This window comes from Candidatus Palauibacter sp., assembly GCF_965222475.1.
Classification (GTDB): domain Bacteria; phylum Gemmatimonadota; class Gemmatimonadetes; order Palauibacterales; family Palauibacteraceae; genus Palauibacter.
In genome coordinates this window covers 574,269-689,375 of record NZ_CBDCUB010000007.1, presented here as the reverse complement: position 1 = coordinate 689,375, position 115,107 = coordinate 574,269, and the positions used below count along the sequence as shown (strand labels likewise).

At 67.7% G+C, this 115,107-nt stretch carries 100 protein-coding genes and 9 pseudogenes (2 of these 109 running past the window's edge); 58 read left to right on the top strand and 51 right to left on the bottom strand.

The window, feature by feature from the left end:
• Window positions 1-690, bottom strand: the 5' portion of a protein-coding gene (locus tag ACOQPP_RS15010) for an acyl-CoA dehydrogenase family protein (RefSeq protein ID WP_419168004.1). 573 nt of this gene lie to the left of the window's left edge; 690 of the gene's 1,263 nt are visible here — the first part of the coding sequence; the start codon lies at window positions 688-690; the stop codon falls past the left edge of the window.
• Between ACOQPP_RS15010 and ACOQPP_RS15005 the strand changes: the two are divergent.
• A pseudogene (locus ACOQPP_RS15005) lies at window positions 571-1,062 on the top strand (hypothetical protein); the annotation flags it as partial. The gene ACOQPP_RS15010 and the pseudogene ACOQPP_RS15005 sit on opposite strands and share 120 nt — an antisense overlap.
• Window positions 1,063-1,177: 115 nt before the next feature.
• Window positions 1,178-1,438 (top strand): hypothetical protein, encoded by a 261-nt coding sequence (locus ACOQPP_RS15000; RefSeq protein ID WP_419167868.1) that lies wholly within the window; start codon window positions 1,178-1,180, stop codon window positions 1,436-1,438.
• Here the strand turns inward: ACOQPP_RS15000 and ACOQPP_RS14995 are convergent.
• Window positions 1,408-2,661 (bottom strand): 4-hydroxy-3-methylbut-2-enyl diphosphate reductase, encoded by a 1,254-nt coding sequence (locus ACOQPP_RS14995; protein WP_420636818.1) that lies wholly within the window; start codon window positions 2,659-2,661, stop codon window positions 1,408-1,410. The genes ACOQPP_RS15000 and ACOQPP_RS14995 overlap by 31 nt on opposite strands.
• A 413-nt stretch (window positions 2,662-3,074) precedes the next feature.
• On the opposite strand from ACOQPP_RS14995, the pseudogene lon reads away from it, so the two are divergent.
• A pseudogene (gene lon, locus ACOQPP_RS14990) lies at window positions 3,075-5,637 on the top strand (endopeptidase La).
• A gap of 13 nt (window positions 5,638-5,650) precedes the next feature.
• Here the strand turns inward: lon and ACOQPP_RS14985 are convergent.
• Complete coding sequence (locus tag ACOQPP_RS14985; RefSeq protein WP_419167870.1) at window positions 5,651-6,331, bottom strand: HAD family hydrolase; 681 nt, start codon at window positions 6,329-6,331, stop codon at window positions 5,651-5,653.
• 63 nt (window positions 6,332-6,394) lie between these two features.
• On the opposite strand from ACOQPP_RS14985, the gene ACOQPP_RS14980 reads away from it, so the two are divergent.
• The 3 genes from ACOQPP_RS14980 to ACOQPP_RS14970 are packed head-to-tail and all read left to right on the top strand — an operon-like array spanning window position 6,395 to window position 8,881.
• Entirely contained in the window at window positions 6,395-7,561 is a 1,167-nt protein-coding gene (locus ACOQPP_RS14980; protein ID WP_419167871.1) for a 6-phosphofructokinase, read from the top strand.
• 37 nt (window positions 7,562-7,598) lie between these two features.
• On the top strand, window positions 7,599-8,426 hold the full coding sequence (locus ACOQPP_RS14975; protein ID WP_420636817.1) for a PAS domain S-box protein: 828 nt from the start codon (window positions 7,599-7,601) through the stop codon (window positions 8,424-8,426).
• Window positions 8,423-8,881 (top strand): hypothetical protein, encoded by a 459-nt coding sequence (locus tag ACOQPP_RS14970; protein ID WP_419167874.1) that lies wholly within the window; start codon window positions 8,423-8,425, stop codon window positions 8,879-8,881. Before ACOQPP_RS14975 ends, ACOQPP_RS14970 begins: the two co-directional genes overlap by 4 nt.
• 909 nt (window positions 8,882-9,790) lie before the next feature.
• Here ACOQPP_RS14970 and ACOQPP_RS14965 read toward each other — a convergent pair.
• The 3 genes and pseudogenes from ACOQPP_RS14965 to ACOQPP_RS14955 all read right to left on the bottom strand — a co-directional run.
• Window positions 9,791-10,015, bottom strand: a complete 225-nt coding sequence (locus tag ACOQPP_RS14965; protein ID WP_419167875.1) for an IS30 family transposase — start codon at window positions 10,013-10,015, stop codon at window positions 9,791-9,793.
• A gap of 71 nt (window positions 10,016-10,086) precedes the next feature.
• A pseudogene (locus ACOQPP_RS14960) lies at window positions 10,087-10,554 on the bottom strand (transposase); the annotation flags it as partial.
• A gap of 149 nt (window positions 10,555-10,703) precedes the next feature.
• A pseudogene (locus ACOQPP_RS14955) lies at window positions 10,704-10,949 on the bottom strand (helix-turn-helix domain-containing protein); the annotation flags it as partial.
• On the opposite strand from ACOQPP_RS14955, the gene ACOQPP_RS14950 reads away from it, so the two are divergent.
• From ACOQPP_RS14950 to ACOQPP_RS14930, 5 genes are all read left to right on the top strand, one after another.
• Window positions 10,831-11,418: a transposase gene (locus ACOQPP_RS14950; protein ID WP_420636816.1), complete on the top strand. Its 588-nt coding sequence runs from the start codon at window positions 10,831-10,833 to the stop codon at window positions 11,416-11,418. The pseudogene ACOQPP_RS14955 and the gene ACOQPP_RS14950 sit on opposite strands and share 119 nt — an antisense overlap.
• Before the next feature lie 468 nt (window positions 11,419-11,886).
• Window positions 11,887-12,408 carry a hypothetical protein gene (locus tag ACOQPP_RS14945; protein WP_419167877.1) on the top strand — a complete coding sequence of 174 codons (522 nt, stop codon included), beginning with the start codon at window positions 11,887-11,889 and terminating at the stop codon, window positions 12,406-12,408.
• An 864-nt stretch (window positions 12,409-13,272) separates the two neighbouring features.
• Entirely contained in the window at window positions 13,273-13,719 is a 447-nt protein-coding gene (locus tag ACOQPP_RS14940; protein WP_419167878.1) for a hypothetical protein, read from the top strand.
• Window positions 13,720-14,036: 317 nt separating this feature from the next.
• Entirely contained in the window at window positions 14,037-14,531 is a 495-nt protein-coding gene (locus ACOQPP_RS14935) for a hypothetical protein (protein WP_419167879.1), read from the top strand.
• A 108-nt stretch (window positions 14,532-14,639) separates the two neighbouring features.
• Window positions 14,640-15,992 (top strand): IS1380 family transposase, encoded by a 1,353-nt coding sequence (locus ACOQPP_RS14930; RefSeq protein ID WP_420636815.1) that lies wholly within the window; start codon window positions 14,640-14,642, stop codon window positions 15,990-15,992.
• Window positions 15,993-16,371: 379 nt separating this feature from the next.
• On the opposite strand, the gene ACOQPP_RS14925 is transcribed toward ACOQPP_RS14930, so the two are convergent.
• Window positions 16,372-16,542: a hypothetical protein gene (locus ACOQPP_RS14925; protein ID WP_420636814.1), complete on the bottom strand. Its 171-nt coding sequence runs from the start codon at window positions 16,540-16,542 to the stop codon at window positions 16,372-16,374.
• Between ACOQPP_RS14925 and ACOQPP_RS14920 the strand changes: the two genes are divergently transcribed.
• Both ACOQPP_RS14920 and ACOQPP_RS14915 read left to right on the top strand, forming a co-directional pair.
• Window positions 16,541-16,963 carry a response regulator gene (locus tag ACOQPP_RS14920; protein WP_420636813.1) on the top strand — a complete coding sequence of 141 codons (423 nt, stop codon included), beginning with the start codon at window positions 16,541-16,543 and terminating at the stop codon, window positions 16,961-16,963. The two genes, ACOQPP_RS14925 and ACOQPP_RS14920, sit on opposite strands and share 2 nt — an antisense overlap.
• Before the next feature lie 311 nt (window positions 16,964-17,274).
• Entirely contained in the window at window positions 17,275-17,760 is a 486-nt protein-coding gene (locus tag ACOQPP_RS14915; RefSeq protein WP_419167881.1) for a hypothetical protein, read from the top strand.
• A 220-nt stretch (window positions 17,761-17,980) separates the two neighbouring features.
• On the opposite strand, the pseudogene ACOQPP_RS14910 reads toward ACOQPP_RS14915, so the two are convergent.
• A pseudogene (locus ACOQPP_RS14910) lies at window positions 17,981-18,145 on the bottom strand (IS5/IS1182 family transposase); the annotation flags it as partial.
• A 158-nt stretch (window positions 18,146-18,303) separates the two neighbouring features.
• Between ACOQPP_RS14910 and ACOQPP_RS14905 the strand changes: the two are divergent.
• Window positions 18,304-19,479 (top strand): annotated as a pseudogene (locus ACOQPP_RS14905) (IS3 family transposase).
• A gap of 142 nt (window positions 19,480-19,621) precedes the next feature.
• On the opposite strand, the gene ACOQPP_RS14900 reads toward ACOQPP_RS14905, so the two are convergent.
• Window positions 19,622-20,233: a superoxide dismutase gene (locus tag ACOQPP_RS14900; protein WP_419167882.1), complete on the bottom strand. Its 612-nt coding sequence runs from the start codon at window positions 20,231-20,233 to the stop codon at window positions 19,622-19,624.
• Window positions 20,234-20,515: 282 nt separating this feature from the next.
• Here ACOQPP_RS14900 and ACOQPP_RS14895 point away from each other — a divergent pair, with 282 nt between their 5' ends.
• Window positions 20,516-21,640, top strand: coding sequence for a hypothetical protein (locus ACOQPP_RS14895; protein ID WP_419167883.1), 1,125 nt, complete (start codon window positions 20,516-20,518; stop codon window positions 21,638-21,640).
• A 15-nt stretch (window positions 21,641-21,655) separates the two neighbouring features.
• On the opposite strand, the gene ACOQPP_RS14890 is transcribed toward ACOQPP_RS14895, so the two are convergent.
• A complete protein-coding gene (locus ACOQPP_RS14890) occupies window positions 21,656-22,642 on the bottom strand; it encodes an FAD binding domain-containing protein (RefSeq protein ID WP_419167884.1) in 987 nt (328 codons plus the stop codon).
• 49 nt (window positions 22,643-22,691) lie between these two features.
• Here ACOQPP_RS14890 and hisN point away from each other — a divergent pair, with 49 nt between their 5' ends.
• Window positions 22,692-23,468 carry a histidinol-phosphatase gene (gene hisN, locus ACOQPP_RS14885; RefSeq protein WP_420636812.1) on the top strand — a complete coding sequence of 259 codons (777 nt, stop codon included), beginning with the start codon at window positions 22,692-22,694 and terminating at the stop codon, window positions 23,466-23,468.
• Window positions 23,465-24,721 (top strand): amidohydrolase family protein, encoded by a 1,257-nt coding sequence (locus ACOQPP_RS14880; RefSeq protein ID WP_419167886.1) that lies wholly within the window; start codon window positions 23,465-23,467, stop codon window positions 24,719-24,721. The genes hisN and ACOQPP_RS14880 overlap by 4 nt, the downstream gene beginning before the upstream one ends.
• Here ACOQPP_RS14880 and ACOQPP_RS14875 read toward each other — a convergent pair.
• Together ACOQPP_RS14875 and ACOQPP_RS14870 are read right to left on the bottom strand one after the other, a co-directional pair.
• Window positions 24,644-26,221, bottom strand: a complete 1,578-nt coding sequence (locus ACOQPP_RS14875; RefSeq protein WP_419167887.1) for a CHAD domain-containing protein — start codon at window positions 26,219-26,221, stop codon at window positions 24,644-24,646. The genes ACOQPP_RS14880 and ACOQPP_RS14875 overlap by 78 nt on opposite strands.
• A gap of 9 nt (window positions 26,222-26,230) precedes the next feature.
• Entirely contained in the window at window positions 26,231-27,352 is a 1,122-nt protein-coding gene (locus ACOQPP_RS14870) for an aminotransferase class I/II-fold pyridoxal phosphate-dependent enzyme (RefSeq protein WP_419167888.1), read from the bottom strand.
• 205 nt (window positions 27,353-27,557) lie between these two features.
• On the opposite strand from ACOQPP_RS14870, the gene ACOQPP_RS14865 reads away from it, so the two are divergent.
• Both ACOQPP_RS14865 and ACOQPP_RS14860 read left to right on the top strand, forming a co-directional pair.
• Window positions 27,558-28,049 (top strand): DinB family protein, encoded by a 492-nt coding sequence (locus ACOQPP_RS14865; protein ID WP_419167889.1) that lies wholly within the window; start codon window positions 27,558-27,560, stop codon window positions 28,047-28,049.
• Window positions 28,050-28,181: 132 nt separating this feature from the next.
• Window positions 28,182-29,711 (top strand): inorganic phosphate transporter, encoded by a 1,530-nt coding sequence (locus tag ACOQPP_RS14860; protein WP_419167890.1) that lies wholly within the window; start codon window positions 28,182-28,184, stop codon window positions 29,709-29,711.
• A 34-nt stretch (window positions 29,712-29,745) separates the two neighbouring features.
• On the opposite strand, the gene ACOQPP_RS14855 is transcribed toward ACOQPP_RS14860, so the two are convergent.
• Complete coding sequence (locus tag ACOQPP_RS14855) at window positions 29,746-30,153, bottom strand: DoxX family membrane protein (protein WP_419167891.1); 408 nt, start codon at window positions 30,151-30,153, stop codon at window positions 29,746-29,748.
• A gap of 110 nt (window positions 30,154-30,263) precedes the next feature.
• Here ACOQPP_RS14855 and ACOQPP_RS14850 point away from each other — a divergent pair, with 110 nt between their 5' ends.
• The gene (locus ACOQPP_RS14850; protein WP_419167892.1) at window positions 30,264-32,192 is read left to right on the top strand and encodes a thioredoxin family protein; all 1,929 of its coding nucleotides are present in this window, start codon (window positions 30,264-30,266) and stop codon (window positions 32,190-32,192) included.
• A 36-nt stretch (window positions 32,193-32,228) separates the two neighbouring features.
• Here the strand turns inward: ACOQPP_RS14850 and ACOQPP_RS14845 are convergent, their stop codons facing one another.
• From ACOQPP_RS14845 to ACOQPP_RS14835, 3 genes are read right to left on the bottom strand one after another with little or no spacing between them, the layout of a single operon-like run.
• Window positions 32,229-32,903 (bottom strand): hypothetical protein, encoded by a 675-nt coding sequence (locus ACOQPP_RS14845; protein WP_420636811.1) that lies wholly within the window; start codon window positions 32,901-32,903, stop codon window positions 32,229-32,231.
• Window positions 32,900-33,949, bottom strand: coding sequence for a YncE family protein (locus tag ACOQPP_RS14840; RefSeq protein WP_420636810.1), 1,050 nt, complete (start codon window positions 33,947-33,949; stop codon window positions 32,900-32,902). Before ACOQPP_RS14840 ends, ACOQPP_RS14845 begins: the two co-directional genes overlap by 4 nt.
• 41 nt (window positions 33,950-33,990) lie before the next feature.
• On the bottom strand, window positions 33,991-35,238 hold the full coding sequence (locus tag ACOQPP_RS14835) for a dipeptidase (RefSeq protein ID WP_419167894.1): 1,248 nt from the start codon (window positions 35,236-35,238) through the stop codon (window positions 33,991-33,993).
• Window positions 35,239-35,367: 129 nt separating this feature from the next.
• On the opposite strand from ACOQPP_RS14835, the gene ACOQPP_RS14830 reads away from it, so the two are divergent.
• Both ACOQPP_RS14830 and ggt read left to right on the top strand, forming a co-directional pair.
• Window positions 35,368-36,303, top strand: a complete 936-nt coding sequence (locus ACOQPP_RS14830) for a hypothetical protein (protein ID WP_419167895.1) — start codon at window positions 35,368-35,370, stop codon at window positions 36,301-36,303.
• 198 nt (window positions 36,304-36,501) lie between these two features.
• A complete protein-coding gene (gene ggt, locus ACOQPP_RS14825) occupies window positions 36,502-38,094 on the top strand; it encodes a gamma-glutamyltransferase (protein ID WP_420636809.1) in 1,593 nt (530 codons plus the stop codon).
• 60 nt (window positions 38,095-38,154) lie between these two features.
• Here ggt and ACOQPP_RS14820 read toward each other — a convergent pair whose 3' ends face one another.
• The 11 genes from ACOQPP_RS14820 to ACOQPP_RS14770 form a co-directional block, all read right to left on the bottom strand.
• The gene (locus tag ACOQPP_RS14820; RefSeq protein ID WP_419167897.1) at window positions 38,155-38,424 is read right to left on the bottom strand and encodes a HigA family addiction module antitoxin; all 270 of its coding nucleotides are present in this window, start codon (window positions 38,422-38,424) and stop codon (window positions 38,155-38,157) included.
• A gap of 5 nt (window positions 38,425-38,429) precedes the next feature.
• Window positions 38,430-39,275, bottom strand: a complete 846-nt coding sequence (locus ACOQPP_RS14815; protein WP_419167898.1) for an ImmA/IrrE family metallo-endopeptidase — start codon at window positions 39,273-39,275, stop codon at window positions 38,430-38,432.
• The gene (locus tag ACOQPP_RS14810) at window positions 39,272-39,595 is read right to left on the bottom strand and encodes a helix-turn-helix domain-containing protein (protein ID WP_419167899.1); all 324 of its coding nucleotides are present in this window, start codon (window positions 39,593-39,595) and stop codon (window positions 39,272-39,274) included. Before ACOQPP_RS14810 ends, ACOQPP_RS14815 begins: the two co-directional genes overlap by 4 nt.
• Window positions 39,596-39,727: 132 nt before the next feature.
• Window positions 39,728-40,195, bottom strand: a complete 468-nt coding sequence (locus tag ACOQPP_RS14805; RefSeq protein ID WP_420636808.1) for a BsuBI/PstI family type II restriction endonuclease — start codon at window positions 40,193-40,195, stop codon at window positions 39,728-39,730.
• Window positions 40,196-40,414: 219 nt separating this feature from the next.
• On the bottom strand, window positions 40,415-40,720 hold the full coding sequence (locus ACOQPP_RS14800) for a hypothetical protein (RefSeq protein WP_419167901.1): 306 nt from the start codon (window positions 40,718-40,720) through the stop codon (window positions 40,415-40,417).
• Window positions 40,707-42,041, bottom strand: coding sequence for an Eco57I restriction-modification methylase domain-containing protein (locus tag ACOQPP_RS14795; protein WP_419167902.1), 1,335 nt, complete (start codon window positions 42,039-42,041; stop codon window positions 40,707-40,709). The genes ACOQPP_RS14800 and ACOQPP_RS14795 overlap by 14 nt, the downstream gene beginning before the upstream one ends.
• 1 nt (window position 42,042) lies before the next feature.
• Complete coding sequence (locus tag ACOQPP_RS14790; protein ID WP_420636807.1) at window positions 42,043-43,137, bottom strand: IS630 family transposase; 1,095 nt, start codon at window positions 43,135-43,137, stop codon at window positions 42,043-42,045.
• A gap of 499 nt (window positions 43,138-43,636) precedes the next feature.
• The gene (locus tag ACOQPP_RS14785; RefSeq protein WP_420636806.1) at window positions 43,637-46,957 is read right to left on the bottom strand and encodes a WD40/YVTN/BNR-like repeat-containing protein; all 3,321 of its coding nucleotides are present in this window, start codon (window positions 46,955-46,957) and stop codon (window positions 43,637-43,639) included.
• 94 nt (window positions 46,958-47,051) lie between these two features.
• Window positions 47,052-47,441 carry a type II toxin-antitoxin system VapC family toxin gene (locus tag ACOQPP_RS14780; protein ID WP_419167905.1) on the bottom strand — a complete coding sequence of 130 codons (390 nt, stop codon included), beginning with the start codon at window positions 47,439-47,441 and terminating at the stop codon, window positions 47,052-47,054.
• Window positions 47,438-47,707, bottom strand: a complete 270-nt coding sequence (locus tag ACOQPP_RS14775) for a hypothetical protein (protein ID WP_419167906.1) — start codon at window positions 47,705-47,707, stop codon at window positions 47,438-47,440. Before ACOQPP_RS14775 ends, ACOQPP_RS14780 begins: the two co-directional genes overlap by 4 nt.
• Before the next feature lie 63 nt (window positions 47,708-47,770).
• Window positions 47,771-49,294, bottom strand: a complete 1,524-nt coding sequence (locus tag ACOQPP_RS14770) for an amidase (protein ID WP_420636805.1) — start codon at window positions 49,292-49,294, stop codon at window positions 47,771-47,773.
• 204 nt (window positions 49,295-49,498) lie between these two features.
• Between ACOQPP_RS14770 and ACOQPP_RS14765 the strand changes: the two genes are divergently transcribed.
• On the top strand, window positions 49,499-49,696 hold the full coding sequence (locus tag ACOQPP_RS14765; protein WP_419167908.1) for a hypothetical protein: 198 nt from the start codon (window positions 49,499-49,501) through the stop codon (window positions 49,694-49,696).
• Window positions 49,693-50,088, top strand: coding sequence for a type II toxin-antitoxin system VapC family toxin (locus tag ACOQPP_RS14760; RefSeq protein ID WP_419167909.1), 396 nt, complete (start codon window positions 49,693-49,695; stop codon window positions 50,086-50,088). Before ACOQPP_RS14765 ends, ACOQPP_RS14760 begins: the two co-directional genes overlap by 4 nt.
• A 19-nt stretch (window positions 50,089-50,107) precedes the next feature.
• On the opposite strand, the gene ACOQPP_RS14755 is transcribed toward ACOQPP_RS14760, so the two are convergent.
• Complete coding sequence (locus ACOQPP_RS14755) at window positions 50,108-51,376, bottom strand: ArgE/DapE family deacylase (RefSeq protein ID WP_419167910.1); 1,269 nt, start codon at window positions 51,374-51,376, stop codon at window positions 50,108-50,110.
• A gap of 197 nt (window positions 51,377-51,573) precedes the next feature.
• On the opposite strand from ACOQPP_RS14755, the gene bla reads away from it, so the two are divergent.
• From bla to ACOQPP_RS14730, 5 genes are all read left to right on the top strand, one after another.
• On the top strand, window positions 51,574-53,019 hold the full coding sequence (bla, locus tag ACOQPP_RS14750; protein ID WP_419167911.1) for a class A beta-lactamase: 1,446 nt from the start codon (window positions 51,574-51,576) through the stop codon (window positions 53,017-53,019).
• A gap of 41 nt (window positions 53,020-53,060) precedes the next feature.
• A complete protein-coding gene (locus ACOQPP_RS14745; RefSeq protein WP_419167912.1) occupies window positions 53,061-54,368 on the top strand; it encodes an NAD(P)/FAD-dependent oxidoreductase in 1,308 nt (435 codons plus the stop codon).
• 67 nt (window positions 54,369-54,435) lie between these two features.
• A complete protein-coding gene (locus ACOQPP_RS14740; RefSeq protein WP_419167913.1) occupies window positions 54,436-55,668 on the top strand; it encodes an FAD-dependent oxidoreductase in 1,233 nt (410 codons plus the stop codon).
• 18 nt (window positions 55,669-55,686) lie between these two features.
• Entirely contained in the window at window positions 55,687-55,929 is a 243-nt protein-coding gene (locus tag ACOQPP_RS14735; protein WP_419167914.1) for a sarcosine oxidase subunit delta, read from the top strand.
• The gene (locus ACOQPP_RS14730; RefSeq protein WP_420636804.1) at window positions 55,926-59,606 is read left to right on the top strand and encodes a 2Fe-2S iron-sulfur cluster-binding protein; all 3,681 of its coding nucleotides are present in this window, start codon (window positions 55,926-55,928) and stop codon (window positions 59,604-59,606) included. Before ACOQPP_RS14735 ends, ACOQPP_RS14730 begins: the two co-directional genes overlap by 4 nt.
• A 31-nt stretch (window positions 59,607-59,637) precedes the next feature.
• Here the strand turns inward: ACOQPP_RS14730 and ACOQPP_RS14725 are convergent, their stop codons facing one another.
• Window positions 59,638-60,768, bottom strand: a complete 1,131-nt coding sequence (locus tag ACOQPP_RS14725) for a trans-sulfuration enzyme family protein (RefSeq protein WP_419167916.1) — start codon at window positions 60,766-60,768, stop codon at window positions 59,638-59,640.
• A 122-nt stretch (window positions 60,769-60,890) separates the two neighbouring features.
• Here ACOQPP_RS14725 and ACOQPP_RS14720 point away from each other — a divergent pair, with 122 nt between their 5' ends.
• A complete protein-coding gene (locus ACOQPP_RS14720; protein ID WP_420636803.1) occupies window positions 60,891-64,397 on the top strand; it encodes a leucine-rich repeat domain-containing protein in 3,507 nt (1,168 codons plus the stop codon).
• 5 nt (window positions 64,398-64,402) lie between these two features.
• Window positions 64,403-68,437: a leucine-rich repeat domain-containing protein gene (locus ACOQPP_RS14715; protein ID WP_419167918.1), complete on the top strand. Its 4,035-nt coding sequence runs from the start codon at window positions 64,403-64,405 to the stop codon at window positions 68,435-68,437.
• A gap of 28 nt (window positions 68,438-68,465) precedes the next feature.
• Here ACOQPP_RS14715 and ACOQPP_RS14710 read toward each other — a convergent pair whose 3' ends face one another.
• The gene (locus ACOQPP_RS14710; RefSeq protein WP_419167919.1) at window positions 68,466-68,933 is read right to left on the bottom strand and encodes a hypothetical protein; all 468 of its coding nucleotides are present in this window, start codon (window positions 68,931-68,933) and stop codon (window positions 68,466-68,468) included.
• Window positions 68,930-70,840 (bottom strand): CocE/NonD family hydrolase, encoded by a 1,911-nt coding sequence (locus tag ACOQPP_RS14705; protein WP_419167920.1) that lies wholly within the window; start codon window positions 70,838-70,840, stop codon window positions 68,930-68,932. The genes ACOQPP_RS14710 and ACOQPP_RS14705 overlap by 4 nt, the downstream gene beginning before the upstream one ends.
• Window positions 70,841-70,982: 142 nt before the next feature.
• Between ACOQPP_RS14705 and ACOQPP_RS14700 the strand changes: the two genes are divergently transcribed.
• The 15 genes and pseudogenes from ACOQPP_RS14700 (at window position 70,983) to ACOQPP_RS14630 (ending at window position 84,836) form a co-directional block, all read left to right on the top strand.
• Window positions 70,983-71,309: a helix-hairpin-helix domain-containing protein gene (locus ACOQPP_RS14700; RefSeq protein WP_419167921.1), complete on the top strand. Its 327-nt coding sequence runs from the start codon at window positions 70,983-70,985 to the stop codon at window positions 71,307-71,309.
• Between the two features lie 14 nt (window positions 71,310-71,323).
• Window positions 71,324-71,665 carry an MGMT family protein gene (locus ACOQPP_RS14695; RefSeq protein ID WP_419167922.1) on the top strand — a complete coding sequence of 114 codons (342 nt, stop codon included), beginning with the start codon at window positions 71,324-71,326 and terminating at the stop codon, window positions 71,663-71,665.
• Between the two features lie 56 nt (window positions 71,666-71,721).
• Window positions 71,722-73,311: a carboxylesterase/lipase family protein gene (locus ACOQPP_RS14690; RefSeq protein ID WP_419167923.1), complete on the top strand. Its 1,590-nt coding sequence runs from the start codon at window positions 71,722-71,724 to the stop codon at window positions 73,309-73,311.
• Entirely contained in the window at window positions 73,308-73,562 is a 255-nt protein-coding gene (locus ACOQPP_RS14685) for a hypothetical protein (RefSeq protein WP_419167924.1), read from the top strand. Before ACOQPP_RS14690 ends, ACOQPP_RS14685 begins: the two co-directional genes overlap by 4 nt.
• 12 nt (window positions 73,563-73,574) lie before the next feature.
• A pseudogene (locus ACOQPP_RS14680) lies at window positions 73,575-73,967 on the top strand (redoxin domain-containing protein); the annotation flags it as partial.
• Between the two features lie 2 nt (window positions 73,968-73,969).
• Window positions 73,970-75,469: pseudogene (locus ACOQPP_RS14675) on the top strand (CocE/NonD family hydrolase); the annotation flags it as partial.
• Between the two features lie 25 nt (window positions 75,470-75,494).
• Window positions 75,495-75,695: a CocE/NonD family hydrolase C-terminal non-catalytic domain-containing protein gene (locus tag ACOQPP_RS14670; protein WP_419168007.1), complete on the top strand. Its 201-nt coding sequence runs from the start codon at window positions 75,495-75,497 to the stop codon at window positions 75,693-75,695.
• 24 nt (window positions 75,696-75,719) lie between these two features.
• On the top strand, window positions 75,720-77,387 hold the full coding sequence (locus ACOQPP_RS14665; RefSeq protein ID WP_419167925.1) for a sodium:solute symporter family transporter: 1,668 nt from the start codon (window positions 75,720-75,722) through the stop codon (window positions 77,385-77,387).
• A gap of 129 nt (window positions 77,388-77,516) precedes the next feature.
• The gene (locus tag ACOQPP_RS14660) at window positions 77,517-77,810 is read left to right on the top strand and encodes a DUF4212 domain-containing protein (RefSeq protein ID WP_419167926.1); all 294 of its coding nucleotides are present in this window, start codon (window positions 77,517-77,519) and stop codon (window positions 77,808-77,810) included.
• Window positions 77,807-79,527, top strand: a pseudogene (locus tag ACOQPP_RS14655) (sodium:solute symporter family protein). Before ACOQPP_RS14660 ends, ACOQPP_RS14655 begins: the two are co-directional and overlap by 4 nt.
• Window positions 79,528-79,531: 4 nt before the next feature.
• On the top strand, window positions 79,532-80,401 hold the full coding sequence (locus ACOQPP_RS14650) for a hypothetical protein (RefSeq protein ID WP_419167928.1): 870 nt from the start codon (window positions 79,532-79,534) through the stop codon (window positions 80,399-80,401).
• Window positions 80,402-80,472: 71 nt separating this feature from the next.
• Window positions 80,473-81,594, top strand: a complete 1,122-nt coding sequence (locus tag ACOQPP_RS14645) for an MBL fold metallo-hydrolase (protein WP_419167929.1) — start codon at window positions 80,473-80,475, stop codon at window positions 81,592-81,594.
• Between the two features lie 37 nt (window positions 81,595-81,631).
• Entirely contained in the window at window positions 81,632-82,771 is a 1,140-nt protein-coding gene (locus tag ACOQPP_RS14640) for an NAD-dependent epimerase/dehydratase family protein (RefSeq protein ID WP_419167930.1), read from the top strand.
• 107 nt (window positions 82,772-82,878) lie between these two features.
• Window positions 82,879-84,174 carry a sulfite dehydrogenase gene (gene soxC / locus ACOQPP_RS14635; protein ID WP_419167931.1) on the top strand — a complete coding sequence of 432 codons (1,296 nt, stop codon included), beginning with the start codon at window positions 82,879-82,881 and terminating at the stop codon, window positions 84,172-84,174.
• Window positions 84,175-84,188: 14 nt separating this feature from the next.
• Window positions 84,189-84,836, top strand: a complete 648-nt coding sequence (locus tag ACOQPP_RS14630) for a c-type cytochrome (protein ID WP_419167932.1) — start codon at window positions 84,189-84,191, stop codon at window positions 84,834-84,836.
• A 16-nt stretch (window positions 84,837-84,852) separates the two neighbouring features.
• Here ACOQPP_RS14630 and ACOQPP_RS14625 read toward each other — a convergent pair whose 3' ends face one another.
• The 5 genes from ACOQPP_RS14625 to pckA all read right to left on the bottom strand — a co-directional run bounded on the left by ACOQPP_RS14625 (window position 84,853) and on the right by pckA (window position 89,745).
• Complete coding sequence (locus ACOQPP_RS14625; RefSeq protein WP_419167933.1) at window positions 84,853-85,140, bottom strand: helix-turn-helix domain-containing protein; 288 nt, start codon at window positions 85,138-85,140, stop codon at window positions 84,853-84,855.
• Complete coding sequence (locus tag ACOQPP_RS14620; RefSeq protein WP_419167934.1) at window positions 85,133-85,423, bottom strand: type II toxin-antitoxin system RelE/ParE family toxin; 291 nt, start codon at window positions 85,421-85,423, stop codon at window positions 85,133-85,135. Before ACOQPP_RS14620 ends, ACOQPP_RS14625 begins: the two co-directional genes overlap by 8 nt.
• Window positions 85,424-85,541: 118 nt before the next feature.
• Entirely contained in the window at window positions 85,542-86,423 is an 882-nt protein-coding gene (locus tag ACOQPP_RS14615) for a PPK2 family polyphosphate kinase (RefSeq protein WP_419167935.1), read from the bottom strand.
• A gap of 25 nt (window positions 86,424-86,448) precedes the next feature.
• Window positions 86,449-88,095, bottom strand: coding sequence for a tetratricopeptide repeat protein (locus ACOQPP_RS14610; protein ID WP_420636802.1), 1,647 nt, complete (start codon window positions 88,093-88,095; stop codon window positions 86,449-86,451).
• Between the two features lie 42 nt (window positions 88,096-88,137).
• On the bottom strand, window positions 88,138-89,745 hold the full coding sequence (pckA, locus tag ACOQPP_RS14605) for a phosphoenolpyruvate carboxykinase (ATP) (protein WP_419167937.1): 1,608 nt from the start codon (window positions 89,743-89,745) through the stop codon (window positions 88,138-88,140).
• 263 nt (window positions 89,746-90,008) lie between these two features.
• Here pckA and ACOQPP_RS14600 point away from each other — a divergent pair, with 263 nt between their 5' ends.
• The 6 genes from ACOQPP_RS14600 (at window position 90,009) to ACOQPP_RS14575 (ending at window position 93,224) form a co-directional block, all read left to right on the top strand.
• On the top strand, window positions 90,009-90,932 hold the full coding sequence (locus tag ACOQPP_RS14600) for a polysaccharide deacetylase family protein (RefSeq protein ID WP_419168008.1): 924 nt from the start codon (window positions 90,009-90,011) through the stop codon (window positions 90,930-90,932).
• A 33-nt stretch (window positions 90,933-90,965) separates the two neighbouring features.
• Window positions 90,966-91,214 (top strand): ribbon-helix-helix domain-containing protein, encoded by a 249-nt coding sequence (locus tag ACOQPP_RS14595; protein WP_420636801.1) that lies wholly within the window; start codon window positions 90,966-90,968, stop codon window positions 91,212-91,214.
• The gene (locus ACOQPP_RS14590) at window positions 91,211-91,675 is read left to right on the top strand and encodes a type II toxin-antitoxin system VapC family toxin (RefSeq protein WP_419167939.1); all 465 of its coding nucleotides are present in this window, start codon (window positions 91,211-91,213) and stop codon (window positions 91,673-91,675) included. Before ACOQPP_RS14595 ends, ACOQPP_RS14590 begins: the two co-directional genes overlap by 4 nt.
• Before the next feature lie 68 nt (window positions 91,676-91,743).
• On the top strand, window positions 91,744-92,025 hold the full coding sequence (locus ACOQPP_RS14585; protein ID WP_419167940.1) for a hypothetical protein: 282 nt from the start codon (window positions 91,744-91,746) through the stop codon (window positions 92,023-92,025).
• A gap of 9 nt (window positions 92,026-92,034) precedes the next feature.
• Window positions 92,035-92,253, top strand: coding sequence for a hypothetical protein (locus ACOQPP_RS14580; protein WP_419167941.1), 219 nt, complete (start codon window positions 92,035-92,037; stop codon window positions 92,251-92,253).
• 563 nt (window positions 92,254-92,816) lie between these two features.
• Complete coding sequence (locus ACOQPP_RS14575; protein WP_420636800.1) at window positions 92,817-93,224, top strand: hypothetical protein; 408 nt, start codon at window positions 92,817-92,819, stop codon at window positions 93,222-93,224.
• Between the two features lie 96 nt (window positions 93,225-93,320).
• Here the strand turns inward: ACOQPP_RS14575 and ACOQPP_RS14570 are convergent, their stop codons facing one another.
• From ACOQPP_RS14570 to ACOQPP_RS14555, 4 genes are all read right to left on the bottom strand, one after another.
• Window positions 93,321-95,492, bottom strand: a complete 2,172-nt coding sequence (locus ACOQPP_RS14570) for a S9 family peptidase (protein ID WP_419167943.1) — start codon at window positions 95,490-95,492, stop codon at window positions 93,321-93,323.
• A 25-nt stretch (window positions 95,493-95,517) separates the two neighbouring features.
• Entirely contained in the window at window positions 95,518-95,787 is a 270-nt protein-coding gene (locus tag ACOQPP_RS14565; protein ID WP_420636799.1) for a hypothetical protein, read from the bottom strand.
• 98 nt (window positions 95,788-95,885) lie between these two features.
• Window positions 95,886-96,350, bottom strand: a complete 465-nt coding sequence (locus ACOQPP_RS14560) for a PIN domain-containing protein (RefSeq protein ID WP_419167945.1) — start codon at window positions 96,348-96,350, stop codon at window positions 95,886-95,888.
• Complete coding sequence (locus ACOQPP_RS14555; RefSeq protein WP_419167946.1) at window positions 96,328-96,570, bottom strand: hypothetical protein; 243 nt, start codon at window positions 96,568-96,570, stop codon at window positions 96,328-96,330. The genes ACOQPP_RS14560 and ACOQPP_RS14555 overlap by 23 nt, the downstream gene beginning before the upstream one ends.
• A 43-nt stretch (window positions 96,571-96,613) precedes the next feature.
• Here ACOQPP_RS14555 and ACOQPP_RS14550 point away from each other — a divergent pair, with 43 nt between their 5' ends.
• The 3 genes from ACOQPP_RS14550 to ACOQPP_RS14540 are packed head-to-tail and all read left to right on the top strand — an operon-like array spanning window position 96,614 to window position 98,459.
• Window positions 96,614-97,714, top strand: coding sequence for a serine hydrolase domain-containing protein (locus ACOQPP_RS14550; protein ID WP_420636798.1), 1,101 nt, complete (start codon window positions 96,614-96,616; stop codon window positions 97,712-97,714).
• A 33-nt stretch (window positions 97,715-97,747) separates the two neighbouring features.
• Entirely contained in the window at window positions 97,748-98,137 is a 390-nt protein-coding gene (locus ACOQPP_RS14545; protein WP_419167948.1) for a HEPN domain-containing protein, read from the top strand.
• A gap of 4 nt (window positions 98,138-98,141) precedes the next feature.
• Window positions 98,142-98,459 (top strand): nucleotidyltransferase domain-containing protein, encoded by a 318-nt coding sequence (locus tag ACOQPP_RS14540; RefSeq protein WP_419167949.1) that lies wholly within the window; start codon window positions 98,142-98,144, stop codon window positions 98,457-98,459.
• Window positions 98,460-98,492: 33 nt separating this feature from the next.
• Here the strand turns inward: ACOQPP_RS14540 and ACOQPP_RS14535 are convergent, their stop codons facing one another.
• The 6 genes from ACOQPP_RS14535 to ACOQPP_RS14510 are packed head-to-tail and all read right to left on the bottom strand — an operon-like array spanning window position 98,493 to window position 105,343.
• Window positions 98,493-99,107: a hypothetical protein gene (locus ACOQPP_RS14535; protein ID WP_419167950.1), complete on the bottom strand. Its 615-nt coding sequence runs from the start codon at window positions 99,105-99,107 to the stop codon at window positions 98,493-98,495.
• On the bottom strand, window positions 99,092-99,727 hold the full coding sequence (locus ACOQPP_RS14530) for a hypothetical protein (RefSeq protein WP_419167951.1): 636 nt from the start codon (window positions 99,725-99,727) through the stop codon (window positions 99,092-99,094). Before ACOQPP_RS14530 ends, ACOQPP_RS14535 begins: the two co-directional genes overlap by 16 nt.
• 31 nt (window positions 99,728-99,758) lie before the next feature.
• Entirely contained in the window at window positions 99,759-100,313 is a 555-nt protein-coding gene (gene msrA / locus ACOQPP_RS14525) for a peptide-methionine (S)-S-oxide reductase MsrA (RefSeq protein ID WP_419167952.1), read from the bottom strand.
• The gene (locus ACOQPP_RS14520) at window positions 100,306-102,186 is read right to left on the bottom strand and encodes an ATP-binding protein (protein WP_420636797.1); all 1,881 of its coding nucleotides are present in this window, start codon (window positions 102,184-102,186) and stop codon (window positions 100,306-100,308) included. The genes msrA and ACOQPP_RS14520 overlap by 8 nt, the downstream gene beginning before the upstream one ends.
• Before the next feature lies 1 nt (window position 102,187).
• Window positions 102,188-103,843: an amidohydrolase family protein gene (locus tag ACOQPP_RS14515; RefSeq protein ID WP_420636796.1), complete on the bottom strand. Its 1,656-nt coding sequence runs from the start codon at window positions 103,841-103,843 to the stop codon at window positions 102,188-102,190.
• Between the two features lie 51 nt (window positions 103,844-103,894).
• Window positions 103,895-105,343 (bottom strand): amidohydrolase family protein, encoded by a 1,449-nt coding sequence (locus ACOQPP_RS14510; protein ID WP_419167955.1) that lies wholly within the window; start codon window positions 105,341-105,343, stop codon window positions 103,895-103,897.
• A gap of 267 nt (window positions 105,344-105,610) precedes the next feature.
• Here ACOQPP_RS14510 and ACOQPP_RS14505 point away from each other — a divergent pair, with 267 nt between their 5' ends.
• Window positions 105,611-108,847: a SusC/RagA family TonB-linked outer membrane protein gene (locus tag ACOQPP_RS14505; protein WP_420636795.1), complete on the top strand. Its 3,237-nt coding sequence runs from the start codon at window positions 105,611-105,613 to the stop codon at window positions 108,845-108,847.
• Window positions 108,848-108,870: 23 nt separating this feature from the next.
• On the opposite strand, the gene ACOQPP_RS14500 is transcribed toward ACOQPP_RS14505, so the two are convergent.
• Window positions 108,871-110,133 (bottom strand): dicarboxylate/amino acid:cation symporter, encoded by a 1,263-nt coding sequence (locus ACOQPP_RS14500; protein ID WP_419167956.1) that lies wholly within the window; start codon window positions 110,131-110,133, stop codon window positions 108,871-108,873.
• 240 nt (window positions 110,134-110,373) lie between these two features.
• Between ACOQPP_RS14500 and ACOQPP_RS14495 the strand changes: the two genes are divergently transcribed.
• Together ACOQPP_RS14495 and ACOQPP_RS14490 are read left to right on the top strand one after the other, a co-directional pair.
• Window positions 110,374-111,222, top strand: a complete 849-nt coding sequence (locus ACOQPP_RS14495; RefSeq protein ID WP_419167957.1) for a DNA-methyltransferase — start codon at window positions 110,374-110,376, stop codon at window positions 111,220-111,222.
• A 51-nt stretch (window positions 111,223-111,273) separates the two neighbouring features.
• Window positions 111,274-111,816, top strand: coding sequence for a helix-turn-helix domain-containing protein (locus tag ACOQPP_RS14490; protein WP_419167958.1), 543 nt, complete (start codon window positions 111,274-111,276; stop codon window positions 111,814-111,816).
• Window positions 111,817-111,833: 17 nt separating this feature from the next.
• Here ACOQPP_RS14490 and ACOQPP_RS14485 read toward each other — a convergent pair whose 3' ends face one another.
• The 4 genes from ACOQPP_RS14485 to ACOQPP_RS14470 all read right to left on the bottom strand — a co-directional run.
• Window positions 111,834-112,196, bottom strand: coding sequence for a cupin domain-containing protein (locus ACOQPP_RS14485; protein ID WP_419167959.1), 363 nt, complete (start codon window positions 112,194-112,196; stop codon window positions 111,834-111,836).
• Window positions 112,197-112,225: 29 nt separating this feature from the next.
• A complete protein-coding gene (locus tag ACOQPP_RS14480; protein WP_420636794.1) occupies window positions 112,226-114,223 on the bottom strand; it encodes an LVIVD repeat-containing protein in 1,998 nt (665 codons plus the stop codon).
• Between the two features lie 63 nt (window positions 114,224-114,286).
• Window positions 114,287-114,931: a DUF305 domain-containing protein gene (locus ACOQPP_RS14475; protein ID WP_420636793.1), complete on the bottom strand. Its 645-nt coding sequence runs from the start codon at window positions 114,929-114,931 to the stop codon at window positions 114,287-114,289.
• 164 nt (window positions 114,932-115,095) lie between these two features.
• Window positions 115,096-115,107, bottom strand: the 3' portion of a protein-coding gene (locus tag ACOQPP_RS14470; protein WP_420636792.1) for a hypothetical protein. 1,191 nt of this gene lie beyond the right edge of the window; the window shows 12 of its 1,203 coding nt (coding positions 1,192-1,203); its start codon lies beyond the right edge, outside the window — the gene reads right to left on this strand; the stop codon is at window positions 115,096-115,098.

Genomic DNA, 115,107 nt, shown 5'->3' with positions numbered 1-115,107 from the left:
CGACCCGACCTCGTCCCTCAGATCGACGAGGAAGACGGACATCCCCGCCGTCGGCTTCGCGCTCGCCTCCCGAGGCGCCGTGCGCGCGAGCAGGAGCATGAGATCGGAGTGCTCGGAGCGGGAGATCCACGTCTTCTGGCCGTGGATCACGTATTCATCGCCGTCGCGGGTGGCCGTGGTCCGGATCCGCGTCGTGTCCGTACCGCAGGTCGGCTCGCTCACGCCGAACGCCTGCAGGCGCAGTTCGCCGGCCGCGATCCCGGGCAGGTATCGCCGCTTCTGCGCATCGCTCCCATGCCGGAGCAGCGTGCCCATGATGTACATCTGGGCGTGGCAGGCCGCCCCGTTGCACCCCGCGCGCTGGATCGTCTCGAGGATGACGCTCGCCGCCTTGAGGTCGAGTCCGGCGCCCCCGTATTCCTCGGGGATCAGCGCCGCGAGGTATCCCGCCTCCGTCAGCGCCTCGATGAACTCCGTCGGATAGGCGCGCTCGCGGTCCCGGTCCCGCCAGTATTCGCCCGGAAAGCGCTCGCACAGGCTCCGCACGCCGTCACGGATCGCCTCATAGCCATGTTCAGGACCCGCGAACACTGTCTGCCCCTCCGGTTTGCCTGGTCCGGCGTTCAATCGCACGGACGGTACGGTGTGCCGACGGCGACCGCGATGGCTCGCGTCCGGGTCCGGCAGCATATTGCAGCCGAGGCTTTCCGTGGAAGTACCGCGCCCCCCGCCCCGCGCGGCGAGGCGGACCCGGGTGTCCGCCTCATCACGCTCACCACCGAGGAAGAAGACCCCTGGCAGGTTCCCATCGGACGTGCGGTGCCCGAGGTGCTGGTCGCCGAGGTCCTGCGCCACCGAGGCGACGCCGCCGTGATCGCCGGGCTCGGTTCGCCGGCGTGGGATTACCACGCGGCCGGCGATTCGCCGCTCAACTTCTACTTCTGGGGCGCGTTGGGGGGCGCGAGCATGCTCGGACTCGGCGTGGCCCTCACCCAGCCTCGGCGTCGGGTGCTGGTCATCACGGGGGATGCGGAGTTGTTGATGGGCATCGGGAGTCTCGCCACGATCGCCGCCCAGGCGCCGGCCAACCTCTCCATCCTCGTCCTCGACCAACGAAGCCTTCGGAGAGACGGGGCGTCGGGCGGGACTGACCGGGAAGAGTACGGATATCGCCGCGATGGCACGCGGGGCCGGGATCCGGACCGCCTTCACCGTCGCCGGGGACGGAGCGCAGGAATCGGCCGTGGCGACGGCATCCAACGTGCTGGCGCCCGCGCTCCTCGAGCTGCCGGGGCCGGCGGTGTGCGTCGCCAAGGTCGACCTCACCACCGAGCCGGGCTCGTTCCCGCCCCGGGAAGGTCCACTCCTCCGAGACCGCTTCCGGACCGCGCCAGGCGGCGGCGAGGATCAGCTCTTCAGGAGGTCGGACGGATCGTAGCCGGCTCCCCGGATGATGCGCTCCACCGCCTCGCCGATCTTCGAGTTCGGCGTCGAGGCGCCCGCCGTGATCCCGATCGCCACGTCCCCCGGCGGCAGCCAGGCCTTCTCGACCAGGATCTCGTCGCCGCCGATCTTCTTGTGGCTGATCCGCCCTCTCACCGTATCGATGCAGGCGGCGTCCTCGATGTGATAGGTCGTCGTATACAGCCCGCAGAGGTGCGCGAGCTGGTTCGTGTTCGAGGAATTGTAGCCGCCGATCACGATCATGACGTCGGGCGGAGCCTGCATCATCTCCTTCACCGCGTCCTGGCGCTTCTGCGTGGCGGAACAGATGGTGTCGAAGCTGCGGAACCGCTCCGGCACTTTCTCCGGGCCCCATCGGTCCTGGATCGCTACGCCGAGCCTGGCCGCGATGTCCAGCGACTCGGAGGCCAGCATCGTCGTCTGGTTGGCGACCCCGATCCGTTCCAGGTCGCGATCCGGGTCGAAACCCTCGGACATGGACGGTTCGAACAACTCCATGAAGGCCGCTCGCTCACCCTCTCCCCGGATGTACGAACATACCTCTTCCGCCTGCGCCATGTCCCGCACGATGAGGAACTTCCCGCCTTCGTACTTCAGCACCTGCGAACTCGTCGCGCGCGTCTCCTCGTGCCAGTGCTTGCCGTGGATGACCGAAGTCAGGCCGTCGCGCGCGTACCCCTCCACCCGCTTCCACACGTTGAGCACCGAACCACACGTCGTATCCACGAGAACGCAGTCGAGCGCCCGCAGCGCCTCGAAGTCGTGCAGCGTGACGCCGAACGCCGGGATGATCACGACATCGTCCGGAGTCACGCCATTGAAGTCGAATTCGCCGGCCTCCGACGGATACAGGAACTCGATCTCCATCTCCTGGAGCCGGCCGTTCACGTGCGGGTTGTGGATGATCTCACCCACGAGGAAGATCCGCCGGTCCGGGAACTTGCGCCGGCTTTCGTACGCATAGTCCACCGCGCGGTCGACGCCATAGCAGAATCCGGAACTCCTCGCGAAACGGAGCTGCAGCCGGTCGATGCGGAGCTCGTAGTCCCGCTCGCGAATGAGGGCGACGAGGGCGCTCCCGTACTCGAAGTCGATCACCGGCTGGATCTCCTTCTTGAGCCCCAGCCCCCGCCGGAAGTAGCGTTGCTCTCCGGTCGATGCCTTGCGACCAGCCGGACCCAGCGCCTGTTTCGTCATGAGCAGCAAGATGGAGCGTGGCGCGTGTCGGCGCCACAAGCGGCCGCGGACCCTGCCGGCCTTGACGCGGGCGTGCCGCTTCGGCAGTCGTCCGGTGGGGGGGATGCGCCAAACAGGCAGGGCTTGCGGCGGGATTCCCGGGTCCGGCGGGTCCGGAACGTGCATCTGCAGGCGGGACCCGTCTTCGGACGGAACGGGTCGGCGTCTTTGGAGTTCCATATTTCGATGGTCCGGCAGGTCCGGCAAATGCAGCGTGCCTCCGGGCGCGCGAGGCGAATAGAGACTACGCGAGCATGAGCGAACAGAACGGACGCAGCGAGGGAACGGACGCGCCCGCCCCGGCGGAGGGTGTCGTCACGCTCGAAGCGGAGGAGACGGCCGGCGCCAGCCCCGAAGCGCAGGTCGCCAAGCGTTTGCGACTGCCGGTGCTGCCACTCCGGGGCACGGTCGTATTCCCCGCCGTCGCGGCGCCGATCGCCGCCGGCCGTGACAAGACGATCAAGGCGATCGACGAGGCGATCGCGGGCGACAAGCTCCTCTTCGCCGCCGCCCAGCTCGACGCCGCTGTCGAGAAGCCCGATCCCGATCAGCTGTACCGCATCGGCACGGTGTGCCGCATCGCCCAGATGCAGAAGGTGCCGGGCGGCGTGCAGATGGTCATTCAGGGCGACACGCGCGCCGCCGCGCTCGAGTACGTGGAGCGTGACGGATACCTGGAGGTCGTCGCGCGCGAAATGGACGACATGGATCCGCTCGACGCGGAGGAGCGGGCCTTCGCCGCGCTCTACAAGGAGGTACATGAGCGCGCCGCCGAGGTCAGCCGTCTCCGGGGGGTGCCGAAGGAGATCGTCGACCACCTGCTCGGCGGCGTGTCGACGCCCGGAGAACTGGCCGATCTCGTCGCCTTCTACACGGAACTCGAGGTGGAGCAGAAGCAGGAACTCCTCGAGACCCTCTCCGTCGAGGCGCGACTGAGGTCGCTCCTCGTCCACCTGCAGAAGCAGATCGGGCTGCTCGAGGCGCAGGAGGAGATCCGCGAGCAGGTGCAGGAGGAGTTGGGGGAACGGCAGCGCGAGATTTTCCTGCGCGAGCAGATGAAGGCGATCCAGAAGGAACTGGGCGAGGACATCGACTCCCAGGAGGCGAACGACCTCCGAGAGCGCATCGAGGCCCTCGAGTTGCCCGCCGAGGCGCGCCAGGAGGTCGACCGCGAGCTCCGCCGTCTGGAGCGCCTCCCGCGCGAATCCGCCGAAGCCCAGGTCGTGCGGACGTATCTGGAGATCGTGGCCGACCTTCCCTGGTCGGAGACGACCGAGGAGCAACTCGACATCGCCCGCGCCGAGGAGGTCCTGGAGCGGGATCACTACGGCCTGCGGGACGTGAAGGACCGGGTCCTCGATTTCCTCGCGGTGCGGAAGCTGCAGGGCCAGCTGGACCCCCCCGAAGCGCCCGCAGCGGAGGCCGCAGCGGAGGCCGAGGCGGAGGATGGCGAGGACGCCGCGGCATCCGGCGCCGGCGCCGATGGCCCCGCGGAGGACGCGGAAAGGACCGACGCGGAAGAGACCGACGCGGAAGAGACCGACGCGGACCGACGCAGGAGCGACGGACGCGGAAGAAATCCGGGGATATGAGGACGACCGTGCGGGGGAGACGCTGCTCTTCGTCGGACCGCCGGGCGTGGGCAAGACATCCATCGCCCGTTCCATCGCCGATGCGATGGGCCGCAAGTACGTCCGTGTGTCGCTCGGTGGCGCGCGGGACGAGGCCGATATCCGCGGACACCGGCGGACGTACGTGGGCGCCATGGCGGGCCGCATCATCGAGGGGCTCAAGCGGGCGGGGACGAAGAACCCCGTCTTCCTGCTCGACGAGATCGACAAGCTCGGCGTCTCGTTCCAGGGCGACCCGTCGGCGGCCCTCATGGAGGTCCTCGATCCGGCGCAGAACGTCGCCTTCGTGGATCACTACCTCGGCGTGCCCTTCGACCTTTCGGAGGTCCTGTTCATCGCGACGGCGAACGTCTTCCAGCAGATCCCCGGGCCGCTGCGCGACCGGATGGAGGCGATCGAGTTCCGAGGCTACACGGAAGCCGAGAAGCTCGAGATCGCCAAGCGCTTCCTCCTCCCGCGGCAGAAGCGGCGCAACGGCCTGCTGCCGGAGCAACTGGAGTTGGAAGACGACGCCGTCCGAACGATCATCACGCGCTACACGCGCGAAGCCGGAGTCCGGAACCTGGAGCGGGAACTCGGCTCCGTGTGCCGGAAGTCGGCGCGCAGGATCGCGACCGGAGCGTCGGAAGTCGCCATCGACGCGGACGACCTGCGGGAGCTGCTCGGACAGCCGAAGGTGCATGCCGCGAAGAAGATGGACGGCGATGCGGTCGGCGTGGCGACCGGGATGTACTACACCCCCGCGGGGGGCGACATCATGCTCGTGGAGACGAGGGTCCTGGAGGGCAAGGAGGGGCTCCTCCTGACCGGACAGCTCGGCGACGTCATGAAGGAGAGCGCCCAGGCGGCGCTCACCTTCGCGCGCAGCCATGCCGGCGACCTCCGGTTGAGCAAGGAACGCCTGCGGGACCATGAGATCCACATCCACGTTCCCGCCGGCGCGATCCCCAAGGAGGGGCCGTCCGCCGGAATCGCCATGGCGGTGGCGCTCGTGAGCGCCCTGGGCGACCACCCGGTGCGCCACGACGTCGCCATGACCGGCGAGATCACCCTCGCCGGACGCGTGCTCCCGATCGGGGGCGTGAAGGAAAAGGTGCTCGGCGCCGCCCGCGCCGGGATCAACGAGATCATCCTCCCCGCGGTCAACGAGGGCGACATCGAGGACCTTCCGGACCAGGTTTGCGACCAGCTCGAGTTTCGCCTCGTCGAGACGCTTGACGAGGCGCTCGCCGTGGCGCTTGCCAATGGGTCGCTGGAGGCGGGGGCGCTCGCCTTCTCGGAGGATGGCCGCGACGGCCGAAGCTGACGGCCGAAACGCCTCAGGCTGGCGGCGGCGCTTCCGGCAGGGCGGCGTAGCGGAGCAGGTCCTCAAACGCGTCGAGCATGATGTGCGGTCGCTCGATGGCCAGTTCGCGCTCCGAGAACGGCCCCCACAGCGCAGCCATCGTCGTCACGCCGGCCGCGTGCCCGGCCCGCATGTCCCACACCGAGTCGCCCACGTAGGCCGCGGTCTCGGGCGACGCATCCAGCCGCTCGAGCGCCAGGCGTACCGGGGCCGGATCGGGCTTGTGCGGTACGGGTTCATCCGACGTCACAATCACGTCGAACAGCGTCTCGTCGAGCGCACAGGCCGCCAGACTCCGGGCCGTTCCGGCGCTCGCCTTGCTCGTCACGACGCCGAGGCGGGCGCCGCTCTCCCGCAACTCCACGAGGGTCTCGGCGACGCGGGGGAAGGAACGGATCAGGCGCTCGTGTTCCCGGAAGTTGTGCTCCAGATAGGTCTCGACCATGGCCTGCACCTCCTCGGCCGTGTCGACCAGATACCCGAACTGCGCCCGAAGAGGCTGACCCAGCGTGCGGAGCCACACCTCCTCGGATGGAGGCTCGTCGAAGTGGGTTCTCATCGTATGGCGCCAGGATTCTGCGATGAGGTCGGTCGAGTCGACAAGCGTGCCGTCGAGGTCGAACAGGATCGTGTCCAGCGGGCGGCGTGGTGACATGGGGAGCGAGGGTGCCGACCGGCGGGCGTAGCGTCAACCCCGGGCAACACCGATAATCGGGCCATGAACGAGAGGGAGGCGATACCCGGCGACGACGATCTCGCGACGACCGCACCGCGCGCGGACGGAGCGGGAAAGATGCGGAAGATCGCGATCAACACCGGCGGAGGCGACGCGCCGGGACTGAACGCGGTGATCCGCGCCATCGTGTTGAGCGCGCTCCACCGCGGCTGGAGCGTGGTGGGCGTCGAGAACGGCTACGGGGGGTTGCTGGCGGATGATCCCGGGCGGGTGATTCCGCTGGGGAGCGATGAAGTGCGGGGGATCACGCACCGCGGCGGGACGATCCTGGGGACGACCAACCGCTCCGACCCGTTCGCTTGGCCCGTGCGCTTGCCGGACGGTTCGATCGAGGAGCGCGACCGATCCGGCGAGGTCATCGAGAGCCTCGGGCGGCATGGCATCGACGCGTTGATCGCGATCGGCGGCGACGGCAGTCTCCACCTCGCACACCGGCTGTCGAAGCGGGGGCTCCCGGTGGTCGGCGTGCCGAAAACGATCGACAACGACCTCTGCGGAACCAGTCTTACGTTCGGGTTTCTCACGGCGGTGGCGACGGCGACCGACGCGATCGGAAAGCTTCACTCCACGGCGGAGAGCCACCGCCGCGTCATGGTGGTGGAAGTCATGGGGCGGCACGCCGGATGGATCGCGCTCTACAGCGGGCTGGCAGGCTCGGCCGACGTCATCCTCATCCCCGAGATTCCTTTCGACATCGAAAGGGTGTGCGACAAGATTCGGGAGCGTGAGGCTGCGGGGCGCGACTTCAGCATCGTCTGCGTGGCGGAGGGCGCAACGCCCGCCGGAGGCGAGATGGTGATGAAGACCGTCCACGGGGGCGTGGACGACCAAGAGCGGCTGGGCGGGCTGGGCGATGTGGTGGCGCGCGAGATTGCGCGGCGCACGGGGAAGGAGACGCGATCGCTGACGCTTGGCCACCTGCAGCGCGGCGGCACGCCGAACTCCTACGACCGCGTCATCTCGCTGCGCTTCGGCGCGGCGGCCGTGCGTTGCGTGGCCCGCGGCCGATTCGGGACGATGGTCGCGCTCGATCCGCCGCGCGTACGGGCGATCCCGCTCGCCGAGGCGCTCGCCAATCCCAAGGTGGTGCCGGTGGACGGCGACATCGTGATGACAGCCCAGGCGCTCGGGGTCAGCCTCGGCGACTGACCCCGGGACACTTGCAACTCGCTGGAACTGGACTATCGTGCTGACCGAGCGGGACTACAGAGCCGTTTTCGAAGCGTCGCCGGACGCGATGCTCATCGTGGATGCGGAGGGGACGATCCGCGACCTCAACCCGCGGGCTGTCGCCATGTTCGGCTGGAGCCGCGAGGAGATGGATGGCTCTCCCGTGGAACGACTGGTTCCCGCCGCCAGCCGCGCCCGGCATGAGCAGCACCGCCGACACTACGGCGAGGCGCCGCGGGCGCGTCCCATGGGACAGGGACTCGAGTTGCTTGCGTTGCGCCGGGACGGCGTCACCATCCCGGTCGAGATCAGCCTGAGCCCCGGGAGACTGGCGTCGGGACGGGAACACGTGATCTGCACGGTTCGCGACATCACGGGCTGGAAGCGGATGCGGCAGCTGTCCAGGACGATGGTGACGGCGGTCGAGCACGAAGGTGGTGAGGTCGATGGTCAGTATCTGTTCAAGGTCGGCCAGTTAGGTGGTCGCAGCCACGGTCGGGTCCAGCATGATTGCGTCGATATCTACGGCTGGCCCGACAGCCAGACAAACTACGCTATCCGCTGCCAGAACGTGGCGAACTATCCTCGATACGGCGGCGACAGCGGCGCGCCGATCTTCCACGGATCGAACGAGAAGCTATTTGGTGCGCATGTTGGTCGGATCGGTGACGCTGGAACCAGTTCCGAAGACGACTTGGAGGGGCTGGTGTTCTACTCGCCAATCGCGAACATTGAGGAAGATCTTGGTGTAATGAACACCGAGGGTGACGAACACTTGGCATGGTCGGTTCCAACTCATGTGCATCGTGCCGTAGTGGACGAAGAGGGGGATCAGCCGAGATGAACCGCATCGTTGCAATAGCCCTCGCAGCCGGTCTCACGGCCGGTTGCGGGGAGCTGTTCAGGCCGGACGATGAAGAAGTGATGGCGGCTCTCGTTATGGCTGGGGCAGGATGGCCGTACGACACAGTTGCGGTGACGACGCCCGATACGGTGAACGTGAATGAGTTGTTCCCAGTGACCGTCCAAACGTATCACATCTGTCTTCTGGAAGAAGGCGGAACACGGATCGACGTTGATGGTCTCCACACAACAATCACTCCCTACAAGCGCTATTTTGGTCCCGGCAGCTGCCCGGATTTTCTCGCCGCACCGACACGTACGGTCGACCTGCACTTCGATGCGCCAGGCATCGCACGGGTCACCGTGGTCGGGTTGGACGGGATCCGCTACCCGCACGAGCAAGACGAGAATCCCGCCAACGTCATCTACGTCTCCCGCAAGATTGTTGTCCGGTAGCCGCATTTTTCGCGCATCATCTGCTAGCTCGAACGAATCGCCGCAACAGTGCGAGTCTCGGGGAATTATAACGAAGGGCCGGCGGAACACGCGGCGTCGTAGCGGTTCCGGATATGACCCCCAGATCCTGGACACCCCACCATTGTGACGATTGACCTCCGGGCGCGGTGCTGCTCAGGGTAGAACCTGGCAGGCCGGAAGGAGGTCGACATGGCACGGCGGCGGTACACGCCTCACCGCGGCCGGTCTCATGGCCGGCTGCGGTGGCCTGTTCTTATCCGAACCGCAGCAGGGCGAGATCGCAGGTGCGATGTACGGTGACATGGAATCGGTTGTTCTTGTACCGGACACGGTTCATGTGAATCAGCCGTTTCCGATATCGATTCGGACGTTCTTTGGTTGCAACGTGGAGCCTGGACGAACGGAGACCGAGGCGACGCGGCTTCACGCGACAATCACACCATACATGGACTGGCGGTACAGCTTGAGTTGTCCAGATCGAGGGATAGGGAACGATCTTCGGCAGATTTACATCCGATTCGATCACGAAGGGACAGGCGAGATCACGGTGGTGGGGCTGGACCGGATCTCATGGCCTCCGCACGAGCCCCCGGGCGACACGGTTCGCATCTACCGCACGGTCCAGGTGGTGCGCTCCAAATAGACGCAGGGTCGCGAACCAGGCCGCTGGCCGGGGGTCAGGGCAGCGGTACTCCTAGGGCAGTCCGTGGAAAAAGTCGCGATGTCCCGCGCCGGTGTTGATGGCTGGATTGTGGGCGGGACAAGAGGCAACCGGCGGTCACGGGAGGTTGGCGATGGCGGTGGGCAGGATGCCGGGTGAGCGTCAGGAGGAGCTGTTCATTGCGGCGAGTGCGGTGGGGGCGCTGGACTGGACTTACCCCGGCGGTCTCAACCGGTGAACGCAACGGTCCCGGCGAAGACTTCGCATGGTTTCAGCCAGTCGAGGGTTTGTCGAGGGCGGCCATTGAGCTGCCGGGCGACGGCATCGAGGTCAGGCTGTGAGTGGGCGGAGAGATCGGTGCCCTTGGGGAAGTATTGGCGGAGCAGGCCGTTGGTGTTCTCGCTGGTCCCGCGCTGCCAGGGGCTCCTCGGATCGCAGAAGTAGACCGACACGCCGCTCTCGATGCCGAGCGCACGTGCTGGGCCATCTCCTTGCCCTGGTCCCAGGTCAGCGAGCGCCTGAGCTGGTCCGGCAGCGTGACCATCCGCTCGACCGGCGCGCGGCGCACGTGTGGGGCCGTCCGCCCGCCGGGAAGGTGCAAAAGGAACACGTAGCGGCTGCGGCGCTCGACGAGGACTCCGATCGCGGAGCGTCCCGGCTTGCCCAGGATCAGGTCCCCTTCCCAGTGGCCCGGCACGGCCCGGTCCGCGGCCTCGGCGGGCCGCTCGGAGATGGAGACCATGTCCTCGGCCGCCCCTCCCCGGGCCTGTGCCTCGGGGATCGTCGTCGCGTCCGACCCGTGCGCAGGCAGGCCGTGAGTTCCTTCTTGAGCGCGCCTCGGGTCTGCACGTACAGCGACTGATAGATCGTCTCGCGAGACACGCGCATCTCGGGATCCGAGGGATGATCGAGCCGAAGGCGATGGGCAATCTGCCGCGGAGACCGGCGCTCGGCGAGCAGACGCTCCACCTTCCGCCGCAACCGAGGGCACCGGGCGAGCTTCGCCACCTTCGGGCGGCGAGCCTTCCCGGCCGCCCGTCGCTCCGCCCTCCAGGCCCGGTATCGTTCTCTCGAGCCGTTGGCGGCGACCTCGCGCGAGATAGTTGAGGGCGCTCTGCCCAGACGCCCGGCGATCGCCCGGCACGAGTCTCCCGCCGTCAGGCCCCGCGAGATCTCCTCTCGCTCGGCAGCCGTAAGGTGGTGCGGCGAACGATTTCGGCCCCGGGGCGCGAGTCCGCCGGTGCGTATCAACAGCCGTTGGACCGACTTGGTCGAACACCCGACCGCCGCGGCGACCTCGGCGTGTGTTTGCCCGTTCCTGATTCGGTCCCCGATCTCAAGCCGGTCCGCTTCGCTCAGCCTCCCGTACTTCTCCCGTTGGCGCATCGCATACCTCCCGGCAGTTGAACAGCCGCTGCCAAGATGTTGCGTTGACCGGTTGAGACCGCCGGGTAACTCCAGGACAACCCGTTCTACGCGGCGTTGGACAAGCTTCTGCGCAAGAGCGGCTTTGACGAGTTCGCGGAGGAGGCGTGCCGGGAGTTCTACGCGGCGCGGATGGGCCGGCCGGGCCTTCCCACCGGGCGTGTACTTCCGGATGCTGGTGGTGGGATACCTGGAGGGGATCGGCTCGGAGCGGGGCATCGCGTGGCGGTGCCGGGACTCGATCTCGCTGCGGGAGTTCCTGGGCTACGGTCTGGCGAAGACGCCGCCGGAGCATTCCACGCTGTCGAAGACGCGCAAGCGGCTGAGCGTGGAAGCGCACGGGGCGGTGTTCGGCTGCGTGTGGTCGGCCATCGTCACGCACAACCTCGTCGTTCTTGCCCGAAGCAGGCTGAAACTCAAGCCGGCGTAGCGCCGGCCCCCTCGGATGGACCGCATCCGGCCGGCTCGCGAGAGCCGGGGGCTCCCGCGTCTCCGCGGGTCAAAAAAACGCGCCGGAGATGCGCGAAACCACCCCCGGTGACGGTCCGGAGCGCCGGGACCGGCCGGATCAAGGGGCGAAAGCCTCGAGGAACGTCCCGCGAAACGGCATTTTATGGACGGGAACTAGCTAGGCCGTTCGACCACCCGTTCTCCCGGCCGCCTGCGCGGCGCGACCCCGTCGGGACCACCCCACAGCCCGCAATGGTCTCTCTCTCTCGGAGTCCCCGTGTAGGGGTTTTCCCGCTATTGAGGGCTGGCATGCGTGGCGAGGATAGGAGTGCCGGTTCCGAACGACTCCGGGACTCGCAAGACCCGCGAGCTACTGGGAGCGCGGAAGAAGAGAGGTACATGAGAGGTACGACGCGGTAGATGTTCACTTCAACGCGGGAGTGGTACGATGAGAAAGCAGCGAGACGTTGTGGGACGGTGGCTCCGGCCGCTACGCGGGCTGGTCGGAGTCCTGATCGTACTCGGTATCGTGCTGACTGAGGAAGGCTGCAGCAACGACACCGACGTGGCGGGCATCGAGCCACGGATCGAAGCACCCAGCCTGGCGGAGGCCCTCCACATCCCGCCTGTCACAAACACCGATATCGGCACGTTAATTGGACCGGACAAGCGGTTCAACGAAATCGCCAAATCGGTGCCGGAGTTCGGCGGCTACTGGATGGACGCGGGCGGGAACATGGTCGTCGCGCTCACCGACCTGACAAAACAGACCGCTGTCGCGAACATCACGCGAACCGAACTGCAAAACACGATGGGACCTGGTGGATCGATCCGGTACGAACAGGTCACCTACGGATTCAATCGGCTTCTTGGTTGGCGGGAAAGCCTCACCGGCCGGCTGCATGCGCGGAGTGATGTCGCGTTTCTCGATATCGATCAGGAGAGCAACAAAACCGGATGTCGGACGTGATGACGCTGAAATCCAGGAACCTCACAACCATATGCTAGGGAACTGGTTCCCACAGACCCTAGGCGGGATTCGAGTGAAGTTCAGCTCGGATCCACAAGTTTCATGTACACTCGGACTTGCAGTTACGATGGGATCGTCCCAACGGTACATTACGACATCACATTGTTCCGAGTGGGCGAGCCTGGAAAGCAGCATGTCGTTTCATCAGCCTAGCACCAAGACAGTAGATCGTCTTGGATACGAATTGGCGGATCCATCATCCACATGTACCGTGAATTCGCCGAACAACGATGACAACACGGACTGTCGGTGGGCGGATGTTGCGCTATATGGTCAATCCGGGTCGAATTCACGATTCACTCGTGGCTGGGTTGCCACGACGGAAGCCACCAGCGGGGCTGCCGGGCGGAGACACAACCACGATGATGGAGACAGCCTCTATGTGATGGTGAGTGAGGGCGGCGAGATTCCCAGCACTGCAGTCTCTGGCCAGAGCGTGATCAAGGTGGGGCAGGCACAGGGACGAAGGCACGGTCGTGTGCGACATGATTGTGTTGATATATATCGATGGCCTACAGAGGACCAGAACTACACAATCCGTTGCCAGAATCTCGCGGATTACGAGCGTCAGGACGGTGACAGCGGCGGGCCCGTATTCTCCAGCGATGGGAAGTTCTTCGGCATCCATGTGGGCCGGTTCCCGGGCGGGAATACGGGCAGCGGAGAACTTCCGGCGCATGCGATCTACTCGCCAATTGCGAACATCGAGGAGGATTTGGGTTCCATGAATACGCGGGGCGAGGAACATCTGGCCTTCCGCGTTCCGATCCATGCGTATCGAGCAATCGTATACGGAGATCAACCATGATGAACAGGTTAGCACTAGCACTAATCGTGGTCACCGCAGTCGGCTTCATGGTGGGCTGCAGTGACCTATTCGACCCGGATGATGAGGTGGTGGCGGCTATTGTCATACCGACCGGTGTCGACACCATTCGTATATCAGTACCGGATACGGTGACTGTGTGGAAGTCGTTTCCCGTGACGATCAGAACGTATCACGGCTGTCTGCTCGAGAAGGGCAGGACGCAAGTCGATATTAGAGATCTCCGCGCGACGATCGTACCGTACCAACGTTATTTCGGTCCCGGTAACTGCCCGGATTTTCTTGCTGAATGTGACCGAACCGTATACGTGCGATTCAAGTCACGAGGTCTTGGATCGGTGACGGTGATCGGACTGGGTGCAATCAAACATCCTGGCGAACAGACGGACACGATTCGTGTGGTTCGTACCGTCGTGGTGAAGTGACCGATTGCGAACATTCGAGGAAGATCTGGGTTCAAGAGAACACGGAGGGCGAGGAACATCTGGCGTTCTTCGTTCCGTACAACGTGTGGCGGACTGAGGTGGCTGATGATGGAGACGATCAACAATGATGCAACGAAGGGCGGGTTCTGGACCGCTACGACCCGGATGCCATACCGGAGGGCTACCGGCGCCAGCCGGGACCGTTCCGAAAGGTCAGGCCCGGCGCCACGCCCGAAGAGGACGGACAAGATCTCGCGGCCTCCTTCGCAAGCAGCGCCTCCTGCGGCTCAAACGAGGTATGCGTGGAGGTCTCGTACATGGATTCGGACCTGGGGACGTCCGTCGGCATGCCCGATGTCTACTACGAGTACACTATCGTGGATGGACAAACCGGCAACGTGGAGCGCGAGGCGGAAGGCTACACCGACGAGGACGGGATCTTCGAGCTGGGGTGCCCCAGCGTCGGCGAGGAGGTCTCCGGTAGCGCGTCGCTCGACAACTCCGTGGCGAGGATCGTCCCCAACACCGGAGCTGGCGGCTTCAACTTCGGCCTGGGCGACCGCGGTTATACGCTCGACATCGTCGTCTCGCCGGATGAGGGGCGGACTTGGACGAACGCGATGTATTCGATCGGAAACTCCCGAGATCAGATGAACTCCCGCTCAAAGCTCGATATCGAAGTGAACGGTCCCGGGAACACGGACGAGTGTGAATGGGAGGACGGTATCAACACGATCCAGCTTGTTAACCCGGATCCTGCGATCGTCGGCGCGGGGCTTGTCCGGGAGGGGGCCGGTGGCCGGGCCGGATAGGCCTTGACGATAGTGTGATCATAGTGTCGGACTATGGAAAAGCACCGCCCGGGGCCCTACGTTCAGGGGGACTGTACGAGAGTTCACCCCGGAACGGAGGACACCCGAATGGTGCGTGGAAGCGACTATACCGGACGGCGGCCGCACGTGCAAGGATCGCGGGCCGCGCCGAGGGTCCGCGGGGACGGCGGACGGATCACCGACGCGGGCGGCCTCGTCGTGGTGCGGAGGCTGTGGGACGCGCTGGGGCTGGGCCGGTGGATCGACGACCGGGCGCGGGAGGTCCCCGGCCGCTACCGGCCGTCGCTGATGGTCGAGTCGTGGGTGGTGCCGCTCCTGTACGGCGGCGGGGCGATGGACGACCTGCCGCTTCTGGAGCGGCGGGGCGTGCGCCGCATCTTCGGCTGGGCGCGGGTGCCGCACCCGGCCACGTTCGGGCGCTGGCCGCGGTGCTCGGCCGCGGTGATGTCCCCCCTGCTCGACGAGCTGCTGTGGCGGATGGTGCGGCGGCGCTGGGAGCTGGCCGGCGGGGCGCCCCGGTCGGTGACGATCGTGATGGACTCGACCGTCGTGGTGCGCTACGGGCTGAAGCGGGCGGGGGCGGAGCGGGGCTACAACCCGAAGAAGCCGGGCCGTCCCTCGCACCACCCCCTGCTGGCCTACGTCCTGGAGACGGGCGACTGCCTCGGGGTGCGCTGGCGGCCGGGCAACGCGCACACGGCCCGGGGGGCGGAGGCGTGGCTGGCCGGGCTGGTGGCCCGCCTGAGGGGGGCGGGGGTGCGGCGGATCGCCGTGCGGCTGGACAAGGGGTTCTTCTCCAGGTCCATCGTCGCGCGCATGGAGGCGCTCGGCGTGTCCTACCTGCTCAAGGTGCCGCGGCACGCCTGGCTCGGCGGCTTCCGGGGCGCCTGGGAGACCGCCGCCCGGGACGGGGCCGGGGACCGGGAGCTGAGGACCGCCTCCGGCGAGCTGTGGGGGACGCGGCTTCTCTCGGTCGAGAGGCGGAGACGGATCGGCCCCGTGGAGGGGGAGCTCGATCTCGCGGCGTGGGAGACCACGATGAGCGCCGACGTGCTGACCGACATCGAGGACATCGGCCCCGTCGAGGCGTGGCGCGCCTACAACGCGGGGGCGGTCGTCGAGCGGCGGATCGGCGAGCTGGGCCAGCTCTCGGCCGGGCGCACCGCGGTGGACGACCTCGGCGGCAACGCCCTCCCGTGGGGCCTCGCCGCGCTCGCCTACCAGCTTCTTCACGTCCTGCGCGCGAACTGCCTCGGCGGCCGCTGGCGCGCCGTGCAGCCGCGCGGCATCCGGCTGCGCCTGCTGCGCGCCCCCGCCAGGATCACCTCCCACGCCCGCCGAACCTCGCTCGGGTTCGCGCGCGCCGAACCGGCCCTCGGCCTCCTCCGGCGGGTCCTCCGGACCATCGAGGGCGGTCTCCCGCCGCCCGTACCGGCCTGAACGGTCCCGGCCCCGGCCTTCCGAAGGCGCCGCGCGGCGGCGCCCCCTCCCCGTGTCTCCGCGAGCCGCCCGGGACGCTCCCCGAGTGCCCCCGGGCCGTCCCCGACGCCCGGCGCCGCCTCGAAAACGCCCCTCCCGGCACCGAACCGCCGCCCCCGCGGGTCATAATCACGCCCCCGGCCCACGACTATCCGCCATTGCAGGATCCGGGTTCAAGAATGAGAGAACTGAGCGCATGTTGTCCCTGTGGTGTACGGAACATACTGCTGTTGACGAAAGTAGAGATTTGGGTTCGACTCCCATCAGGGATGCGCCAGTCTTCCGGTTTACATATTCACCATGTTAGTGCTATTTTTCGGGGGCTGTGGGCCGTTGGCACTCACGTATATAAGTCCCGAGGGTACTGCTGGTCGACGACCACCCAGTGGTGCGCGCCGGCCTGAAGGCATTGCTGGAGACGGCCGAGCACGTGGAGGTCGTGGGCGAGGCAGCGTCCGGGGAGGACGCGGTGGAGAAGGCCGGGGACGCTGGAACCGGACATCGTCGTCATGGACTTGGCGATGCCGGGCATGGACGGAGTTCAGGCGACGCGGCGCATCACCGAGCTTGGACTCGGAGCGAAGGTCCTGGTCGTCACGATCCACGACGAGGACGAGTTCCTCGTACCCGCCCTGAAGGCCGGCGCGGCGGGCTTTCTGAACAAGTCCGCCGCCGACACGGAGCTCATCGGCGCTCTTGAAGCCATCTCACACGGGCACTCCTACCTGCCCCAGCACGCCGCCGCCCTGCTCGCCCGGCGGGAGACGCAAGGCGCCTCGAACCGCGAGACGGGCAGGGAGATGTCGCTCAGTCCCAAGACCGTCGAGGGCTATCTCGCCCGCGCCAAGGCGAAGCTCGGCTTCCACACCCGGCGCGAGATCGTGCGCTTCGCTCTCGAAGCAGGGCTGCTGCGGACCGAGGACGAACGCTAGGCCGTTCGACCACCCGTTCTCCCGGCCGCCTGCGCGGCGCGAGCCCGTCGGGTTCGCCGTCACAGACCCCGCAATGGTCTCTCTCTCGGAGTCCCCGTGTAGGGGTTTTCCCGGTATCGCTTGAGGGGAATTTCCCCTCACGAATGTAGGGGTTATCCCTCTATTGCGGGCTGGTATGCGCTGCGAAGATGGGAGTGCCGGTTCCGAACGACTCCGGGGCTCACAAGACCGGCGAGCCGTCGGGAACGCAGCACGTACTCATGTCAGAGGTGCTGCGTTGTAGGCGTTCACTTTAGCGCGGGAGTGGTACGATGGAGAAGCAATCGGACGTACGATCAACAATGATGCAACGATGTGCATTGGTGCTCACCGCGGCCGGTCTCATGGCCGGCTGCGGTGGCCTGTTCTCATCCGAACCGCAGCACGGCGAGATCGCAGGTGCGATGTACGGTGACATGGAATCGGTTGTTCTTGTACCGGACACGGTTCATGTGAATCAGCCGTTTCCGATATCGATTCGGACGTTCTTTGGTTGCAACGTGGAGCCTGGACGAACGGAGACCGAGGCGACGCGGCTTCACGCGACAATCACACCATACATGGACTGGCGGTACAGCTTGAGTTGTCCAGATCGAGGGATAGGGAACGATCTTCGGCACGTTTACATCCGATTCGATCACGAAGGGACAGGCGAGATCACGGTGGTGGGGCTGGACCGGATTTCATGGCCTCCGCACGAGCCCCCGGGCGACACGGTTCGCATCTACCGCACGGTCCAGGTGGTGCGCTCCAAATAGACGCAGGGTCGTGAACCAGGCCGCTGGCCGGGGGTCAGGGCAGCGGTACTCCTAGGGAAGGTCTGAACAGGCCGGCAGATCGGCCGGTGTCGGGCTGAATGACGCCGACTCGGCCGGTTGCCGGCCTCCGAGGGCGCTCGGGGACGCGAACAACGGGCGTTCTGGGCCTGCGACCCCCTGTTTCCGTCCCGCCGGGACGGATGCCCCCCGCGGCGGTCCGCTACGCCGTCGCATAACGACCCGCCATCAGCAGGTTCGAGAAGCCGAGCAGCAGCGCGATCCGCTCGGTGTTCTTCGCCAGACCCCGGTAGCGAACCTTCCGGTAGCCGAAGTGCCGCTTCAGGTAGAGGAACGGGTGCTCCCCCTTGGCCCGCACCGAGGCCTTCGCCCGCCCCCGCCGCCACTGCGCTCCCTCCGGATCCAGGAGGCGCCGCCGACCCGGAGCCATCGCCACCGTCCACCGCACGTCCCGGCCGCCCGCCTCTGGAGTTACCCCGAGTTGGTGGACACCTTTGAGCGTTGGTCACAACGAGGAGGTGTCGCATGTCGGGACGGAGATACGCGCCGGAGTACAAGGCGCGGATGGTGGAACTGGTCCGTGCGGGCCGCGGCGCGGACCAGCTGGCTCGCGAGTTCGAGCCCTCGGCGACGGCGATCCGGCGCTGGGTGGAGCAGGCCGACCTGGACGAGGGGCTTCGCACCAACGGTCTGACGACGGCTGAGCGCAAGGAAGTCCGGGAACTGAAGCGCGAACTGCGCCGGGTGAGGATCGAGCGCGACATATTGGCAAAAGCCACGGCCCGACCACCGCTGCGCGGCGGTGCCCCGCGAGGGAGAGCGGATCGATCCCCCGAGGGGGTTCCGGTTCGCGGTTGATCACCAGGCCGCCTATCCGGTGCGCGTGATGTGCCGCCTGCCGGGTCTCTCCCCGAGCGGGTACTACGCGTGGCGGAAGCGGGAGCCGTCTCGGCGGGCGCGGGAGAACGCGGCGCTCACCGGGGAGATTCTCGAGATCCACGCCATGAGCGACGGGACGTACGGGGCGCCGCGGATCCACGCCGAGCTGAGGGCCCGGGGCCGCGAGGCGGGCGTGAACCGGGTCGCCCGGCTGATGCGGGCGGCCGGGGTCGAGGGCGTGAGCCGGCGCCGCAAGGGCAGTACGACGAAGCGGGCCGCGGAGTCCAGGCCCGCGCCGGATCTGGTGGAGCGCGACTTCTCGGCCTCCGGGCCCGACGAACTCTGGGTGGCCGACATCACGTACGTGCCCACCTGGGCCGGCTGGCTGTATCTGGCCGTCGTGCTCGACGCCTGGAGCCGCCGCATCGTGGGCTGGTCGATGGCGACGCACCTGAGGACGTCCCCGGTGCTGGACGCCTTCGACATGGCGCTGGCGCGGCGGCGCCCCGAGGGGTGATCCACCACAGCGACCAAGGCGGCCGGTACACGTCCCACGCCTTCGGCGGCCGCTGCCGGAGGGCCGGGGTCAGGCCCTCGATGGGCTCGGTGGGGGACGCCTACGACAACGCCATGCGCGAGTCGTTCTTCGCCACGCTGGAGTGCGAACTGATCCGGCGACGCTCGTTCCGGACGCCCGGCGAGGCCCGCCGGGAGGTGTTCCGGTTCATCGAGGGCTGGTACAATCCGCGGCGGCGGCACTCGAGCCTCGGCTACGAGTCGCCCGCCAGCTTCGAGGCGCGCGAGAAAGGGGAGGCGGCGTGACCCCCGGGCCGCGTCCCTCTCCCACGGTCCGCCACGCCTTCGGCGCGGCGACCGCTCTTCTCTCCCGCGAGGTGGCGAGAAAGGAGGAAACCACCACTTTCACCTGTCCACTGAAACGGGGTAAGTCCACCCCCGCCGGCGGCTAACCGGTGGCGGCGGCGTAGCGGGCGGCCACGGCGGCCCAGTCCACCACGTCCCAGAAGGCGGCCAGGTAGTCTGCCCGGCGGTTCTGATAGTTCAGGTAGTACGCGTGCTCCCATACATCCACGCCCAGGAGCGGTGTGTCTCCCTGCATCAGCGGGCTGTCCTGATTCGCGGTGGAATACACGGAGAGGTCCCCCCCGTCGCCGACCACGAGCCACGCCCAGCCGCTGCCGAAGCGGGTGAGTCCCGCCTTCTGGAAGGTCGTCTTGAAATCATCGAAGGAGCCGCACGCGGCGTCGATGGCGGCGGCAAGGCCGCCTGACGGACTCCCGCCGCCGTTCGCGGACACCGAGGTCCAGAACATCGAGTGGTTCGCGTGGCCGCCGCCGTGGTTCCGCACGGCCCCGCGGATGGCTTCGGGCACGTTGTCGATGCCGCGGAGCAGGTCCTCGACCGAAAGGCTCGCGAGGTCGCCGTGACCCTCGAGCGCGGCATTGAGCATGTTCACGTACACCTGATGATGCTTGCCGTGATGGATCTCCATCGTGCGCGCGTCGATCGTCGGTTCAAGTGCGTCGTGGGCGTACGGCAGATCGGGCAAGGCGTGCATTCTACCTCCTCGGAATCAGAGCCCCCGGACCGGGGCGGTCGCGACGAATGTCGGGTGTTCAGACGGCTTCGCCAAGGTATGCGAGGGGTGGGGAGCGTGACCAGCCGTGCCCCGATGAGGCGCGGGGCGTGACTTCACCCGCGGCCGTCTCGTCTTCCCCGTGTCCAATCGCAGGAGATCGGGAGACGTTCGAGACGGGCGGAACGAGACATGGAATCGCATGGATGGTCACGTGAACGGCGGAATCCTGAATGGTCCGCAGGGAGACGGGTCGCGCGCGCCGTGAGGTGCCGGGCCTTCGCGGCGGGGCTGCTCGCTCTGCTGGCGGCGGGGTGTGCGGACGGCCGGGGCATCATCGGCCCCGCGCCGCCCCTCGACATCCCGTTCGATCCTCGGGCGACGGCGAACTCGATCTACTCGCTGCGCTTCGCGGCGGACAACGCGATCGTCGTGCAGGTGCGGACGATCTCGGAGGCCCTCGGCCTCTCCGACCCGGCGGCGAACCGGGTCGCGCATTCCCGGACGCGGGGCACGACGGACCGGCTGGGCCTGTTGCGCACTCTCGCGCCGGGATCGCTCGAGCGCGGCGTGGCGAACGTCGCGGCGGCGCGGGCGCGGGGCGCGAAGGTCCCGCTCTTCCCGATCAACTATCTCGGCAAGGAGTTCATCTTCGACGCGGGCATCGACGCCTACATCGAGGTCGGGGAGGGCGGTCCGGAGAACGGCGTCCGTTTCGAGCTCTACGTGGTGGACCTGTCGTCCGGATTGCCGGCGCTCCCGCTGCGACCGTTCGGGTTCGTGGATCTCACGGACGAGAGCGACGCGGTGTCCACGCGGCTGCGGGTTCAGGCCTTCGACACGAACGGCGGGCGCGCCGCGCGGGTGGCCGACTATTTGGTGGATGGCGCGTTCGCGACGGAGCGGCGCGGCGTCTCCGTGAGCCTGTTGTCGGAGGGGTTCGTGGAGGACCAGAACGGTCGCTTCGACTTCGAACTCGATGAGTTACTGGAGTCGGACGACGCGGCGGGCGTCACCCGGGTCACGTCGCAGCACCGGGTGCTCTCGGCCGAAGAGACGGAGGTGCGGTTGAGCGTCGAGGGAGACCTGTCCTTCGACGGCTCGCATGCGGATCTCCTCTTCCGAATGGACATCGATGGTACGGCCGGGCTCACGCTCGTGGATCTGCGGGTGGTGGACGGCGCCCAGGATGGCGAGATCCGGCACGGCCACCGTCGGGAGGCGCGGGTGGAAGGGACCGTGGACGCGCCCGTTTTCGTCGATCTCGCGGGGCGGGGGTTCACGAACTCCGAACTCGCCGCCCTCGACGAGATCCTGTTCGGCATCGACGATGTCCTCCTGTTCGCCGGCGAGGCCTACGTCCCCCTGGCCGACCTCTTCGCCTACTGAACCGGCCGCCTTCGGTCAGGCGGCGGCGATCTCGTTGAGGGCGCGGCGCACGAGGACGGGGACCATGGCGCGCCGCCACTCCAGGTCGACGGTGATGTTGGCGAGCGGGTGACACTGGCGGAACGCCTGCTCGGCCACGGCTTCGATCACGCCCGGGCCGAGCCGGTTCCCCAGCGCGGCGTCCTCCACCTTGCCCACATGGCGCGGATACGCGCCCATCGCCGAGACGACGAGGCGGAAATCGGACACGCGCCCCTCGTCATCGCGCCCGACACGAACGGCGAGATTCGCGAGCGGGAAGTCGATCGCCTGCCGCGGACGAAGCTTCTGGAAGGCGATCCGCGTTCCGTCGGGCGGCCGCGGGATTCGGATCGCGACGAGGAGTTCGCTCCGGCCGATCGAACGGTTCCAGATCCCGTCCGACGTGAAGAACCTGCGGATCGGCACCTCGCGCTTCCCGTCCGGACCGGCCACTTCGAGTACGGCGTCGAGCACGGAGAGGACGGGCGGGGTATCCGCGGAGTGTGCCGCGACGCAGCGCGTGCCCCCCTTCACCACGTGACAGACGTCGCCGTCCTTCTTCAGGCAGTAGCCGAGCGCCTTCCGCCAGAACTTGGTCTGGTTGTAGTACGCGCAGCGGGTATCGAGACAGACGTTGCCGCCGATCGTGCCCACCCTCCGGAGTTGCGGCCCCGAGACGAGTTCCGCGGCCCGGGCCAGACTCGGGACGGCGGCGAGGACTTCGGGATGCGTCGCGACGGACGTCAGCGTTTCGGCCGCCCCGATGCGGATCTCCGCGGGTGAGGAGGTGATGCCGCGCATCTCCCTTACCCGGCTGAGGGCGACCAGGTGGCCCGGGGTGAAGAGACCGTGCTTCATGTTGGGCACGAGGTCGGTGCCTCCGGCGATGGGCATCGCGTCATCGCCGTGGGCGGAGAGCAGCGACAGCGCCTCGTCGAGCGCGGCCGGCATGTGATATTCGTAGGGATGCAGCCTGAGCATGGCAGGCAAGGTATCCTGTGAGCGGGATGGCGCCCAAATGGGGGAGAGGTTGGATCCTGATTCGCTGAGGGACTTTGCGGCGGAGCTCGCCGAGGCGTCGGGCCGGGCGATCGCGGGCATGTTCCGGCACCCCGACCTGGCCGTCGAGTCCAAGGAAGACGACTCGCCGGTGACCGTGGCGGACCGTTACGCCGAAGCGCTGCTGCGGGAGCGGATTCTGGATCGCTTCCCCGACCACGGGATCGTGGGAGAGGAATTCGGGACGAAGGATGAGGACGCCGAGTACGTCTGGGTACTCGACCCCATCGACGGGACGATCTCCTTCGTGGCCGGTGTTCCCTTGTTCGGTACGCTCATCGGGCTGTTGCACGAGGGGGAGCCGGTGCTCGGGGTGATCCACCAGCCGATCACGCGTGAGCTCGCGATCGGCACGGCATCGGGCACGACCGTCAACGGCGAGGTGGTCCGGGTGCGCGAGGATCGTTCGCTGGCGGAGGCGATGCTCCTCACGACGGATCCGGGTGCGGTCGGCGAACACCGGGACCTGGCCGGGTTCGAGACGCTGTGGTCGCGCGCGGCGCGATATCGGGGCTGGGGGGACTGCTACGGCTACCTTATGGTCGCGTCGGGGCGGGCGGACATCATGCTCGATCCGATCATGCACCCGTGGGACATTGCGGCGCTCGTCCCGGTGGTTCGCGGGGCGGGCGGCGTGATCACCACCTGGGAGGGAGCCGATCCGATCGGGGGCGCCTCGACGGTCGCGGCGGCGCCGGGGCTCCATCGGGAAGTGATGGAGATATTGAACGGGACTGGAGCGCGATGAGGCGAAGGAAGCGATACGCGGCGTCGGGGACGGCGGCGCTCGCCATCGGTCTGGCGGCGTGCGGCGGGCCCGGCTCGATCGTGATCGACAACGCGAGCATCATCGACGGCACGGGGATCGTGTGGCCGAACGGACGGCTCGTCGTGGTCGACGGCCTCGTGACCTGCGTGGGCGCGCAAGCCGACTGCGCGGGGCCTTCGGGCGTGGACGTGCTCGACGCCGATGGCTTCTGGGTAGTGCCGGGGCTGATCGACGTCGAGGGCGCCCTGGAAGAGCCGAGCGACGAGCAGGCAGCCTACCTGGCCTTCCTGCTCGGCGTCACGACGGCGGCCGTACGGGAGGCGCCGCCGGGGCCCGAGGGGGAGCCGCGGCCGCCGGCGGGAAGCGACGATCCGCGCATCCCGGCGCCGCGACTTGCGACCCCGGTCGAGGCCCCGGAGCGTCCGTTCGGCATCTTCGGCGATGCGCTCGCCGCCACCATCCCGCTCGACAGCGGGCCGGCCGCGCGCGGGGAGCGAGATCTCCGGGTGTTCGCGCGGTCGAGGTGGGTTCTGGCGGACCGGGAGGCGCTGTTGGACTCCGCGCGCGCCATGGGCGCCAGGGGCCTCCTGTTCGCGCCGCGCCTGCTCGAGCAGGAGCGCTGGGCGGCGCCCTATCGACTCCCGCACGGAATGAACCGCCTCCTCGAACATCCGATGATCACGGAGCGGATTCAGGATCGTCTCCTCCCGGGCCGGTCGCCCGAGGAGGCCGAGCAACTCGGCGCGGCGCTCGAGGTCCTGCGGGCGTTCGTACGCGAGTTCCACGCGGCGGGCGGCGCCGTGTCGACCGCCACGGCCGGGGCGCTCGCGCCCGGCCTCGCCCTGCACGAGGAGATGGACGCGCTCGCCGCGGCCGGGCTGTCGCCGGAGGATGCCCTCTACGCCGCGACGCGAGAGGCGGCCCGGGCCCTGGGTCTCGAGAGGTCGAGGGGGACGCTCGAGGCGGGCAAGCTCGGCGACCTCCTGATCCTCGAGAGCGACCCGCGCGTCGACATCTCGCTCACCCAGACCGTCTCGCGCGTGGGCAAGGGCGGGGTACTGTACGATCCGCCCACGCTCTTCGATGCCCTGCTCGACAACGCGGGGAGCCGCGTGTCGGACAACCCGCTGCGGCTGCTCGTGGGCGGCGGCGCGTTACTTCTGACGTTGCTCCTCTTCTGGCGCGGAGTGCGGCGGCACCGCCGTTCGCTGGGTCCCCGCCTCATGCTCTGATTTCGGCCAGCACGGCCGAGTTTCGGCGAAGGCCTGCCAGGCCGCTCTCAAACGCGGCTCGGCGGACCGCGCCCACCTGGCCTGCCAGTCGTTGACGAGCGACGCTCCCGCAGCAGCCTCCCGATCATCCGTGGCCACCTCGCGCGAGACCTTCCGTGCGACCGCCGCATCATTCATGTGACCGAGATCGTCCTGCAGTCCGGAGAGGCGTTTCAGGTAGTCACTGGTCGCCGGACCCGGAAACAGCGTCCGGGAATAGTCGCACGCATAGCGCAGTTTCTTGAGGTCGATCCGCACCCTGTGGCGCTGCGCTTCGGTCAGTCGGCCGAAGTCCCGGGCCGACCTCATCAGGGTTCGGTGCCTCCGGGCAAGCCCGCGCGTCGCCGTCGGAGCGAGGGACGCGTCCCGGCCCTCCACGACAAGCCCCCCGGACTCCGCCACGCTCAGCAGGTCCAGCACGAGACAGTTGAACCGAGGGCCGCCGATCAGGCGACATACGTCCTCATAGGCCGCCGCCCTTCGATTCTCGGCCGCTTCCCGTAGCCGGATCAGGGAGGCTCCGTCCGGGTTCGCCTCGATGACAGGGGGTAGCGTCTCCAGCAGAAACACGTCGAGGTCGCGCGCGGCGCCCAGCCGCTTGAGCGCCCGCCTCGCCTCCCTGTCCAGCGCCGCCGCGCGGGATCCCAGATGGTGCTTGAAGAAGAGGAGGGCCGAGCGCAGCCGACGCAGGGCAACGCGCAGTTGATGCACACCCTCGGCGTCGGACTTCTCCATGATGGGGGCGAGATTCCCCATCACCTGCACGGAGGTCACCCGGCCCACCCTGGCCAGCGCCCGGTCGATCGTGTCGGACGGGTCGAGGTTCGGCCTCGCGGCCCGCACGGCCGACGGGAACGTCCCCAGCAGGAGATCCGTGCCTCGGGCTGCCTTCGAGCGTGTGCCGATCGCGAGACGTCGGTCACGCACGATCCTGCGGACACCGGCCAACATGTCGGTCACCGGGCCGCTCAGCAGTTCAAACTCCAGTTCGGCCACGGGCTCGTGCCGGTCCCCTGCCACGATCCGGCCGGTATCCAGCGACGCCTCGACCACAGCGTCGCCGATCCCGATCTCCTTCGTCCGGCGTTCGATTTCGGTGAAGAACGTGGGCTCGAGGGCACCGGGATCCGTGAGTCCGAGCGCGGCGCGCGGAGCCTGTCGCGGGAGCAGCTCCAGATCGGGCGGACATCCTTCGTCGAGGGGCGCTTCCAGGCGTGAGTTCCACTCACCGCGGGAGAGCCCGTCGCCGCAATCCTGCTTCAGCGTCAACTCCTGGCGACCGTTCCGGTCGCGCACCCGGAGCGCGAAACCACGACGCCTGAGATGACCCGCCGTTGTGTCGTAGTAGGTGCTCAGCAGCTTCCGGCGGTCGAGGCGGCTCTCGCCGAGGTCGGCGAACGCCACGGACAACGCGGCCGGACTACCGGTGAGCTTGACCTCGACTTCGATCGCACCAGGCACGTGGATTCCTCAAGCGACCGCCGCACACGCCTCTTCGAGCAGTGCCGCCACCCGCCCGAGCGCCTCCTCGAGTTCCGCGGCCGGGTTCCCGAAGCCGACGCGCAGGTAGTGGTCCATGCCGAAGTGGTCTCCGGGGACGACGAGAACGCTCTTCTCGGCCCGCAGGCGCTCGGCCAGTTGCGTGGAGTTGATGTCGAGGTCGTAGCGGACGTAGCAGATCGCCCCGGCGTCCGGCGCCCGGTACGAGAACATGTCTCCGCGCTCGTCCAGCCAGCCGGTGATCGCGGGGAGGTTGGCCCGGATGATCCCGCGGGTCCTCTCCAGCAACCGGGGCCGCATCTCGCGGCTCAGCACACGCCGCGCCACCACATCCGACAGCGTCGCCGGCGTGATCGTGGTGTAGTCCTTGTGGCCCCAGAACTCCTCGTGCAGGTGGGCCGGCGCCACGATCCAGCCGAGCCTCAGGCCCGGCAGTCCGTAGGCCTTCGAGAGGGATTGGGTCACGATCACTCTGTCGTACCGGCCCCAGAAGCTCGGGGTCTCGGGGCCCGCAACCTCCGCCCCGATGTAGACCTCGTCGGAGAGGATCCACGCCCCGACCGCCTCCGCCGCGGCCACGATCTCGTCCATGGCCGAGGAGGTGAGCACGGCACCCGTCGGATTGTTGGGGTTGGTGACGACGACGAGACGCGTCCCCGGAGTGATGGCCTCGGCGGCGCTCCCCGGTTCGGGCTGCCAACCGAGGTCTTCCTCGAGCTTCCACGAGACGACGTTCGCGCCCAGCCCGCGGGCCAGGCCGGGCGTCTGGCCATACGTCGGCTCCAGTGCCACGACCCGGTCGCCCGCGGACAGCAGACTCCAGAGCACCACGTAGTTCGCCTCGGCCCCGCCCATCGTGGCGAGGATGTTGTCGGGATGCGCCCCTTCATAGAGCGCCACGATCGCGGACTTGAGGGCATCCGAGCCGTCGCTCTGGCCGTACTCCAGGCGCACGTCGCCGGGGTCCAGGCCGATCAGGTCGAGAAGTTCCGAGAGGGTGGGCGGATGCACGCCGCTCTCGGAGATGTTGTAGTCGACGCGATGCTCGAATGTCGACTGCCACCGCTCCATCGCGAAGGGTGGGACGCGCATGCCTATCTCCTCGGTCGCTTGATCCTGCTCGTCGCCGGCAGGCTTCATCTACCCTTGAACCCACGGCTACGCCACCCTGACGGAACGAGCCGCCGGCGGTCCAATCGGTGGCCACCGCGTCGCGCGGGCATCGGCCTCGGGTTACCATCGCCGACGCAGGAGCCCCGTTGCCTTCACCCACTTTCAGCCTGGGAGATGCCTGGAGATGACGCCGGACGCCTTGGTCGCGCTGCTCGACTATCACTATTGGGCTCGAGATCGGTTGCTCGCTGCCGTCGAGCGAATCACGCCGGAGCAGTTCCGTGCGGATCTGGCGAACAGCTTCCCGTCCATCCGCGACACGCTCGTCCACCTCGTATCGGCCGAATGGGCGTGGTGTCGGCGCTGGCAGGGCGAGTCGCCCCGTCAGCCGCTGGGCCTGACGGGGCTGGGGACGCTGGAAGACATCCGCACCCGCTGGATGCGGGAGGAGCGGCGAGTGCGGCGGTGTGTGGGTGGGCTCGGCCCCGACGGTATCAATGGCGTCTTCCGGTACACCCTGCTCGATGGAGCCGCCGGAAGCTCCGTCTACTGGCAGTCTGTGCAGCACGTCGTCAACCATGCCTCGTACCACAGAGGCCAGGTGGTGACGATGTTGCGACAGCTCGGTGCAAAGGCTCCCGAGAGTCAGGATCTGGCCGCGTTCCAGCGTCGCTGAGGTAACAGTCTGGTCACGACGGTTTGCCCGACTCCGAAATCGGCCTAGGGTTGCTGCGGACATTACCGTTGTGCGACATCCAGCCACGGTCGGTACCCGGCCGGAACGGCGCTCAGCCAGGGGTTGATGCTCTTGTTCGAGACCATCGCTCTCCTTCTCATTATTGTGCTCGCAACCTTCGATCTCTGGGTCGGGGTGGCGAACGACGCGGTGAACTTCCTGAATTCGGCGTTCGGGTCCCGGGTCGCGCGCCGGCGCGTCATCGTCATCATCGCCGCGGCGGGGATCCTGTTCGGCGCCCTCACGTCGAGCGGCCTCATGGAAGTGGCGCGGCGCGGAGTGTTCGATCCAAGCCACTTCGTCGACGCGCAGGGGGCGATCATCCTGACTTCGATCCTCGCGCTCTACCTGGGCGTGATGGCGGCGGACGTTCTTCTCCTCGACTTCTTCAACACGTTTGGACTTCCCACGAGCACGACGGTGTCGATCGTGTCCGAACTGCTGGGGGCATCGATCGCGGTGGCGTTCTGGACCAACGGCGGAGGCATCGGTGGGGCGCTGGGCGTCATCAACAGCGGGCCGGTGCTCGGCATCTACTCGGCCATCTCCCTCTCCGTCGTCACCGCGTTCGTGGGCGCGGCGGTGGTGATGTTTCTGGTGCGCGTCGTGTACGGGCACGACCTGGGGGCGAGCTTTCCGCGCTGGGGTTGGCTCTGGACGGGAATCGCGTTCGCTGCCATGGCCTACTTCGTGCTGTTCAAGGGACTCCAGGGCGCGGCGATCCTCGACGACGAGACGATGTCGATGCTCCGCGACCGGATCGTTTTGATCCTGGGCGGGGTGTTCGCGCTGGCGGGCGGCCTGGCGGTGGTTTGGCGGCGCCACCCCGCGAAGGTCATCGGGGCGATCGTGCTGACCGGCACGGGAGCGCTGTCGATCGCGTTCGCCGGGAACGACCTCGTGAACTTCATCGGCCCCTCCGTCGCGGCCTTCCAGGCGGTGCTCGTCGAGGGCGTGGACCTCTCCGGCCGCGTGGGCACCCCGCCATGGGCGCTGCTGCTGGCCGGCGCGATCATGGCCACGGCGCTCGCGCGGTCGCAGAAGGCACGGCGCGTGACGGACACGGAGATCCGGCTCGCCGCCCAGGGCCACACGCGGCAGCGCTTCCGAACGAGTCGGCTGGGCGCGGAGCTCGTCACCTTGGGGTACGCCTGCCTGGGTGCGGTGCGACGCCTTACGCCGGGCAGCATCCGATCGCGGGTTGAGGACCGCACCGCGCCGCCGCCGCTCGATCCTTCTGCCCCTCCGTACGACCTGCTGCGGGCCAGCGTGAACCTCACGGTCGCGGCGCTGCTCATCTCGATCGGCACGGCCAACGGGCTGCCGCTGTCGACGACCTACATCACGTTCATGGCCGCGATGGGCGCCTCGCTCGGCGACCGCACATGGCGTGCGGCCGACGCCGAGCAGCGCGTGACCGGCATCCTGGTCGTGCTCGGCGGTTGGCTCCTCACCGGGCTCGTCGCGGCCGCGGGGGCGTTCGTGATGGCCTCGCTCATCGTCCTCACCGGGACGGCCGGACTACCGATCGTGGCCGTGCTCGTCGCGTTCGGCGTGTGGCGGCTCGGACGCATCCACCGGCCCGAACCGGAGCACGGCTGACGCGTCAGCTCCGAACCGGAGCTTACGGGCCGGGTCAGCCCCTGCGGGCATCCAGGGTCATCTCGTCCTCATCCATCGTCCCCCACAGGACCATCGAGCCGGCGAACACGATGAGCGACGGGTAGAAGAGGACCTGCGATCCCTCGAGGACCCAGCCCCACGGATCGAGGATCGACTTCCACACGGCGAGCGCCGTGATGAGGAGGACAACGAACATCACCGGATACACACGCTTCCTCCACAGCCCGAGCACCACGAGCAGACCGAGGAGCGCTTCCAGCCCGCCCAGCGCGTTCTGCACGACGGCCTGCGTGCCGAGCCCGAGATAGAAGCTCTCGGCCACGCGCTGGCCGTGCTCCACGTTCACGATCTTGTCGAGCCCCCACATCACCAGCAGCCACCCAGTGCTCACCCTCAGAAGCAACAGACCCCAGCGTTTCATCTCGGCCTCCTGACCAGGTCTCGGGGATGCTCCGCTCTCCTGAGTCTGGGTCACCGTCGCTGCACGCGTCAATCGGTCGGGTGTTTTGTGGCGGGGAAGGCTGACAACTAATGTTCGTTACGAGTGGTCGGCGGTACGACCTGAGCAAGGACCTCGGGGAACGCGGGACGATGGTCGTCGGTTTGCGAGGCAGGACATCGGAGGCACGAATTCGCCGGGAGCGCGGTCCGGCGCCGGCGATCGCCGTGCTCCTGGCTGTGGCTGCGGGGTCGGTCTTCCCGACACCGGGATCGGCGCAGATTCCTCGGCAGGGGGTGTTTGACCTCGAGAAGGGCGACATCTCGGTCGCCCTCGACCGCACCGCCTACCTCGCGGGCGAACCGGCGGAACTCGCGGTGCGCCTCGTCATCGAGGACGGCTGGCACGCGAACAGCAACCAGCCGACCTACGACTACCTGATCGCGACCGCGGTCGACCTCGAGTTGCCACCGGACTGGCCACCCGCGGACGCGCTCCGTTACCCGGCCGGAGAGATGAAGACGTTCAGCTTCGCGCCCGCCGCGATCTCGGTGTACGAGGGCGAAGTGTTCGTCCGGGCCTCCGTCCCGACGCCGGCCGGCGCGTCGCCGGGCACCTACCCCATCCGCGCGAACGTCACCTACCAGGCGTGTGACGATAAAATGTGTCTCGCGCCGGTCACGACGCCGGCCACGGTGGGGCTCACCGTGGGCACGGGCGGTCAGGCCGCGAACCCGGAGTTCTTCGCGACGGACGCCGGGGACGGGGCGGGCGCTGCCGGGCAAGCGGCGAGCTCGGGCCGGGGGTTCCTCTGGTTCGTGCTCCTCGGCTTCGTGGGCGGCCTGATCCTCAACGCCATGCCGTGCGTGCTTCCCATCCTGTCGCTGAAGGTGTTCGGGCTCGTGAAGAGCGCGGAAGGCGGGCGGCGGGCGGTCACGGCGGGCGGCCTGGCCACGGCGGCCGGGATCATCCTCTCGTTCCTGTTGCTTGCGGCGGCGGCGATCGTGGCGCGCTCCGCGGGTGTCGCCGTGGGCTGGGGCATCCAGTTCCAGGAACCGCTCTTCGTCGGCGGGCTCGCCGTGGTGATGCTCTTCTTCACGCTCAACATGTGGGGGCTGTTCGAGATCCCCCTCCCGGCGTCGCTGGCGAAGGTGGGCTCGACGGGGCCGTCCGAGGGCCTCGCCGGTCACCTGGTCACGGGATTCTTCGCGACGCTGATGGCGACCCCGTGCTCGGCCCCCTTCCTGGGGACGGCGCTCGGCTTCGCGCTCACGCAGGACGCGGGCACGACGACCGCGATGTTCGGCGCCATCGGGACGGGCATGGCCTCGCCCTATCTGCTGCTGGCGGCTTTTCCGGCCGCGGGCCGGGTGCTGCCGAAGCCGGGGGCGTGGATGGCGACGTTCAAGGTCGTGATGGGCTTCCTGCTCGCGGCGACGCTGGTGTGGCTGCTCTTCGTGCTCTCGGCCCTCGTGCCGGCGCCGCGCGTGGCCTTCTTCGAGATCGGCCTGCTGGCGGTCGCGCTCGCGGTCTGGATCGGCAGCCGCCGGGGTCACGGAGGGCCGGCGCGCCGGGTCGCCGGGCTCGCGGCGGCCGCCCTCGCCGTGCTCGCCGTCGCGACGGTGGCGCAGGCTCGCGGCGAGGCGGGGTCAGCGGCCATCGGCGTCGCGCCGGAGGACCGGCTGATCGCCTGGGAGCCCTTCAACCGCGACCGGGCCGAGGACCTGTCCGCCGCGGGCAGCTACGTGTTCGTCGACGTGACGGCGGACTGGTGCTTCACCTGCAAGGTGAACGAGGCGCTCTTCCTCGAGACCGAAGAGGTGGCGGGCGCGTTCGAGGAGCACGACGTGATCGCCATGCGCGCAGACTGGACGCGCCGCGATGAGTCGATCGGCCGGTACCTGGCCGACTTCGGCCGCTACGGGATCCCCTTCTACGTGCTGTATCGGCCCGGCGGCGATCCCCACGTCTTCTCGGAACTGATCTCGAAGTCCGCGATCCTCGGCCTGCTCGGCGACTAGCCGTTCCCTGTAGCCGGTCGCCGTGCGTGCCCGCCGCTACCGGGCGGAGAGGCGGTCGAGGAACGGGGCCACCTCCAGCAGCACGATGTCGTCGCGCGCCCGGAGTTCCCGCAGGAAAGGTCCCTTGTGGCCGGCGCCGTAAGTTAACAGGAAGCGGACGCGCTCTCCCCGGTGACGGTCGAGGGCGCGCTCGATGTTCGCCCAGTGCGAGGCGTTGATCGGCCCCCAGCCTCCGGGGCCCAGATCCGCGTCGAAGAGTCGGGCGTACGTCCGCATCCGGATATCGTACGCCTCATCGTAGGCGTCGGTGTGAATCCGGCGCGGGTCGTCGGCCGCACCCGCCGCGAGGGCCTCGGCTGAAGCCTCGGCGGCGGCCTGGTATTCCGCCCATCCCTCGGCGTGCGCCGGATCCCGGGAGTAGGCGTCGAGATACGCGGCCCGGAAGTCCGACATCGGTTCGGTCCACCCGGCCGTGGGGATGACCTCGAAATCAAGCTCGCGAGAGAGCGGGAAGAGTCCGTCCATGTACTCGGGGAAGCGGCGGACGCGGGGCTCCTCCACCGTCCCCGAAGCCTGGAACTCGGTCCAGGCCCGGTCCCACCGGTTGGGCGGAATCTCGGTCAGCCAGTAGTCCGGGTCGATCTCCCGGACCAGATCCCCGACCACCTCGAGACTGAACATCTCGCTCGTCTCGTGGCCCGCGTGGATCATCCCCAGGACGACGACCTCGTTGAGCGCCGCCTCCGAGGCAGCGGGCGATTCGGGGGGCGGCGCGGTCGGGACCAGTTCAACCAGCGTGCCCGAGATCTCGTTCGCGACGAAGACGCGCTCGCCGTCCGGGTGGGCGCGGAGGACGATCGGCTGCTCGCCCACCTCGATCCGTTGCACGACCTCGCGCGCTTCGAGGTCCACGACCGAGACCGTGCTGCCGCCGGCGTTGTTGACCAGCGCGTAGCGGCCCTCCCCGGGACGACAACCGAGAAGGGGCGCGGGCCGAGGCCGTCCGTGACCCGGCCGGTGATCTCGAAGGAAGCCGTGTTGATGAACGCCACCTCGTCGGAGCCGCCGCAGGCGACGAGGTAGGTGACCTGGTCGGGCGTGAGCGCGCCCCCCGGCGGCCCCGGGCAGACGTCGACCTCGGCGTCCGTCTCGTCATTCAACAGATCGATGACGGAGACGGTGCCCGCGTCGAGGTTCGGCACGAAGGCGTACGAGCCATCCCACATGACATCCGCGGGATAGGGCCGGTCCCCCGTGGCGTGGAACGAGCGCGGCGCTCCCTGGCGAGTGTCGACGACCCACAGCCGGTCCGAGAACTCGGTCGTGATCCAGCTCTCTCCACGGACCGTCCCGGGGGTGAACAGCGACGGACCCGCCCCGACACCCCACCCGGCGTCGGGCACCGTCCTCCCATCGGCGTCGAGCATGATGAGGGTCGAGTCCCGGAACTGGCTCACGAGCCAGCCATCGTCGACCCGGACCAGGTCCAGCGGCGTCGTGCCCGCCTCCCAGCGGTCGATGATGGCGCTCGCGGCGAGATCGACGATGGCGATCCGGCCCTCGCCGCTGAGAGCCACCCAGGCGGTGTCGCCATCGGGACTGAAGCGGATGCCGTGCGGGGCCGCCCCCACATCGATCATCGCCCCGACCCGGAAGGGCCCGCCCGCGTCATCGAAATCTTCGGCGGGGGCACCGCAGGCGAACCCCGCCGCCGCGAGCGAGACGACCGCGCCGAGAGCCCGGAAGCTGGCGGTCAAACGCCGTCCGCTGCCCGCGTGTGGCGTCCCCATGCGACGGATCAGCCCCCGGCCTGCTGAAGCTCCGCGGCGACGTCTTCGGCCGCGCGCCAGATCCGCAGCGTGTTCCCGCCCCAGAGCTGGCGGATCTCCTCCTCGGAGTAGCCCCGCCGCACGAGTTCGAGCGTCACGTTGAAGGTCTCGGAAGCGTCTCTCCAGCCGTCGATCCCCCCGCCGCCGTCGAAGTCCGAACTGATCCCGACGTGGTCGATCCCGATCAGGTTGACGGCGTGGTCGATGTGGTCGACGAAGTCCGCGACGCCCGGGCCCGGGTATCGGGACCGGATCTCGGCCATCCCCGCGCTGAAGGCTTCCCGCTGTTCGTCCGTCATCCGGGAGAAGCTCGTGAAGCCGATCGACTCCCGGAGCGCCTCGACCGCCGCCTGCCGTTCCTCGGAGGGCGACTTCACGAACCCGCCCAGCGCCACGGCCTGCATCACGCCGCCGTTCTCCCGCAGGGCCATGAGTTGCTCGTCGTCCATGTTTCGGGCGTGGGCATTCACCGCGTGCGCGCCGGAGTGCGAGGCGATGACGGGCGAGGCGGAAAGCCGCATGGCCTCGAGACTGGCCGCCTTGGAGATATGGGATACGTCCACCAGGATCCCGAGCCGGTTCATCTCGGCGATCACCTGCTCCCCGAACTCGCTGATGCCGCCGTTCTCCTCGGGCGTGTCGCCGTAGGCGGGGTTGGGCTGCGCGGAGTCGGCGATGTCGTTGTTCCCGTTGTGCGCCAGCGTGATGTAGCGCGCCCCGAGTTCGTGGTACGTCTCGAGGAGCGACAGGTCCGTCCCGATGGCGTAGCCGTTCTCGATCCCGATCGCCGCCACCAGCCTGCCCTCGGCGTGGATCCGTTCCGCGTCGTCCGCCGTATGCGCGAGGCCGATGAGGTCCGGATACATCTCTTCCGTCATGCGGTGGATCGCCTCGAACTTCGTCATCGCGCCCTGCTTCGCGCCTTCGTAGTTCTCCGGCGTGCGCTCGGTCTGCCCCACGTAGACGACGAAGAAGCCGACATCCAGCCCGCCGGCCCGCATCTTCTCGAGGTTCACCTGGCGGTCCGCGTTCAGCGGATCGACCTCGGGCGTGGCGAAGTTGAACGGGATGTCGTCGTGCGTGTCGATCGTGAGCACGTTGTCGTGGATCTCGCGCGCCCGCCGCTCGGGTTCGTCCGTTGGCCCGCCGCAGCCGGCGACGAGAGCAAGGGTCAGGACGGGCAGGAGGACGTGGTGCGGGCCGGCGGGCTGTCTCATCTTCAACTCCCTGAACGGTCGGAATGCGATCTCACGCAAGCTTGGCCGAGTCCCGGCGAGGCGCAACGAGCCATCGGGCCGGCGGGACGCGAGCGACCGAGGCTGAGCCCGGGAGGACTGGCAACCGTCATGAGCGGATGGAAGGAAAACGGGCTGTTTTCCCACTCCCGGCGCGGGGGTTGGCGCCGACGAGGGGTTCTTGCCGCGGCGCTGGCCTCGGTGGTGCTCGGTTGCGGGGACGCCACGGCTCCCGAGCCCGTTCCGAACGGCCAGATCGTCTTCACCTCGATCCGCGAGAGATACATGCGCATCTGGGTGGCGAAGACGGACGGGACCGGTCAGACGCCGCTGACGATCGAAGGGCAGACCAACCTCGAGCCGAGCTGGACCCCGGATGGGTCGGGGATCGTGTTCACGAGTTGGCGCGACGGGAACCCCGACATCTACCTCATGAGCGCGGACGGCTCGAACCCGAGGCCGGTGACGCGGGATTCCGCGAACGACCGTTCCGGGCGCCTGTCACCGGACGGGAGGCGCGTCGTCTTCGTGTCCGAGCGGACGGGTGACCCCGACATCTGGGTGATCGGCGTCGATGGGTCGAACCCCGTCAACATCACACGCAGCCCGGCGTCGTTCGATGTCGATCCAGACTGGTCCCCGGACGGAAGCCGCATCTTGTTCGCATCGGACCGCGAGGGTGGCCAGGTGTTCTCGCTGTGGACGATGGCCCCCGATGGGAGCGGGCTCGCGCGGCTTCCCGTGGAAGGCGGGGCGCGGTCGCCGTCGTGGTCGCCGGACGGATCGAGGATCGTCTTCACCTCGTCCCGGGACATCGGCGACGCCGAGATTTACGTGATGCGCGCGGATGGGAGCGGGCAGACGAACCTCTCGCGCATCGCGGGGGTGGACGAACTGCCGCGCTGGTCGCCGGACGGAGGGTACGTGTTGTTTTCGACCAAGCGGGAGGGGAATTCGGAGATCTACGCGATGCGCGCCGATGGATCGGACCCGGTCAACATCACACGCAACCCGCGATGGGATGCCATGGCCGCGTGGAGACCGTAGTGTGCGGGCGGCACCGGAATCCGCGTCCACGTTGCGCGACGTAGCCCGGCCGGAGTTCACCCCAGCGGGATCAGGCGAATCATGCGTACTCGCGATGTTTCCACGACTCTCGTCTCCACCCTCACCGTCGTCACCGCCACGGGGTGCGGGACCGCGGACGCGGAAAGCCTGCGAGACCCGTCACAGCAGGAGGCAGCGATGAGTGCTCCCGCGTCCATGGCGGGGCGATCGACGGTGTACGCGCCGAACGGGATGGTCGCGACGAGCCAGCCCATGGCATCGAGCGTCGCGCTCCGGGTGCTGCAGGAGGGAGGCAACGCCTTCGACGCGGCGGTCGCCGCCTCCGCCGTACTGTCGCTCGTCGAGCCGCACATGACGGGGCTGGGCGGCGACCTGTGGGCGCTCTTCTGGTCGGCGGAAGAAGGCCGGCTGGTGGGCCTGGACGCCACAGGCCGGGCCGGGACGAACATGACGCCTGAGCGGATCCGGGCCGACGGCTACGATCGCGTGCCGGGCTCGGGGCCGGGCGCTGTCACCGTGCCGGGCGCGATCGCCGGCTGGGGCGCGCTGAACGAGACCTACGGGAGTCGGCCGCTGGCGGAACTCGTGGCCCCCGCCATCGCGCTCGCCGAGGAGGGGTTCCCGGTCACACCGATCATCGCTCGCCAGTGGCAGGAACAGCTGCGCAAGCTTCAGGCGGACCCCGGTGCCGCGGCGACGTACCTGATCGATGGCGAGCGGGCACCCGAAGCGGGCGAGTGGTTCCGGAACCCCGACTTCGCGCGCTCTCTGCGCACGATCGCGGAGGAAGGCCCATCCGCCATGTACGGCGGGGCGCTGGGCACGCGGGTGGCCGAAGGGCTGGCCGAACTCGGCGGGTACCTGACGCCGGCCGACATGGCGGCCATGGAAGTGAGGTGGATCGAACCGCTGTCGGTCGACTACGAGGGCTGGACGCTCTGGGAGCTTCCTCCCGCGGGCCAAGGCGTCGCGGCGCTGCAGATGCTCGGGCTGCTCGAACCGTTCGACCTCGCCGGCATGGGCCACAACTCGCCGGAGTACCTTCACCACCTCATCGAGGCCAAGAAGGTCGCGTTCGCCGACCTGGCCCGGCACGTGGCCGATGCCGACCACATGGAGATCGACCCGCGTGAGCTGATCGAGCCCGACTACCTCGCGGCGCGGAGAGCACTCATCAACCCGGCGCTGGCCGCCGAGCGGGTCGAGCCCGGCGAGTTCGCGACGGCTACCGAGACGATCTACCTGTCCGTCGCGGACCAGTACGGGAACATGGTCTCGTTCATCCACTCCATCTACGGGGCCTTCGGCTCGGGCGTGGTCGTCCCGGGGACGGGCTTCGTGCTCCAGAACCGGGGTGCCGGCTTCACGCTCGAGGACGGACACCCGAACCAGGTGGCGCCGGGCAAGCGGCCCTTCCACACGCTCATCCCGGGGTTCGTGACGAGGGATGGCGAACCGCTCATGGCGTTCGGGGTGATGGGCGGCTCGATGCAGCCACAGGGGCACACGCAGGTCATCCTCAACATGATCGAGTTCGGGATGGACCCGCAGCAGGCGATCGACGCGGCCCGGTTCCGGCACATGGGCGGCCTGCGGGTCGCGGTCGAGCAACTGACCGACGGACTCGAAGCCGGCATGGGTGCGCTCGGCCACGAACTCGTCGACTGGGAGAGCGCCTCGTTCGGCGGCGGTCAGCTCGTCATGAAACTGGAGCGCGGCTGGGCCGGGGCGTCAGACCCCCGCAAGGACGGACTCGCCATCGGCCACTGAGGCCAGCAGGCCTTGGCAACACCCCCGCTGCTCAGGATCCCTTATCAGCCCGGAGGGGCGTCACGGACAGCGGGTTCTCTCTCTCTCGACATCAAGATCGTAGCCCGTCTGGAGATTGAGCCAGAACCTCGCCGAAGTCCCGAAGTAGCGCGAGAGCCGCAGCGCCGTATTCGCGGTGATCGCGCGCCTACCGTGCACGATCTGGTTGATCCGGCCGGGAGCTACACCGATGTCCGTCGCCAGGCGATGCTGACTGACTCCCAGCGGCTCCAGGAACTCTTCCATCAGCACCTCGCCGGGATGTATGGGCGCCAGCTTGTTCGGAGACATCTCACTCACCCTAATGGTAGTCGACGATCTTTAGGAGAACGCGCGACCGATCCCGGCGCGACTCGGCCGTCGGCATCCGGCACCCAGAGAAGTGACAGGACCTGCCCCAGACTTGGGATGGCATGCGTACTCTCGAGGAGGGTAACTTCACATGCATGTGGATCATCGAGCCACTCGGCCGCGTCCACGCGCTCACAACGGGAATTGGCCGGCTCTCGGCGGGTCACGGCCGCCGCCAACGTACCGCCGCGAATACGCTGTCCATGGGTAGCCATGCGGTAGTAGAAGTTAGAGCGCTCCTGCCACTCGACGGATCCATTTCGGGTTGCAACGAGCGCGCAACTCTCTTCGGACACCTGCACGATTCGACGTGCGGCGGCAGTGGCAGAGACGCTGTATCCGTCAGGGGACATTAGCTGATAGGCGGCCTCGAAACTCACACCGAGTTCTCGCGCGTCTGCTCTGAATAACCTGGCCGGCATCAAGAGTTCAGCTGCGAACGAATTGGCTTCCCACTCCACTTCACCGCCGAAGCCCCGGGTCGCTTGGAGCGACGACTCCTTGCAGCGGCGGTCTCTTCTTCGATGCGTGGGGATATGGTAGTGGGCAAGCTCATGAGCGATTGAGAAACGACGGCGGCCCGTATTCTGACCGGGCTTGAGAAAAATCGCCCCCCCATCGCCGTGAGGGTTCGGGAGGAGGCACGCCGTACACCCGGGGTCCGGGTCGTCAAAATCGATGACCTCGATGCCGTCCGCGGCGGCGATTTCGGTCAGATCGCATTGCCGCACGTCCCTAAGCTCAAGGGCTTGGCGGAACCGGCGTGCGAACCGGAGGCCTTCCGAATTCACCCTTCTCCGTCCTCCGCCGTATCGATGCCTTGTGTCTTCCGGAGAAACTGCGCGTACTGGCTGAGTTGACGACGGGCACCCTCTGAGAGACTACGGTATTCACGAAAATGTGCTTCCTCCTCTGGCCTCAGATCGCTGACCTCGGTCTCCCCCAACACGTACCCTACGGAAACGTTCAGTGCGGACGCGAGTCTGCGGAGCATGTTGTACGACGGGTTCCGCTCGCCAGCCTCGATCTGGGAAATCGTTGATTGCGACGTCCCGACCAACTCGGCGAATTCTGTCTGCGTGAGGCCCTGGTCCTCACGTATCTCCTGCACTCGGGCGCCTAGCTTCAAGCTGCGGGATACCTGTCGGAACTCCGGCGACGTGGTCGTGCCGCCGGACTGCCCTGGGGACCCTAACGTGACATGAACTGAAACCGGCCTTCCCCTCTTCGTGCGCTTGCTTTGTCACGTCCTTGGCCCCAGAAACCTGTCTCCGTCGAAATGGATCATGTGATCTGGCACTTCACCCACCCACACTTCCGTCTCCCAAGAGATGTGCTTGATGTGCCTCTGAAACTCCCGGAAGTCAGGAAAGGCACTCACGTAGACGGTGCCTACGGGACACGCGGCCAACATCTCCTCAAGCTCAAGGACGCGCTTCGGCGACACCGGACCGTGTGACGTCACGGCCTCCACTAGGAACAGCCAATTTCGCTCGGCGTCATAGAGCACGACGTCTGGAAGCTTGTCGTGATCATTGATGAAGATGCCAAGTCTTTGCAGCGTTACGCCGTCAACGAACAGATCCTTCTTCGCTGTATCGCCCAGATACAGCAGTTGGGCACCGGGCGCAAAGCGTGGCGCAAACTGCTCGACGATTGCCTTCTGTAGCTCCGCGGCAGAGCACGACGTCTGGAAGCTTGTCGTGATCATTGATGAAGATGCCAGTTGTGCCTCCCCGGAGAAAGCCTTAGTTCGTTACCGTCGCCAACTGCAACCGGGATCATCGCCCGGTCTCGGTCTCGCGCATAACGCTCTTGAAGGGATCCCTGCTCGCTGCGGAATCTTGCGGTTGCGTTCGGCCACCCATCCCCACCGTATGCCTGTACGGCCCTCAACGCCGCCTTCGTGACCGCGTAGTGGGCACGTGGGCTATTCGTGGGCAAGGTCCGGTTCGAACGGGTTGTAATCGGCGACCCGGCCCTGTATGAACTGATGAAGCACTTGCCGCCGGAACGTCTCTCTGGTGTTGGGCGCGTACTCAATACCGTAGTGGTCCTTGACGTGACTCATGATACTCTTGGTCACGGTGCACCGCTTCCGGCTCGTGTCCGACCAAGGCTCGTTGGGTGTGAGGCCGCACAATGCCAGCAACGTGAGTCCAGACATCTTGTTCGTCTGGGCCGTTGGCATACCGAGCGCCGCAAGGATTTCCCGGGCCTCCTCAATCGTTGCCAACGGCCCTGCTTCCTCCGCTCCCCGGTGCCCGCACAAGAGCGGCAACGAGTTCTTCCAGACCGCGCGTTCGGTCCGGAAGGCGCCTTGCCCGCCTGCCAAGAGCCCTGATTGTCTCCCGTGATGGAAGCGGCATGGCCCGCATCTCCGTAGCACTCACCTGCGTGTTTCCGCTTATGGTCCTGAAATATGTGTCGAGTAACTGGCTATTGTAGAGAGCCGCCAACCCCCACGCTTCGTCTACAGAAAGATCTCCGCCGGGTCGATGAATGTAGTTCAGGTGATTCTCGAACCCCACTGCCGGGACTGCGAGATCGCCCGCAAGATAAGGGGCAGCCGTCAGCCTGCGAGCTTGTTCCTTTGCGCTGAAACGGCGCAAGAGAACGTAGTTTCGGTTGGGGACGAGCAGGGACCGCGCGCCGGATCTTGCGATGTATTCCGGCTTGTGCCGTCTCAGTGGCCAAGTAGTTCGCATCGCCCGCACATGGTTCATCCAGAGCAAGGGCACATGGGTTGCGGGTACGTTGCCCTTCGTTCGGATCAGCGGTCGCGCGCGGAATGGGACGACGCGGCCCGTGGAGATATTGAGTCCCAGGGTCCGAAGGTTGTTCGGCCAGGAATCTACGAGCGCAATGATCCCATCCGCTGTCGTGTCCGGTGACAGGCGTAAGACCCTGTCCCTGGAGGTGATGTCAAGAATCCGAGTGGCGTGAACGGTACGCTGATCCGCATGGCTAAGATCGTCTACTCCAGCACTTGTAGAAATGGCGATGGACGAGACTGCATGGTTCCCGTGCCAGCGGGATTCCCGAAGGCCTGCGAAGATGAGGTTTTCCTGCAACACTTCATCGCGTCTGAAGGCAGCGCGCCGCGATTCGAATAAGTGAATCTCGGCTGGTCGAACTTGGTCGAAGAACACTTTTCGGAAGCGTCGGAAGTACGGACCCGACGCGAAGCTACGGGGCACGATGAATACGAAGCTACCGCCGTCGCGTAGGAGCCTCGCGCTCACCGCCATAAAGAGCGCATAAATATTCGGCTGGCCATGAACGACCGACGATGCAGCGACCGCGCGCGGGTCGGTCTTACTGATCTTGAAGTATGGCGGGTTGGAGATTACGACATCGAAATCGGAGGCTCGCGGGTCAGCTGTGAAGAGGTCATCCTCTGAACGCAGAGCTTCAGCGTTGGAGAGAATGAAGTCGACTGCCTCGACGCGAACGGTCACCTCGCGGTCGGCTGACGCCCGAACCCAATCCACTAGGTAGGCTAGTACTGCTTTGAGGGGCGCGATGAGGTCTTGGTCGATCTCGAAGGCGACCACTTCAACGTGCTTCGGGCCTAGGTAGTGCCGCTAAAGTGGAGTTCGCACGGTTCACTTTCGCCAGGATGTCCTCCACGGCGGCGGTCCACTTGAACGGCGCCGGGTCCCGGTTCCGGTCGTCGATGTAGGCCGCGATCGTGTCGGTCAGCTGCTTCACGCCGGTCACGGCGAGCCGCTTGAGCTGGCGCTGCGTCAGCTCCGAGAAGAAGCGCTCGACGAGGTTGAGCCACGAGGACGACGTGGGGATGAAGTGGAACTTCACCCGGGGGTGCTTCTCCAGCCACGCCTCCACCCTCCCGTGCTTGTGCGTCGAGTAGTTGTCGAGGATGACGTGAAGGTCCAGCTCCGGATCGACCCGCGTCTCCACCTCGGCCATGAAGCGGAGGAACTCCCGGTGCCGGTGGCGGGGCATGCACTTGTGGATCGCCTCCCCGGTCGCCACGTCCAGCGCCGCGAACAGGGTCGTCGTCCCGTGGCGCTTGTAGTCGTGCGTCATCGTGCCGCACCGGCCCTTCTTCCACGGAAGCCCCGGCTGCGTGCGGTCCAGCGCCTGGATTTGGCTCTTCTCGTCGAAGGCGAACACGACCGCCCGCTCCGGCGGGTCCACGTACAGCCCCACCACGTCGCGGAGCTTCTCCACGAACTCCGGGTCGGTCGAGAGCTTGAAGGTGCGCGTGAGGTGGGGCTTCAGCCCGTGCGCGCGCCACACCCGCCCCACCTGGCTGTGGTGCACCCCGGCCGCCTCCGCCATCAGGCGCGTGCTCCAGTGCGTCCCCCGCGGAGGCTTCTCCTCCAGCGTCCGGCGCACGATCTCCGCCTCCACCTCCGGCGTGATGCTCGTTCGCGGACGCCCCGCGCGGGGCCGGTCCTCCAGTCCCGCCGGACCGTCCGCCTCATACCGGTCCAGCCAGCGCTTCACCGTCGGCGGCGAGACGCCCACCTCCCGGCGTAGAGCCCGGGCCGACAGGCCGTCGGCCGAGCCGAGGATGATCCGGGCGCGCTCGACGCGCCGCTGCGGGGTCGTGCGGGCCCGAACCCAGCTCTCGAGCTCCCTGCGGTCCCCGGGTCGCAATCGGATCCTTCGTATCTTGGGCATGCATGAAAGATAGCACCCCCTCAACGTTATGTACATCGCTCTTTAGCGGCACTACACTAGATCGCGACAGACGAGAGATTCGACGGCAGAGCAGCAAAGGACCCCGGCCCCGGCGGCCGGATCTAGGACGCGAACCCGACCTGTTCTCGAGGCAATCTTGACGGCCATGAAGTCGGCGACGGGTACTGGCGTTAGGTAGAGCCCGTGGTCCTTCCTGTGCCGAGCCGATTTGCGCGATACGTACCACTCACCGACTCGGTCGGCGTATGCCGCAGGCCGCTCTCCCTGTCTGGGCACCGGCATGGCCACAACATCGGATTCGCGGGTGCGAGCTTCGATCCGTTTTGTACTGTGCTGCTGAACCGTCATCCCCGCCTCGCCTCTACCCTGCCTCCCAACTCAACCGCTTCAAACCTGGGGCCGAAGGTCATCGGACCGTTAACTTCCATACCGTACTCGTCGAAGGTTGAGTAGGGCAAACCGCGCGGTGCTCTAGCCCTCAGCCCCCGGGGAGGCGCCGACCGGGGGTCCAGGGGGCGCCGGCGGCCTCGAGCGCTGCCTCGGCCCGCATGAAGTCGCCCGACATGAAGCCCTCGAACTCCGCCAGCCACGCGCCGAAGTCCGTCTCGCCGATCTCCAGGTTGCGCCGGTGCGTCGCCGTCGGCATCTGGCGCGTGTCCCAGTGGCCTCCGATCACCCGTCCCACGCGGTTCGAGATCGAGGGCACGGTGGATTCGTTCAATCGCTGCCGGGCCGGGTCGCCGAAGAGCCGGATCGCGTACCCCTGTAGCCGGCTGTCGAGCGCGTCGAGGTCGCCGAACAGGGCGAGCGGGGCGGCGGGCGCCTCGAGGAGCGCGGCCCGCATGTGACGGAGCCGGTCCCGGGCGCGGCCGAGTTCCTCACCCGCAGACGAGATGCGGCGCATCAGCTCCGACGCCTCGCTCTGGAAGGCGACGACGGCCCGGAAGTCCGTCCCCGCCTCGGCCGTGGGCAGCGCCTCCACGGTGAAGGTTTGTGGCAAACCGACCTCCCGGGCACCTTCGGCCGTGACGACGATGAGTTGCGCCGAGTAGTCGCCCGGCGCGGCGAGGGGTCCCCGCGGCGGGCCCACCCAGGGCGGCGTGAACCCGGGCACGGTGAGGTCGATGGGATCGGGCGCGGGAGCCCGCAGGTCCCAACTCACGCGATGCAGCCCCTTCCCCGCGGGACCGGCGACCCAGCGCACGGTCCGCCCGTCGCCGTCGGCGATCGCGATCAGGGCCCGGGGACCGCTCTCCGTCGACTCCTCGTTGAGCACGTCGTAGCCGGGGAACGCCACATCGCCACCCTGGTCTCGCACTGCCCGCTCGACGGCCCGGCGGGCCTCGCCTGCCGTCGTCAGCGTCTCCGGCAGGTAGTACGTCAGCGTGGCGCCGAAGTCCGGGTTGGGCGCGGTGTAGTCATCCGTCCCCAGCGTCGGCTTCCCGCGCGCCTGCATGGGCACGGACGCGATGTACCACCACGCGTCCCGAACCGGGAACAGCGCCCCCCCGTCGGCCACGGCGCCGCCGGCCATCGCGCCGTCCGCCAACTCTCGCAGCGGGGTGTAATCGTCCAGCACGTAGAAGCCGCGACCGAACGTGGCACCGACCACGTCGTTGTCGCGCCGCTGGATCTCCACGTCCCGGTGCGGAATCGTGGGGCCGGGGAGCACATGCCAGTTGGCGCCGCCGTTCACGCTCACGTACATGCCGAACTCCGCTCCGAGGAAGAGGAGGCTCGGGCTCAGGTGGTCCTGTTCGATCGCCCACGCGGTCGTCCCGGCGGGCAGGTCTCCTGAGATCGAGCGCCACGTCCGGCCCCTGTCGTTGCTCTCGAACACGAGCGGCCGGAAGTCGCCCTCCTTGTGGTTGTCCGCGACGGCGAACACGGTGGCCGGGTCGTGCTGCGAGGCCTCCACGTCGTTGATGAACGCCCGCTCCGGGACGCCGGGCAGTTCCGCGGCCCGCCGCCAGGTGGCGCCCGCGTCCTCCGTCACGTGGATGAGCCCGTCGTCGCTCCCGGTGTAAATGACGCCCTCGGCGACCGGGGATTCCGAGATCCCGGTGAGGGTGGCGTACTTGGACATGGCGCCGTTGTCGATGAGGTCATCGACGCTCCACACGCGTCCCATGAACTCGAGTTCGTACCGGTTCACGTCCGTCGTCAGGTCGCCGCTGATCGCGGTCCACGAGTTGCCTCGGTCGTCGGAGCGCCACACGCGCTGCGAGCCGTGGTAGATACGGTCGGCGTCGTGCGGGCTGATGAGGACCGGCGCGTCCCAGTTCCAGCGCTCGGGCGGGTCGCCGGGCGCGGGCTGCGCCTGAATGTCGAGCGCCTCCTCGCTCCCCCGGTCGTAGCGGTAGAGGTTCCCCTGCTGCGTCTGCAGGTAGAGGATGTCGGGATCCCTCGGGTCGATCTGTACCGCGTACCCGTCCGCCCCCATGGGCGCGTACCAGTCGCGGTTGCGGACGCCCTCCACGTTCATGGTGCGGGCGGGTCCCCACAGCGTGCCGAGGTCCTGCGCGCCGCCCAGCACGTTGTAGAACGGCGTCGCGTTGTCGAGCGCCAGCTTGTAGAACTGGGAGATGGGCAGGTTCGGGAAGTGCCGGAAGGTACGGCCGTCGTCGAAGCTCTCGTACAGCCCGGCGTCCGTGCCGACGATCAGGTGCTGCCCGTCCCCGGGGTCGATCCAAAGCGCGTGGTTGTCGCTGTGCTTCTCGCTCCCCGTCTCCAGGTTGCCGAACGTCGCCCCCCCATCCCGCGTGACCTGGATGAAGACGTCCATCTGGTACACGACGTCGGCGTCGTGCGGCGAGGCTTCGATCTCCTGGTAGTAGTGAGGACCCGTGCCTCCGGAGATGTAGGAGTTCCGCTTCTCCCAGCCCTCCCCCTTGTCGAGGGACCGGTAGAAGCCGCGCTCGTCGTCTCCCGCCTCCATCGTCGCGTACACGACCTCGGGGTTCGCGGGGGTGACGGCGAGTCCGATCTTCCCCACGTCGCCCATCGGGAGGCCCGCCGTGATCCGGCGCCAGTTCTCGCCGCCATCGGTGGACTTGTAGATGCCCGAGTTGGGCCCGCCGGCGAGGTGTCCCCAGATCTTCCGCCGCCGCTCGTAGGCCGCCGCGTAGACGACATCGGGATCGCCCGGCGCGAACTCGATGTCGGTGACGCCGGTGTTCTCGTCGATCCCGAGCACGAGCGTCCACGAGTCGCCGCCGTCGGTGGACCTGTAGACGCCGCGGACGCCGCCCGGAGCCCACAGCGACCCCTCGGCCGCGACCAGCACGACGCGGCTGTCGCGCGGATCGACGAGGATCTTCCCGATGTGCTGCGAGTCGCGGAGTCCGACGTTCTCCCACGTCTCCCCGCCGTTGCGGCTGCGGTAGACGCCGTCCCCCCAGCCCACGTGCCGGCCGCTCACGTTCTCTCCCGACCCCACCCAGATCACGTCCGGGTTGTTTGGATCGATCGCGACGTCGCCGATCGAGTACACGGGCTGGTCCTCGAACACGGGATCCCACGTCACGCCCGCGTTGGTCGTCTTCCACAGTCCGCCGGAGCCGGCCGCGACGTACCAGGTGCTGCTCCGGTGCGGGTGCACGGCGATATCGGCGATGCGGCCGCCCATGACCGCCGGGCCGATCTCGCGCAGCGGGAGGCCGGCGACGACCTCCGTCGCCAGCGATTGGTCGACCTCCTGGGCCCGAACCTCCTGCTGCACCGGCAGCATGGGTCCCAGCAGCCCCGGAAGCATGGCCAAACCGACGATCGTGTGCGCTCGCCCTGGTGAGTCGTTCATGGGAATCCTCTCCTCCAAACTTCTGTACCGTCCGCCAGCGGAGACTCCGCAGGTACGCTAAGACGGCGGACCCGCTCCAAACAGGCCGGAGAGCCTACATTTTGGGATTCCAGGCCGCCGCCAAGCCCCGATCGAAAGTCATTAGGCCTCGAGCCTTTCGCCGGAGGCAACAGGCGAGGTGAACAAGATCCCGGGCCTCGAGGCCGGGATGTCGGGTCACGAGGTGGCGAGCCATCATGATGTCTGACTGTTCCACGGCCCAGACTTCGTCGATGCAGGCTTCCACGAGGGTGAACGCGTCGTTGAGCGCGGAAACCCGTCGGCTCCGGAGGTAGAAATGGAGCAGTTCCTGGAGGACTTCCGCCGACGTGACAAGATGCTCACCCTCACTCAGGGAGTGAGAGATGCGTTCGCGTGCCTCCCGGCGCAGCGGATGCTTCCGACCCACGTGGTGAATGAACACGTTCGCGTCAACGAAGATCACGTGATCTCCAACCCGGAGATCTTCGATTCCGCGATCATACGCTTCACTTCGGGCCAGTCGGGCTCCGGCTCATTGGAACGTCGTGCATCGCACTCTGCGTTGAATTCGCGGAGTTCCTCGACGGTGAACAGGCGTGGACGCGCGACGGCCAGCTTCTCGTCGGCCGCTTCACGCAGCCATTGACCGAGGGACTTTCCCTCACGCTCCGCCTCGGCCTGATAGCGGATCTTGGCGCTTTCCTTGACGACGAAGTGAATCCGCGACATGCGTTCTCTCCGGTTGTGCAATATAGTTGTGCAAGCAGAACTTAGTGATGCATGCCGATGGCATCAACCGCCAAGCGGCGGCGCCGAAGGCGGGGGCCGGCGGTGGTGCGTCGCCTGCTCGAACGCGTAGCCGAAGCGCAGGAGCATGGCCTCCGTGAAGGGGCGACTCAGGAACTCGATACCCACCGGCAGGCCGTCGGGCGTGAATCCGGCCGGGACGGTGAGCGCCGGGAAGCCCGTGAGCGGACTCAGCGAGCGGTTGTCGCCGAGCGCGTAGCGGTCGGCCGGGGCGGGGTTCGTCTCGACGTCCTCGGCGATCAGGTCGGGCGGATGGTCGAAGGTGGCGTAGACGAGGGCGTCGAGGTCGTGCTCCGCCATCGTCGCGATGACGTCCTGCCGAACCTGCTCGCGGGCAAGCAGGTACTCGAGATAGCCGGGGTCGCGGGTCGTCTTCCCGAGGAGATCCGCCATGCCGCGGGCCCGCCACGGATTGACCCGGCCGCTGAGCAGGATCGAGGCGAGCGTCCGGTGGGGGGCGTCGGGGAGGTCGGCCAGGTAGGCGTCCGTCGCCTCCTCCGTCTCGTAGGAGTTGAGGCCGAAGACGGCGGCCACGCGCTCGATTCCGGGGACATCCACGTCCATCACTTCGGCCCCCAGTTCGCTCAGCGCGCCGATCGCCGCCTCGATCCGGGCGCGCACCTGCTCGAATCCGTCCGAAGCTGTGTCCACGGAGCGGTCCATCGGGTCGCGGATGATCCCGAGCCGGGCGCCGGCCAGAGCGTCGGCCGCCAGACCGTCGGTGTACGAATCCGGAACCTCTCCCACCGAGTACGCCGTCACGGGGTCGTTGGGGTCGTAGCCGGCGATGACGTCGAGCAGGACGGCCGCGTCCGTCACGGTGCGGGTCATGGGGCCCATGGTGTCAGTGGTCGGGTTGGCCGGCATCATCCCGAAGCGGCTCACCAGCGGGAGCGTGGGACGGAGACCGACGAGCGAGACCACGGCCGCCGGTCCGCGGATGGAGCCGCCGGTATCCTCGCCGATGCCGATCATGCCGAAGTTGGCGGCCACGCCGCTCCCGGTGCCGCCGGAGGAACCGCTCGGGTTGCGCCGCGGATCGTACGCGTTGCGGATGATCCCGAACCCCGACCCGACGTAGCGCGAGGCGAACTCGCCCATGTTCGTCTTCGCGATGATGAGCGCGCCGGCGTCCTTCATGCGGGTGACGATGGTCGCGTCCCGCCCCGACACGAAGTCCTCGAAGAGCGCGGACCCGAAAGTCGTGGGCATGTCGCGGGTCTCGACCTGGTCCTTGAGCAGGACGGGGATGCAATGAAGCGGTCCGGTGAGCCCCGCAGCCTCGAGCGCGGCGTCGAGGCCGCGGGCTTCTTCGAGCGCCGCAGGATTGAGGGTCGCGATCGCGTTCAGCCGCGGCCCCTGCTGGTCGTAGGCCTCGATGCGGTCCAGATAGCTCTGGACGAGCCCCTCACAGGTGAGGCCACCCGATTGGAAGGCCGCGTGGACCTCCGCGATCGTCGCCTCCTCGACCGCGAAGCTCTGCGCTTCGAGCGGGCTTCCGCGCGCCATGAGCACCAAGGCGAACGAGAGGGCAAACCTGATTCCAACCGAAGTCCGAGCAGACATGGCAGCACCTGTTTGGAGGAACTTGAATTGGGCAGCCGTTGATGAAGCTACGCAGTCTGAACCTTGTTGAGACGTGATCCGACCGGAAGGGCGCAATCCCACACTTGATCGCAGGCAGTGTGCTTGCCGGCGGAGTTAGGGCGCGCGTTGAACGAAGAGAAACGGCGGCGCGGGACGTCCCTTAACCAGACGGTGCTGGACCTTCTCCAGCAGAGTCTGGGTGTCGGGATCCTTCGGTCCAACGGACTGGGACGCTTCGCCGGGGGCTGGACCGACGCGGAATTCCGGGCATTCGAGGCCGCGACCCGCGATTTCGGGAAGATCGACCCGGAAATGTGGGAATGAGCCGCTACTGCCTGGACACCACGGCCTACAGCCGCCTGCGGAGGGGTAGCGAACGAATCGCGAACATCCTGGACCGGGCCATCTGGGTGGGCGTACCGGCCGTCACGCTGGGGGAACTCCGGTTCGGTTTCCTTGGTGGCGCTCACAGAACGCGCAACGAGACGGAGTTGTCGGACTTCCTCGCGGCGGCACCGGTCGAGGTCGTGCCGGTCGATGACACCGTCGCCCGCTGTTACGCCGAGATCGTGGCCGACCTGAGAAGGGCCGGGACACCGATTCCCACGAACGACGCCTGGATTGCGGCCTGCGCGGCTCACACGGGATCCACCGTGCTGACGAGCGACGGACACTTCGAGCAGATCGCCAGGATCGGCACCCTGCTCGTCACCTGATAGCGGTGTGACCCTTCCGTCACGGCCGGAGGCCGCAGAAGCGGATCGCGGTGACGGCGAGGATGCGGGCGGCTTCGACGAGGTCCCGGGCGCGGATGCTCTCGTCGGGGCGATGCGATGTGCGGACATCGCCGGGGCCGAAGAGCACCGTGGGCACCTGGCCCTGGTTGACGAGGAGCCGCATGTCGGCACCGTAGCGCATGCCCCCGAGACGTGCCTCCGTGCCGCCGAGGGTCTGCACGGCGCCGGCCAGAGCGCTCACGACGGGGTCGCTCTCGTCCGTGCGGGCGGCGGCGAACTGCGCCCCCACCCATTCGACTGCGGGCGGGTGGTCGAGTAGCCAGGCGTCACCGTCGGCGCCCTCGGCCACGGCGTCCTCAAGCGCCCGGCGGGCGGCGGCGAGGTCCTCCCCGGGCGCGACGCCGAAGCGGCCCTCCACAACGAGATTCTCCGCCACGGTCGAGGGCCAGATGCCGGCCCGCAGCCGTCCCATCGTGAGGGCGTAAGGCAAAGCCCCCGCGCGAAACAGCGGGTCGGCCACGTCGCGGTTCCGGGCCGCTTCCAGGGCACGGAGCCGCTGGAACACCGGGATGAACTTCTCGACCGGGTCCACGCCTTCCTCCCGCAGCGCCCCGTGCGCGGCGAGCCCCGGGACGGTGAGCCGGAAACTGAGCGCGCCGGCCTGCGCGGGTGCGATCACGAACTGCGTCGGCTCGACGACGATGGCGCCGTCCCCCGTGTGGCCCCGCTCGATCGTGGCCAGCATGCCCGAACCACCGTCCTCCTCGCCGATCACGCTCTGGATCTGGAGCGCCCCGTCCAGATCCACGCCCGCATCGCGCAGCGCCTGCGCCGCCTCAAGCGCGCAGCACAGCCCCCCCTTCATGTCCACGACGCCGCGGCCGAACAGGCGCCCGGCATGGCGCGTCAACTCGAACGGCGGGTGGGTCCAGCGCTCGGTCTCGCCGGCCGGGACGACATCGATGTGGCCGTTCAGGATGAGCGTGCGACCCTCCCCGCGGCCGTCAGTGTGACCCATCGTCCCGACGACGCCGAGTCCCTCGTGACGCTCGACATCCGCCGTGTAGACGGGATGGCGACGCAGCCGCTCGAAATCGATCTCCCACACGTCGGTCTCAAGGCCGATGGCCCGCATCTCTTCGGCCACCCGCTCCTGGGCCGGAGTCTCGCGGTTCGCGACACTCTCGATCGCGATCAGGTCGCCGAGAAGCCGGAACAGGCGCTCTGCATCGACCGCCTCGGCGGCCCGCCGTTCTTCGGGCGTCATCGCGTCGCGCGTCCTTTCGCTTTAGTGGCTTCCGGTGGTCCCGGGATGTGCGGAGTATGTCACGAGTCAGGCCGTCCCGGCGATCCGGCCGGAGGCGGTCTCGTCCCCGTCTTCCGCAATGGCTACCGTACGGCAATGCCGGCCGCGAGTGGCCGGACGCTGTCGAGACCATGAGGACCACACAAGGAGCACGACGCATGCGCCTCCGCACATCCCTTGCCCTCGCGACCCTGGCGGTGGGACTGCTGTCCGCGCTTCCGGTCACCGCGCAGTCCGTGATGCCGGCGGGCGACGCCGGACTCGGCCGCCTCCTGGCCGAGATCGAGCGTCTCGCCCCCAACAGCGGGGGTACCGTTGGCGTGGGCGCCGTCCACCTCGAGACGGGCCGCGCCGTGTGGTTCAACGAGGACGAGCGCTTTCCGATGGCGTCCACCTACAAGGTCCCGATCGCGGTGCAGCTCCTGACCCGGGTCGACCGGGGCGAGATCACGCTCGCGGACATGGTCGAACTGGAGCCCCCGGACATCCACCCGGGCAGCGGCACGATCTCGAACCTGTTCGACGACCCCGGCGTGTCGCTTTCCCTCCGGAACCTGCTCGAGCTGATGCTCCTCATCTCCGACAACAGCGCGACGGACCTCACGCTGACGGCCGCCGGCGGCCCGGACGCGGTGAACGCCCGCATGAGCGAGCTGGGGGTGGAGGGCCTGAGCGTGAACCGTCCGACTTCGGTCCTCATCGGGGACTATTCCGGCGTGGAGACCCCGGCGGACGGGCGGATCTCGGTGGCGGAATTCCGCGACCGGGCGGGCGGAGTCTCGGCCCCGGAGCGGGATGCGGCCCGGGAGGCGTTCTCGACCGACACGAGGGACACGTCGACGCCCCGCGCCATGGCCCACCTGCTGGCCATGACCTGGGCCGGGAAGGCGCTGGGCTCGAAGAATACGGAGGTGTTCAAGGACGTCATGCTGCGCGTGCAGACCGGCGCCGGGCGCATCAAGGGCGTGCTCCCTCCCGGCACGCAAGTCGGCCACAAGACGGGCACGATCGGCGGCACGACGAACGATGTCGGGTACATCTATCTCCCGGACGGGGCCGGGCACGTGCTCACGGTGGTGTTCGTGAAGGATTCCGGGCGGCCGGTCCCGGTGCGTGAGGCGACGATCACCCAGATCTCCCGCGCCATCTACGACTACTTCCTGTTCAACCCGGGCGCTCCAGCCGACGTGGCCGCCCGGCGCGACAACCCCCGCTACGGCGTGTGGAAGCTGCGCTCCGACGCGCCGCCCCCGTCGCTCAACGTCATGACGTACGAGCCCTGGGGAGACGGCGGGATGAAGATCACCGTCGAGTCCACGAACTCCCGCGGCGGGGAGTCGAAGTGGAGTTACGACACGATGTTCGACGGCGCATTCCGGCCCGTGACCGGCCGGGAGGGCGTCGAGACGGCGGTGGAGGTCGTCGACGAGTTCACGAACCGGATCACGAGCCGTCGCGATGGCCAGGTCACGCAGGTCATCATCAACGTCCTGTCGGAGGATGGGAACCGGATCGACAACGAGTACCGCAGCACCGACGCGGACGGTAACGAACGGGTGTCGCACGCCGTCTACGAGCGCATCGGAGAGGTCGAAGGCCGCTGAGCGGGGCGAGCGCGCGTCCGGCGAGGAGGAACAGGGACGAAATGTCGAAGGACTACGACGCGATCATCATCGGCGCCGGCGTCATCGGCGTCTGCACCGGGCTCGAACTGGCCAGGCGCGGGTTCCGGACGCTGAACGTCGACAAGCTCCCCGCCGCCGGATACGGCTCGACATCGAACACCTGCGCCATCATCCGTCTCCACTACTCGACGCCGGACGGCGTGGCCATGGCGCGCGAGTCCTACTTCTACTGGCTCGACTGGGGGAAGTACGTCGGCGTGCCCGATCCGTCGGGGCTGGCGCGCTATGTGAGCACGGGCTGCCTCGTGACGAAGACGGAGAAGAACCACTACCTGAAGAGAGTGATGGAGAGTCTCGACGAGCTTCACGTCGCGTACGAGGACCTCGACGCCGCGGGGATGCGGGAGAAGCTTTCCTTCCTCGACACGCGGCAGTTCGGTCCCCCCCTGACGGAGGAGGACCCGGGCTTCGGGCGGCCCTCGGGCGGCAACGTGGCCGGGGCCCTCTATATCCCCGAATCCGGCTACATCGACGACCCCCAGTTGTGCTGTCACAACGTGCAACTCGGTTGCGAGGCGCGCGGCGGCGAGTTCCGCTTCAACACCGAAGTGACGGAGATCCTGCGGGAGGATGGGAGGGTCGGGGGCGTCCGGCTGAAGGACGGTTCCGAGATCCGGGCGCCGGTCGTGGTCAACGTCGGCGGGCCGCATTCCTTCGTCATCAACCGCATGGCGGGGGTCGAGGAGGGGATGAACATCCGGACGCGGGCTCTCAAGCAGGAGGTGTGCCACGTCCCGGCGCCGGAGGGCGTCGACTATAACGTGGTCGGGATGTTGATCTCGGACAGCGACATCGGGTGCTATTCGCGGCCGGAAGTGGGGAACCACATCCTCATCGGCTCCGAGGATCCGCCCTGCGACAATCTGGAGTGGGTCGACGACCCCGACGACTATGACAATACGTTCAGTTACCAGTGGAGGACGCAGGTGCTGCGCGAGGCCCAGCGCGTGAAGGGGCTGCCCATACCGGAGGCGCGCCAGGGCCTCGTCGATCTCTACGACGTGTCGGACGACTGGATCCCCATCTATGACAAGTCGGATCTGCCCGGCTTCTATATGGCGGTGGGGACATCGGGGAACCAGTTCAAGAACGCGCCGGTGGCGGGCCAACTCATGGCCGAACTCATCCAGGAGGTCGAGGACGGACGGGATCACGACGCGAACCCGGTCCAGTTCCACATGAAATATACGAGACGGAGCTGCGACCTCGGCTTCTTCAGCCGGCTCCGGACGATGAATCCGGACTCCTCCCACTCCGTCATCGGCTGAGCTGTCGTCGGCCGACCGGTGATCCGCTGAGCCTGCGCCGGCCGCACCCCCGCTGGGGGCGCTGAGATTGGGCATCGCCCCGGGGTTCCTCCGCTCGGGACGCCTGTGGGAGGAGAGGCCGCTCCGACGCCACTACGACGTGGTGATCATCGGCGGGGGCATCCACGGGCTCGCCACCGCCTACTACCTCGCGAAGGCCCACGGCGTCCGCGACATCGCCGTCCTCGAGAGCCAGTACATCGGGTTCGGGGGGTCGGGCCGGAACACCGCCATCGTGCGGGCGAACCAGCGTACGCAGGAGAACGTCCGGCTCCACGACGAGGGCCTGAAGCTGTGGCCGATCCTCACGGACGAACTCGACTTCAACCTCATGTTCTACAACTGCGGCAACCTCAACCTCGCCCACAGCGAGGCGGCGGTGGCCTCGTTCCGGCTCGCCATCAATACGGCGAATTTCTGCGGCGTGCGCTCGGAGTTGTTCGACCCCCGGCAGTGCAAGGAGTTGCTCCCCGCCCTGGACGTGTCGGACCGGCCCGCGCATCCGATCCAGGGGGGCATGTATCACCCGCCGGGCGGCGTGGTACGGCACGACGCCGTGGTATGGGGACTCGCGCGTGGGGCCAGCCGGCACGGAGCGGAGATCCACCAGGGGGTGGAGGTCCAGGGGATCGACGTGGAGGGCGGGCGGGTGACGGGGGTGCGGACGAACGCGGGGCCGATCGGCTGCCGGAAGCTGGGGATCATGGCGGGCGGATACGGGCCGGCGCTCGCGGCGATGCTGGACATCGAACTGCCGGTGAACCCGCTCACGATTCAAGCCATGGTGACGCAGCCGCTGAAGCCGTTCCTGCACCACGTCGTGAGTTCGGGCGCCTACCACGTCTACGCGAGCCAGACGTTGAAGGGGGAGATCGCGACGGGCGCGCACATGGACCCGCAGGTCAACTACACGACGGACGTCACGGCGCGCTACTTCAAGCACCAGGCCGAGGCGCTGGTCGACTTCATGCCATGCCTGAAGGGCGTCCGCTTCCTGCGTATCTGGGCGGGGCTCGCCGACATGACGCCGGACATGGCCCCGATTCTGGACGGCAACTTCGCGTATGAGGGCCTCTATCTGGATGTGGGGTGGGGATACTTCGGGTTCAAGTCGGGGCCGGTGGCGGGGAAGTACATGGCCGAGTTCATGGCGCGGGAGGAGGCGCCGGAGATCCTGCGACCGTTCGCGCTCCGCCGCTTCCTCGAGAACCGGTACATGGGGGAGACGGCCACCGCCATGAAGTACGGACAGTGGGACTGACGCGGTGGGTCTGAAGTCGTGACGTTCCGGTTGACGTGCCCGGTATGCGGGAAGCGCGACGTGTACGAGTTCACGTACGGGGGACCGGAGCGGGGTCCGCGGCCGGCGGATGACGTGCCGGCCGAAGCGCACCTCCGCTGGTCGCAGTTCCGCATGAACCGGCCGGGACCGCGCGAGGAATGGTGGTATCACGGAGCGGGGTGCGGCGTCTGGTTCTCGACCCGGCGCAACCCGGCCACGAACCGCGAGGAGCCGCGGTGAACCGGCTCCCTCCCTTCCCCACGCAACGGATCGATCGGGCGCGGCCGCTTCACTTTCGCTGGTGCGGGCGACGGCTCGGGGGGTTCGAGGGGGATACGGTGGCCTCGGCGCTGTGGGCCGCGGGGGTGCGCACCTTCGGGCGGAGCTTCGAGTACCACCGGCCGCGCGGGCTGTACGACCTGGAGGGGGAGGGGTCGAGCCAGCTCGTGTCGATCGACGGGATCCCGAACCGGCCGGCGGGGACGACGCCGCTCCGCGAGGGGATGGTGGTCGGGGCCCAGAACGTGCGCGGGGACCCGCGGTTCGACGTGTTCGGGTTTCTGGACCGGCTGGATGGGCTCATGCCGGCGGGGTTCTACTACCGGCTGTTTCACCGGCCCGCCTGGGCCGCCCGGTTCTTCCAGGAACGCATGCGCGGGCTGGCGGGTCTGGGGGTGCTGCGTCTCGACCTGCCGGACGGCGGGGACCGGGGGGAGCGCGCCGAGCGCTACCTGAACGCGGACGTGGCCGTAGTCGGCGGGGGCCCGGCCGGCATGTCCGCGGCGCTCGAGGCGGGGCGGCTCGGTCTGCGGGTGTGCCTGTTCGAGCGCCGGCCGTGGCTGGGGGGGCACCTCGACTGGCGCGTGGGCGAGGGGCGCCCGCTCGCCGGGGAGACGACGGACCTGCTCGAGCGGCTCGGGCGCATGGAGTCGGTGCGCGTCTTGTCGCACGCTCCCGTGACGGGGATCTGGGGCGAGAACCTGCTCACGGGCTTCCAGACCGGGGGGCCGGAGGCGCCGTTCGACGAGACGCACTGGGAGTGCCGGGCGCGAGCGGTGGTCGTCGCGACGGGCTCGATCGAGCGCCCGCTCGCCTTTGAGCACAACGACCGCCCGGGCGTGGTGCAGGTCGATACGGCGATCCGGCTCGCGCGGAGCTACGGGGTGCGGCCCGGCGAAGCGGCCGCGTTCAGCGTCGGGGACGACCTGGGGCTCGAGGCCGCGCTCGACCTCGCGGCGCTGGGCGTGAGGGTGCGCGTGGTCGCGGACGCCCGGCGCGAGGGCCACGACGCGGCCCTGGTGGATGCCCTGGCGGCGGCGGGGATCGACTTCCGGCCGGGGTGGGCGGCGAGCCGCGCGCGCGGGTGGGGCCGGGTGCGGGGCGCCCTGGGAGCGGGCGGCGGTGCGCCGGGCTCTTCGATGGGCGACTCGATGCGAGTCGCGTGCGACCTGCTCGTGGCGAGCGCGGGACGACAGCCGGACATCGGCGTCCTCTCGTGCGCCGGCGCGCGCTTCCGGCACGGCGACCACACCCGGACCTTCGAACTCGAGCGCCTCCCGCCCGACGTGTTCGCCGCGGGCGGGCTCCTGCGGCTCACCGACCTCGATGCCCTCAAGTGCTCGGGCCGCCTCGCGGGGCTGGAGGCGGCCGCGGCCTGCGGCCTGGACGTCGCGGATCCGCTGGCCCGCGCGCGCGCCGCTCTCGCCGACCGGCCCGGGCCCGCCCGGGGCGCGTCCATCGTCCGCGGACCGATCACCGGACCGCATCTCGCACCGGGCCGCAAGGCGTTCATCGACTTCGACGAGGACGGCACCTGGAAGAACGCGGCCCAGTGCGCCGCCCTCGGCTTCGACGTGCCCGAGCTCGCCAAGCGCTACGGCAATTTCGGCCTCGGCCCGGGGCAGTACCGGGCGCCCGGCCAGAACCTGGCCATGGCGATGGCGGAGATCGCCGGGCGGCCCGTCGGCGACTTCGCGGCGACTACGGTGCGGCCGCCGGTCATCCCGCCGTCACTGGCGACGCTCGCCGGACCGAACCATGACGTCTGGAAGCGGACGCCGCTGCACGACGACCTGGCCTCCCGCGGGGCCATCTTCCGGCGGGCGGGGCCCTGGAAACGCGCACGGTACTTCAGCCCGGACCCCCGGTGCCTCGAGGAGATCCGCAACGTGCGGGGGAACGTCGGGCTCCTGGACAGTTCTCCGCTCGGGAAGTTCAGGCTCTGGGGACCCGACGCCATGCGGGCCCTCCAGCGCGTCTACATCTCCGACATGAGCCGGGCCCGGCCCGGCCGCTGCACCTACTCGGCGATGTGTAACGACACCGGCAACATCGTTGACGACGGCGTCGTGGTGCGCACCGGAGAGGACGAGTTCTACTTCACGACCAGTTCCAACCGGGCGGGGTCGACCGTCGAGTGGTTCCGCTTCCACACGCGGTACGACGGATGGGACTTCAACCTCGTCAACCTCACCGACGCCCTGGCCTCGATCAACGTGGCGGGACCCAACGCGCGGCGGGTACTCGAGAAGATCACGAGCGCGGATCTGTCGAATGACGCCTTCCCCTATCTGGGCTACCGGCAGATCGAGGTCGGCGACGGCGTGGCGGCCCGCTGCCTGCGGCTCGGGTTCGTGGGCGAACTGTCCTACGAACTCCACGTGGACGCGAGCACGGCCCGATACGTCTGGGACCTGCTGTGGGAGGCCGGGGCGGAGTTCGGGATCCGGCCGTTCGGGCTGGAAGCGCAGAACTGCCTGCGGGCCGAGAAGGGACACGTCATCATCGGTACGGAGTCCGAACAGCGCGTGACGCTCCTCGACATCGGCATGGGATGGATCTGGGACCGCGAGGATACGGTCTCCCGGAAGGTGGGCGCCGCGGCGCTCCGCGCCTGCGAGAAACAGGACGGGAGGCTCAAGCTCGTCGGGCTCCGGATGGACGGCGCCGACGGTCAGGCTGGCCGCCGCGCCGGACACTGTCCCGAGGACGGCGCGATCGTGGTGGACGGCGACCGCATCGCCGGGTTCGTGTGCACGACGCGCCTCAGCGAGACGCTGGGCTGGCAGTACGGCCTGGCCCTCGTCGAAGACCGGCTGGCGAAGCGCGGCGGGACGCTCGACCTGTACGAGTCACTCGGTTCGCGGGCTGTGCGATCGAAGGCGACCGTAGTGCCGCCCCACTTCTACGATCCGAAGGGCGAACGGCTCCGCGCCGAAGCTGGCGGGCCGGCCGCCGCGGCCGGACCAGGCCGCCCACCGTCCGCCGCTGCGCCCCGGGCCCGCCGGCGGTCGCCGGTCCGCTTCGACGCCGTGCCCTCGCGCGTCGAGCGCCGGGCCGGCCGGGATGTCGTGCTCGACTACGAATCGGACCGGGCGAGCGAGGACGCCCCGGGCCGGACCAGCTTGATCGACCTCAGCCACCGGGCGCGCTGGGACGTCCAGGGGCGCGACATCCAGACCGTGCGGCCGTTCGGCCTCGACGTGCCGCCCAACCCGGGGGAGGCCACGGTCGAAGCCGGGATCATGGTCAACCGCATGAACCGGACACAGGCCTCGCTGTGGCACGTCGGTCCCGTCGCGCCACCCTCTCCGCCGACAAGGCCGCACTACACGGACACGACCGACTCCCACTGCTGGCTCGCCATCGTCGGCGACGCGGCGCCCGCCGTGCTCGAGTGCGTCACGGACCTCGACCTGTTCGATCCCGCACGCTCCCGTCCCTTCCTGACGCAGGGGCCAATCCTGCAAGTCCCCTGCCAGCTCGTTACGTGGCGCGAGGACCTCGTCCTGATCGCCTTCAGCCGGGGCTACGGCCAGCCTCTCGTCGAGGCACTACTCGGGTCCGCCCACCTCGAGGGCCTGCGGCCGGCCGGCGAGCGGGTCTTCACCGATCGGGTTCGCGGACTCGACAGCTGAAACGTTCCCGCGGGAACGTTCTCGGTGGTCTCTAGCGGACGGCGTGGGCGAGGGCCCGGGCCAGGTCCTCCTTGAGATCCTCGGGGTGTTCGAGGCCGACGGACATGCGGAGGAGGTTCTCCGGGGCGCGTGTCGCCGGCCCCTCGACCGAGGCCCGGTGTTCGATCAGGGAGTGCGTCCCGCCGAGGCTCGTGGCTCGAGCGATGATCTTAACCGCGGCCGCGACCGCGAACGCCTCTTCCCGTCCGCCCACGACATCGAACGCCAGCATCCCCCCGAAGTCGGACATCTGCCGCGAGGCGAGCGCGTGTCCGGGGTCGTCCTCAAGGCCCGGATAGTGGACCCGCTCCACACCGGGGTGCACATCGAGAAACCGGGCGAGCTCGAGCGCGTTGGCGCAGTGCATGGCCATCCGCGGCGCGAGCGACTCGAGTCCGCGTCGCGTAAGCCAGGCGTCGAAGGGTGACGGGATCAACCCCCCGTCCTTCTGGATCTTTCGCAGCGCGTCGAGCATTTCTCCCGGCTCGCGGACGATGACCCCACCGCCGGTCACGTCGCTGTGGCCGCCGAAGTACTTCGTCGTCGAGTGCATGACGAGATCCGCGCCGAGTTCCAGCGGCCGTTGCAGGAGCGGCGTCGCCCACGTGTTGTCGCAGCACGAGAGCGCACCGCCGTCCCGCGCAATCCCGGCGATGGCCTCGATGTCGGAGACCCGGATCAGCGGGTTGGATGGCGTCTCCATCCACACCAGCCGCGTGTTCGGACGCATGGCGGCCCGCACCGCGCCGAGTTCCGTCATATCGACGCACGTCGCCTCGATGCCCCGCTCCGCGAACTGCTCCCGCAGGAGGACGCCGGTGCCGTAGTAGGCGTCATCCGCCGCCACCACATGATCTCCCGGAGAGAGGGAGAAGATGACGGAGAAGGTCGCCGCCATCCCGGAGGGGAAGGCGACCGCCTCCGGACCGCCCTCGAGTGCCGCCAGCGCCACCTCCAGCGCCTTCCGGTTCGGGTTCCCCGAACGCGAGTAGTCGAACCCTCCCGGGTACGACCCGTCCTCCCCGCGCTCGAACGTGGTCGAGAGCGTGATCGGAGGGGCGATCGCCTTGCTGGCGCCGTCCGGTTCCAGCCCTGCCTTCACGGCCAGCGTCTCGGGTCTCATGTGTAGTCCCCTCCCTGCATGCACAGTCCGTCCTCGAACCTGCCGACGACGAGGATGGTCCGCTACGGCGACTCAGTCTGGCAAGTTGGAACTGTCAGTTTCGGGATGAACTGCGCGTTTTAATGGTGGCCGGTGCCCCGGAAGGAGGATCAGAGATCGCTACCGCAGATCCCGCACGGCGCGGACGCCCGCGCAGATCCGGGCGCCAATCGGCAGGTCGGACGGTCGTCACTGCCGTCGCGGCGGTCGTGACGGCCATCTCGTGCGCGGAGAGCACCACCGAACCGGCCGAAGTTCCGCGTCCGACCTCCCTGTCAGTCGACCCTCCCACGGCCCGGCTGTCGACGCTAGGTGACACCGTGAGCCTGGAGGCGACCGTCCGCGATCAGGACGGACGGATCATGTCCGGGGTGACCGTGAGATGGTCGAGTACGGATGCGGTGGTCGTGACCGTCGATGGGCAGGGACTGGTTACGGCGATCGGCTACGGTTCGGCGACAGTAAATGCCTCGGTTGGGGCGGCTTCGGGAAGCGCTACGGTGCTCGTGACGAGCGCGGAGTCGGATCGGGAGGCACTCGAGGCGTTCTACGTGGCCACGGACGGGCCGAACTGGATCCGCAGGGACAACTGGTCGACCGATGCCCCACTCGCACGCTGGCAAGGCATCCGGGTGGACAGCGCGGGGCAGGTCGTCGAACTGAGCCTGGGACAAAACGCGCTGTACGGCCCGGTTCCGGTTGAACTCGGCAATCTCCCGAACCTGGAGGTGCTGCTGCTCCGGGATAACAGCCTCGAGGGGGCACTCCCTCCGGAAGTGACCGGCCTCAAGAAGCTGCGCACGGTGGATCTCTCCGAGAATCGCCTTACCGGCGCGATTCCGACCGAGTTGGGAAGTCTCCGTAATCTGACCCACCTGAACCTGTCCCGGAATCGCCTTACGGAGTTCATCCCCGATCAGATCGGGGACCTTCACAGGCTGAGGGAACTGGATCTCTCCTGGAATCGTCTGTCGGGACTTCTCCCATCCGGACTCGGCGGGCTCCCGGACCTGACCAGGCTGGCAGTATCGTCGAATCGCTTGACGGGTGGCGTTCCCGGCACCTTTCTCTCGCTCGATCTCCTCGAATTCCGGTTCGGGAGGAACGACGACCTCTGCGCGCCCGGCACGACCAATTTCATCGAGTGGGCGAAGTCGATTCGTCAACGCCCTCCTTCGTCGCCGGGGCGGGTCCCCTACGCGGGCCCTTTCTGCAACGGTGAGGATGTGCGGGCTCTGGAGCTGCTGTACTCGGGGGCGGGCGGCAAGAACTGGACGAATTCGACCGGGTGGCTTGAAGGGATCGTAGGCTGGCAGGAGGTCGGCGCGGGAGCCGATCTGAAGGACTGGTTCGGTGTGACCGTCGACTCCCTTGGTCGGGTCCACACGCTTGACCTGACAGACAACGGACTGGTGGACCGGTTGTGGGGACTCGACGGGCTCAAGGGCGTAGTCGAACTGAAGCTCGGGCGGAACCGGCTTTCGACCGGCGTACCCGACTTGGGGGACCTGTCGACCCTGCAACTATTGGATCTGAGCGACAACGACCTATACGGTCACATACCGGAGGGACTCGGGAATCTACAGCGCGCGCGAGTGCTGAACTTGAGCGGAAACCGCCTGGTGGGCGCAATTCCGGCCGAACTCGGGAACCTCTCCGCGCTGAGAGTGCTGGACTTGAGCGGAATGCGACCTTCCCTCGCGTACCCGCTTCCCGGTCTCGAGCACGCCCTACCGGCCCAACTGGGCCGCCTGTCGAATCTGGAGATATTGAACCTGAGCGGGAACCGCCTGCGGTACGCGATTCCACGCGAGTTCGGGGATTTGTCGGCTCTCCGGGAACTGCTGCTTTCGCAGAACGAACTGTCGGGTGAGCTGCCGACGGAACTCGGCGAACTCGGGAGGCTGGAGCGGCTGGACCTGGAGGGGAACCCGGGCCTCACACGTCCGCTGCCGCTGAGTCTGACTTCCCTTCGGACGCTCGAAGAACTCGGGTTGAGCGATACCGGCCTGTGCGTGCCTCGAGGCTCGGCATTCGTCGACTGGCTCGCAGGTAAGGGCGCAGAGGAGACGCCCTTGTGTGCGGGACTCAACGCCTACCTGATGCAGGCGGTGCAATCGCTCTCCGTCCCCGTGCCCCTGGTCGCGGGTGAGCCCGCGCTGCTCCGAGTGTTCGTGGCCTCTCCGAATGTCTCCGGCGAGACGATGCCCCCGATACGCGCCCGACTCTACCATGGGGACACGGAGATCTTGACGCGGGACATTATGGCAGGTGCGGATGTGATCCCGGCCGAGGTCGATGAAGGATCGCTGGAGACATCCGTCAACGCCGAGATCCCCGGCTGGGTGATCCAGCCCGGTCTGGGACTCGTACTCGAGATCGATCCCGACCGAACACTTGAAGGTCGCCTCGACGTGGCGGCGCGCCTTCCGGAAACGGGTCGCCTGAACATCGACGTGAGTGCCCTTTCCCCGCTTGAACTCACGGTGATCCCATTCCTGTTCCGGGCAGCACCGGACTCGTCGATACTGGATCTGACCGCGAACCTCTCCGCGCGGGATGACGTCTTCTGGGCCGTGCAGACGTTGTTGCCGGTCGGGGAATTCGAACCTGCGGTGCACGAGCCGGTCACAACCCTTACCAACCGTACCTGGGATTTGGCATGGGAAGCCGCGACCATTCGCCGGATCGAGGGCGGCACGGGCCACTACATGGCTACGATGGCGGGACCAACCGATGGGCCGCCCGGAACAGCCTCCCGGGATGGATGGTCGAGCTACGCGGTCCTCGATCCCTGGGTGATCGCGCAACAATTGGGATCCAACCTAGGACTCTACGAAGCCCCGTGCGGGGGGGAGGTCAAATGGTCCAGTCGCGCCTTCCCGAACGCGGAGGGATGGATCGGGGACTGGGGGTACGATCGCCGCGATGCCGCACTCGTTGCGCCGCACACACACGACTTGATGTCCAACTGTGAACCCGGGTGGATAAGCGGATATCACTTCACGCGCGCCTTCAACTCCCGCCTGGCCGCAATGGAAGCCCGCGTTGCGGGTGCCGCGACCGTCCGCGGCCCTTCCCGCGGGCTTCTCGTGTGGGGCAGAGTCGAGGTGACGGGCGCGCTACACCTCGAGCCGTCATTCGTCGTCAACGCCCCGGCGTGGCTGCCGGAAGCGGGCGGGGACTACAGGCTGACCGGTAGCACCGCCGCGGGCTCGGCGCTGTTCTCGCTGGATTTCGACCTGCCGCGAGTGGCCGGCCGGGAGGGGGGATCAGGCTTCGCCTTCGTGCTTCCGGTCGAACCCGGGTGGAGCGACTCGCTTGCAAGCCTCACTCTTTCAGGGCCGGGCGGAAGCGTCACACTGGACGAGAATTCCGATCGACCGACGGTGATCCTCCGTGATTCGTCGACCGGGCAGGTACGCGCGATCCTTCGCGATCTGCCGGCGGCGGCCGTTCCAGAGGACTCTCATGCCGCCATGCTTCGCGACAACGCGCTCCTCGCGGCCCATTTTGGCGGCACGCCCGCGTCGGACCTCACCGTTCTCATTAGCCGCGGCTTGCCCCGCGAGGTGGACTGGGACCGGTGAACGGCGTGAAGACCTTCGGGCGAGGGCAACGTGCCACGGTGTCGAGCGCCAAATCAGACCGAGTGCTGGCTGGGGCCTTCCTTGCCTGTATCGCCGCGCTCTCCTGTGCCGACGATCCCGTCGCGCCGGCGGGTTCGGGCGAGCGGCCCACAGCGGATCTGGCCTCGACGAGCGCCGGCCTCACTGCAACGAACGCCGACTCCGACCGAGACGCGCTCGTGGCCCTGTACAGGGCGACGGCCGGCCCCAGCTGGAGCAGAAACGACAAATGGCTCACCGACGCACCGCTCCGGGAATGGTACGGCGTGGCGATCAACCACGCGGGCCGGGTTGAGCGGCTGATACTCTGGAGGAATCAGTTGGCCGGCTCCATCCCCCCCGAGATCGGAAATCTGACGAGCCTCACGTCTCTGGAACTCGGCCGCAATGCACTAAGTGGCTCCATCCCGCCCGAACTCGGGAATCTGACCAGCCTCACGTCCCTCAGCCTGGGAGGCAACAGACTTGTTGGCTCCATCCCGCCCGAAATCGGGAATCTTACCGGCCTCACGTCCCTCAACCTGGGAGACAACGGGCTTGGTGGCTCCATCCCGCCCGAAATCGGCAACTTGACCAACCTTGCATCTCTTTACCTGAGCCGTAATCGGCTGATGGGCCTCATCCCGCCCGAGATCGGCAATCTGACCAGCCTTACGTCTCTAGGACTCGAGGGGAATGCGCTGAGCGGCTCCATCCCACCCGAACTCGGAAGACTCCTGCGGCTGCGGTATCTCTGGCTCGCCTGGAACGACCTCACGGGCGCTATCCCCCGGAGCTTCCTGGAGATGAACCTGGCCTTCTTCTGGTTTCCGGAGAACGATGGCCTTTGTGCCCCGGGGACGGCGGACTTCATCGAATGGGCCAAAGACATCGATGCTAGTCAAGTCAATATCGGAATCATCGATTACAATGGGCCCTTCTGCAACTCCGCGGACGCACGTGTGCTCCTGTCGACATACGAGTCCACGAGTGGCGAGGAGTGGACGCACGCCGAGGGCTGGCAAGGCGTTGAGTGGTGGTGGATGAACGTGGGCCCGGGCGGACGACTGCATGCCGTAGCAGCACTTGACGAGTGGTACGGCGTGACCACCGACACCCTCGGGCGGGTCACGGGACTGGACTTGAGCAACAATGGCCTTACGGGCCGGATTCCGCCGGACCTGTGGCGTCTCCGCCATTTATCGAGACTGCGTCTCGGCCGTAACGCGCTCTCGGGACCGCTGCCCGCTTCGATGGTCAAGCTTCCACTTCGGGTGTTCCGGTACGCGGAGACGGATCTATGTACGCCGCCCGACGCGTCGTTTCGGGACTGGATCTCGGGCCTTCCGTCGCACACCGGAACTGGAGAGGAATGTACGTCGCTTTCCTATCGTTCCGCCCTCGCCGCACTCTACCGCGCCACCGGAGGCGAGGGCTGGACCCGGAGCGACAATTGGCTGGACGACGCCCCACCAGAGGAATGGTACGGGGTCGAAGTGGATGCGGACGGACGCATCGTCGGACTCACGCTCGATGACAACAATCTCGAGGGTGAACTCCCCGCCGAAATCGGCCATCTCTCGCACCTTTCCCACCTGGCGCTCGACAATAACAACCTCGAGGGCGAGCTCCCGCCGGAACTGGGCGACTTGAACGAGCTCACGCGCCTCTCTATCGACAACAATCGCTTGTCGGGCAAGATCCCCCTGGAATTGGGGAGTCTCGCGAACCTCCTGGAGCTACGACTCTCCGGAAATCTGCTGCGGGGTTACTGGCCCGAACTCGGCGAACTGTCGAAGCTTGAAGTGCTGGATCTGAGCGACAACCCAATCCGATTCGCCGTGACGCTTCACACCTTCGTCGATCTCTCCCGGCTGAGGGTGCTGGATCTCAGCGGCCTGGGAGGGTTTACCTTCATTCCTGTGCAATTCGGTGGTTTTTCCCAACTTGAAGTACTGGATCTCGGCGGCAATGACCTTTTTGGCTCCATTCCCCCTCAATTCGGGAAGCTGTCCAATCTCAGAGTCCTCGACTTGAGCCATGATCCCGAGCCACGCCGAGGCCTCGTCGGGCAGCTCTCGGGTCCGATCCCTGTGGAACTGGGCCGTCTCTCCCGCCTGGAAGTGCTGAACCTCCGGGGGAACCGCCTCGACAGCCTTCCGCCGGAACTCGGCGAGCTTGCGAGCCTGGAGGTTCTGGACCTGAGCGAGAACCCGTTCGGGCAATCCATCCCGCCCGAACTGGGTAACCTCGGCAGCCTCAGGGGACTCATCCTTCGCGGCGACCACCTGTCGGGCTCTGTGCCGAAGGAACTCGGCAAGCTCGTGAACCTCGAGCGGCTCGACCTCGCGAACAATCGGACGCTTTCCGGCCCGCTGCCGCCAAGCCTCGCAGCCCTGACGGGCCTCGACGAACTCCGTGTGAGCCATACCGAGCTCTGTACCCCGTCGGATGCGGCCTTGCTGGACTGGCTTCAGGGGACGGGCGCGGAAGGCTTGCCCCGGTGCGCGGGATCGAACGCTTACCTGACGCAGGCGATCCAGTCGCTGGCGTTCCCCGTCGCGCTGGTCGCGGATGAGCCCGCGCTGCTCCGGGTGTTCGTCACCGCGCCGGACCAGGGGATGGAGACCATCCCGCCGGTGGAGGCCCGGTTCTATGTCGATGGTGTGGAGACATACCTGGCGAAGATTCCGGGTGGGGCCGGCGCAATCCCGACGGAGATGAAGGAGGGGTCGCTTGAACTCTCGGCCAACGCAGAGATTCCCGGGTCGGTGATCCGGCCCGGTCTGGAAATGGTGATCGACATCGACCCCGAGCAGACGCTGGGCCCTGAAGTCCATCTGACGAAGCGTATCCCCGAAAGGGGCCGCGTTCCGGTGGACGTCGAACGGATGCCGGCCATGGACCTGACGGTGATCCCGTTCCTGTACCTCGCAGCCCCGGACTCCTCGATCCTGGACAGGACGGCCACGCTCGCGGGGGAAGACGATCTGTTCTGGGCCGCGCGGACCCTGCTTCCTGTGCGAGACTTGGACGTGTCGGTGCACGAGCCGCTCGTAGTGCTGACGAACAACGCGGTCGACCTGACGGTCATGACGAACGTGATTCGGACCATGGAGGGCGAGAGCGGTTACTACCTGGGCACCATGGCGGGGAGTACGATTGGTACCGGTGCCGCCTATACGGTTTTCCCCGCGAGTTTCTCCGTCGCGGATCCCTGGGTGATAGCGAACCAGTTCGGGCACAATATGAGCCTGGGCCATGCGCCATGCGGGTCGGCCGGCCGGGTGGATCCGGCGTTCCCCTACATCGATGGATCGATCGGCGCCTGGGGATACGACTTCCGCGACGGCAAGCTGATCGACCCGGGTACGCCGGATCTGATGTCCGACTGTGGTCCGCCGAAGTGGATCAGTGAGTATCACTTCACCAAGGCGCTTCGGTCTCGCCTCAAGAACGAGGGCGAGGTTGCGGCGGGAGTTGCCGCCCCTACCAACGCGCTCCTGTTATGGGGTGGAGTCGACGAACGGGGGGCGCCGTTCCTGGAGTCGGCCTTCGTCGTCAAGGCTCCACCCTCGCTGCCCCGTACAGGTGGTCAATACCAGGTATCGGGGCATGCTGCGGATGGCGGGGAATTGTTCCGGCTTGACTTCGATATGGCGGAGGTCGCCGCCGGGGAGGGTGTGGCGTCGTTCGTGTTTACCCTCCCCGTACAACCCTCGTGGAGGGGTTCGCTGGCGAGCATCGTGCTCTCCGGACCGGGCGGAACGGCGATCCTGGACGAGAAGACCGAACGTCCGGCCGCCATCCTTCGCGATCGGTCGACGGGGCAGGTTCGTGCGTTCCTGACGGATCTGCCGGCTGGCGACGCGGCCGGGGACCGCGCCATCGCTGCGACCGGGGCCCTGGCCGGATCCGCGCGCTACGAGGGTGGCCACGATGTGGCCGCCGCTGCCGGGGAGCAGGGCCTTGAAGTGCTGACAAGCCGCGGGCTGCCTGATTTGCCAGCCAGGCGTCGGTGAACCTGCCGCCGGCAGCCGGCGTCGGTCGTTAGCGGTTCCTCTTTCGGAGGCTACCGCCGGCAAGGACGCCCACGGGACCCATGACGAGCATCACGACGGGATACCATGTCGGCCCGTAGGCTTCACCCGACGACGAGAGGCCGGCAAGCGAGGCGAGGCTGAAGAAGACGAGAATCGCGCCCAGGACTCCGGCATGGACCCTGGGTGCCCGGGGCGCGGCCAGGGCGGTGAGAAAGCCCGCCAGAACGGTGATCACGAGGCGCGTTCCCAGACTCGCGACGATGAAGGCGGTGTCCGGCGCCGTCCCGGGCCCGACGCCGAGGGTCGACATCAGCAACCGGCCCGTGAGTACCGAGCCGAACGTCAGCACGGCGAACCCAAGGATCACGGCCGCCACGCCGCGGAGCAGCGAGGCATCGCCCATGCGGGACCAGGTCTCGACCGCCTCATCGAGGTCGGGACGGAGCCCCGAAGTCTGGGGCCCGGTAGGGCTCATGGGATTCTCTCCATGATCGGCAGGACGATGTGCGATGCGTAGTCGGCGGCGTGATGAACTGTGTTTTCGGCGATATCCCATTCGGTCTCGTCGTAGTTGTTGCCGCCCGTGTTCAGGTTGCGGTCGAACCGGGGGAAGTTGGAACTGGAGACTTCGATCCGCACGCGGTGGCCGGGAGCGAACCAGTGCGCCACCGAGTGGAGATCGACGCGGACCTCGTATACCTCACCCTCCTCCATCATCGAGGGCGCCTCGTATCCGTCGCGATACCGCGCCCGCTTGATGCCCTCGACGATGTTGATCGCCCGCCCGTCGGTGTGGACGTCAAGGAGCTTCACGGTGAAGTCGGTGTCCGGAGCGCTCGAACTCGCGTAGAGTCGCGCCTCGAGCGGACCCGCGATCTCGAGCCCGTCCTCGCCGACCGGATCGCCCGTGTAGACGAGCACGTCCTCGCGCTCCTCGATGTCCGACTGGTCGTAGGCGCCCGGCTGGTCGGCGGGGTTCCCGGTGCAGCAGACCGACCCGCCGCGCGAGGGGACGGGGTCCCCGGGGTCGTAGACGAACACGTCCGGCGGCTCGTCGCTGGGCGGCTCCGCGCTGAGCGCCCCGTCGCCGAACCTCGAGTTCGCGTCCCCGCCGCTGCGGAGATAGAAGCGCGTCGCCTCGGCCCCGGGGGGCGGCCACGTATCCGCCGCGGCCCACTCGTTCCGGCCCATCACGTAGTAGTGGATCTTCGGGATCTCCGTGATCCCGTTCTCCTCGCCCTTGAGCCAGTAGTCGAACCAGGCGAGATAGAGCGACCAGTACGGCAGGCGGGCGTCGCCGAAATCGATCTCGCCGACGATGGTCTGTTCCGTGGCCCGCTCGGACATGCAGTGCGACGTCGGGGAGAGGATGGCGAACTGGTGCGCCCCGCCGCGGTCGCTCTCCGCGTCGTCCTGCATCATGCGCCACTGCTGCAGCGTCTCGTTGGCCCCGAGGTCGTACCACGAGTTGACGTGCAGCGCCGGCGTGTCGAAGCGGTCGTCGTCGCGTAGATAGCCGAGCTGGTCCCACCACTCGTCGGCGAGCGGCGTGCTCAGGATCTCTTCCCAGTCCGTGTCGCGGTCTGGGGGACCGTAGTTCCGCATGAGGTCGATCGTGGGCAGTTCCCGGAGCGCCGCGAACGCCTCCACGGGAGGGGCGGGCTCACCGCCGGGCCGCTTCCGTCCGTTGCCCCGGAACCAGCCGAAGCTGGCGGAGAGACCGAACGTCCCGCCCTCGAAGATACCGAAGTACCCGTAGCGGTCGCCGGCCGAACCGACCGAGCCCCCGGCGGCGAGCGGGATCGCGGCGGCGTGCGCCGGGTGCCGCTGGGTCATGAGTTGGGTCTGGTTCTCGCCGAGATAGGAGCACCCGAACGTGCCCACTTTGCCGTTCGACCAGGGCTGGTTGGCGGCCCATTCGACGGCGTCGTAGCCGTCGAGGCGGTCCGCTGCGGAGAGGAGGTAATCGCCTTCCGAGGCGTACTTGCCGCGCACGTCCTGCACGACCACGGCGTAGCCCTGGCCGGCGAAGAACCCCGCGGGCCCGATCGCGCCGCCGCTGTAGGTCTCCTTGTTGTAGGGCAGCCGGATGAGGACGACGGGGAGCGGATCCCCCTCTTCGGAGGCCCCGACGGGCATGTAGAGATCGGTGGCCAGCCGGACCCCGTCCCGCATGGGGATCATCAGGTCCTTCTCGACCCGGACCTCGAAGCGCGCCTCGGGGCGGGTGTAGGGGTCGGCCGAATCCGCCGCGAAGTGTTGGAGAGCTTCCGACGCCGGAGGCTCCGAATCGTCGGGCGGCGGGCCGCACGCACCGAAGAACGGCGCCGCCACGAGCCCCGTGGCGATCAGTCGCGTCCGGATGCGGTGCGGTTTGTCCATCGGGCCCCTCCTCAGGAGATTCATCCGCCTCGTCGACAACATACCGGACGACTCCCCGAAGCGCCGGTAGGGTCGCCGGGCGATCAAGACCCGCGGAACGAACGTCGTGACGAGAAGCGAACGGAGCCGAAACGAAGGAGGGATGAGGCACTTGCGAGATGAGACCGGCACCAGGGCTCTGCAGAGGATTCCCGGCGTCGGGCCCAGTATTGCGGCCGACCTCTCGGGCCTCGGGATCGAGCGCGTGAGCGACCTCGAGGGATGCGACCCGAACGAGCTCTACGAGAACCTGTGCTCGCAGCGAAGACGGCATATCGACCGCTGCGTGCTCTACGTCTTCCGCTGCGCCGTCTACTTCGCGGAGACCGCCGGGCCCGACCTCGAACTCCGCAAGTGGTGGAACTGGAAGGACCGCGTTCACGCGAACGAACGGCCACCCGCGCACGAACGACCACCCGCGCACGGCTGACGGGCGGGTCGGCGATGGCTTCGGACGCCCACCGGCGCATCTTCGACGTCGTCGCGCGGATCCCCGCGGGCCGCGTGGCGACCTACGGGCAGGTCGCGCGACTGGCCGGGCTCGGGGGACAGGCCCGTCTCGTCGGGTACGCGCTGCACATGGCGGATCGGCCGCTCCCCTGGCACCGGGTCATCAACGCGCGGGGCGAGATCAGTTCCCGCGCGGACGCCTTCTCCGAGGCGCTTCAGTATCGGCTGCTGGCCGCGGAGGGGGTGGTGTTCGACGCGCAGGGGCGGATTCCGCTGGAACGCTTCCGCTGGGACGGGGAGGAGGCCCCGGCCGGCCCGGCTGGCGAGGGCTCCTGAGCCGTCACACCTTGCGGCCCGGCTTTGGTATTCTCGCGCAGATCGGGAGCGTTCCCATGCCTCGTCATTTCCGCCCGTCCCTGTTCATCGCCCTCCTCGTCGCGAGCCTGACGACCGGATTCTCCGGTGGACCGCTGCTCGCGCAGGAGACGCCCGTGCAGACCGCCTCGGGCAACGTCCAGGGCGTGGTCGAAGACGGCGTCCGGGTGTTCCGGGGGATCCCGTTCGCGGCGCCGCCGGTGGGTGACCTGCGCTGGAAGCCACCCCAGCCGGTCGAATCCTGGGGAGGCGCCACGCTGTTCGCCAACAGTTTCGGGCCGCAGTGCATGCAGGGCTCGTTCCCCGCCGGATCCGTGTTCCGGGGCCCGCCCGCCCCCACCGCCGAGGACTGTCTGTACCTCAACGTGTGGACCGGGGCGGGGGACGCGTCAGAGCGACGGCCGGTCATGGTCTGGATCCACGGGGGGGCGCTCACCATGGGCTCGGGCTCCGTGAGCGCCTACGACGGCGGGGCGCTGGCGGCGAGGGGCGCCGTTGTGGTCACGATCAACTACCGGCTCGGCCCCTTCGGCTACCTCGCGCATCCACTGCTCACGGCCGAGTCCGAGCATGGCTCTTCGGGCAACTACGGCGTGCTCGATCAGATCGCCGCGCTCGAGTGGGTCCGCGACAACATCGCGGCCTTCGGCGGCGACCCCGATCGGGTGACCATCTTCGGCGAGTCGGCGGGCTCCTGGAGCGTGAACACGCTCATGGCGACCCCCCTCGCCGCAGGCCTCTTCCACCGCGCGATCGGCCAGAGCGGCGGACGGTTCGGTCGGATGATGCGTCTCTCGGAGGCGCCGGAGGGCGCGCGCTCCGCCGAGGAGGTCGGGGCCGCGTTCATCGGCACACTCGGGGCGGAGACGCTCGATGACATGCGGGCGCTCTCCGCCGCCACCCTGATGGCGGGGCTCGCCACCGAAGTCGGCCGCCGGTTCAGGACGGCGGAGAACGTGGATGGATGGGTGTTGCCGACCGACGTGACGACCACGTTCGCCGAGGGGCGCCACAACAACGTCCCGGTGCTGGTCGGGTTCAACGCCGATGAGATGACCTCCCTCAGTTCCCCGCGGTCGGTGCCGGCAACGCTCGACGCGTGGCGCGAATGGGTGGCGGGCCGCGTGGGAGACGAGGCGGAACTATTCGAATCCGTGTACCCCGTAGTCGAGGAGAGCCAAATCTCCAACGCCTTCACGCGAAGCCGCGGCGACGCCCTGTTCGGCATCCAGATGCGGACGTGGGCGCGGGCGTCGGAAGCCGCCGGGACGGACGCCTGGCTCTACTACTTCACGCACGAGCCGCCGGGACCGGCCCGGGAATATCTCAAGTCGTACCACGCTGCGGAGATCGTGTACGCGCTCGGGAACGTCGGCCCGGGCACGCGCGAGGCCGCGGACCGCCGGCTGGCCCGCACGATGTCCTCCTACTGGCTGAACTTCGCCGCAACGGGCGATCCCAACGGCCCGGGACTGCCGCCGTGGCCGGCCTACACGCGTGACGAAGAGGCTTATCAGATCCTGGGGGCGACCGTGAAGACGGCCGCCGGACTCCGCGCGTCCGAGCTGGACTTCTGGGGCCGTCGGCTCCAGGCGGGCTTGCCGTGAGCGGGCCGCTCTGCCGGCGGCTCTCCGAGATGCGCGCGGAGAAGAAAGCCGCGCGGCCGGCCGCCGCCACCGCGATCATGAACGCCGGCACCGAGGCGCTGAGGGCTTCCGGCATCCTCGGTCGCGTGCCGCGGGTGGGTGACCGCGCGCCCCGCTTCGCCCGTCCCAGCGTGGCCGGGCCCACGGTACGGCTCCAGTCACTCCTCCGGCGGGGCCCCGTCGTGCTCAGCTTCTTCCGCGGCCGCTGGTGACCCTACTGCCGAGAGGAGCAGGCTGCTCTTCAATCGGTACTGCCCGAGATCGAGGCCCGAGGCGCCCGGCTCGTCACCCTCTCCCCCCAACTCGCGGAGTACGCCCGCGGCTGGATCGAGGAGGACGGGATCCAGTTCGACGTCCTGCTCGACCTCGGCCTCGGCGTGGCGCGTGACTACGGCCTCACCTTCGCGGTCGAGGGAGAACTGCGGGACCTCTATCGTGACGGGCTCGGGATCGATCTCTCCCGATTCAACGGGGACGAGTCCTGGGAGCTTCCGCTGTCCGCCACCTTCGTGATCGACGCCTCGGGCACCATCGTGTACGCATCCGCCGACGCCGACTACACGGTGCGCGCCGAACCCTCCGAGATCGTCGCCGCGATCCCGCCTCCCCGGGCGTAGGAATGTCCGAGGCCCCGGGGGAGGTTCGGCTGCTGCACGGACTCCGGGGCCGCATGCGCGATGGAGTCGGGCTCACGGCCGATGTGTACCTGGCGACCGGCGGCGGTCCCTTCCCCACGATCGTCACGCGGACGCCCTACGAGAGCGCCCGCGACGTGTTCATCGAGAACGGGATCTGGTGGACGCGGCGGGGCTACGCGTTCGTCGTCCAGGACTGTCGCGGCCGCTTCGAGTCGGAGGGTGTGTTTCACGCCTACACGCCCGAGATCGAGGATGGGCACGACACGCTCGAGTGGGTCGCCGGCCAGGAGTGGTGCGACGGGAAGATCGGGATGTGGGGCCGAAGCTACGGCGGGCTGACGCAGTGGCTCAGCGCCACTCTCGGCAGCCCGCATCTGACCTGCATGGTGCCGCACGTGATCTGCGACGATCACTTCGGAGATTGTCACTACCTCGGCGGCGCCTTCCAGTTGCTGCTGTCGCTCGCCGCCGCCGTGATCTGGGAGACGAACCTGGCGATCGTGACGGGGGCGCAGGCCGCCCGCCTGTTCCAGAACGCGAAGTTCTGGTCACATCTCCCGCTCATCGAGATGGACCAGCGCGCGATCGGCCGGAAGATCCCGTATTGGCGCGAGTGGCTGGAGCACCCGACGCGCGACGAGTACTGGCGACGGCTCAGGCTCACGGATCAATACGACCGGGTGACGGCGCCGGCTTTCCAGCAGGGTGGGTGGTACGACGCCTACCCGGGTTCGGCTCTCCGCATCCACGAGGGGATGACCGCCGGGGCCGCGACCTCCCGCGCGCGAGCACAGAACCGTACGCTCATCGGACCCTGGTCCCACGAAGTACCGGAGTCGCAGACCGTCGGCGACCTCACGTTCGGACCTGACGCCTGGGTCGATGTCCGAGAGGAGGAACGGCGCTGGTTCGACTGGCAGCTACGGGGCCTGGATGACGGGATCAGCGAGGACCCGCCGCTGCGCTGGTTCACGACGGGCGTCAACCGGTGGCGGACGGGCGCGGAGTGGCCGCCCGCTGGCACCGAAGTGGTGAACTGGCATCTCCACAGCCACGGCCGCGCGAACCGGGATGATGGCGCCCGGCTGGACCCTGAGCCGCCGGGGGATGAGCCGCCCGACCGCTTCGACTACGACCCGCGCGATCCCGCGCCCTCGCTCGGCGGGAACCTGTCCTCGCGCCTGATCACGACGCACGCCGAGACGCCCATGCGAGGCGGCCCCGTCGAGCAGACGCCGATCGAGCGGCGCCGCGACGTGCTCGTCTACACGTCTGCGCCGCTGGAGAACGACCTCGAGGTGACAGGACCGGTCGAACTCGTGCTCTACGCGGAGTCGTCCGCCCGGGACACCGACTTCGTGGCGCGCCTGACGGATGTGGAGCCGGACGGGGCGTCGTTCGTGCTCACCGAAGGGATCCTGCGCGCACGTTACCGGGACGGACTGAATCGGATTGATCTGCTCGAGCCGAACTCGGCAGCGGAGTTCCGGATCGGGACTCTATGCGATGAGCCACGTCTTCCGCGCCGGACACCGGATCCGACTGCAGATTACGAGCAGTTGCTTCCCCCGCTTCAGCCGCAACCTCAACACGGGCGAGGACGTGGGCACCGGCACGCGCATGCGGACGGCGCGCAACACCGTGCTCCACTCGGCCGGGTATCCTTCGCACCTGCGGCTCGCGGTCGCCGACCGCGCTCGGGGCTGACCGCCACTTGATCGCCCGACGCCCATGAGCGCTCTCGACTGGCTGATCGTCCTTGGATTGAACGGGGCGATCATCGCCTACGGACTTCGCCGCGCGCGCGGCACCTCCACCAGCGGCGAGTGGTTTCTGAGTTCGCGCACGCTCCCCTGGTGGGCGGTCGGCCTGTCGCTCTTCGCCACCAACATGGACAACTCGGAGTTCGTGTCGGCGACGGGAACGATCGCAAGCGAAGGGCTGCACTTCCTCTCCGCGCACACGTTCGGCGGACTCATCGGCGTCACGATCGCCACATTCGTGATCGTCCCCGCCATCTACCGCGCCGGGCTGTACACCAACTCCGAGTACCTCGAGCACCGCTTCGGCCCCGGTACGCGCGTCCTCGGCGCCCTCATCCAGATCCAGTATCGGACCTCCGTCCTCGGCCTCATGATCTGGGCCGTCCACCTGACCCTGGTCGGGGTCGGCGGGCTGAGGCCGGGGCTCTCCTGGGCGCTGATCGTGTCGCTGGTCGTCCTGTCCGGCATCTACACGGCCGTGGGCGGGTTACGGGCGGTCGTTGCGACCGACGTGCTGCAGAGCGTGCTCGTGATCGCCGGGGGGCTCGCGGTCTGCGCGGCGGTGTGGCGGGCGGTAGGGGGTTGGGATGTCATGATGGCTGAGTTGGAGAGCCTGGGGACGGCGGTCGAGGGGCTCGCGCCGGGCCTCGCGGCGCCCGATCTGGCCCACGTGAGTTCGTTCCGGGGACGGGACGGAAACACCTCGCCGGGCGTCATCTTCATCGCGTGGATCCTCATCTCCTCCGGCTGGTGGACCGTGAGCCACACATCGACGCAGCGGATGATGGGGGCGCGATCGCTCTGGGACATGAAGATGGCCGGAGTGCTGGGCGTCGGCGTGAGCCTCGTCGTCCTCGTGTTCACGGACATGCTGGGGCTGTTCGGCCGGGCGCAATTCCCGGACTTCGCGCAGCCCGACGCCATGTACCCTCACCTCATTTCCACGTATCTGGGGGTCGGGGCCAAGGGGCTCGTCGTGGCGGGCGTCGTGAGCGCCGCCGTGAGCACGTTCGACTCCATGGGGTCGTCGATGTCGGCCGTGTTCACGCGCGACATCTACGCACGCTTGATCTCGCGCGACCGCGACGACGCCCACTACCTGCGCGTGGGACGCATCGCGACGGTCGCGATCCTGGTGCTGGGGTTCGCCTACCTGCCGTTGATCCTGCGCGCGCCGACGATGCTCGCCGCCTTCCGCTCGGTCACCTCGGTCTTCGTCACGCCGCTGCTCATCGTCTACCTGGTCGGCGCCGTGACGCGCACGAACCGGCGGGTCGGCATCGCCGGCCTCGCGACTGGCGGACTGTACGGCGTCGCCGGGTTCCTCGACCGGGAAGTGATCGATGTGTCGTGGCTGCCGGCCTGGCTGACCGGGCAGTGGGAGGCCTTCGTGTGGGCGATCGTCTTCACCGCGGCCGGCTGCGCGTTCGCGGCGCTGCACCCCCGCTGGCGGAGGGTGTCGCCCGTGACGGAGGGCGTGGCCCCAGGCGGATGGCTGGCGAAGAGTTCGGGAGAACTCGGCCCGATACGGCTCCATCCCTTCGAGGGGCGGGTTCCGTTGCTGGCCAGTCCAGTGCTCTACACGGGAGTTCTTGCGGCGATTTCGGCGTGGCTCGTCTTCGGGCTGTTCTGGTGACACTGGCGCGCGGCCGGGTCGATCCGCAGCGTGGGGCGACTTCGGAGCCGACGATTCGGCGGGCACCGCACCTCGCGACCTCTTCCTGAACGCAACGCACAGCACGCCGCGGAATACGCTGAGAGGCATATGAACCAACGCGCACAAGACCGGGACCGGCTGGAATACTGGCGCCGCAACCTCCGCTACGTGGGGGCGCTCCTCGGGATCTGGGCGCTGGTGTCCTACGGCGCGGGGATCGTGTTCGCCGACGCGCTGGACACGGTCCGGATCCCGGGCACCGGCTTCCCGCTCGGCTTCTGGTTCGCGCAGCAGGGATCGATCTACGTCTTCGTCCTTCTGATTTTCGTCTACGTCTTCCTCATGAACCGGCTCGATCGGGAGTTCGACGTCGACGAGCGTGACGAGGAGGGCGCGGCATGACGGTTCTCCAGTGGACGGCGACGCTCGTCGGGCTTTCGTTCGCCCTCTACATCGGGATCGCGATCTGGTCGCGGGCTCGCTCGACGAGCGAGTTCTACGTGGCCGGCAAGGGCGTCCATCCCCTCGCCAACGGAATGGCGACGGCGGCAGACTGGATGTCGGCCGCCTCCTTCATCTCGATGGCCGGGATCATCTCCTTCCTGGGGTACGACGGCTCGGTCTACCTCATGGGCTGGACGGGCGGGTACGTGCTCCTGGCGCTGCTCCTCGCCCCATATCTGAGGAAGTTCGGCGCGTTCACCGTCCCCGATTTCGTGGGCGAGCGCTACTACTCCCAGACGGCGCGCGTCGTGGCCGTGATCTGCGCGATCTTCGTCTCCTTCACCTACGTCGCGGGGCAGATGCGGGGCGTCGGGATCGTGTTCAGCCGCTTCCTCGAAATCGACATCGCGCTGGGCGTGGTCATCGGGATGGGGATCGTGTTCTTCTACGCGGTGCTGGGCGGGATGAAGGGGATCACCTACACGCAGGTGGCCCAGTATTGCGTGCTCATCTTCGCCTACACGGTGCCGGCGATCTTCCTGTCGATACTCATCACCGGGATCCCGATCCCGCAGATCGGGCTCGGCGCGGCGGAGCAGGAGACGGGGACCTTCCTGCTCGACCGGCTGAACGGGTTGCACGAGGAGCTTGGATTCGCCGCCTATACGGACGGCACCAAATCGATGCTCGACGTGCTCGCGATCACGGCCGCGCTCATGGTGGGGACGGCGGGGCTGCCGCACGTCATCATCCGTTTCTATACGGTTCCGAGGGTGCGGGACGCGCGGATCAGCGTGGGCTGGGCGCTGGTGTTCATCGCGCTCCTGTACACGGCGGCGCCGGCCGTTGCGGTGTTCGCGAGGACGAACTGTTGAATACGGTGACGGACGCGCCGTACGCGGAGATGCCGGACTGGTTCACGAAGTGGGAGTCCACGGGACTGATCTCGTTCGAGGACCACAACGGGGATGGGCTGATCCAGTACGTCGGGGCGGACGCGGTGGACGGGGCGGGCCAGCCGGTCCGGAACGAACTCACGATCGACCGCGACATCATGGTGCTCGCGAACCCGGAGATCGCGCGGCTGCCGAACTGGGTGGTGGGCCTCGTGGCCGCGGGCGGGCTGGCGGCGGCGCTGTCGACCGCGGCCGGTCTCCTGCTGGTGCTCTCGGCGGCGATCAGCCACGACTTGCTCAAACGCAACTGGCGGCCGGACATCAGCGAGAAGGGTGAACTCGTGGCGGCGCGGGTGAGCGCCGGGCTGGCCGTTCTGGTGGCCGGTTACCTGGGGATCAGCGACTGGGGCTTCGTGGCGGAGGTGGTCGCGTTCGCCTTCGGGCTGGCCGCGGCATCCTTCTTCCCGGTCATCATCCTCGGGATCTTCTCGAAACGGCTCAACCGCGAGGGGGCGATCGCCGGCATGCTGTCGGGGATCACGCTGACGGCGGCCTACATCGTCTACTTCAAGTTCGTGAACCCGGCCGCGAACGTGGCGGAGAACTGGTGGTTCGGGATCTCGCCCGAGGGCATCGGGGCGCTCGGGATGACGGTGAATTTCGCGGTGGCGAGCATCGTGTCGCGGTTCACGCCGGCGCCTCCCCCCGAGGTTCGAGGGCTGGTCGAGCGCATCCGGGTGCCGCGCGGGGCCGGAGAGGCGCACGAGATCAGCGGCTGACCTCATGCCGGGATGGAACCACGGCCCGGGCGTTGAGGAACGGCTCTCGCGGCTGCCGGAGCGGCATCGGGCGTTTCTCGAGGGAGCGTTGGCGGCGGTTCCGGGGGTCGATGGCATCGCCGGCCTGGCGGCGGGCGGTACGTTCATCCCGGACAGGTCGGACGAGTTCGATGAAATCTCGGATCTCGACCTCGTCGTGGCGGTGGAACCGGCGGTCTGGCCCGGGATCCTCGACCGGCGGCGGGCGATCGCACGGCAGCTGTGTCCCTCGTTTCTGGCCGGCTTCACCGCCGAGCACGTGGGGGAGCGACGGCTGCTCGTTTGCCTCTATGGGCCTCCGCTCCTGCATGTGGACCTCAAGTTCGTGTCGCTCGACGACGCGCACGAGCGGATCGAGGATCCGGTCATCCTGTGGGAGGTGGACGGCCGCCTGAGCGCCGCGTTCGCCCGCGCGGAGGCCCGCTACCCGTCCGCGGACCCGGCCTGGATCGAGGAACGCTTCTGGATCTGGGCGCACTATCTCGCGGACAAGATCGAGCGCGGAGAGATCCTCGAGGCGCTGGACGGACTGGGGGTCCTGCGGGCCCTCGTGCTGGCGCCGCTGGCGTTCCGGCGAGCGGGCGTACAGGCCACCGGCGTGCGTCGGATCGAGTCGCGGGTTCCCGGGTTCGCGACCGCTCTGGGCCGGACGGTTGGAGACGTCGACGCCGCAGCGTGTGCTACCGCGCTCGAGGCGGCGATCGAACTCTATACCGAACTCCGGGAGGCCGGCGGGCAGGGCAGCGAGGTCGAGATGAGCGAGGTCGAGCGCGAGGTCCGGGCCTACGTCGCGGGGCTTCCCGCCAGACTCGGGCTTCCCGGCCCGGGGTCGTAGGACATCTGTTCCGGGATCGACGCCGCCGACATCTTGCGAGCGTCGGCTCATCTCGCGCCCCGGGAGGCTTCATGACCGCCAGACCACAGCGACCTGAACTTGCGCGCACAGCAGCGATCTGCCGTCCGAGCGCGATCCCGGCGGTTATGCTCGGGGCAGCGTGGCTGTGCGCCGGTTGCGCACCCGGGGGCGGCGACCGCGGCGGCGCGGAAGGAGACGGCCCGTCAACGACGGAAGCCGTCCACTTCGAGTTCACGGAGGTCGTGCCAGGCGTCTACCACGCGCGTGGCGCGAGCGACCTCGTCGTCGGATCGAACGCGGGCGTGGTCGTGAACGAGGCCGACGTCCTGCTCGTCGACTCCCACATCTCCCCCGCGGCCGCGAACGCACTCATCGAGGACCTGCGCAGCCTCACCGACAGGCCCGTCCGCTACGCCGCGAACACGCACTGGCACTTCGATCACGCGCACGGGAACCAGGTGTATCCGCCCGAGGTCGAGATCATCAGCCACGAGGCGACGCGCGCGGCGATCGCCGCGGGGCGCTCGAACTCGGGGCGGTCCTACGAACTCTTCGTGGGCTCGATCCCCGGGCGGATCGAACAGATGGAGGCGACGCTCGACACGATGAGCGACACGGAGGCGCGGGCGGAGCTGGAAGCCACGCTCGAAGGGCAGCGCACGTACTACGCGCAGCTGCGGGAAGTCGTCCCCACGCCGCCCAACACCACGCTCTCGGAACGGCTCACGCTCTACCGCGGCGGGCGCGAGATCCAGTTCCACTTCTTCGGGCGCGCGCATACGGAGGGGGACGTCATCGTCTACCTGCCGAGCGACCGCGTGATCATCACCGGGGACATGCTCACGGGCGGCCTCCCTTACATGGGCGACGGCTACGTGAACGAGTGGGTGGAGACGCTCGAACGCGTGAAGGCGCTCGATTTCGACTGGATCATCCCGGGCCACGGCGCCCCGTACCAGGAGCGCGAGCGGATCGACCGCCTTCAGGCCTACCTGCGTGACCTGTGGGACCAGTCCGTGGCGCTCCACGGGCAGGGCGTGAACGCCGAAGACGCGGCCGGGCGCATCGACCTCACGGCGCACGCGGCCAACTTCGGCGGGATCAGCGGCCCCGGCGCGAATCCGGTCGCGGTGCTCCGCATCTTCGAGCTGCTGGACGGCACTGCGAACTGAGCCGACCAAGGCGAACGACCAGGAACAAGGAGTCACGATGTCCACCGATTCGAACCGGCGCGATTTTCTGAAGGTCACGGCCGCGGCGGGCGCCGCCCTCGGGCTCGGGATCCCGGCCGCCGCGTGCGCGGGCCCCGCAGGCACGACCCAGGCCTCCGGGAGCGGGGGGAGGCTGCTGATCCTGGGCGGGACCGGGTTCATCGGACCGTACCAGGTGCGATCCGCGCTCGACCAGGGACTCGAGGTCACGATCTTCAACCGCGGCAGTCGACCCGGCATGTTCGAGGGGGTCGAGGAACTGGTCGGAGACCGGAACGGCGACTTCGAGTCGCTGCGCGGACGGACATGGGACGTCGTCATCGACAACTCCACCTCCCGCCCCGACTGGGTGACGAGCATCGGGGAGTTCCTGCGCGACTCCGTCGAGTACTTCTACTACGTCTCCTCGCGCTCCGCGTACGCGAGCCATTCCACGATGCCGATGACGTCGGAGGTGCCCTCCTTCACCTACGAGACCGCAGGCGTGGACCGCGCCACGGCAGACATCACGCAACTCCCCTACGGGCTCGCGAAGGCAGAGTCCGAGCGCGAGGTGATGCGGATCTTCCCCGAGCGGTACGGGATCTTCCGCCCGGGCCTCATCATCGGACCCGACGACCCCACCGACCGCTTCACCTACTGGCCCGTCCGGATCCACCGCGGCGGCGAGGTGCTGTCTCCCGGCGACGGGACGGACCCGGTCCAGATCATCGATGTGCGCGACCTGGGCGACTTCATGGCGCTCTCCTCCGACCAGGGGCACACGGGCATCTTCAACCTCATCGGTCCCGCGACGCCGCGGCCGATGGCGGAACTCCTGTACGGGATCCGCGCCGTCACGACCGCCGAGACGACGTTCACGTGGGTGCCGCGTGAGTTTCTGGCCGAGCGCGGGGTGCGGCCGTACGCCGAGATGCCGGTGTGGCGGCCTCCGACCCCGGGATCGGAGGGGTTCGCGCGCTTCGATCTCTCCAACGAAGTCGCGCACGGCCTGACGTTCCGGTCGCTGGCGGACACGACGCAGGCGACGCTCGACTTCCACTTCTCTCGCACGCCCGAACGGCAGACGGAGATGCGGCCGGGGCTCCCAGCGGAGCGGGAGGCGGAGATCCTTCAGGAGTGGCACGGGTCGCAGTGAACGCCGGGCGCCCTTGCTGCCCGGCTTGAACGGGACGACACTCGTCGGAACCGTCGCGCGGCGCGGTGCCGGAGGTGCCGGCTGAGACCGATGCAAATGGAGGCGATGTGAAGGACCGAAACGGAGAACGCGCTCCCGAGGACCTACCCGGCAACGACCTCGAGGACGGTATCGAGGCGTCAGGCGGTTCCGGTCTCACCCGGCGGGCGCTGCTCGCGGGGGCCGCAGCCGCAGCGGGCACGGCGATCACCGCGGGCGCTACACGCGGGCTGGTCTCTCAGGAGGCGCCCGATCCGACGAAGGTGCCGGGCGCCCGTCCGGTCGTGGTCGGTTCGCGTTCGCCGCACGAGACGCCGCGCAAGCTGCTCTCCGGATCCATGGGGGGCTCCTCGCGCACGCCGCTGCAGGACCTGCACGGGATCATGACGCCGGCGGACCTCCACTTCGAGCGGCACCACCACGGCATACCGGAGATCGACCCCGCGACCTACCGCCTCCTCATTCACGGCATGGTCGACCGGCCCACGCTCTTCACGCTAGATGACCTGAAGCGCTTCCCGCAGGTTTCGCAGCTCCTCTTCCTCGAGTGCTCGGGGAACGGCGGAGGCGCGTCCTCACCGTCTCCCAACCCGGAGAACACGCCGCAGTCGATCGACGGCCTCCTGAGCACGAGCGAGTGGTCGGGCGTCGCTCTCTCGACGCTGCTCGAAGAGGTGGGGGCGCACGCGGACGCGACCTGGTTCCTGGCCGAGGGCTCCGATGCGGCGGTGATGAGCCGCAGCATCCCGATGGAGAAGGCCTGGGACGACGCCATGATCGCGTACGGGCAGAACGGCGAGGCGATCCGGCCCGAGCAGGGCTACCCGGCGCGGGTGCTCCTGCCGGGGTGGGAGGGCAACGCGAGCGTGAAGTGGGTCCGGCGGCTGGAGCTCTCCGACCGGCCCTCCATGTTCCGCGACGAGACATCGAAGTACACGGATCCGCTGCCGGACGGGACGGCGCGGCAGTTTTCGTTCGTGATGGACGCGAAGTCGGTCATCACCTATCCGACCTACCCGCGGCGTCTGCCGGAGCCCGGCTTCGTCGAGATCTCCGGTTACGCCTGGACCGGCCGGGGTCTGATCGAGCGCGTGGAAGTCAGCACGGACGGGGGCGACTCGTGGCACGACGCCGTGCTGCAGGAGCCCGTGCTGCCCAAGTGTACGACCCGGTTCCGCCATGGCTGGGAGTGGGACGGAGGCCCGGCGCACCTGCTGAGCCGCGCCACCGATGAGACGGGCTACACGCAGCCGGTTCGCCAGCAGGTGCTCGACGCCCGCGGCCCCGGCACACGCTACCATTCCAACGCAATCCGCGGCTGGCGCGTGGCCAGCGACGGCTCGATCGCGTTCGCGCCCGTATGAGCCCGGCAACGACGGTGCGGAGATGGACGACGCTGGCGGCCCTGTTGCCGGTTCTGGCGGCCTGCGGCTCGGGCGATGGCGAGGGCGGCCCGGCCGCCGACCCCGGGACGGCGATGGTCGCGGCGACCGGTGGCGCCCAGGTAGCTGCGGGGCGGTCCGGCGCGGCCGAGCCCGTGTACGGCTTCGGTAGCCCCGCGACCGAGTCGCAGATCGCCGCGTGGGACATCGACATCGGCCCCGACGGCGCGGGCCTGCCACCCGGGCAGGGCACGGTGGCGGAAGGGCTGGAAGTCTGGGAGAGGCACCGCTGCGTTCTCTGCCACGGCCCCACCGGGCGGGAGGGGCCGAACGACCTGATCGCGGGGCGGATACCGGGCGACGAGTTCCCGTTCGCCAACGACCGCAGCTTGCGGTCCACCGTCGGCAACTATTGGCCCTACGCCACGACGCTGTTCGACTACACCCGTCGCGCCATGCCCTTCGACATGCCGGGCACCATGACGGATGAGGAGGTCTACGCGGTCGTCGGCGCCATGCTCTACTTCAACGATCTGCTGCCGGCGGACGCCGTCGTCGACTCCGCCACCGTCGTCGACGCACACATGCCCGCCCGCAACCGCTTCGTCCCCGACAACCGAACCGGCGGCCCCACAATCCGCTGACCGACCCGGGCCCTATCTACACCAGCTCAATCCGAAGCCGCCGCCCAAGCGCCTCGGCGGCGCCAATGAGTGTGTCGAGCTGTATCCGATCGTTGTTCGGATCCAGGATCCGGTCCAGTTGGCTGCGGCTCGTGTTCATCCTCTTCGCCAGTTGATTCTTGCTCAGTCGCTCAGCGGCCATCGCCTCCTCCAACTGCCAGGCGATGACGCGTTTGACAGCCGCAGCCGCCGTCGCCTCCAGCGTGCCCTGCTCCCTGAGATAGTCCTCGAAGGACGAACCGACGCGTCCTCTTTCTTCAACCATGCCTGATCTCCCTTGCCCGCTTTCTCGCGATTTCCAGATCGCGCTTCGGGGTCTTCTGGGCCTTCTTCACGAACCCGTGGAGCAACACGATCCGGCTCTCGTGGATCACGAACAGCACGCGGGCGATACGTCCCCCGGTAATTCGTGATCGGACTTCATGAAGACCGCCGCCCAGTGATCGGGTGAGCGGCATGCCAACTGGCCAGCCAAACTCAACGGTCGCGATGTCAGCCCCAACGACGCGACGACTCTCGCTGTCGAGTCCGAGGAGCCACTCCCGCACGGGCTCGGTGCCGCCCGATGTGGCATAGAACGAGGCCGGGAGTCGCCTAGGCGTCGACATGGTACCGTATGAGAGACATGTACCTTATGTGGTACAGTCCGTCAAGCAGCTCTCAATCCTACAGTTCGGCGGCGAGCTGGTCGCGGTATTCCTGGAGTTCGGCGCGTTCGGCCTCGGGCAGCGTGGGGTGCGTGAGGTCGAGGGTGGCGAGCTGGTCGCGCACCACCCGGGCCACGACCAGGCGCATGTAGGGCTTGGAGTCGGCCGGAATCGCGTACCACGGCGCCCAGGGTCGGGCCGTCGCGTTGATCGCGTCCTCGTAGGCGGCCATGTACTCGCCCCAGTGCCGCCGCTCCTCGATGTCGGCGCGGCTGAACTTCCAGTTTTTGTCGGGGCGGTCGATCCGGCGCAGGAACCGGCGCGCCTGCTCCTCCCGCGAGATGTTGAGCCAGAACTTGAGGATCACCGTCCCGTTGCGGGCCAGGTGGGCCTCGTGATCCCGGATCGACTGGTAGCGCTCCTCGCAGCGTTCCATGACCGGCAGGCGGCGGGGAAGCTTCTGCCGCTCGAGGTACTCGGGATGGACCCGCACGATGAGGACTTCCTCGTAGTAGCTGCGGTTGAAGATCCCGATGCGCCCCTTCTCGGGTAGGCGGAGCGTCGTGCGCCAGAGGAAGTCGTGTCCCGCCTCCTCGTTCGAAGGCGCCTCGAAGGCGTAGATCTGGAACCCGGCCGGGTTCACGCCCGTCATGGCCGCCCGCAGCGTCGAGTCCTTGCCCGCCGCATCCATGGCCTGGAACACGAGCAGGACCGCGTAGTGCCTGTGTGCGTAGAGGCGCCGCTGAAGCCGCGAGATCTCATGCACCACGCGCTTCAGTTCCGCTCTCGTCTCCCCGACCGACGGGGCGTCGGGCGGCGTCGCGGTCGCCGCCCCCGAAACCACGAAGTCGCCGTCGTAACCGACCCGGTACGGACTCTCCGGTGGCGAGAAGTCAATCATGAGGGATGTGCAGGCTCTCGGGTGCTCAGAATCTCGAGCTGCGCAGCCAGGTGTCGGCCCGGACCCAGTGGCGGTCGAACTCGCGGCGGGCCTCCTGCGCCTGGGCCGTCTTCCGCTGGGCGTCCAGCGCCTGCATGAGGCCGAACCAGGCCCAGCCCTGATTGGGCAGATCCTGGAGCGCGTCGCGGTACACCTGCTCCGCTTCGGCGGCCCGGTCGTTCTCGAGCAGGATCGCGCCGAGCGTGTGGCGCACCGGCATGTGCCAGGCCCGCGGCTCCGAGTAGATTAGTCCGTCCCCCTTGGCCACGCCGGCCTCGAGGGCCTCGACCGCCTCGTCCGCCATGCCCCGCGCGTGCAGGATCTCGCCCGCGAGGATGGATCGCGGCAGCGCGACGACGTCGGCCAGCGGGCTGAACCGAAACTGGGCCGAGGGATCGACTTCCGCCAGGACCTCATCGATCTCGTCCAGATGATCCTGCGCGACGTCGATGTGTCCCATCCGGAGGTACGCCAAGCCGCGCGAGAAGCTCCACGCGACGAGTTCCATGGGCTCATCCGACTTCGGGCCGTCGCCCGCCAGGATCTCGCTCCAGCGCCCGAACGCGGCGTAGGTGAGGGGGATGTACGAGGCCCACGGGCCGCGGTGCCCCGCCAGGTCCTTGGCGGCCTGCATCGCCACAGCGCTCTGCCCGTCCATCACGGCGGCGTTGAGCAGCATGTGCAGGTTGTGTGACGGATAGACGCCGGGAGGGCCGCCGTGCTCGGCCTTCTGGTCGGCGTGCCACGCCTGCTGGTTGCCGCGCACCGCGTCGCCCCAGCGACCGATGTTCATGTAGATGTGCGTCGGCATGTGGTGGATGTGGCTCACCGCGATCTGGCTTCCGAGGTGGTCCGAACACGCCTCGGCGAGGCCGGGATCCTCGGACGCCTCCACGAGATGGATGTAGAGGTGACAGGCGCCGGGGTGGCGGATGTCGCGGGCCAGCACGGTCTCGAGGATCGGCAGGATCTTCTTCACATCCTTCGCTTCGAGATCCACATCGCCGCGACGGGGCCGCAGCAGCATCCAGGCCTCGGCCTGGAGCGTGAGGACATCCAGATCGTCCGGGTAGCGCGCCGCGACCTTGTCCATCTCGCGTGCGTAGAGCGTGTCGAGCATCCTCCGGCGATCCCGGTCGGGATCGGCCTCGAAGCGCACGGAGAAGGCGTCGATGAGCGCCCGCTCGACCTCGCTCGCGCTCGACACGTGCTCCCTCGCCTTCTGCATGGCGGCGTGGGCCGACCGCTCGTTGCCGGGGGACATGCCGCCGTTGAGGTACGGCGCCAGCGACCACGCTTCACCCCAGTAGCAGGAGGCGCACTCCGGATCCTCCACCCGCGAGGCCCGGAACGACTTCTCGGCGATCGAGGTGCCGAAGGCGTACATGAAGAGCAGGCCCTCGTTGAAGTACGCCTGCGCCTTCTCCGACTGCGTGCTGACCGCGCGCGTGTGAGGGCCCAGGTTCCCGTACAGGGGGGTCGAGGTGCCGTCTCCGTTGCCCGCCCCGGCGCCGCCGGTCATGGAGGCGCCCGCCATCCGCGGCGCGCCACGCTGCCCGCTCGTACACCCGGCCAGGAACACCGCCAGGAACACCGGCAGGCCCACCGCCAACATCCGATCGCGTCGCCGCATGCCTTCCTCCTCTGGTCGCCTCCCGTGGCTGGAGCCTGGCGGCTAGGTCACGGGGCCCGCCGTGCACACCTCCGGCGGACAGTCGTCCTCGTATTGCCTGAAGTTCTCGTTGAAGAGCCGGGCGAGGTGCGCGGCCTTCTCATCGTACGCCGCGGGATCCGGCCACGTCGCGCGCGGCCTCAGGATCTCGCTCGGCACCCCGGGCACCTCCGTCACCACATGGATGCCGAACACCGGGTCCGGCTCGGTCGGCGCGTTCTCAAGGGCGCCCTCGTGAATCGCGTCCACCATACGGCGCGTGTTGGGCAGATCGATCCGCGAGCCCACCCCGAACGGCCCGCCGCTCCACCCCGTGTTCACGAGCCACACGTTCACCCCGTGCTCGCGCATCCGATCCGCCAGCAGCCCCCCGTACTTCGCCGGGTGCCACACGAGGAACGGCCCGCCGAAGCAGGGCGAAAACGTCGCCACGGGATCGGTGACGCCGACTTCCGTGCCCGCGACCTTCGCCGTGTACCCGCTGATGAAGTGGTACATGGCCTGCTCGGGCGTCAACCGGCTCACCGGCGGCAGCACGCCGAATGCGTCGGCCGTGAGGAAGATCACGTCGGTCGGGTGCCCGGCCACGCAGGGGACCTTCGCGTTCGGGATGAACTCGATCGGATAGCTGCCGCGCGTGTTCTGCGTGATCGACGAGTCCGACCAGTCCACGCTCCCGTCGTCCCGCAGCACGACGTTCTCCAGCACCGCCCCGTAGCGGAGCGCCCGGTAGATGTCGGGTTCCTTCTCCTCGGAGAGGTCGATCGTCTTCGCGTAGCAGCCGCCCTCGATGTTGAACACGCCCGTGTCGGTCCAGCAGTGCTCGTCGTCGCCGATGAGCAGCCGGTGGGGATCGGCCGAGAGCGTCGTCTTCCCCGTCCCCGACAGACCGAAGAGGAGCGAAGACGCCCCCGTCTCCGGGTCGGTCGTCGCCGAGCAGTGCATCGAGAGCACACCCCGCTTCGGCATGAGATAGTGCATGACCGTGAAGACGCCCTTCTTCATCTCCCCCGCGTACTCCGTACCCAGGATGCAGGCCTCGTTGTCGGCGAAGGAGAGATCGACGCTGGTCGGGGAGGTGACGCCGTCCACGGACTCATCCGCCGCCTCCTGGCCCGCGTTGTAGACTACGAAGTCGGGCTCGCCGAAGTCCGCCAACTCCTCGGGCGTGGGGCGGATCAGCATGTTGTGCATGAAGAGGGCGTGGTACGGGCGACTGCAGATGATCCGGACGTTGAGGCGGTGCTCCGGATCCCAGCCCGCGAAGCCGTCGATGACGTAGAGGAGGTCCTGCGCGTTCAGGAAGTCGCGCGCGCTGACCCGGTTCCGCAGGAAGCTCTCGCGCTCGAGGGGGAAGTTGACCGGGCCCCACCAGACATCGTTTTCGGTTTCCGGATCGCGGACCACGTGCTTGTCGTTGGGGGAGCGGCCGGTCTTGGCCCCGGAGAAGGCCACGAGGGCACCGTTGGCCGCCCTGACCGCCCCGGGTTCGCGTCCGCGCAGGGCATCGGCGTAGATCTCTTCGACGGAGGGATTACGCTTGATGCGGGTGACGGTGATGCCGTGCGCGGTGAGGTTCATGGTGCCGAATTCGGCTGTCGTAATCGCCATATGTCATCGTCGCCATATTCGGGGGAGGGCCGACACCACGGCGACGAAGCCCACGAATCGGGGACGGGCTCCCAGCGCCGGACGGAATCGGCGCCGACCGTCCGATTCACAAATAGTCGGAGAAAATACGGCTTCACACCTTCGATGACCACCGAAACGGGGATACCCTGATGAACGACCGGATGCGATCTGCCTCGACCTCCTCGACGTTTCTTCCCTTCCCGATCCCGCGGGGGCTCGCTGTCGCGCTCTGCGGGATGGCGATGGCGACGGTTCCGCCGGCGCGGGCCGCCGCCCAGGAGGCGGACGACCCGCCGTGGCGCTGGTCCGAGGCGCGCGTGTTCGAGGCCGTGAACCGGGTGCGTGCCGGCCGCGATCTCAACCCGGATTCGTGGCCGGAGGGCGGCCGGGTCGCCGTGCTGCTCTCCTTCGACGTGGACAACGAGACGGTCTGGCTGCGGAACGGCGACACGAACGTGGGCGGGCTCTCGCAGGGAGAATACGGCTCGCGCGTCGCCCTCGGCCGCGTCGTCGACCTCCTCGACGAGTACGGCATCCCCGCGTCGTTCTTCGGGCCCGCGCTCAGCTTCAGTCTCGCGCCGCACCAGATCGACCTCATCCAGGCGTCGGGCCGGCACGAGATCGGGATCCACGGCTGGATCCACGAGCGCAACGCGACCCTCCCGCGTGAGGAGGAGGAGCGCCTCCTGCGCATGGCGGTCGAGCGCATGACGGAACTCATGGGCGAACGCCCGGTCGGCTACCGCGCCCCGTCGTGGAACTTCAGCGACGCGACGCTCGACCTTCTCCTGGAGATGGACTTCCTGTACGACTCATCTCTGATGGCCGACGACCGCCCGTACGAGATCAACGCGAACGGCGAACCCACGGGCCTCGTCGAACTCCCGGTGGACTGGATCCTCGACGACGCGCCGCTCTTCAACCCCCTCGGCGACCGGTACGCCAACCCGCGTGAGGTGCTTCAGGTCTACAAGGACGAGTTCGACGTCGCGTACGAGGAGGGGACGATGTTCCTCCTCACGATGCACCCGCACTACATCGGGCACCGGTCGCGGATCGTGATCCTGCGCGAACTCATCGAACACATGCGGTCGAAGCCGGGCGTGTGGTTCGGCACGCACCGCGACGCCGTCGAATGGGTCCGAGCCCAGGCACGCATGCCGTGACATATTGGCGTCAAGAGCGTATGTTTTTATGTCATGAGAACTACGATTCGTTTGGACGATGACCTCATGCGGGCGGTGAAGCGTCATGCGCTCGAGTCGGGAACGACCGTGACGGCCGTCATCGCGCAGTCGCTACGGGAACGGCTTCAACGGCACACGGATCGGACTTCGAACCCGCCCACGGCGCTTTCTCTCGTAACCACGGGGGAGGGCGGCCTGCTGCCCGGCGTCGACCTCGATGATTCCGCGGCCCTCATTGAACTCATGGAAGACGGCGTTTGATCCTTCCCGACGTCAACATCCTCGTCTACGCCCATCGCCAGGATGCTCCGGATCATCGGCGATACCTCGACTGGCTGGTTTCCGAGGTCGACTCCGATGCGGCCTTCGGGCTGAGCCCGCTGGTCCTCAGCGGATTCATCCGCGTGGTCACGCATCCGAAGGTCTTCAAGACTCCGAGTACTCTGTCCGAGGCGACCACGTTCGCGGAGCAGCTCCGTGAGCGGCCCAACTGCATCGAAGTGACGCCCGGCGCCCGCCATTGGGCCATCTTCCGGCGGTTGTGCCATCAGGCCGGGGCGAAGGGCAACCTGGTGCCGGACGCGTACCTGGCGGCGATGGCGATCGAGAGCGGGTGCGAGTGGGTGACGGCCGACCGCGATTTCAGCCGATTCGAGGGCCTGAAGTGGCGCCATCCGCTGGCAGTCCGCAGCAAGACGCTGCATCAGCACCGAGAACAGTGAGTCGGGCCTGAGCAGCTGAGGGAGAGCCCCGGGGGAGAGGGATCCACCTCTGGCCTTGGAGGCTCGCGTTGACTCGATCCAAGCTGTTCTCGCTCGCCGCCCCAATCGTCGCCATCGTCCTTGCGCTGGCGTGGCCCACCAGCGTAACTGCGCTGGCCGAACCTTCTTTCCTCGACAGCGGGATACGGGAGGCAATCGCAGAGTGTTCCGCATTGACCTCTCACGCTGCGGAGTTCGATGTTTCGAGCTACAACGAACCATCAACGGTGTCGGCGGTGGGCTACGAGCCGGACCTCGATACGGTACGCCCCCAAACATCGGTGTCGCCTAGCTGTAAAGGGTTGTTATAGGCGGTTTCGATGATCATCGTTGCGATGGTCGTCGGGAGCACGTTGGGAATCAATCCAGGTAAACAGGAATCCATGGAGCAGCAATTGCTCTCGGCTCAGTGGGTCGACGAGTTTATGATTGGGCATCGCGCTGGTGATCGCGTGTTCTCGCAAGTGGCGGCGATGGAAATGACGCCGTCCGGTGACCTCATCGTGCTTGACGCCGGCGAGCGTGCCATCACCGTATGAGATGCTCATGGGAACGAGACTCACCACTGGGGAAGGCAAGGCGAAGGGCCCGGTGAATTCTCGAATCCCAGCGGCCTAGCGGAGTCCACTCCGCTGCTGGCGATCACCGACGGGCTCGGCGTCCACGTCTTTGAGGGCGACGGAACCGTCGTCGAGACCCTAAGGCTACCGGGAATTCAGCTCGCGTTGCGACCGGTCATCGATTCGTCGGGCCGCATATTGGTTCTGACGCTCAATTTCCTCGAGGGAGAACTCCGACTTCAGCGACTCGACGACGATGAGGTGCTGTGGCGCGTCCGGGCGGATAACTTTTTGGAACAACGCCTCTTTCGCCCCAGACCCAACTTGACTGCTCTTTCCGGCGGTCGGGTCGCGCTGAACCTGGATGCCCGGTACGCCGTAGACATCATCGATTTGACCTCCGGCGACATGGTGGGGAGTATTGAACGAGACATCGCTCCTCGGTCGATCACATCGACTGCCTCGGGGTGCGCTGGCGGCCGGGCAACGCGCACACGGCCCGGGGGGCGGAGGCGTCCTTCGCACGCAGGGTTCGGGAATACTTGGCCAACCCTGGCTCCGCGCCTTCCGGCTGGTCATCCGTCGTCGGTGACCCGAACCGGTCAGCCCTGCCGCAGGATGCGATCGATGAGATCGAGTTTCCAGCCACGTTCCGGTCCATTCTGCACATGTTTCGAGGCCCGCCCGGCGAAACGGTGTGGGCTCGACGCGGCCTTGGAGTCGACGACGAGCTTGCCCCACCCGTAGATCCACCGGACGGACTCGCCCCGATGTGGGATCTGTTCGACGGTGGCACGTACGACTACATGGGTGCCGTCCAGCTTCCCAAGGGGTTTATTCCGTATGCGGGGGATGCGACGCGGTTGGCGGGTGTGCAGAAGAACGCGCTGGATGTTCAAGCGGTGCGGGTCATCCGAATCCACCTTGCCGCCGATCAAGGCAAGCCTTGAGAGCCTTGGTGAGCCCCGAGGATACGCGCGCCTCCCCGGTAAGTGGCCGAGGCGCACGTATCCCGGGGCTGAGCGCGTTCGCCCGCTGCTGCGTGGTTACGGGCCGGATCCCGCATCGAGCAGGTCCAGGATGAAGGCGAACTCCAGGGCGAGCTCCTCGTACTGGCGGTCCCGCCCGGAGCCGCCCCCGTGGCCGGCGTCCATGTGCGTCTTGAGCAGGAGCCGGTTCTCGTCCGTCTTCACGGAGCGCAGCTTCGCGACCCACTTCGCCGGCTCCCAGTACTGTACCTGCGAGTCGTGGAGTCCCGTCGTGACGAGCAGGTTGGGATAGTCCTTCGCCTCCACCTGGTCGTAGGGCGAGTAGGAGAGCATGTAGCGGTACGACTCGAGTTCGCTCGGGTCGCCCCACTCGTCCCACTCGAAGCTCGTGAGCGGGATCGATTCGTCCAGCATCGTGGTGATGACGTCCACGAAGGGGACGTGGGCGACGACGCCGCGGAACAGTTCCGGCCGCATGTTCACCACCGCGCCCATGAGCAGGCCCCCCGCGCTCCCGCCGCGCGCGAACAGCTTCTCGGGGCTCGTGTATCCCTCCGCGATCAGGAAGTCGGCCACGTCCACGTAGTCGGTGAAGGTGTTCTTCTTGTTGAACATCTTCCCGTCGTCGTACCACGCCCGGCCCAGCTCCTGCCCGCCGCGGATGTGGGCGATCGCGTACACGAACCCGCGGTCGATGAGGCTTAGCCGGGTGGACGAGAAGGTGGGCTCCATGCTCGACCCGTATGAGCCGTAGGCGTAGAGGAGGAGGGGGTTGCCGCCATCCTTCTCGAGACCGCGCCGGTAGACCAGTGACACCGGCACTTCCACGGCCCCGTCGCGGGCGGGGGCGTGCAGCCGCTCCACCACGTAGTCGGCCCGGTCGTAGCCGCCCAGCACCTCGTCCTCCTTGAGCAACGTGCGCTCGCGGGTGGTCATGTCGTAGTCGTACACGGCGCGCGGCGCGGAGAGCGACGTGTACCCGAAGCGGAGGATATCCGTGTCCAGCTCGGGGTTGGCCGACAGCGAAGCGAGGTAGGCCGGCTCGTCGAACGCGATCTCGTGCTCCTCCCCACTCCACGCGCGCACGCGAAGGCGGGTGAGCCCCCCGGCGCGTTCTGAGAGCACGAGGTAGTTCCGGAACAGCTCGAAGCCCTGCAGGAAGACGTCGCTCCGGTGCGGCACGACCGTCTCCCACTGGTCCGTGGAGGTCCGGCTGACCGGGGTCCGCATGAGCTTGAAGTTCTCGGCCCTGTCCAGGTTCGTGCGGATGTAGAAATGGCCGTCGAAATGGTCGATCCGGTGCTCGTGCCCGCGCTCGCGGGGAAGGAAGAGCGTGAACTCGCCCTCGGGATCGGTCGCGTCGAGGAAGCGGTGCTCGTCGGCGAGCGTGTGGGAGGAGGAGATGACGATGTAGCGCTTCGACTTCGTCTTCCGGACGCGGGAGCTGAATTCCTCGTCATCCTCCTGATAGACGAGCACGTCGTCCGCGGAATCGGTCCCGACGACGTGCCGGAAGATCTGGTGGGAACGCAGGGTCCCGAGGTCGCGTTTCGTGTAGAAGAGCGTCCGGTTGTCCGCGGCCCACACCATGTTGCCGGAGGCGCCCTCGATCGCCTCGGGATAGGTCTCCCCGGTGTCGAGATTCCGGATCCGGATGGTATGGATCCGGCGCCCGCGCGTGTCCTCGGCCCACGCCATCATGTCGCCGGCGGAACTGACCTCGGGGAAGGCGGCGAAGTAGTCGTGGCCCTCGGCGCGCGCGTTGACGTCCAGGATGACCTCCTCCTCCGCGTCGAGCGACCCGCGCTTCCGGGCGTGGATCGGGTAGTCACGGCCGTCTTCGGTGCGGGTGTAGTAGAGGAAATCGCCCTCCCTGACCGGCACGGAGAGATCGGTCTGCTTGATCCGGCCCTTGATCTCGTCGAACAGCTCGCCCTGGAGATCCTCCGTGTGGGCCATCAGCGCGTCGGTGTAGTCGTTCTCCGCCTCGAGGTAGTCGATGACCTCGGGGTTTTCGCGCTGATTCAGCCAGTAGTAGTTGTCGATCCGGGTGTGCCCGTGCGTCTCCAGTTGCTCCGGGATCACGCGTGCGACGGGGGGCGTGACCCCGGCCGGGGCGGCGGAGGGTTCGCCTCCGTCCGCCTCGCAGCCGGCGGCCTGGATGCTCACGGCGAGCAGCGCCGCGACGAGGGTGAAACGGTCACGGCACACTGCCTCCGCTCGCGGCATGGACGACTCCTTCGCTTCATGCGGGTCACGCGAGTTTCCTCTCCCGGCGGTCGGACAACTCCTCCCGGGTGGACCCGCGCTCGCTCGGCCAGTCGATCCGGCCGGGCGTCCGTGTCAGCATCAGCTGCATGGCGATCCTGTAGTCATGTTCGCGGCGGCGGGCTTCCTCCAGGAGTTCGGAGACCCACTCGGACACGGTCTTGTTATCCTCGGCAGCCTTGATCCACAGCCACCGCGCGACATCTTCGGACAATGTGATGTTGATGTTGTTCACGGTCCACATCCTTCCCGTCATCTATGAGCGGCATCATACCTCGTGAGACACGGGAATCCCGCCGAAGTTCGCGTGGCGAGAGTGCCCTGGATGTGGAAAGGTTCGGGAGTGACCGCCTCTCAGCGACCGTGAGACTCCATGATCCTGGCCGGCGTCTCCGATCGCGTTCGGAAGGGGTTGACCACGCGGACGCCGCCGAAGTCATGCCCGTGCTGCATGTCTTCGGTGAGGAGAATCGTGCAACCGCACGCTTGCGCGGCAGCCACGATGAGCGCGTCCCACCAGGAGACGGCGTGCCGATCCTCCAGGAACCAGGCGCGTTCCAGCACCTGGAGGTCGGGCGCGACGGGGCGCCAGACCATGAGATCGCGAACGATGTCGCGAACCTCCGGAGCGTCGAAGGCGAGGCGCCCCTTCCTGGCGAGGGTCACATAGAGTTCGTGAAGAACCTGATAGCTCAGGCGTCCCGTCCGCGAACGCGCGAGGAAGGTGATCCATTCCTCCGCGCATGCCTGCTTCGCCGGATCGCTGGTGTCGTGCCGGTAGACGAAGACGTTCGTGTCAACGAAGACCTGGGCGGTCATATAGCTCCTCCCGAGAAGGCCTCCGGCCCTCGGGCCAGTCGATCTTGCGAGGCTTCCGCGCCAGGTAGCGCCTCATCGCGATGTCGTAGTCGTCCTCCTGGCGACGGGTCCGTTCGAGTAACTCGCAGAGCCATTTCGAGACGCTGCGGTCGTCCTGCGCCGCCTTGACCCGCAGCCACCTCGCGACATCTTCGGGCAGAGTGATGGTGATGTTCTTCATGTTCCGCGGCCTTTCTCTCGGGCGGAAGGAGAACACGATTATCGTGAAACACGAAATTCGTGTCAAGAGGCTCGTGGCGTTGACGGGGCTGGTTCTCGCGCTTGGCGCGGGGTTCGCGTGCGCTCCCGGTCCGGTCGCCGACAGCGCGGAGGCCGTCTATCCGACCGATTCGTGGGAGCGGGTCGCGGAGCCGGCGGCCGCGGGGTTCTCGGCCGAGGCGCTGGATGCGATCCATCCCTACGTGGAGGGGATCAACACGTCCGCCGTGATGGCCGTCGTCGGGGGGCGCGTGCTGTTCGAGCACGGACCCGTCGATTCGCTGAGCTATCTCGCCTCGGTCCGGAAGAGCATCCTCGCCATGCTGTACGGCAACTACGTGGAGGACGGGACGATCGACCTGGAGCTTACGCTCGAAGACCTGGGCATGGACGATGTCCAGGGCCTCCTCCCGATCGAGAGGCGGGCCCGCGTCCTGGACCTCGTGACGGCCCGCTCCGGCGTCTACCACCCGGCGTCGAACGCGGGGGACAACCTCGCGGACGCGCCGCCGCGCGGCTCGCAGGAGCCCGGCATCTACTACCTGTACAGCAACTGGGACTTCAACGCGTCCGGGGCCGTCTTCGAGCAGCTCACGGGCCGCAACATCTACGACGCGCTGGAGGCGGACCTCGCCCTGCCGCTCGGCTTCCAGGACTGGGACCGGTCGATTCACCGCAAGTCGGGCGACGAGACGCGGTCGCGGAACCTCGCCTATCACATGACGCTCTCCACCCGCGACATGGCCCGGATCGGCTACCTCATGCTGCGGGACGGGATGTGGGACGGCGAGCGGATCCTGCCCGACGGCTGGGCGGAACGGATCACGAGCGTCGTCACGCCCTCCGAGGAGATGAACCCGGAGGGCCTGCGCGGGGGCGAGTTCGGCTACGGCTACATGTGGTGGGTGTGGGACGGTCCCGCGGTGCCGGAGGGGTTCGAGGGGGCGTACAGCGGCCGGGGCGCCTACGGCCAGTTCATCACGGTCATCCCGTCGCTGGACATGGTCGTCGCGCACAAGACGGTGCCGCAGAACAGCACCCCCTGGGCCGACTACATGGGCATCCTCACCCGCCTCGACGCGGCCCACTGCGGCGCCGACTGCTAGCGTGGCCGGCACTGACGCGGGGAAGGCGGGCGCATGACACAACGGTGGAAGGATTGGTTCGCCCAGGCGGAGCACGACCTTGAACAGGCCGTGGCGTCGGCAAGGGACGACCGCCACGATTGGGCATGCTTCGCCGCGCACCAGGCGGGGGAGAAGGCACTGAAGGCTCTGCACCTCAGACAGGGACGGGAAGTGTGGGGACACATCATTTCACGATTGCTCAAGGAGTTGCCCGACTCTCCGCCTCCGGAGTTGGTCGATCGCGCTCGCATTCTGGACGGCTACTATGTGCCCGCGCGCTATCCGAACGGGCACGTGGACGGGCCGGCCTTCGAGCACTTCGGGTCGCTACACAGCTTGCAGGCGGTGGACCATGCCCGTGAAATCATCCGCTTCGTCCGTGATGCGATGGCCGGCAGCTGATGTCGTGCTGGGAGCGCTCAAGGAGTGGGCCGAAGCGCAGGCCGCCGCTCGCCCCGAACTGAGAGCGGTCGGATGTTTCGGGTCGTACGCTCGCGGGGACGCCGGCTTCGGGAGCGATCTCGACCTCGTCGCGATCGTTGACCGGAGCGATTGCCCGCCGCTCCATCGCCTCTGCGACTGGCCGTTCGAGGCACTGCCGGTGCCTGCCGACCTGCTCGTCTACACCGTCCCCGAGTGGAGACGTCTGGTCTCCCGGGGCGACCGCTTCAGCCATGTGATGGCGCGCGAGGTCGTGTGGGTGATCGGCGGGCCGCCGCCGTAGCGTCTTCGGCCCTCCTGGTCTACGAGTCCCATTTCACCCAGAGGGTCGGCGGCTTGCGGAACTCGTAGCCGTACGGGGCGGCGGGGCGCTCCGGGTCGAGGCGGAGGCCGGGGCAGCGGTCCCACAGCGTTTCGAGGACGACGCGGGTCTCGAGGCGCGCGAGCGGGGCGCCGAGGTCTCCGTCAACGGCATCCCGAGTACGGAGAGGACGGAGTGGAGCGCGACCGGCCGGGCCAATCCGGTCCGCACTTCCCCGGTCCGCCGCCCCCCCGAGCCCAGCGCCGCCACGAGCCGCTCGACCTCGGCTTTCAGCTGCGGCAGCGACGCCGACGCGAGACGGGAGGCGTGGAACGGCGGGAGACACTTCCGCTTGTAGCGGACCTGCGCCGGCCCCTCCGTCGTCATCATGTGCGCGCCGAACATGTCGCGGATCGTGGACGGCGCGTCCGTGGTGAAGAGGCCCGGATCCCGCAGCACGGCGAGGATGTCGTCGCGGCGCGTGAGGAGCCAGCGCTCGATCTCCGGCACCCAGGTGACGGGTTCCGCCGCGCGCAGTTCCGCGAAGATCGGATAGGGGTCGACCGCCAGGTCCGCGAGCCGGACGCGTGCCCCGAGCGGAAACCGGCTGGACCTCAGATTCCCGACCACGTCAGTACCGCGAAGCCGATGAAGAGCGCGTAGACGGCTCCGACCCCGGCGACGATCCAGCGGCCTCGTCCGCGGTACGTCCGGAAGAGGAAGACGGAGACCGCGAGGACGAGGACGACCTCGCCGAGCGCGGCGTATCCCCCGTAGTGCTCCGGATCCCAGTACGACACCGGGCTGATGAATCGCCAGTCGCTGAAGGGGAAGAAATGGCGGTGCGCGTCCTCCCGGTGGAGCGGGAGGTCTCCCAGTGCATGGAGGATCATGCTCGCCACGAACAGGGCTGGTGGCGCACGGAATCCCCACCGCAGCCCGGTCGCTACGCCCGACTCCAGACCGGGGCCGCCAGAGGCTGCCCGCGGGCCGAGGAACACCACCAGGCCGAGCGCGAGCGCCAGCAGCGGGATCGAACTCGGGATGTCGAACACGACCTGCCAGCCCGGGTCGAAGTACCGCTCCGACCAGATCCGGCCTTCGGACATCCCGCGAACCAGTCGTTCCCAGACGTAGAAGACGAGCATCGGGACATCCGGGGCGACGGCCCCGAGCGCGACGGGCAGCGCGTTTCGTTCGGATCGCCCCAGTACGAGCAGGTTGAGCGCGGCATGCCCCGGTGTCGTCAACCTCGGGCGCTCCCCGCAGGCGAGTCCGCGGTCAGACGCCCGCTCCGCGCTTCAGGCGCTGCAGGTGCTGCCGCCGGAACTTCGCCACCTTCGGCGCAACGACGGCCTGGCAGTAGGGTTGGGTCGGATTCCGGTTCAGATAGTCGTCGTGATACGACTCCGCCGGATAGAACGTCTCCAGCGGCGCGATCTCGGTCACGATCGGGTCCGGCCAGATACCGGCCGCGTTGATCTCCGCGACCTTCCGTTCGGCGGCCTCCTTCTGTGCCTCGCTCTCATGGAAGATCGCCGAGCGATACTGCGTCCCCGTGTCCGCGCCCTGCCGGTTCAGCGTCGTCGGGTCGTGGATCGTAAAGAACACATCCAGCAGATCTTCGAACGAGACCACATCCGGATCGAAGCTCACGCGCACGACTTCGGCGTGGCCGGTGCGCCCCGTGCATACCTGCTGGTAGGTGGGGTTATCAGTGTGTCCGCCGGCGTATCCGGACTTCACGCCGTGGACGCCCTCCAGAAGTTGATACACGGCCTCGAGGCACCAGAAGCACCCCCCGGCCAGCGTCGCCTTTTCTCTTTGATTATTCATGATGTTCCTCTTCAGAAGGCGCTTCAGGGCCGCTGGCTCTGTACGCCTGCTTGGGGTGCGTGGGATTGTCTGGATAGCGTCGCACGAGCCGGCCGGCCTCCACCATCGGCGCCAGGTGGCGGCCACCCAGATTGCGCTGGGAAAAGCGTAGGAATCTTGCGATCTCTCCCGAGGTCGTCCATCCCCTGGCTGCGCAGATCGCTTCAATGACCGTTCGCAGTCGTTCCTTACGCGGACGGAATCCCAAGCCGTCGATCATACGCTGCACGTCCGTGGGCAGCTCCCCTCGATCCGCGGGCAGCTCCCCTCGATCCGCAGGTAGCTCCCCTCGATCCGCAGGTAGCTCCCCTCGATCCGCGCGGGCAGCTCCCCCCGATCCGTCAGACAGCTCCCCCCGATCCGCCCCACGCAGACTCTCGCTGACATGCTCACGGACAGCCGGGGTCAGCGTGTAGAAGCTGTCTCCGCCACGCGCGTGCAACGTGAGAAGTTCCCGGTCACGAAGACCGCGCAGCAAATGGCTTGCGCGCAGCGTGTCGAGTCCCGTGACCGAACGCAGAGCGGCGTTGTCCACGCGTCCCCGCCGGTGGGCCATCAGAAGCGCACGAAACTCCTGACGACTCAGGTCGGCGTTCCCCAGTCTGGCCACGAAATGGCGATCCGAAGCCGTGAGGGTTGAGGTGTTACGCAGGGTAACGATCACCCGCTCGGCGCGGACCTCCACCTCGGGACGCGGCAGGAAGGCGTCCTCCATCTCCGCGAACATGCGGGGAATACCCTCCCCCTGGTCCTTTGCGAAGCCGAGATCGACCAGCACCCTTACAATCCGTGGATTGCGACTTCGGTGGACCCGCTCCAGCCTGAGCACTTCCTCCAGTGTCACGCCCTCGGGCAGCCCGCCCGCGCTGACCACCTCCATGCGGTCCTCGAACAGCCACATCTCGGTGCCGCTTCCCTGGATGGCGTAGTCGCGATGAGCCACCGCGTTGTGCAACGCCTCGCGCCACGCGAAGTCCGGGTACTCCGGCATCTCCTGGAACCGCATGCCGACCAGACGAGAGGGCCGTCGCAATAATCCCGAGACAACCTCGTGAGCTTCATCGAGCACTTGCGGCAGGCTGCCCTCGATGCGAGGTCGTTCCTCCACGTTGTGCTCCGGCCCGAACCGCCTGGCGGTTCCGATGACGCGAAACACGCGGACGCCCGCGTTGGAATGATCCGGATCGTGGCGGGCAAAGAGCAGTTCCGCAGCACGACGGAGCACGATTCGGCTTCCGCGTTGATCTGCGAGCTTACGCTTCAGCAGGTATTCCTCGTCCGACAACGCCGACAACCCTGCTCCGGAGCGCGCCCGGGCCAACAGTTTGCGATCAAAATCCTCCAACGAGCAGGAGGAACGGCGGCTTTCCCAGCTCTCGTACATCCCCTGCTGTTTGGCCGCCGCAATCTGCGTCTCCCGCGCGCGGACGGTCTTGTCGCCCACGCGAAGCGGGAATCCATTATCGATCAGCTGCACCGGCACGTCTTCGGCGGGCACGTCAAAGACGATCAGTTCGACTCCGTCGTGGGACACGGTGGAGCCGGGTGGCTGCGGCGGGTCCAGCCGTGTCTGGGGCGCAGCCAGGAGGGCGTCCACGGCCTCCGGGGGAAGCTGGTGGCCGGTCACCGAACCGTCGTCCTCGACACCCAAGAGGAGCACGCCCCCATCCGCGTTCGCGAACGCGGCCACATATTCGGCCGCTTGCCTCCACAACTCACGACGGTCCCGCGCCCGCTTGGCGGCGGGCGGACCTTCCAGCATGGACTTGCGGTCGAAGTGCTGGCCTTCGACCTGGGTCAGGAACGGCGTGACGTCGAACTGCGGGTTCGCCAAACTAGCTTCCGTTGTCTGTGGCGGTGGTCATGGCGCGCTTCTGTTCCTCGACCATCTCGGCGACGTCTGCGAGCAACTGCTTCGCGTCGTAGACGATGCCGTCCTTGATCGTGTAGAGGATGCCGCCCACGGTCTCCACCTCTCCCGTCTCATCGTTCAGGCGCCGCGCCCCCGTCCCGTACAGGACCTTGAGGTTCCGGATCGGGTTCTCGTCCACGATCACGAGGTCGGCCAGCAGGCCCGCCCGGACCACGCCGAACTCGATGGGGCGGCCCGTCGGCTTGAACAGCGTCTCGGCGGCGTGCATGGTCGCGGCGCGGATCACCTCCAGCGGATGAAACCCGGCGTGCTGCAGGAGTTCCATCTCCTGGATCGTCGAGAAGCCCATGAGGTTGTAGATGTAGCCGGCGTCCGAACTCGCCGTGACGCGGCCGCCCATGTTCTTGTAGTCGTTGAGCAGATCGTGCCACACCTCGAGGAAGTCGCGCCACGCGACCTCCTCCCACGTCGTCCAGTCGAAGTAGTAGGAGCCGTGGTCCTCCCGGTTCGCCTCGTAGAACTCCCACAGCGTCGGGAGCGTGTAGTTCTCGTGCCACGGGGCGTACATCTGGTCGTCGACGTCCCAGCTCGCCTGGTAGGCGGTCATCGTGGGGTCGAGGGTGACGTCGTACGAGAGCATTTCCTCGAGGAACGCGTGCCACTCGGGGCTGCCTCGTTCATGAATCAGGTTCCACTGCATCGGGACCTGGCCGAAGCGGTGCTGCTCGTCGTTGTAGTTCATCTCCGGGGGCCACGGCTGGACGTCGTAGTCCCTGTACAGCGACTCGAACAGTCCGTAGAAGTGCGTCACCGTGCCGAGGCCGAGGCGCGCGGCGTCGATCGCGTTCATCTGCGCGACGCCCATCTGGTTCAGGTGCGCCGTACTCCCCATACCGAGGCTGGCCGCCTCGTCGAGCAGGGCCTCCATGATCTCGGGCCGGTGCGCGCCGAGCTTGAGTCCATCACCGCCCGTTTCCTTCACGTAGCGCACCCAGGCGCGTGCGTTCTCCGGGGTGTCGACCCGGAGATCCCACCCCTCGCCACCCGCGCCGGTGAAGGGGTAGGCCCACATGCGGGGGGCCACGATCTCGTTCGCCGCGCTGCGCGCCTTCTCCGCGATCGTCCAGTCGTAGGGGCCGAAGCCGACGCCGCGGCCGGTCGTGATCCCGTGCGACATCCACAGCTTGTACGTGTACTCGGCCTCGGGCGCCTTGGGGACGCCGCCGGTGTGGAGGTGGAGGTCCACGAAGCCCGGCAGGACGTACATGCCGCTGGCGTCGATCTCGCGCACGGTCGCGTCGGGATTGCCCTCGACCGTGAGTCCGGGCCGTCGCTCCTCGTCGATCGGCCGGCGCGGGACACCGACGCCGACGACATCGACGATGCGGTTGCCCTCGATGATGATGTCCATCGGTCCGATGGGAGGCGCCCCGGTGCCGTCGATCACGGTGGCGCCGCGGATGATGAGCCGGTCGTACGGTCCCTCGCCCTCGTCCGGGCCCCGGTCGGGTGCCCCGACCATCTGCGTCGGCTGCATGGCGCTGGCCGCTGTAGCCAGAAGGATCAGCGCCGAAAGCGCGGCGCCGGCGCTTCGGGTCGCATGGTGGGTCGTCTTCATGAGTCCTCCGCTTGGCTTGCCTCGATGGTCCTTGAAGGCGTCGAGGTGCGGTTAGTCATCGAGATGGTACAGGCGACGGTTGTTCTCGTTCAGGATCATGCGGGCGGCCGCCACCGCCTCGTTCCGGTCGAGGATCCCCTGATCGACATAGATCCCGAGCGCCTGCGCAAGGAACCGGCGCCCCCACTTCGCGGCGAGCCAGTAGAACTCCGGCAGGTGGTAGGCGTCGCTCCCGAACAGGATCTTGGAGAGGGGGACGACCTCCATCACCTCGAGGAACATGCGCAGCATGCCGTGGTGGATGAGGGGCGCGGCGAGCGACAGCTCGAAGTGGCAGTTGGCGTACAGGTGCGTCAGCCACGCCGCGCGCCCGATTAGCGGATAGCCGGCGTGGATGAGGATGACCTGGGGCATGCGCATCACACCGCCGCGCTCGAAGCGGACCATCTCCTCCATGAGGAACGGGTCCTGGTTGCGCATGATCCCGCGCGGCGCCTCGCCGTCGCCGGCGTGGAACTGCATCGGCATGTCGCGCTCCAGACAGGCCTCCAGCGCGAGCGAGTGGAGATACCGCAGCGCCTCGCTCTGCATCTGCCAGTAGTCGTCGCGGTCGACGGCGTCGCCGGCCGGCACCTCGCCCCGCGCGCGTCGCGCCCGGAACTGGTCCCAGGAGCGGCTCGCCGCAGCCCGGTCGAAGAGCGGCTTCAGCAGTCCCAGCCGCGGCAGCAGGTACGACTTCATCCCGTACGAGGGGGCGCCGAGGTTGCCGTCACCGTCGAGGCCCGCCTCGATCTCCGCCATCATGCCGGTCTCGATCTCGTCGAGGCCGAGGTCGTCGCGCATGAGGCCCCCGAGGATCGTGTCCACGCGCAGGATGTGGCGGCCGCGCGTCGGGAGGATCGCGTCCTTGAATCGGGCCACGCCCTCCTGGTCCATCCCCTCCCGGTAGCCCATGTCGAGCATGGCGTTCTCGATGTTCGCGTCGGCGAACATGGCGCCGAGGTAGCTCGCGTAGTCGCGGCCCCTTTCGTTCCGGGCCTCGATCACCGCCTCGAAGGTCGCGTCGCAATCCAGGAAGGCGGCGAGTTCCTTCACGAGATAGCGGAGGAAGACGGTCTCGCCCGCCTGTTCGATGACGCGGGCCCGCGTGGCGGCGATGTCGAACTCGGCGTCGAGCGCGCTTCTCTCCGCCGCGTCCCTCGCCCGCCAGCGCTGGTAGACGCCAGCCGGGAAGTAGCGGTCCATGGGGAAGGCGGAGAGCGCCAGCCGCTCGATGAACTCGTCGGGATCCGTCTGCGCGTCGTCGAACGTCAGCGGGTGGCAGTGCGTGTCGTCGACCGGAATCTCCCGCAGCTCGTCGAGAAGCGCGCGGGCGGTCGGGTTCAGGCCCTCGCCCCCCGCCACTGTCCCGGCGAACGGGGCGCCGCTGGCGCACGCGCCGAGGAGCGCACTTCCGCCACCGACTCCGGCCAGGCTCAGAAACTCCCTGCGATCAGGCATTCGGCACACCTCCATCATTACACATGGCCACGTTCGATCCCGGATCGCGACGGCGCAAGGCGAGGCGCCGGGGCCATCTTCACGAGTGTCGGTCGTCGCAGACCCCCGTGTTCGACCGTTGTTGGTATGGACCTCTGATGCAGGAACACCGGGAGGACTCAGATGGTCTCCAGTCGGCCAAGGCGTTGGAGAGGCGCGAACATTCGAACCGTCACGACGGCGAGTATCTTGCTGCTTGTGGGTGTCACCCCCCTGGCCGGACAGGGCGTGATCAGGGGGACCGTGACCGACGCCGAGTCGCTCCGTCCAGTGGTCGGGGCGCGAGTGTTCGTCGACGGTACGTCTGTAGAGACGCAGACCGGGACCGAGGGCGGATACCGGCTCGAGGGCCTCGAAGAGGGGGCGACCACCGTGTCGGTGCGGTTGGCCGGGTATCGGGAACTCTCGCGTCCGGTGTCCGTGATCGCCGGGCGGACCGTCACCGTCCACTTCAGTCTCGATCAGTCCCGGTTGCCGTTCGCGGTGGAACGGCTCTCGATGCAGAACCTTCCGGTCTCGGCGACCGATGTCTCCTCGTTGCTTGCCGGCAAGGTGGCGGGTCTGTCGGTGATTTCCGGCAACGGCCAGCCTGGCGAGGCGGCGTCGATTGCGCTGCGTGGGCCTGGATCGATCAATACCGAGGGTCGATCGATGGCACCCCTCGTCGTGATCGATGGCGTGATTCAGTCCGACAACGCCACGCTGGCCGATATCGGGACGCTGGATGTCCATTACGTGGAGATCTTGAAGGGGGCGGCCGCAGCGGCGTTGTACGGATCGCGCGGACAGAACGGAGTGATTCTGGTCGAGATGAAGCGCGGGGCGGATCTCCCTCCGAATTCCTCACGGCTTATGGTTCGCGGCGAGTACGGGTTCGGCGACCTGGTGGGTGACGTGGGCCTCGTGCGTTCGCACCCGTACCTGATGAACCAAGCGGGGACGACGTTCATCGACAGTGAGGGCCAGGAGGTAGACTTTCGCGATCTGCTCCGTCCTGGCTTCGGGTTCGCTCAGCTATACAACCAGATAGACCCCGGTCAGCCCGCGACGACGGCGACAGCGTTTGCCAATCAGCCGTTTCCACACGCGCTGAACGACCAGATGGCCGCGTTCTTCGACCCCGGCGAGACCCTGGACCTCTACGCCGCCCTATCGGAGCGAACGACCTCGTCGAACTTCCGGGTGAGCGTGGATCATTTTCGAGAGAGCGGCATCGTGAGCTGCTCGGAGTGCATTGAGAACCTTGCCGATCTCAATGCGGATCGGGTCTCTCGGCGACTCCCGGCCCTCGAGGTCGGACTCCCACACGATGAGGGCTATGAGCGCCAGAACGTGCGCCTCAACGTCGACAAGCGGTTCGGCGATCTGGATGTCGCGCTCAGCGGCTTCTACTCCCGTGCGGACCAAGACGACAGGGCGGCGGAGACAGGTGCCTTCGCACGCCTGACGTTCATGTCGCCAGCGGTGGATCTGACCGCGATCGACCCTTGGGACGGTTACCCGGATGCTGAAGCAGACCCGCAGTCCATCCAGCACAACCCCCTCTATCTCCTTGCCGTGAACGACAGCCGGGACAAGCGGACGCGGACGATGGCGTCGCTGGCTCTCGACTATTCTCCGGCGGGCCTCGACTGGTTGACGGTCGAGGCCGACGCAGCGTTCGACCGCACGGATCTTCGCGACTACACGATCCGGCCCTGGAACGAGCGCCCGCCGGTGGCTGGAGCCACACCTGGTCCTTTCAACCACGGCTTCCTGCGCGAGTTCAACTTCACCGATGAAGCCGTCAACGCTTCGGCGGGCGTGAGCACACGCGAGACGTTCATGCGCGGCGACTTGATGGTCGGCGCGAGCGCTCGCTACCTGTTCGAGGATCAGCGCTACGAGTCGAACGGCGCCTTGGCCTTTGGGTTCTCGGTGCCTGATGTACCCAACTTCGACACGACCGTCGGAGAGACCACGGCAAGCAACGAGCTTCGCAGGATCAGGGGGAAGGGGCTGCTCGGCATCGCTGGTGTCGACTATCGGGGTCGCTACATCCTCGACGGTCTGGTCCGGCGGGACGGCTCGTCGCTGTTCGGACCGGACGAGCGATGGCAAACGTACTATCGTGGCTCGATAGCCTGGCATGTGTCGGAGGAGGCCTTCTGGAAAACTGGCGCGATCGACGAACTCAAGCTGCGCTTTTCGGTGGGCACGGCGGGCGGGCGGCCGAATTTCGCCGCCCAATACGAGACCTACGAACTCCCTACCGGCTACTACCGGCGCCCCGGATCGCCACTCAATCTCGGGAACGGCTCCCTGCGACCGGAACTCACGACCGAGCGCGAAGCGGGCCTCAATCTGGTGCTTTTCGATGATCTCGGCGTCGGCCTGACCTATGCGTGGAGGACGACGGACGATCAGATCCTCCTTGCCCCGCAACCGGTGTTCAAGACCTTCCGCTCCCAATGGGCGAACGCAGGAGAGATCGAAGCCGCGTCCTACGAGGTGTCGCTTCGGTACATGGCCATCGACAACCCGGACATCGGCCTTCACTTCCGCCTGGATTGGGACCGAACGCAGCATGCGGTCTCTCGGCTGGACATCCCTGACTTCACCCAGGAGAGGATGTTCCTTGTGTCCGAGGGTCGTCCGCTCGGGGAAATATGGGGAGAAGCCTGGGCCGCGAGCTGCGCCGACCTCGCGCCAATCGGCGTCAGCGGCCCCGTTTGTACGTCTCACTTCCGGGTGAACGACGACGGGCTCCTCGTCTGGACGGGGGGCGCCGAGTTCACCGATGGGTTCCGCAACAGGCTGTGGGGTACGTCGGGAACCGTGGTCACGGACGACGGCGAGCAGGAGTATCGCTGGGGTTTCCCCATCAAGGTTCGCGACTATTCGCCGGTGTGTGTGTCCAGGAATCCGACCGACTATTCGGACAAGTGCAACTTGACGGACATCCTGCCGTTGGGGACTACTGCGCCGGACTTCGACGCCTCCTTCGCGGCCAACTTCCGCTACAAGGGATTGAGCGTGTACGGTCTGCTCGACGCCTCGGTCGGTCAATCGATTTACAACAGGACGGCGCAGTGGGCGCTGCGAGAGCTGCGGGGTGAGGATGTGGACCAGACCGGCAAGCCGCTGGAGTTGAACAAACCGGTGGGATACGCGTCCACGCTCTATTCCGTGGGCCGTACGAACTCATGGTTCGTCGAGGGCGGAAGCTGGCTGAAGATCCGCGAACTTTCGCTCAGCTACACGCTTGCCGGGACGGTTGTCGAGCGCCTGCTCGGTGGCGTCATCGACCGGGTCACGTTCAACTTGATCGGCCGCAACCTGTTTACGGTGACGGACTACCGTGGATACGACCCCGAGGTCGGCCGCTTGACCGGACCACTCCTCGATCCGGGCCTCAATCGCGTTGACGCCTTCGGCTATCCGAACTTCCGAACGATTACGTTCGCGGCGGAGTTCGTCTTCTAGAGCCTAGAGCTGGTCCCTCCGCGTCAGTGGCGGACTTCGGTGTCCACGCCCTCCTCTCCCTCGGAGCGGGCGATGATCGCGGCGCCGCACGAGTCGCTGAACACGTTGACTGCGGTCCGGTACATGTCGAGCGGCCGGTCGATGGCGAGCATCGCGCCCACGATCGTGATCGCCTCCGGGTTGTCGCCGAGGCCGATCGCGTTGAGCACGATGAAGATCACCACGACTCCGGCCGAGGGCACCGCCGCGGCGCCGATCGAGGCGAGGAGCGCCGTCACGACGACGATCGCCTGCTGGCCGAAGCTGAGGTCGATCCCGAGTACCTGCGCGATGAAGAGGGCGCCGGCGCACTCGAAGATCGCCGTCCCGTCCATGTTCACCGTGGCGCCCATCGGCAGCACGAACGAGGAGACCTTGTTCGAGACGCCGACTTTCTCGCGCAACGTCTTGATCGTGACCGGGAGCGTGGCGCCGGACGAACTCGTCGAGAACGCGGTCAGGAGCGGTTCGCGCAGGTTCGCGAAGTGGACCAGCGGCTTGATCCGGCCCAGCACGATGAGCAGGAGCGGCATGGTGATGAAGAGATGGATCGTGAGCCCCGAGCCGATCGTGAGGAAGTACTTCGCCAACGCGGCGAAGCGATCGAAGCCGGTCTCCCCCACCATGCGCGTGATGAGGGCGAAGACCCCGATCGGGAGGAACTTTATGATCCCCGAGGTGAGCGCCATCATCGCCTGGAAGAAGGCGTTGAAGATGTCGGTGACAACCACGCGGGGCTTCTCCGGCAGTCCCGTAATCGCCGCGCCGAAGACGATGCAGAAGAAGATGATCGCCAGCATGTCGCCCGCGGAGGCGGCGGCGAGGAAGTTGTTCGGGACGATGTCGAGGATGAGCTCGATCGGAGAGTCCGGCGTGTTGAGTTCGGGGACCTCCTGCTGCGCCGCCGCACCCATGTTGGCGTTCCGGCCCGGGCGGATGAGGTTGACCATCAACAGGCCGGTCAGGGCCGCCAGCAGGCTGGACAGCACGTAGTAGCCCATGGTCTTGCTGAACAGGCGGCCGATGGCCCTCCCTCCGCCCACGGAGGCGACGCCCGACACGATCGACGTGAGCACGAGCGGCACGATGATCATCCGGAGCAGCTTCATGAACAGCTCGCCGATCCAGCCGATCGCGTTGGCCGCGGGCGCTCCGAAGGCCCAGCCCGTGGCCAGGCCCAGAATCATGGCCGACAGCACCTGCCAGTGAAGGCGTCGGTACCAGGGGAGGGTGGGGTCGTATTCCATTGGCGTCTCCGGTGTGGCGCCGATACGCGGCGCAGGTCGAGCGTCTGGAGCGGCCGGACAGTGAAGCGGTTCGGCCGCGCTTCGAGCGATCGGTCCAACGGGCGTTGATCGTGGTGTCCAGACGGCTGGCGGGCAATGGGAGTCACTTCCCTTCCCCGCGTTGAGCTCCTCGTTCGGCGGCTCTAGCTTTCCAGGTCCCGCCCTCTTCGTGCGACGTGGGGGCACCGCCGGGGAGACGCCATGCCCAGCATCATGCTTGCGGATAACCTCGAGGCGCTCCGGGGCATGCCGGACGGCCACGCCGATCTCATCTACATCGACCCGCCGTTCAATACCGGGCGGACGCAGCGACGGACCCGGATCCGGACCCGTCGGACGTCACACGGCGAACACGGCGACCGGACGGGCTTCCAGGGCGAACGCTACGAGACGACCGTCGTCGGCACCCAGCGCTTCCGTGACCAGTTCGACGACTACCTCGCCTTCCTCGGGCCCCGGCTCGTCGAGGCGTATCGCGTCCTCGCCCCGCACGGGTCCTTCTATCTCCACGTCGACTACCGGGAAGTGCACCACTGCCGGCTGTTCCTGGACGACCTGTTCGGGCCCGACCATCTGCTGAACGAGATCATCTGGGCGTATGACTACGGGGCGCGCCCGAAGACGCGGTGGCCGGCGAAGCACGACAACATCCTGTTCTACGTGAAGGATCGGTCGAACTACGCCTTCAACGTGGATGAGATCGAGCGAATCCCGTACATGGCGCCGGGGCTCGTCGGGCCCGAGAAGGCCGCGCGCGGGAAGCTGCCCACGGACACCTGGTGGCACACGATCGTCCCCACGAGCGGCACCGAGCGGACGGGCTATCCGACCCAGAAACCGCTCGGCATCCTGCGCCGCATCATCACCGCCTCATCGAACCCGGGCGACCTCGTGCTGGACTTCTTCGCGGGCAGCGGCACGACCGGAATGGCCGCCCACGAACTGGAACGCAACTTCATCCTCGTGGACGACAACCCGGAAGCACTCGAGGTGATGGCGGAACGATTCCGTGACGTACCGGACGTGCGCTGGGAGGGCGTTGGTCCGTGAGCCCTGTGCCATGACTTGCAGCACATATGCTGTCCAAAACATATTGCTTAGGTGGACTGGACGGTCGAGATCGCCGATGAGTTTGCGCCGGAGTTCCGCGCGTTGCAGGTGGAGGTGCAGGACGCGGTCCTGGCCGTGTCCCGCCTTTTGCAACACTTCGGCCCGCACTTGGGACGCCCAGGGGTGGACACGCTCAACGGGTCGCGCACTCATCCGCAAGGCGGATCAGCGCTTCGAGCGGCACCTGGCACGGCTCGCGATGGAAGGAGGATCATGATGGCGTTGAACGTGAACGACGTGATCGAGGGACTCGACACCCAGCGGCGGCGAGGGGTGGAGGAGCGCGCTGCTGAACTCATCGCGGAGGAAATGACGCTGCGCGAGCTGCGCAAGGCCCGGCGGCTCACCCAAGTCAGCCTGGCGCGCGAACTCGGCATTGGCCAGGAAGGCATATCGCGGATGGAACAGCGTAGTGACCTCCTCCTTTCGACTCTGCGCAAGAGCGTCGAGGCCATGGGAGGCAGGCTTTCGCTGGTCGCGAGGTTCCCCGACCGACCGCCCGTCGAGTTGTCCGGTATCGCCGATCCGGAATAGAAACGCCGGTTCCCAGCCTAGCCGTCGCGGTGGACGGTGTCGGGGGAAAAGGCGGGCAGGCAGACGGCGACGTACTCGGCCCCTTCCGCGCCCGGCGTGCTGTAGCGGACCCATTCGCCGGGGTGCGTAACGACCGCCTGGCCGGCCTCTACATCGAGGACGCCGCCCTCGTGCTCGACGCGTAGCGCGCCCCTCAGCACCACGGTGATCTCCTCGAACTCGGGACGCTGACCCGGTTCGACCCAGCCGGACGGCGACACCATCCGCGCCACGCTCACGCCGACGTGCCCCGACCGGACCCGGCCGGCGAACTCCTCGATCCGCTTGGGTTTGTTCCCGGCCGCCTCGATGACGGCCGGGGCTTCGATCAACGTAGGCAATTCGCGACCGGGCCGACGTGCCGGCGACCCTACATCCCGGCGTCTGCGAGGGCCCGGACCGCGTCGGCCAGCATGCGGACCCTGGCGGCGTCGCCGGATCCGGCGGCGTCACGGCCAACCGCTTCGGACAGCGAGCGAAGCGCGCCACTTCGCGCGGACCCCGTCACCTCCTCGGCTCCGGCCAGTTCCTCCCGGATTGCGCCGATTCTCGCGGCGGAGAGCCCGCGGTGCCGCTCCAGTTGGTCCAGATAGGCGTGGGCCAGCGCGAACGTCGCGGGCCATTCGAAGATGGGCTGGCCCTGGGAGTTGAGGTGGGTGAGCTGGACGGAGTTGGCCGCATCGATCTCGTTCTGCGTCATCAACTCGCTCGGAGCCAGCTCGAAGATGTCGAGGCCGCGCGCGATCTCAGAGTTGACGATGACCCCGTTGTACCAGTACACGGACCAGCTGCCGCCCATCTGCATCCGGTCGGGGTTCACGGGACCGCGGTCGAAGTAGGCGATCTCCACCGGGTTCGCGGGGTCCGTCCAGTCGATGAGCGAGATCCCGCCCTGATACCACCCCTGAATCATGATGTCGCGGCCGGGGATCGGGATCAGCGACCCGTTGTGGGCCACGCAGTTCTCCTCCGGCGTCTGCGGGGCGGGCAGCTTGAAGTAGCTCTGGAAGTCCATCTCGGTGCCCTCGATGGTGAAGATCGCGTTGGCGCCCCACTCCATCGGGTCCGAGGCACGGCACTTCGGCGAACCACCGCCACCCCATTCATCCGTGAACAGGATGGCGCTGCCGTCGTTGTTGAAGGTGGCCGAGTGCCAGTAGGAGAAGTTGGAGTCGGCCACGGCGGCGAGCCGTCGCGGATTCTCCGGATCGCTGATGTCGATGAGCAGGCCGTATCCCTCGCACGCCCCGCCGGCGAGACCGATGGCCGGATAGACGGTGATGTCGTGGCACTGCGTCGGACCCGCGTTCGGATCGATGCCCGCCATCTGCTCGGCGATCATCTCGTTCACGAATTCGGTCAGGGCCGCGGTGTCCTGGGCGGTGGGCGCGCCTTCTCCTCCCCGCAGCGTCACCATTGAGTCCAGCATCATGGTGGCGAACTGCGGCGGAAGCGCCATCTGCTGACCCATGACCTCGACGAAGAAGGCGCCCTGCGCGCGGGCTTCCTCCATCTCCGCGCGTTCCTCGGCGGTCGGTCCGTGGCGTGGCGGCGCGACCAGATCCTCGAAGATGCGGGGGGAACTCACGACCGCGGCGCTCGCGGGATCGGCGAGCGGTACCCGGATGACCTCGATGCGGAAGAGCGCCGAGTTCGGGTCCTCGTTCGGCGGAGCAGCCGAGCAGCCGGCCAGTTCGTCGGCCGGCCGCACCGGGGCGGAACCCGACACGTAGATGTAGACGTTCTCGTCATCACCGGGGTGCTCCAGCACCGTATGAGTGTGCGAGCCGCGGCACGTCTGAACGTTGGCGACGTACTCCGGGGCGGTGATGTCGGAGATGTCGAAGATGCGGATCCCGCGCAGCCGGTCGTGGCTCACTTCCTCCTGGACCCCCTGCTCACCGCAGTCCAGCCTTCCGCCGAAACCTTCCCCGGACACGAACAGCAGGTGCTCGTACACGGAGACGTCGCTCTGGGAGGCGGGACACACATACGTGATCACGGACTCGGGATTGGCCGGGTCGGAGATGTCCCAGATCTGGATGCCGTCGTAGTTGCCCTGAATCGCGTACGGGCCGGTGAAGGCGAGGTCGGAGTTCGTCTTGCCGACGAACGGCTCCGTCGGCGGGGTGGCCGATACGAGCCTGAGATTCCAGGCCGCCTCGCCCGCATCGAAGAGGCCGGGCGCGAGTCCGACGCGCGGGTCCGGCGTGGGCGGATTGGCCCGCAGGCCGACCATCGCGGGACTCGCAGCGGCGGGCGCCGGGCCCATGCCGGACTCCGCCGACCGGTAGGCGGCGCAGCCGGCCAGCCCTCCGGCGGCGACCACGCAGGCGAGCAGCGTTCTGAAGCGCTCGGAGAATTGCATTCTGACCTGTCCCTTCGTCACGGGAATCATTCTGGATCCTTCGATTGGGGTGAACTTCACGAATCAGCCGCCCGGCTCCGGCGCGGCGAGCGCCTCGAGCATCAGCTCCATGCGGGCAATTTCCGTGGCCTGATCGACGTGGATGTCGGAGGCCAGCTTGAAGACGAAGTCATCCTGCGCGGCGCCGTCCGTGGCGAACAACTCCCGCACCATCGTGACGGCGCCGTTGTGGTGCTGGATCATGTATCGGAGGAAGAGCCGGTCGAAGTCGGACCCGCGCGCGGCTTCGAGTTCCGCGACTTGTTCCGGCGTGAGCATTCCGGGCATGAGCATTGGCTCGTCCGGCAACGGGAGTCCGCGGTCGGACAGCCAGCGGCTCATGATGGCGATCTCATCGGTCTGCGCGTTGATGATTCGGGCACACAGCGTCTGGATCGAGGGGCTGGCCCCGTTGGCCGGCGCGAACCCGGCCATCACCAGCGCCTGCGCATGATGCGGGATCATGTGCGTCATGAAGCGGATATCGGCCTCGTTCGCGTTCTGCAGGCCGGCTTCCGCGCGGGCTCGGTAGAGCGCTTCCAGTTCGGCGGCGCGCGCCGCGTCCGGTCTGACGGCGATGTCGGATGGGCCGCGGCCCGTGCTCGCGCACGCCTGGGCGGACGCGAGCAGTCCGATGAGGAGGATGAGAAGCCTGGGCTGGGTCCTCATGCTTCGTGTGGTTTCTTCCGTTGCGGGGGGTCCCGACTCCTTAATGTCGGTTCAGCATACCGGGGGGACCGTACCGAATTCAATTGCGGACGGTTTCAGGGGGGGAGCGGCCCCTCGCCGGCGTCGGCGGGAAGCCGGGTGGAGCGCGGGTGCGGCCGTCGGCGCTACCGGTAGCG

Coding starts and splice junctions, on each gene's coding strand:
- ACOQPP_RS15000 (WP_419167868.1), top strand. CDS start 1,178: ATGGCACGCGGGGCCGGGATCCGGACCGCCTTCACCGTCGCCGGGGAC.
- ACOQPP_RS14995 (WP_420636818.1), bottom strand. CDS start 2,661: ATGACGAAACAGGCGCTGGGTCCGGCTGGTCGCAAGGCATCGACCGGA.
- ACOQPP_RS14985 (WP_419167870.1), bottom strand. CDS start 6,331: ATGTCACCACGCCGCCCGCTGGACACGATCCTGTTCGACCTCGACGGC.
- ACOQPP_RS14980 (WP_419167871.1), top strand. CDS start 6,395: ATGAACGAGAGGGAGGCGATACCCGGCGACGACGATCTCGCGACGACC.
- ACOQPP_RS14970 (WP_419167874.1), top strand. CDS start 8,423: ATGAACCGCATCGTTGCAATAGCCCTCGCAGCCGGTCTCACGGCCGGT.
- ACOQPP_RS14945 (WP_419167877.1), top strand. CDS start 11,887: ATGAGAAAGCAGCGAGACGTTGTGGGACGGTGGCTCCGGCCGCTACGC.
- ACOQPP_RS14940 (WP_419167878.1), top strand. CDS start 13,273: ATGATGAACAGGTTAGCACTAGCACTAATCGTGGTCACCGCAGTCGGC.
- ACOQPP_RS14935 (WP_419167879.1), top strand. CDS start 14,037: ATGGATTCGGACCTGGGGACGTCCGTCGGCATGCCCGATGTCTACTAC.
- ACOQPP_RS14930 (WP_420636815.1), top strand. CDS start 14,640: ATGGTGCGTGGAAGCGACTATACCGGACGGCGGCCGCACGTGCAAGGA.
- ACOQPP_RS14920 (WP_420636813.1), top strand. CDS start 16,541: ATGGACTTGGCGATGCCGGGCATGGACGGAGTTCAGGCGACGCGGCGC.
- ACOQPP_RS14925 (WP_420636814.1), bottom strand. CDS start 16,542: ATGACGACGATGTCCGGTTCCAGCGTCCCCGGCCTTCTCCACCGCGTC.
- ACOQPP_RS14915 (WP_419167881.1), top strand. CDS start 17,275: ATGGAGAAGCAATCGGACGTACGATCAACAATGATGCAACGATGTGCA.
- ACOQPP_RS14900 (WP_419167882.1), bottom strand. CDS start 20,233: ATGCACGCCTTGCCCGATCTGCCGTACGCCCACGACGCACTTGAACCG.
- ACOQPP_RS14890 (WP_419167884.1), bottom strand. CDS start 22,642: ATGCTCAGGCTGCATCCCTACGAATATCACATGCCGGCCGCGCTCGAC.
- ACOQPP_RS14880 (WP_419167886.1), top strand. CDS start 23,465: ATGAGGCGAAGGAAGCGATACGCGGCGTCGGGGACGGCGGCGCTCGCC.
- ACOQPP_RS14870 (WP_419167888.1), bottom strand. CDS start 27,352: ATGCGCGTCCCACCCTTCGCGATGGAGCGGTGGCAGTCGACATTCGAG.
- ACOQPP_RS14865 (WP_419167889.1), top strand. CDS start 27,558: ATGACGCCGGACGCCTTGGTCGCGCTGCTCGACTATCACTATTGGGCT.
- ACOQPP_RS14855 (WP_419167891.1), bottom strand. CDS start 30,153: ATGAAACGCTGGGGTCTGTTGCTTCTGAGGGTGAGCACTGGGTGGCTG.
- ACOQPP_RS14850 (WP_419167892.1), top strand. CDS start 30,264: ATGTTCGTTACGAGTGGTCGGCGGTACGACCTGAGCAAGGACCTCGGG.
- ACOQPP_RS14845 (WP_420636811.1), bottom strand. CDS start 32,903: ATGATCCACGCGGGCCACGAGACGAGCGAGATGTTCAGTCTCGAGGTG.
- ACOQPP_RS14835 (WP_419167894.1), bottom strand. CDS start 35,238: ATGAGACAGCCCGCCGGCCCGCACCACGTCCTCCTGCCCGTCCTGACC.
- ACOQPP_RS14830 (WP_419167895.1), top strand. CDS start 35,368: ATGAGCGGATGGAAGGAAAACGGGCTGTTTTCCCACTCCCGGCGCGGG.
- ggt (WP_420636809.1), top strand. CDS start 36,502: ATGAGTGCTCCCGCGTCCATGGCGGGGCGATCGACGGTGTACGCGCCG.
- ACOQPP_RS14820 (WP_419167897.1), bottom strand. CDS start 38,424: ATGTCTCCGAACAAGCTGGCGCCCATACATCCCGGCGAGGTGCTGATG.
- ACOQPP_RS14805 (WP_420636808.1), bottom strand. CDS start 40,195: ATGATCACGACAAGCTTCCAGACGTCGTGCTCTGCCGCGGAGCTACAG.
- ACOQPP_RS14790 (WP_420636807.1), bottom strand. CDS start 43,137: ATGCCCAAGATACGAAGGATCCGATTGCGACCCGGGGACCGCAGGGAG.
- ACOQPP_RS14785 (WP_420636806.1), bottom strand. CDS start 46,957: ATGAACGACTCACCAGGGCGAGCGCACACGATCGTCGGTTTGGCCATG.
- ACOQPP_RS14775 (WP_419167906.1), bottom strand. CDS start 47,707: ATGTCGCGGATTCACTTCGTCGTCAAGGAAAGCGCCAAGATCCGCTAT.
- ACOQPP_RS14770 (WP_420636805.1), bottom strand. CDS start 49,294: ATGGCGCGCGGAAGCCCGCTCGAAGCGCAGAGCTTCGCGGTCGAGGAG.
- ACOQPP_RS14760 (WP_419167909.1), top strand. CDS start 49,693: ATGAGCCGCTACTGCCTGGACACCACGGCCTACAGCCGCCTGCGGAGG.
- ACOQPP_RS14755 (WP_419167910.1), bottom strand. CDS start 51,376: ATGACGCCCGAAGAACGGCGGGCCGCCGAGGCGGTCGATGCAGAGCGC.
- bla (WP_419167911.1), top strand. CDS start 51,574: ATGCGCCTCCGCACATCCCTTGCCCTCGCGACCCTGGCGGTGGGACTG.
- ACOQPP_RS14745 (WP_419167912.1), top strand. CDS start 53,061: ATGTCGAAGGACTACGACGCGATCATCATCGGCGCCGGCGTCATCGGC.
- ACOQPP_RS14725 (WP_419167916.1), bottom strand. CDS start 60,768: ATGAGACCCGAGACGCTGGCCGTGAAGGCAGGGCTGGAACCGGACGGC.
- ACOQPP_RS14720 (WP_420636803.1), top strand. CDS start 60,891: ATGGTGGCCGGTGCCCCGGAAGGAGGATCAGAGATCGCTACCGCAGAT.
- ACOQPP_RS14710 (WP_419167919.1), bottom strand. CDS start 68,933: ATGAGCCCTACCGGGCCCCAGACTTCGGGGCTCCGTCCCGACCTCGAT.
- ACOQPP_RS14705 (WP_419167920.1), bottom strand. CDS start 70,840: ATGGACAAACCGCACCGCATCCGGACGCGACTGATCGCCACGGGGCTC.
- ACOQPP_RS14700 (WP_419167921.1), top strand. CDS start 70,983: ATGAGGCACTTGCGAGATGAGACCGGCACCAGGGCTCTGCAGAGGATT.
- ACOQPP_RS14695 (WP_419167922.1), top strand. CDS start 71,324: ATGGCTTCGGACGCCCACCGGCGCATCTTCGACGTCGTCGCGCGGATC.
- ACOQPP_RS14690 (WP_419167923.1), top strand. CDS start 71,722: ATGCCTCGTCATTTCCGCCCGTCCCTGTTCATCGCCCTCCTCGTCGCG.
- ACOQPP_RS14670 (WP_419168007.1), top strand. CDS start 75,495: ATGAGCCACGTCTTCCGCGCCGGACACCGGATCCGACTGCAGATTACG.
- ACOQPP_RS14665 (WP_419167925.1), top strand. CDS start 75,720: ATGAGCGCTCTCGACTGGCTGATCGTCCTTGGATTGAACGGGGCGATC.
- ACOQPP_RS14660 (WP_419167926.1), top strand. CDS start 77,517: ATGAACCAACGCGCACAAGACCGGGACCGGCTGGAATACTGGCGCCGC.
- ACOQPP_RS14650 (WP_419167928.1), top strand. CDS start 79,532: ATGCCGGGATGGAACCACGGCCCGGGCGTTGAGGAACGGCTCTCGCGG.
- ACOQPP_RS14645 (WP_419167929.1), top strand. CDS start 80,473: ATGACCGCCAGACCACAGCGACCTGAACTTGCGCGCACAGCAGCGATC.
- ACOQPP_RS14640 (WP_419167930.1), top strand. CDS start 81,632: ATGTCCACCGATTCGAACCGGCGCGATTTTCTGAAGGTCACGGCCGCG.
- ACOQPP_RS14625 (WP_419167933.1), bottom strand. CDS start 85,140: ATGGTTGAAGAAAGAGGACGCGTCGGTTCGTCCTTCGAGGACTATCTC.
- ACOQPP_RS14615 (WP_419167935.1), bottom strand. CDS start 86,423: ATGATTGACTTCTCGCCACCGGAGAGTCCGTACCGGGTCGGTTACGAC.
- ACOQPP_RS14610 (WP_420636802.1), bottom strand. CDS start 88,095: ATGCGGCGACGCGATCGGATGTTGGCGGTGGGCCTGCCGGTGTTCCTG.
- pckA (WP_419167937.1), bottom strand. CDS start 89,745: ATGGCGATTACGACAGCCGAATTCGGCACCATGAACCTCACCGCGCAC.
- ACOQPP_RS14600 (WP_419168008.1), top strand. CDS start 90,009: ATGGCGACGGTTCCGCCGGCGCGGGCCGCCGCCCAGGAGGCGGACGAC.
- ACOQPP_RS14595 (WP_420636801.1), top strand. CDS start 90,966: ATGAGAACTACGATTCGTTTGGACGATGACCTCATGCGGGCGGTGAAG.
- ACOQPP_RS14580 (WP_419167941.1), top strand. CDS start 92,035: ATGATCATCGTTGCGATGGTCGTCGGGAGCACGTTGGGAATCAATCCA.
- ACOQPP_RS14570 (WP_419167943.1), bottom strand. CDS start 95,492: ATGCCGCGAGCGGAGGCAGTGTGCCGTGACCGTTTCACCCTCGTCGCG.
- ACOQPP_RS14565 (WP_420636799.1), bottom strand. CDS start 95,787: ATGACGGGAAGGATGTGGACCGTGAACAACATCAACATCACATTGTCC.
- ACOQPP_RS14560 (WP_419167945.1), bottom strand. CDS start 96,350: ATGACCGCCCAGGTCTTCGTTGACACGAACGTCTTCGTCTACCGGCAC.
- ACOQPP_RS14555 (WP_419167946.1), bottom strand. CDS start 96,570: ATGAAGAACATCACCATCACTCTGCCCGAAGATGTCGCGAGGTGGCTG.
- ACOQPP_RS14545 (WP_419167948.1), top strand. CDS start 97,748: ATGACACAACGGTGGAAGGATTGGTTCGCCCAGGCGGAGCACGACCTT.
- msrA (WP_419167952.1), bottom strand. CDS start 100,313: ATGAATAATCAAAGAGAAAAGGCGACGCTGGCCGGGGGGTGCTTCTGG.
- ACOQPP_RS14515 (WP_420636796.1), bottom strand. CDS start 103,843: ATGAAGACGACCCACCATGCGACCCGAAGCGCCGGCGCCGCGCTTTCG.
- ACOQPP_RS14510 (WP_419167955.1), bottom strand. CDS start 105,343: ATGCCTGATCGCAGGGAGTTTCTGAGCCTGGCCGGAGTCGGTGGCGGA.
- ACOQPP_RS14500 (WP_419167956.1), bottom strand. CDS start 110,133: ATGGAATACGACCCCACCCTCCCCTGGTACCGACGCCTTCACTGGCAG.
- ACOQPP_RS14495 (WP_419167957.1), top strand. CDS start 110,374: ATGCCCAGCATCATGCTTGCGGATAACCTCGAGGCGCTCCGGGGCATG.
- ACOQPP_RS14480 (WP_420636794.1), bottom strand. CDS start 114,223: ATGCAATTCTCCGAGCGCTTCAGAACGCTGCTCGCCTGCGTGGTCGCC.
- ACOQPP_RS14475 (WP_420636793.1), bottom strand. CDS start 114,931: ATGAGGACCCAGCCCAGGCTTCTCATCCTCCTCATCGGACTGCTCGCG.